Source organism: Mycolicibacterium stellerae (assembly GCF_003719305.1).
GTDB lineage: Bacteria > Actinomycetota > Actinomycetes > Mycobacteriales > Mycobacteriaceae > Mycobacterium > Mycobacterium stellerae.
This window is the reverse complement of record NZ_RARC01000015.1, coordinates 1-113,865: the sequence shown is the minus strand read 5'-3', so window position 1 is coordinate 113,865 and position 113,865 is coordinate 1. Positions and strand designations below refer to the sequence as shown.

General features: G+C 65.0%; 107 protein-coding genes and 1 pseudogene (1 of these 108 only partly in view). 52 read left to right on the top strand and 56 right to left on the bottom strand.

Annotated features, from left to right (window positions below; all coding sequences use genetic code 11):
- Positions 1 to 139 carry the 5' end (the start) of an Rv0313 family protein gene (locus tag D6M19_RS19310; RefSeq protein ID WP_123026856.1) on the bottom strand. It extends 269 nt beyond the left edge of the window, so 139 of the gene's 408 nt are visible here — the first part of the coding sequence; its start codon is at positions 137 to 139; its stop codon lies beyond the left edge, outside the window.
- A gap of 15 nt (positions 140 to 154) precedes the next feature.
- Positions 155 to 1,981, bottom strand: a complete 1,827-nt coding sequence (locus tag D6M19_RS19305) for an Hsp70 family protein (RefSeq protein ID WP_123026855.1) — start codon at positions 1,979 to 1,981, stop codon at positions 155 to 157.
- Between the two features lie 137 nt (positions 1,982 to 2,118).
- On the opposite strand from D6M19_RS19305, the gene D6M19_RS19300 reads away from it, so the two are divergent.
- The gene (locus D6M19_RS19300; protein WP_123026854.1) at positions 2,119 to 3,624 is read left to right on the top strand and encodes an FAD-dependent oxidoreductase; all 1,506 of its coding nucleotides are present in this window, start codon (positions 2,119 to 2,121) and stop codon (positions 3,622 to 3,624) included.
- Between the two features lie 9 nt (positions 3,625 to 3,633).
- Positions 3,634 to 4,095, top strand: a complete 462-nt coding sequence (locus tag D6M19_RS19295; RefSeq protein ID WP_123026853.1) for a nuclear transport factor 2 family protein — start codon at positions 3,634 to 3,636, stop codon at positions 4,093 to 4,095.
- Between the two features lie 3 nt (positions 4,096 to 4,098).
- Here the strand turns inward: D6M19_RS19295 and D6M19_RS19290 are convergent, their stop codons facing one another.
- Entirely contained in the window at positions 4,099 to 4,761 is a 663-nt protein-coding gene (locus D6M19_RS19290; RefSeq protein WP_123026852.1) for a L,D-transpeptidase family protein, read from the bottom strand.
- A gap of 62 nt (positions 4,762 to 4,823) precedes the next feature.
- Between D6M19_RS19290 and D6M19_RS19285 the strand changes: the two genes are divergently transcribed.
- On the top strand, positions 4,824 to 6,317 hold the full coding sequence (locus D6M19_RS19285; RefSeq protein ID WP_123026851.1) for a bifunctional phosphatase PAP2/diacylglycerol kinase family protein: 1,494 nt from the start codon (positions 4,824 to 4,826) through the stop codon (positions 6,315 to 6,317).
- On the opposite strand, the gene D6M19_RS19280 is transcribed toward D6M19_RS19285, so the two are convergent.
- On the bottom strand, positions 6,271 to 6,942 hold the full coding sequence (locus D6M19_RS19280; protein WP_123026850.1) for a phosphatase PAP2 family protein: 672 nt from the start codon (positions 6,940 to 6,942) through the stop codon (positions 6,271 to 6,273). The genes D6M19_RS19285 and D6M19_RS19280 overlap by 47 nt on opposite strands.
- 22 nt (positions 6,943 to 6,964) lie before the next feature.
- Between D6M19_RS19280 and D6M19_RS19275 the strand changes: the two genes are divergently transcribed.
- Positions 6,965 to 7,447, top strand: a complete 483-nt coding sequence (locus D6M19_RS19275; protein ID WP_123026849.1) for a hypothetical protein — start codon at positions 6,965 to 6,967, stop codon at positions 7,445 to 7,447.
- Positions 7,448 to 7,884: 437 nt separating this feature from the next.
- Here the strand turns inward: D6M19_RS19275 and D6M19_RS19270 are convergent, their stop codons facing one another.
- On the bottom strand, positions 7,885 to 8,391 hold the full coding sequence (locus D6M19_RS19270) for an SRPBCC family protein (RefSeq protein ID WP_123026848.1): 507 nt from the start codon (positions 8,389 to 8,391) through the stop codon (positions 7,885 to 7,887).
- A 200-nt stretch (positions 8,392 to 8,591) separates the two neighbouring features.
- On the opposite strand from D6M19_RS19270, the gene D6M19_RS19265 reads away from it, so the two are divergent.
- From D6M19_RS19265 to cysC, 4 genes are read left to right on the top strand one after another with little or no spacing between them, the layout of a single operon-like run.
- Entirely contained in the window at positions 8,592 to 9,983 is a 1,392-nt protein-coding gene (locus tag D6M19_RS19265) for a sulfatase family protein (protein ID WP_123026847.1), read from the top strand.
- Between the two features lie 6 nt (positions 9,984 to 9,989).
- On the top strand, positions 9,990 to 10,787 hold the full coding sequence (stf0, locus tag D6M19_RS19260; RefSeq protein ID WP_123026846.1) for a trehalose 2-sulfotransferase: 798 nt from the start codon (positions 9,990 to 9,992) through the stop codon (positions 10,785 to 10,787).
- Positions 10,784 to 11,710, top strand: coding sequence for a sulfate adenylyltransferase subunit CysD (gene cysD, locus D6M19_RS19255; RefSeq protein WP_123026845.1), 927 nt, complete (start codon positions 10,784 to 10,786; stop codon positions 11,708 to 11,710). Before stf0 ends, cysD begins: the two co-directional genes overlap by 4 nt.
- Positions 11,710 to 13,566, top strand: a complete 1,857-nt coding sequence (gene cysC / locus D6M19_RS19250) for a sulfate adenylyltransferase subunit CysN (protein ID WP_123026844.1) — start codon at positions 11,710 to 11,712, stop codon at positions 13,564 to 13,566. Before cysD ends, cysC begins: the two co-directional genes overlap by 1 nt.
- Here the strand turns inward: cysC and D6M19_RS19245 are convergent.
- Complete coding sequence (locus D6M19_RS19245) at positions 13,563 to 14,327, bottom strand: trans-aconitate 2-methyltransferase (protein WP_123026843.1); 765 nt, start codon at positions 14,325 to 14,327, stop codon at positions 13,563 to 13,565. The two genes, cysC and D6M19_RS19245, sit on opposite strands and share 4 nt — an antisense overlap.
- An 89-nt stretch (positions 14,328 to 14,416) precedes the next feature.
- Between D6M19_RS19245 and D6M19_RS19240 the strand changes: the two genes are divergently transcribed.
- The 3 genes from D6M19_RS19240 to D6M19_RS19230 are packed head-to-tail and all read left to right on the top strand — an operon-like array spanning position 14,417 to position 17,915.
- Entirely contained in the window at positions 14,417 to 16,255 is a 1,839-nt protein-coding gene (locus D6M19_RS19240; protein WP_123026887.1) for an ArnT family glycosyltransferase, read from the top strand.
- 25 nt (positions 16,256 to 16,280) lie between these two features.
- On the top strand, positions 16,281 to 17,489 hold the full coding sequence (locus D6M19_RS19235; protein WP_123026886.1) for an alpha/beta hydrolase family protein: 1,209 nt from the start codon (positions 16,281 to 16,283) through the stop codon (positions 17,487 to 17,489).
- Positions 17,490 to 17,504: 15 nt separating this feature from the next.
- On the top strand, positions 17,505 to 17,915 hold the full coding sequence (locus D6M19_RS19230; RefSeq protein WP_123026842.1) for an ester cyclase: 411 nt from the start codon (positions 17,505 to 17,507) through the stop codon (positions 17,913 to 17,915).
- A gap of 31 nt (positions 17,916 to 17,946) precedes the next feature.
- Here the strand turns inward: D6M19_RS19230 and D6M19_RS19225 are convergent, their stop codons facing one another.
- Positions 17,947 to 18,840 carry a class I SAM-dependent methyltransferase gene (locus D6M19_RS19225; protein ID WP_123026841.1) on the bottom strand — a complete coding sequence of 298 codons (894 nt, stop codon included), beginning with the start codon at positions 18,838 to 18,840 and terminating at the stop codon, positions 17,947 to 17,949.
- A gap of 61 nt (positions 18,841 to 18,901) precedes the next feature.
- Complete coding sequence (locus D6M19_RS19220; protein ID WP_123026840.1) at positions 18,902 to 19,759, bottom strand: oxygenase MpaB family protein; 858 nt, start codon at positions 19,757 to 19,759, stop codon at positions 18,902 to 18,904.
- A gap of 76 nt (positions 19,760 to 19,835) precedes the next feature.
- Here D6M19_RS19220 and D6M19_RS19215 point away from each other — a divergent pair, with 76 nt between their 5' ends.
- Positions 19,836 to 20,465, top strand: coding sequence for a TetR/AcrR family transcriptional regulator (locus D6M19_RS19215; RefSeq protein ID WP_123026839.1), 630 nt, complete (start codon positions 19,836 to 19,838; stop codon positions 20,463 to 20,465).
- On the opposite strand, the gene D6M19_RS19210 is transcribed toward D6M19_RS19215, so the two are convergent.
- Positions 20,462 to 21,040 carry a VOC family protein gene (locus tag D6M19_RS19210; RefSeq protein ID WP_123026838.1) on the bottom strand — a complete coding sequence of 193 codons (579 nt, stop codon included), beginning with the start codon at positions 21,038 to 21,040 and terminating at the stop codon, positions 20,462 to 20,464. The two genes, D6M19_RS19215 and D6M19_RS19210, sit on opposite strands and share 4 nt — an antisense overlap.
- Positions 21,041 to 21,120: 80 nt before the next feature.
- Here D6M19_RS19210 and D6M19_RS35285 point away from each other — a divergent pair, with 80 nt between their 5' ends.
- The 11 genes from D6M19_RS35285 to D6M19_RS19155 all read left to right on the top strand — a co-directional run bounded on the left by D6M19_RS35285 (position 21,121) and on the right by D6M19_RS19155 (position 31,333).
- Complete coding sequence (locus tag D6M19_RS35285) at positions 21,121 to 21,306, top strand: hypothetical protein (RefSeq protein ID WP_407665372.1); 186 nt, start codon at positions 21,121 to 21,123, stop codon at positions 21,304 to 21,306.
- 36 nt (positions 21,307 to 21,342) lie between these two features.
- On the top strand, positions 21,343 to 22,482 hold the full coding sequence (locus tag D6M19_RS19200; RefSeq protein ID WP_123026837.1) for an alpha/beta hydrolase: 1,140 nt from the start codon (positions 21,343 to 21,345) through the stop codon (positions 22,480 to 22,482).
- Between the two features lie 29 nt (positions 22,483 to 22,511).
- Positions 22,512 to 23,456: a 2-hydroxyacid dehydrogenase gene (locus D6M19_RS19195; RefSeq protein ID WP_123026885.1), complete on the top strand. Its 945-nt coding sequence runs from the start codon at positions 22,512 to 22,514 to the stop codon at positions 23,454 to 23,456.
- Between the two features lie 53 nt (positions 23,457 to 23,509).
- Entirely contained in the window at positions 23,510 to 25,705 is a 2,196-nt protein-coding gene (locus D6M19_RS19190) for an acyl-CoA dehydrogenase family protein (protein WP_123026836.1), read from the top strand.
- Positions 25,706 to 25,751: 46 nt separating this feature from the next.
- Positions 25,752 to 26,654 (top strand): LysR family transcriptional regulator, encoded by a 903-nt coding sequence (locus D6M19_RS19185; RefSeq protein ID WP_123026835.1) that lies wholly within the window; start codon positions 25,752 to 25,754, stop codon positions 26,652 to 26,654.
- A 133-nt stretch (positions 26,655 to 26,787) separates the two neighbouring features.
- Positions 26,788 to 28,287: an APC family permease gene (locus tag D6M19_RS19180; protein ID WP_123026834.1), complete on the top strand. Its 1,500-nt coding sequence runs from the start codon at positions 26,788 to 26,790 to the stop codon at positions 28,285 to 28,287.
- Between the two features lie 36 nt (positions 28,288 to 28,323).
- A complete protein-coding gene (locus D6M19_RS19175) occupies positions 28,324 to 29,340 on the top strand; it encodes an aminotransferase class IV (protein WP_123026833.1) in 1,017 nt (338 codons plus the stop codon).
- A gap of 29 nt (positions 29,341 to 29,369) precedes the next feature.
- Entirely contained in the window at positions 29,370 to 30,053 is a 684-nt protein-coding gene (locus tag D6M19_RS19170) for an esterase (protein ID WP_123026832.1), read from the top strand.
- Between the two features lie 102 nt (positions 30,054 to 30,155).
- Positions 30,156 to 30,398, top strand: coding sequence for a hypothetical protein (locus D6M19_RS34305; protein WP_234834941.1), 243 nt, complete (start codon positions 30,156 to 30,158; stop codon positions 30,396 to 30,398).
- Complete coding sequence (locus D6M19_RS19160) at positions 30,398 to 30,727, top strand: hypothetical protein (RefSeq protein ID WP_123026831.1); 330 nt, start codon at positions 30,398 to 30,400, stop codon at positions 30,725 to 30,727. The genes D6M19_RS34305 and D6M19_RS19160 overlap by 1 nt, the downstream gene beginning before the upstream one ends.
- Positions 30,728 to 30,856: 129 nt before the next feature.
- Positions 30,857 to 31,333, top strand: a complete 477-nt coding sequence (locus D6M19_RS19155; RefSeq protein WP_123026830.1) for a hypothetical protein — start codon at positions 30,857 to 30,859, stop codon at positions 31,331 to 31,333.
- A 12-nt stretch (positions 31,334 to 31,345) separates the two neighbouring features.
- Here the strand turns inward: D6M19_RS19155 and fadD2 are convergent, their stop codons facing one another.
- Complete coding sequence (fadD2, locus tag D6M19_RS19150) at positions 31,346 to 33,025, bottom strand: long-chain-fatty-acid--CoA ligase FadD2 (RefSeq protein WP_123026829.1); 1,680 nt, start codon at positions 33,023 to 33,025, stop codon at positions 31,346 to 31,348.
- 65 nt (positions 33,026 to 33,090) lie between these two features.
- Between fadD2 and D6M19_RS19145 the strand changes: the two genes are divergently transcribed.
- The 3 genes from D6M19_RS19145 (at position 33,091) to D6M19_RS19135 (ending at position 35,608) form a co-directional block, all read left to right on the top strand.
- Positions 33,091 to 34,356, top strand: a complete 1,266-nt coding sequence (locus D6M19_RS19145; RefSeq protein WP_123026883.1) for a DNA polymerase domain-containing protein — start codon at positions 33,091 to 33,093, stop codon at positions 34,354 to 34,356.
- Positions 34,357 to 34,441: 85 nt separating this feature from the next.
- The gene (locus tag D6M19_RS19140) at positions 34,442 to 34,855 is read left to right on the top strand and encodes an STAS domain-containing protein (RefSeq protein ID WP_123026828.1); all 414 of its coding nucleotides are present in this window, start codon (positions 34,442 to 34,444) and stop codon (positions 34,853 to 34,855) included.
- Between the two features lie 102 nt (positions 34,856 to 34,957).
- Entirely contained in the window at positions 34,958 to 35,608 is a 651-nt protein-coding gene (locus D6M19_RS19135) for a GAP family protein (RefSeq protein ID WP_123026827.1), read from the top strand.
- Here the strand turns inward: D6M19_RS19135 and D6M19_RS19130 are convergent.
- The 7 genes from D6M19_RS19130 to hutU all read right to left on the bottom strand — a co-directional run bounded on the left by D6M19_RS19130 (position 35,605) and on the right by hutU (position 44,309).
- A complete protein-coding gene (locus D6M19_RS19130) occupies positions 35,605 to 36,495 on the bottom strand; it encodes a mycobacterial-type methylenetetrahydrofolate reductase (RefSeq protein ID WP_164478581.1) in 891 nt (296 codons plus the stop codon). The two genes, D6M19_RS19135 and D6M19_RS19130, sit on opposite strands and share 4 nt — an antisense overlap.
- A gap of 75 nt (positions 36,496 to 36,570) precedes the next feature.
- Entirely contained in the window at positions 36,571 to 37,194 is a 624-nt protein-coding gene (locus D6M19_RS19125) for a TIGR03085 family metal-binding protein (protein WP_123026826.1), read from the bottom strand.
- A 135-nt stretch (positions 37,195 to 37,329) separates the two neighbouring features.
- A complete protein-coding gene (gene hutH, locus D6M19_RS19120) occupies positions 37,330 to 38,874 on the bottom strand; it encodes a histidine ammonia-lyase (RefSeq protein ID WP_123026825.1) in 1,545 nt (514 codons plus the stop codon).
- Positions 38,874 to 40,061 (bottom strand): imidazolonepropionase, encoded by a 1,188-nt coding sequence (gene hutI / locus D6M19_RS19115; protein ID WP_206428570.1) that lies wholly within the window; start codon positions 40,059 to 40,061, stop codon positions 38,874 to 38,876. The genes hutH and hutI overlap by 1 nt, the downstream gene beginning before the upstream one ends.
- A complete protein-coding gene (locus tag D6M19_RS19110; protein ID WP_123026881.1) occupies positions 40,058 to 41,398 on the bottom strand; it encodes a formimidoylglutamate deiminase in 1,341 nt (446 codons plus the stop codon). Before D6M19_RS19110 ends, hutI begins: the two co-directional genes overlap by 4 nt.
- Positions 41,395 to 42,621: an allantoate amidohydrolase gene (locus D6M19_RS19105; protein ID WP_123026823.1), complete on the bottom strand. Its 1,227-nt coding sequence runs from the start codon at positions 42,619 to 42,621 to the stop codon at positions 41,395 to 41,397. Before D6M19_RS19105 ends, D6M19_RS19110 begins: the two co-directional genes overlap by 4 nt.
- Positions 42,618 to 44,309 carry a urocanate hydratase gene (gene hutU / locus D6M19_RS19100; RefSeq protein WP_123026822.1) on the bottom strand — a complete coding sequence of 564 codons (1,692 nt, stop codon included), beginning with the start codon at positions 44,307 to 44,309 and terminating at the stop codon, positions 42,618 to 42,620. The genes D6M19_RS19105 and hutU overlap by 4 nt, the downstream gene beginning before the upstream one ends.
- A gap of 93 nt (positions 44,310 to 44,402) precedes the next feature.
- On the opposite strand from hutU, the gene D6M19_RS19095 reads away from it, so the two are divergent.
- Positions 44,403 to 45,200: an IclR family transcriptional regulator gene (locus tag D6M19_RS19095; RefSeq protein WP_123026821.1), complete on the top strand. Its 798-nt coding sequence runs from the start codon at positions 44,403 to 44,405 to the stop codon at positions 45,198 to 45,200.
- Here D6M19_RS19095 and D6M19_RS19090 read toward each other — a convergent pair.
- On the bottom strand, positions 45,188 to 45,649 hold the full coding sequence (locus tag D6M19_RS19090; protein WP_123026880.1) for a hypothetical protein: 462 nt from the start codon (positions 45,647 to 45,649) through the stop codon (positions 45,188 to 45,190). The two genes, D6M19_RS19095 and D6M19_RS19090, sit on opposite strands and share 13 nt — an antisense overlap.
- A gap of 73 nt (positions 45,650 to 45,722) precedes the next feature.
- Positions 45,723 to 46,286 carry a TetR family transcriptional regulator gene (locus D6M19_RS19085; protein ID WP_123026820.1) on the bottom strand — a complete coding sequence of 188 codons (564 nt, stop codon included), beginning with the start codon at positions 46,284 to 46,286 and terminating at the stop codon, positions 45,723 to 45,725.
- A gap of 83 nt (positions 46,287 to 46,369) precedes the next feature.
- On the opposite strand from D6M19_RS19085, the gene D6M19_RS19080 reads away from it, so the two are divergent.
- From D6M19_RS19080 to D6M19_RS19065, 4 genes are all read left to right on the top strand, one after another.
- Positions 46,370 to 47,257, top strand: a complete 888-nt coding sequence (locus D6M19_RS19080) for an SDR family oxidoreductase (RefSeq protein ID WP_123026819.1) — start codon at positions 46,370 to 46,372, stop codon at positions 47,255 to 47,257.
- On the top strand, positions 47,254 to 48,429 hold the full coding sequence (locus D6M19_RS19075; protein ID WP_234834940.1) for an NAD(P)/FAD-dependent oxidoreductase: 1,176 nt from the start codon (positions 47,254 to 47,256) through the stop codon (positions 48,427 to 48,429). Before D6M19_RS19080 ends, D6M19_RS19075 begins: the two co-directional genes overlap by 4 nt.
- A 45-nt stretch (positions 48,430 to 48,474) precedes the next feature.
- Positions 48,475 to 48,732, top strand: a complete 258-nt coding sequence (locus D6M19_RS19070; protein WP_123026818.1) for a DUF7218 family protein — start codon at positions 48,475 to 48,477, stop codon at positions 48,730 to 48,732.
- A gap of 67 nt (positions 48,733 to 48,799) precedes the next feature.
- Positions 48,800 to 49,195, top strand: coding sequence for a group I truncated hemoglobin (locus tag D6M19_RS19065; protein ID WP_123026817.1), 396 nt, complete (start codon positions 48,800 to 48,802; stop codon positions 49,193 to 49,195).
- A gap of 3 nt (positions 49,196 to 49,198) precedes the next feature.
- Here the strand turns inward: D6M19_RS19065 and D6M19_RS19060 are convergent, their stop codons facing one another.
- The 3 genes from D6M19_RS19060 to D6M19_RS19050 form a co-directional block, all read right to left on the bottom strand.
- Positions 49,199 to 50,080, bottom strand: coding sequence for a mycofactocin-coupled SDR family oxidoreductase (locus D6M19_RS19060; RefSeq protein WP_123026816.1), 882 nt, complete (start codon positions 50,078 to 50,080; stop codon positions 49,199 to 49,201).
- Between the two features lie 107 nt (positions 50,081 to 50,187).
- Positions 50,188 to 51,636, bottom strand: a complete 1,449-nt coding sequence (locus D6M19_RS19055) for a hypothetical protein (RefSeq protein ID WP_123026815.1) — start codon at positions 51,634 to 51,636, stop codon at positions 50,188 to 50,190.
- A gap of 18 nt (positions 51,637 to 51,654) precedes the next feature.
- The gene (locus D6M19_RS19050; protein WP_123026814.1) at positions 51,655 to 52,494 is read right to left on the bottom strand and encodes a LysR family transcriptional regulator ArgP; all 840 of its coding nucleotides are present in this window, start codon (positions 52,492 to 52,494) and stop codon (positions 51,655 to 51,657) included.
- Between the two features lie 453 nt (positions 52,495 to 52,947).
- On the opposite strand from D6M19_RS19050, the gene D6M19_RS19045 reads away from it, so the two are divergent.
- Both D6M19_RS19045 and D6M19_RS19040 read left to right on the top strand, forming a co-directional pair.
- Positions 52,948 to 53,955 carry a hypothetical protein gene (locus D6M19_RS19045; protein ID WP_164478580.1) on the top strand — a complete coding sequence of 336 codons (1,008 nt, stop codon included), beginning with the start codon at positions 52,948 to 52,950 and terminating at the stop codon, positions 53,953 to 53,955.
- Between the two features lie 109 nt (positions 53,956 to 54,064).
- Complete coding sequence (locus D6M19_RS19040) at positions 54,065 to 54,964, top strand: hypothetical protein (protein ID WP_123026812.1); 900 nt, start codon at positions 54,065 to 54,067, stop codon at positions 54,962 to 54,964.
- A 24-nt stretch (positions 54,965 to 54,988) separates the two neighbouring features.
- Here D6M19_RS19040 and D6M19_RS19035 read toward each other — a convergent pair whose 3' ends face one another.
- Complete coding sequence (locus D6M19_RS19035) at positions 54,989 to 55,444, bottom strand: GNAT family N-acetyltransferase (protein WP_123026811.1); 456 nt, start codon at positions 55,442 to 55,444, stop codon at positions 54,989 to 54,991.
- A gap of 3 nt (positions 55,445 to 55,447) precedes the next feature.
- Entirely contained in the window at positions 55,448 to 56,869 is a 1,422-nt protein-coding gene (locus D6M19_RS19030; protein ID WP_123026878.1) for a HEPN domain-containing protein, read from the bottom strand.
- A 265-nt stretch (positions 56,870 to 57,134) separates the two neighbouring features.
- Here D6M19_RS19030 and D6M19_RS34845 point away from each other — a divergent pair, with 265 nt between their 5' ends.
- Positions 57,135 to 59,915, top strand: coding sequence for a tetratricopeptide repeat-containing protein (locus D6M19_RS34845; protein WP_234834939.1), 2,781 nt, complete (start codon positions 57,135 to 57,137; stop codon positions 59,913 to 59,915).
- 336 nt (positions 59,916 to 60,251) lie between these two features.
- Here the strand turns inward: D6M19_RS34845 and D6M19_RS19020 are convergent, their stop codons facing one another.
- The 3 genes from D6M19_RS19020 to D6M19_RS19010 all read right to left on the bottom strand — a co-directional run bounded on the left by D6M19_RS19020 (position 60,252) and on the right by D6M19_RS19010 (position 63,096).
- Positions 60,252 to 60,632, bottom strand: a complete 381-nt coding sequence (locus tag D6M19_RS19020; protein ID WP_164478579.1) for a hypothetical protein — start codon at positions 60,630 to 60,632, stop codon at positions 60,252 to 60,254.
- Between the two features lie 25 nt (positions 60,633 to 60,657).
- Entirely contained in the window at positions 60,658 to 60,840 is a 183-nt protein-coding gene (locus tag D6M19_RS19015; RefSeq protein WP_123026809.1) for a hypothetical protein, read from the bottom strand.
- A gap of 1,101 nt (positions 60,841 to 61,941) precedes the next feature.
- Positions 61,942 to 63,096, bottom strand: coding sequence for an amidohydrolase family protein (locus D6M19_RS19010; protein WP_234834938.1), 1,155 nt, complete (start codon positions 63,094 to 63,096; stop codon positions 61,942 to 61,944).
- A 273-nt stretch (positions 63,097 to 63,369) separates the two neighbouring features.
- Here D6M19_RS19010 and D6M19_RS19005 point away from each other — a divergent pair, with 273 nt between their 5' ends.
- On the top strand, positions 63,370 to 64,116 hold the full coding sequence (locus tag D6M19_RS19005) for a hypothetical protein (RefSeq protein WP_123026807.1): 747 nt from the start codon (positions 63,370 to 63,372) through the stop codon (positions 64,114 to 64,116).
- Positions 64,117 to 64,165: 49 nt separating this feature from the next.
- Positions 64,166 to 65,413 (top strand): CaiB/BaiF CoA transferase family protein, encoded by a 1,248-nt coding sequence (locus D6M19_RS19000; RefSeq protein WP_123026806.1) that lies wholly within the window; start codon positions 64,166 to 64,168, stop codon positions 65,411 to 65,413.
- Positions 65,414 to 65,416: 3 nt separating this feature from the next.
- Here D6M19_RS19000 and D6M19_RS18995 read toward each other — a convergent pair whose 3' ends face one another.
- Complete coding sequence (locus D6M19_RS18995) at positions 65,417 to 67,744, bottom strand: CaiB/BaiF CoA transferase family protein (RefSeq protein WP_123026805.1); 2,328 nt, start codon at positions 67,742 to 67,744, stop codon at positions 65,417 to 65,419.
- Positions 67,745 to 67,990: 246 nt separating this feature from the next.
- On the opposite strand from D6M19_RS18995, the gene D6M19_RS18990 reads away from it, so the two are divergent.
- The 5 genes from D6M19_RS18990 to D6M19_RS18970 all read left to right on the top strand — a co-directional run bounded on the left by D6M19_RS18990 (position 67,991) and on the right by D6M19_RS18970 (position 73,564).
- A complete protein-coding gene (locus D6M19_RS18990; RefSeq protein ID WP_123026804.1) occupies positions 67,991 to 69,454 on the top strand; it encodes an aldehyde dehydrogenase family protein in 1,464 nt (487 codons plus the stop codon).
- Between the two features lie 53 nt (positions 69,455 to 69,507).
- Positions 69,508 to 70,359, top strand: a complete 852-nt coding sequence (locus tag D6M19_RS18985) for a mycofactocin-coupled SDR family oxidoreductase (protein WP_123026803.1) — start codon at positions 69,508 to 69,510, stop codon at positions 70,357 to 70,359.
- A gap of 29 nt (positions 70,360 to 70,388) precedes the next feature.
- Positions 70,389 to 71,639 carry a cytochrome P450 gene (locus tag D6M19_RS18980; RefSeq protein WP_123026802.1) on the top strand — a complete coding sequence of 417 codons (1,251 nt, stop codon included), beginning with the start codon at positions 70,389 to 70,391 and terminating at the stop codon, positions 71,637 to 71,639.
- Positions 71,640 to 71,878: 239 nt separating this feature from the next.
- Complete coding sequence (locus D6M19_RS18975; RefSeq protein ID WP_123026801.1) at positions 71,879 to 72,721, top strand: enoyl-CoA hydratase; 843 nt, start codon at positions 71,879 to 71,881, stop codon at positions 72,719 to 72,721.
- 3 nt (positions 72,722 to 72,724) lie between these two features.
- Positions 72,725 to 73,564, top strand: a complete 840-nt coding sequence (locus D6M19_RS18970; RefSeq protein ID WP_123026800.1) for a mycofactocin-coupled SDR family oxidoreductase — start codon at positions 72,725 to 72,727, stop codon at positions 73,562 to 73,564.
- A gap of 4 nt (positions 73,565 to 73,568) precedes the next feature.
- Here the strand turns inward: D6M19_RS18970 and D6M19_RS18965 are convergent, their stop codons facing one another.
- The 3 genes from D6M19_RS18965 to D6M19_RS18955 form a co-directional block, all read right to left on the bottom strand.
- Positions 73,569 to 75,065, bottom strand: coding sequence for a class I adenylate-forming enzyme family protein (locus D6M19_RS18965; protein WP_123026799.1), 1,497 nt, complete (start codon positions 75,063 to 75,065; stop codon positions 73,569 to 73,571).
- A gap of 5 nt (positions 75,066 to 75,070) precedes the next feature.
- Entirely contained in the window at positions 75,071 to 75,868 is a 798-nt protein-coding gene (locus tag D6M19_RS18960; protein WP_123026798.1) for an enoyl-CoA hydratase/isomerase family protein, read from the bottom strand.
- Positions 75,869 to 76,065: 197 nt separating this feature from the next.
- The gene (locus tag D6M19_RS18955; RefSeq protein WP_123026797.1) at positions 76,066 to 76,257 is read right to left on the bottom strand and encodes a ferredoxin; all 192 of its coding nucleotides are present in this window, start codon (positions 76,255 to 76,257) and stop codon (positions 76,066 to 76,068) included.
- A gap of 211 nt (positions 76,258 to 76,468) precedes the next feature.
- On the opposite strand from D6M19_RS18955, the gene D6M19_RS18950 reads away from it, so the two are divergent.
- Positions 76,469 to 76,822, top strand: a complete 354-nt coding sequence (locus tag D6M19_RS18950) for a DUF732 domain-containing protein (protein WP_123026877.1) — start codon at positions 76,469 to 76,471, stop codon at positions 76,820 to 76,822.
- 65 nt (positions 76,823 to 76,887) lie between these two features.
- Here D6M19_RS18950 and D6M19_RS18945 read toward each other — a convergent pair whose 3' ends face one another.
- Together D6M19_RS18945 and D6M19_RS18940 are read right to left on the bottom strand one after the other, a co-directional pair.
- The gene (locus tag D6M19_RS18945) at positions 76,888 to 77,886 is read right to left on the bottom strand and encodes an NAD(P)H-dependent flavin oxidoreductase (protein WP_123026796.1); all 999 of its coding nucleotides are present in this window, start codon (positions 77,884 to 77,886) and stop codon (positions 76,888 to 76,890) included.
- Entirely contained in the window at positions 77,886 to 79,031 is a 1,146-nt protein-coding gene (locus D6M19_RS18940; RefSeq protein WP_123026795.1) for a thiolase family protein, read from the bottom strand. The genes D6M19_RS18945 and D6M19_RS18940 overlap by 1 nt, the downstream gene beginning before the upstream one ends.
- A 251-nt stretch (positions 79,032 to 79,282) precedes the next feature.
- Between D6M19_RS18940 and D6M19_RS18935 the strand changes: the two genes are divergently transcribed.
- Positions 79,283 to 80,008 (top strand): TetR/AcrR family transcriptional regulator, encoded by a 726-nt coding sequence (locus tag D6M19_RS18935; RefSeq protein WP_234834936.1) that lies wholly within the window; start codon positions 79,283 to 79,285, stop codon positions 80,006 to 80,008.
- On the opposite strand, the gene D6M19_RS18930 is transcribed toward D6M19_RS18935, so the two are convergent.
- The 6 genes from D6M19_RS18930 to D6M19_RS18905 all read right to left on the bottom strand — a co-directional run bounded on the left by D6M19_RS18930 (position 80,005) and on the right by D6M19_RS18905 (position 86,529).
- Positions 80,005 to 81,117, bottom strand: coding sequence for an acyl-CoA dehydrogenase family protein (locus tag D6M19_RS18930; RefSeq protein ID WP_123026794.1), 1,113 nt, complete (start codon positions 81,115 to 81,117; stop codon positions 80,005 to 80,007). The two genes, D6M19_RS18935 and D6M19_RS18930, sit on opposite strands and share 4 nt — an antisense overlap.
- 31 nt (positions 81,118 to 81,148) lie before the next feature.
- Positions 81,149 to 81,961: an enoyl-CoA hydratase/isomerase family protein gene (locus D6M19_RS18925; protein ID WP_123026793.1), complete on the bottom strand. Its 813-nt coding sequence runs from the start codon at positions 81,959 to 81,961 to the stop codon at positions 81,149 to 81,151.
- On the bottom strand, positions 81,958 to 83,229 hold the full coding sequence (locus tag D6M19_RS18920) for an FAS1-like dehydratase domain-containing protein (protein ID WP_123026792.1): 1,272 nt from the start codon (positions 83,227 to 83,229) through the stop codon (positions 81,958 to 81,960). The genes D6M19_RS18925 and D6M19_RS18920 overlap by 4 nt, the downstream gene beginning before the upstream one ends.
- A gap of 41 nt (positions 83,230 to 83,270) precedes the next feature.
- Positions 83,271 to 84,425, bottom strand: a complete 1,155-nt coding sequence (locus D6M19_RS18915) for an acyl-CoA dehydrogenase family protein (protein WP_123026791.1) — start codon at positions 84,423 to 84,425, stop codon at positions 83,271 to 83,273.
- Positions 84,425 to 85,474, bottom strand: a complete 1,050-nt coding sequence (locus D6M19_RS18910) for an acyl-CoA dehydrogenase family protein (protein ID WP_234834935.1) — start codon at positions 85,472 to 85,474, stop codon at positions 84,425 to 84,427. The genes D6M19_RS18915 and D6M19_RS18910 overlap by 1 nt, the downstream gene beginning before the upstream one ends.
- A 155-nt stretch (positions 85,475 to 85,629) precedes the next feature.
- Positions 85,630 to 86,529, bottom strand: coding sequence for an alpha/beta fold hydrolase (locus tag D6M19_RS18905; protein WP_234834934.1), 900 nt, complete (start codon positions 86,527 to 86,529; stop codon positions 85,630 to 85,632).
- A 183-nt stretch (positions 86,530 to 86,712) separates the two neighbouring features.
- Here D6M19_RS18905 and D6M19_RS18900 point away from each other — a divergent pair, with 183 nt between their 5' ends.
- The 6 genes from D6M19_RS18900 (at position 86,713) to D6M19_RS18875 (ending at position 93,159) form a co-directional block, all read left to right on the top strand.
- Entirely contained in the window at positions 86,713 to 88,176 is a 1,464-nt protein-coding gene (locus D6M19_RS18900) for a class I adenylate-forming enzyme family protein (protein ID WP_123026789.1), read from the top strand.
- A 122-nt stretch (positions 88,177 to 88,298) separates the two neighbouring features.
- Positions 88,299 to 89,312 carry an acyl-CoA dehydrogenase family protein gene (locus tag D6M19_RS18895; RefSeq protein ID WP_327389808.1) on the top strand — a complete coding sequence of 338 codons (1,014 nt, stop codon included), beginning with the start codon at positions 88,299 to 88,301 and terminating at the stop codon, positions 89,310 to 89,312.
- Entirely contained in the window at positions 89,309 to 90,418 is a 1,110-nt protein-coding gene (locus D6M19_RS18890; RefSeq protein ID WP_123026787.1) for an acyl-CoA dehydrogenase family protein, read from the top strand. The genes D6M19_RS18895 and D6M19_RS18890 overlap by 4 nt, the downstream gene beginning before the upstream one ends.
- A gap of 65 nt (positions 90,419 to 90,483) precedes the next feature.
- Entirely contained in the window at positions 90,484 to 91,995 is a 1,512-nt protein-coding gene (locus tag D6M19_RS18885; RefSeq protein ID WP_123026786.1) for a class I adenylate-forming enzyme family protein, read from the top strand.
- A gap of 42 nt (positions 91,996 to 92,037) precedes the next feature.
- Positions 92,038 to 92,340 (top strand): hypothetical protein, encoded by a 303-nt coding sequence (locus D6M19_RS18880; protein WP_123026785.1) that lies wholly within the window; start codon positions 92,038 to 92,040, stop codon positions 92,338 to 92,340.
- Positions 92,341 to 93,159 (top strand): SDR family oxidoreductase, encoded by an 819-nt coding sequence (locus D6M19_RS18875; protein ID WP_407665371.1) that lies wholly within the window; start codon positions 92,341 to 92,343, stop codon positions 93,157 to 93,159.
- 10 nt (positions 93,160 to 93,169) lie between these two features.
- On the opposite strand, the gene D6M19_RS18870 is transcribed toward D6M19_RS18875, so the two are convergent.
- The 6 genes from D6M19_RS18870 to D6M19_RS18845 all read right to left on the bottom strand — a co-directional run bounded on the left by D6M19_RS18870 (position 93,170) and on the right by D6M19_RS18845 (position 98,769).
- Positions 93,170 to 93,679, bottom strand: a complete 510-nt coding sequence (locus D6M19_RS18870) for a CAP domain-containing protein (RefSeq protein WP_407665370.1) — start codon at positions 93,677 to 93,679, stop codon at positions 93,170 to 93,172.
- A gap of 96 nt (positions 93,680 to 93,775) precedes the next feature.
- Positions 93,776 to 94,930 carry an acyl-CoA dehydrogenase family protein gene (locus D6M19_RS18865; RefSeq protein WP_123026784.1) on the bottom strand — a complete coding sequence of 385 codons (1,155 nt, stop codon included), beginning with the start codon at positions 94,928 to 94,930 and terminating at the stop codon, positions 93,776 to 93,778.
- A gap of 65 nt (positions 94,931 to 94,995) precedes the next feature.
- Positions 94,996 to 96,009 (bottom strand): NAD(P)H-dependent flavin oxidoreductase, encoded by a 1,014-nt coding sequence (locus D6M19_RS18860; RefSeq protein ID WP_234834942.1) that lies wholly within the window; start codon positions 96,007 to 96,009, stop codon positions 94,996 to 94,998.
- A 60-nt stretch (positions 96,010 to 96,069) separates the two neighbouring features.
- Positions 96,070 to 96,876, bottom strand: a complete 807-nt coding sequence (locus D6M19_RS18855) for an enoyl-CoA hydratase-related protein (RefSeq protein ID WP_123026783.1) — start codon at positions 96,874 to 96,876, stop codon at positions 96,070 to 96,072.
- Entirely contained in the window at positions 96,873 to 97,625 is a 753-nt protein-coding gene (locus D6M19_RS18850) for a 3-hydroxyacyl-CoA dehydrogenase (protein WP_123026872.1), read from the bottom strand. Before D6M19_RS18850 ends, D6M19_RS18855 begins: the two co-directional genes overlap by 4 nt.
- Positions 97,626 to 97,662: 37 nt before the next feature.
- Positions 97,663 to 98,769, bottom strand: coding sequence for a CaiB/BaiF CoA transferase family protein (locus tag D6M19_RS18845; protein ID WP_123026782.1), 1,107 nt, complete (start codon positions 98,767 to 98,769; stop codon positions 97,663 to 97,665).
- Positions 98,770 to 99,168: 399 nt separating this feature from the next.
- On the opposite strand from D6M19_RS18845, the gene D6M19_RS18840 reads away from it, so the two are divergent.
- Positions 99,169 to 100,203 (top strand): zinc-binding dehydrogenase, encoded by a 1,035-nt coding sequence (locus tag D6M19_RS18840; protein WP_123026781.1) that lies wholly within the window; start codon positions 99,169 to 99,171, stop codon positions 100,201 to 100,203.
- Positions 100,204 to 100,226: 23 nt separating this feature from the next.
- Here D6M19_RS18840 and D6M19_RS18835 read toward each other — a convergent pair whose 3' ends face one another.
- From D6M19_RS18835 to D6M19_RS18825, 3 genes are all read right to left on the bottom strand, one after another.
- Positions 100,227 to 100,895, bottom strand: coding sequence for a TetR/AcrR family transcriptional regulator (locus D6M19_RS18835; RefSeq protein ID WP_234834933.1), 669 nt, complete (start codon positions 100,893 to 100,895; stop codon positions 100,227 to 100,229).
- Positions 100,896 to 101,193: 298 nt separating this feature from the next.
- Complete coding sequence (locus tag D6M19_RS18830; RefSeq protein ID WP_164478578.1) at positions 101,194 to 101,631, bottom strand: SRPBCC family protein; 438 nt, start codon at positions 101,629 to 101,631, stop codon at positions 101,194 to 101,196.
- Between the two features lie 69 nt (positions 101,632 to 101,700).
- The gene (locus D6M19_RS18825) at positions 101,701 to 102,663 is read right to left on the bottom strand and encodes a quinone oxidoreductase family protein (RefSeq protein WP_123026778.1); all 963 of its coding nucleotides are present in this window, start codon (positions 102,661 to 102,663) and stop codon (positions 101,701 to 101,703) included.
- A gap of 120 nt (positions 102,664 to 102,783) precedes the next feature.
- Between D6M19_RS18825 and D6M19_RS18820 the strand changes: the two genes are divergently transcribed.
- Positions 102,784 to 103,386 (top strand): TetR/AcrR family transcriptional regulator, encoded by a 603-nt coding sequence (locus D6M19_RS18820; RefSeq protein ID WP_123026777.1) that lies wholly within the window; start codon positions 102,784 to 102,786, stop codon positions 103,384 to 103,386.
- Between the two features lie 43 nt (positions 103,387 to 103,429).
- On the opposite strand, the gene D6M19_RS18815 is transcribed toward D6M19_RS18820, so the two are convergent.
- From D6M19_RS18815 to D6M19_RS18785, 8 genes are all read right to left on the bottom strand, one after another.
- The gene (locus D6M19_RS18815) at positions 103,430 to 105,859 is read right to left on the bottom strand and encodes a CaiB/BaiF CoA transferase family protein (protein ID WP_164478577.1); all 2,430 of its coding nucleotides are present in this window, start codon (positions 105,857 to 105,859) and stop codon (positions 103,430 to 103,432) included.
- A gap of 250 nt (positions 105,860 to 106,109) precedes the next feature.
- The gene (locus tag D6M19_RS18810) at positions 106,110 to 106,712 is read right to left on the bottom strand and encodes an Rv1363c family protein (protein WP_123026775.1); all 603 of its coding nucleotides are present in this window, start codon (positions 106,710 to 106,712) and stop codon (positions 106,110 to 106,112) included.
- 24 nt (positions 106,713 to 106,736) lie between these two features.
- On the bottom strand, positions 106,737 to 107,321 hold the full coding sequence (locus tag D6M19_RS34300) for an Rv1363c family protein (RefSeq protein WP_164478576.1): 585 nt from the start codon (positions 107,319 to 107,321) through the stop codon (positions 106,737 to 106,739).
- Positions 107,291 to 108,769 (bottom strand): MCE family protein, encoded by a 1,479-nt coding sequence (locus D6M19_RS18805; RefSeq protein WP_164478575.1) that lies wholly within the window; start codon positions 108,767 to 108,769, stop codon positions 107,291 to 107,293. Before D6M19_RS18805 ends, D6M19_RS34300 begins: the two co-directional genes overlap by 31 nt.
- 1 nt (position 108,770) lies before the next feature.
- The gene (locus D6M19_RS18800) at positions 108,771 to 109,886 is read right to left on the bottom strand and encodes a virulence factor Mce family protein (protein ID WP_164478583.1); all 1,116 of its coding nucleotides are present in this window, start codon (positions 109,884 to 109,886) and stop codon (positions 108,771 to 108,773) included.
- 26 nt (positions 109,887 to 109,912) lie between these two features.
- On the bottom strand, positions 109,913 to 111,301 hold the full coding sequence (locus tag D6M19_RS18795) for an MCE family protein (protein ID WP_123026773.1): 1,389 nt from the start codon (positions 111,299 to 111,301) through the stop codon (positions 109,913 to 109,915).
- A complete protein-coding gene (locus D6M19_RS18790) occupies positions 111,298 to 112,635 on the bottom strand; it encodes an MCE family protein (RefSeq protein ID WP_123026871.1) in 1,338 nt (445 codons plus the stop codon). Before D6M19_RS18790 ends, D6M19_RS18795 begins: the two co-directional genes overlap by 4 nt.
- Positions 112,632 to 113,660, bottom strand: coding sequence for a virulence factor Mce family protein (locus D6M19_RS18785; RefSeq protein ID WP_123026772.1), 1,029 nt, complete (start codon positions 113,658 to 113,660; stop codon positions 112,632 to 112,634). Before D6M19_RS18785 ends, D6M19_RS18790 begins: the two co-directional genes overlap by 4 nt.
- Here D6M19_RS18785 and D6M19_RS18780 point away from each other — a divergent pair.
- Positions 113,650 to 113,865: pseudogene (locus tag D6M19_RS18780) on the top strand (hypothetical protein); the annotation flags it as partial. The gene D6M19_RS18785 and the pseudogene D6M19_RS18780 sit on opposite strands and share 11 nt — an antisense overlap.

Below are 113,865 nucleotides of genomic sequence, written 5' to 3'. Positions count from 1 at the left end.
CGAAGATGACACCCAATCCGGCCCGCTCACCGGTCATGTCGAAGAGTTTCCCGACCGCGTCGCGCAGTCCCTCTCCGGCCTCACGAATCACTCGATCAAAGTCGTCCGGGTCGAATCCGAACGGACCATTGCTGCTCATCTATCCAGTGTGCCACTAGCCCCAGGGACTCTGTGGGTACAGCGGCTCCTGATAGGCGGGCGGCTGCTCAACGGTGCCCCGGTTGGGCACCTGGATCGGCACCGGCACCGGCACGAAGGGGACCGTGATGTAGCTGGTCGTCATCGACGGCGTGGTGCTGGTCGTCGTTGTTGTCGTCGTGGTCGTGGTGGTCGGTGACGTCGTGGTGGTGGTCGGCGACGTTGTTGTCGTGGTCGGCGACGTTGTCGTCGTTCTCGTGGTGGTGAGGTGCTCCGTCGTCGTCGGCGTCCAGGTGGGTGTCGGCGGTGGCGGCGGAGGAGGCGCTTCGCTGGTGATCGTCACCTCCTCGGGAGGTGGCGCAGGCGCCGGTGGCGGTTCCGGCGGTGGCGGATTTTCCTCCTTCGGCGGCGGCGGTGGCTCGGGTTCTGGCTGCTTGGGTGGTTCCGGACGCGGCGCTTCGCTGGCCTTGGTGCTTTCCGTCGCGCTGGTCAGCGCGTAGGCCACCCCGCCGACCGTGATGATGGCGATGACAGCGGCGACACCGATCGCCAACACCGTTACCCGGTGCCACGGTCGCCGCTGCGGCTGGTAGATCCTGCCCGTCGTCGGCGTGTACTCGAGCACCGGTCGAACGTCGGAATTCGTTATCTCATATGGGTTTTCACCGGTGTAGGGAACGACGTCGTCGCCGATCTCCTCCTGGGACCAGGCAAGCGCGCGGAATGTCGCAGAGCCGGGCGCGTCGGCACCGGGCCCGTTGTAGACAGGTTCGGCCACCGTCACATCGGTGGCGGCGGCGGCGGCACCCGTCGGGGCGTCCGCATCGAGCGCGGTCGCCGCATTGGCCCCCGTCGGGGCGTCTGCATCGGCCCCGAACGCGGCGAACAGCGCGGCGCCGACGGCACCGTTGAGGCCCGGCTGGGGTGTGGTCACCACCGGAAGCGCGGTGTGTTCGGAAAGCCGCTGAGCGACAAGGGGAATGCCTGCTCCGCCACCGACGATCGCAACCGCCGCCAGGCCGGTCGGCGAGGTGCCGGTGCGTTCGATCAATTCGTCCATGGCAGAAACAACGCCGTCCAGCGGCACTCGGATCAGGTCCTCGAGTTCGCCTCGGGTCACCCTGATATCGGCTCGGTAGCCCTGGAGTTCGAGGACCAGTTGGGTCGCGGTATCGACCGACAGCCGCTCCTTGGCCCGCCTGCATTCCTCCCGCAGCTTGGTCAGCGACTCGACCGCCGTGGTTCCTGCCGGGTCGACCTTGTCGGTGAGGCTGTCCAGGATGTGAGCCAGCAACGCCTGGTCGATCAGGTCACCGGAGAAGTCCGGATACCGAACAGGGTCGCCGATCGGTTCGAAACCCGACGTCGCGTCGGCAAGAGTGATGCTGGTGCCGCTTCCGCCGAAGTCGAGCAGCGCCACCACACCCTCCGCGGCGATACCCGGGTTGGCCTTCAGCGCAGTCAGCGCGGCGACGGCGTCGGAGATCACCCGTACCGGCTGGCCGGTCTGCGACAGGGTCTTGCTGTTGCCCAACGCGCCGCGGAATGCCCATATCGTCGTCGCGTTCCAGTGCGCGGGAACCGCGATCGCGACGTCGGACGACGGTCCACCGCCCAGTTCGACCATCGCGTCGAGCGCTTCGACCAAGAGTTGTTCTGCAAGGTAGCTCTTGCCGTCGGGGGTCACCAGCGGCACCCGGTCCCCGACCCGTTCGACGAATCCGGTGATCGTGCCGCCCGATTGCCCGAGGGTCAGCATCGAGCGGCGCGTCACAGGTTGATTGCCGACACGCGCCGCGACCAGGTTTGTTGTCCCGACCGACAACCCCAGAGGGTCGCTCATAACGGCCCACACCATAGCCCTGTTCTGGGCAGATACCGTTTAGACACTCCGTGCACAGCCCGTTTGAACAGCGTTCCGCCAGCATGCTTTTGAGCGCTCGAGTTTTATCACCGCCCCGCAGGGTAATGGCAAAGCCTATGACTTCCTTATGGCTGGCCGACCGAGCAAATCGACCATCACCGCCAACTCCGTTGCTGGAGACCGACCGCTCCGCCGACGTGGCGGTGGTCGGAGCGGGGATCACCGGGCTGACCACGGCCGTGCTGTTGGCAAGGGCCGGCAAAAGCGTCATGGTGCTTGAGGCGCACTCGGCGGGCGCCGGTGCCACCGGTAACACCACGGCAAAGATCAGCCTGCTGCAGGGCACCAAACTCTCGAAAATCATTGCCAAGCACGGCGCTAAACGCGCGCGTCAATATGTCGAAGGCAATCGCGAAGGCCAGAGCTGGCTGATCGGGCATTGTCAGGCGCAGGGCATTTCGGTGCAGCGTGAAGACGCGTTCACCTACGCGCAGTCCGAGGAAGGCATTTCCTCGGCGAGGGCAGAACTCGAGGCGTGCAAGGCCGCAGGCCTGGCCGCGGAATGGGTCGACAATGCCGACGTGCCTTTCCCCTTCCACGGCGGCGTTCGCCTCCCCGATCAGGCGCAGTTCGACCCGATGCCGTTGTTGGACAGCCTGATCGTGGAGCTAGAAGAACGGGGTGGACGGCTCGCGCAAGGCGTTCGCGTGCAAAAGGTTTCGGGACAGGGCGACGAGTTGGCGGTGCACGTGCGCACGACCGACGCCGACGAGTTCGTGGTGAATGCCAAACAATGTGTGCTCGCCACCGGAATTCCCATCCTCGACCGCGGCGGGTTCTTCGCGCGCCTGAAGCCGCAACGGTCCTACTGCATGGCCTACCGGGTACCGGGCGACATCACCAGCGGCATGTACATCTCGACGGACTCCCCGACCCGGTCTGTGCGCTACGCACCGACCGCCGACGGTCAGCGCCTGATCGTCGGCGGCGCCGGGCATCCGGTGGGGCACGCGAAACAACCCGCGTCGTCGGTGCAGGAACTGGACGCCTGGGCCAAATTGCACTACCCGGGTGCGATGCAGACGCACTACTGGTCGGCACAGGACTATTCGCCCGTCGACGAGCTGCCCTACGTCGGACCGATACTTCCCGGCAACGACAAGATCTTCGTCGCAACGGGTTTCGACAAGTGGGGTATGACCAACGGGACAGCGGCGGCGCTGGCGTTAGCCAGCCGAATCCTCGGTGGCCGAATGGATTGGGCCGAGTCGTTCGCCAGTTGGAGCCCTCACGAGCTGTCCGGAATCCCGAAAGCCATGCAGAACAACCTCGAGGTGGGCTTCTATCTCGCGAGGGGCTGGATCACTCCGGTGACCCGGATCGGCGATCGCACTCCGGACGACGGCGGCGTCGTGAGCGGCCCGCCATGGCAACTCGAGGGTCGCAGCGTCGTGAACGGCGTTGAGCGTCGCGTGTCGCCGGTCTGCCCTCACCTGGGCGGCATCGTCAATTGGAACGACGCCGACGAGTCATGGGAGTGCCCGCTGCACGGCTCAAGGTTCGACCCCGCGGGCAAGCTCCTGGAAGGTCCTGCGACGAGGGATCTGACAGCCGCTCAGTAGTATCCCCGCATGGGCGATATCGACGAGATCATGCGGGTGAAGTACCGGTACATGCGGGCGCTGGACACCAAGCACTGGGACGACTTCGCGGACACGCTGACCGAGGACATCATGGGCGACTATGGAAGCTCGCTCGGTGAGGAACACCATTTCACCGATCGCGACACGCTGGTCGAGTTCATGCGCACCTCGATGCCCGCGAACGTGCTCACCGAACACCGGGTCACCCATCCTGAGATCGACGTAGACGGCGACGAGGCCACCGGCATCTGGTATCTACAGGACCGGGTGATCGTCCCGGACTTCGACTTCATGCTCTACGGCGCCGGGTTCTACCACGACCGCTACCGGCGCACCCCCGACGGCTGGCGCATCTCCGCGACTGGATACCAGCGCACCTACGAGGTGAACATGTCCACCGAATCCATCACCAATTTCAAGGTCAATCCTGGTGCGGCGCTGAATATTTGAGCTCTATTGGGTGACCGCGATCAACGCGCCCGGCTGAAGCCAGCGGATGATCTCGACAAGGGTGCCGTCGTCGATCGCGACACAGCCTGCTGTCGGTCCGCCGTCGGTGGCGTGCAGGAAGAACGCACCACCGTTGCCGGGTACGCGTTGCTTGTTGACGCCCATCACCACCGCGTGCACGTACTGAGGAATCTTCAGGTTCTCGGTGCCACTGGCCGGGTCCGTGCTGAACGGGCACTGCGAGCGCTTGCACACCTGCATGGTGTTGTAGGTGGGGCTCTTCATGTCGCCGTCCCACCAGTGGTCGGGGCCGACCTGGACGTACTGCAGGCCGCCGCCGGGGTTGGGCGCTGTGCCGAAGGCGAAGTCGAGGGTGAAGATTCCCATCGGCGTTTTCGCCTGGCCGTCATGGGTTTCGGGGGCCATACCGTTCTCACCGACGAAGGCGGGGATACCGGTCCTGACCGCTTGCCAGCCGGCTGTGGTGTTGGAGAAGACGTCGATCTTCGCCGATGAACCGCCCGTTCCGACAACGGAAATCACTTGGGTGGCGTTGCCGACTTTCGGGGCGAACCAAGGCGTGTAGTCGGCGTTGCCGATCGGCGCAACAACCGTCGCCAGCCCTAACGACAGCGTCGCTATCAGCGGTACCAGCCAACGACGCACGGGCCCATGGTTGCATACGACGAGGCGGTTGAGCCGGTAGCCGGCTGGGTAAGTTGGCGTCTATGCGGTTCCGTCGAAAGCCCCAGGGCCTGCGCGGCCTTACCCAGATCGGCCAGGGTCTCGGCACCCTCGATCGCGAGGTCTTCGAGGCGGTCGCGGAATCGCCGAGCCCCCTTTTGGACACCACCATGCCGCGGTTGAGCCGGGCCGCCGACCATTCCAAACTTTGGTTCGTCATCGCCGCCGCGCTGATCGCCACGCGGCACAAGGCGTCCGCCAGGGGCGCGCTGCGCGGAGTCGTGAGCCTGGCCATCACCAGCCTTTTCACCAACCAATTCGCCAAGCGCGTGTGGAAGCGGCCGCGGCCAAACCCCACGTTGGTGCCCCTGGCCCGGCAGAGCCGGCGCTTTCCGACGTCGAACTCGCTGCCGTCGGGGCACTCGGCCAGCGCGGCCGCGTTCGCGGTGGGGGTCGGACTGGAGAATCCACCGGTCGGGTTGAGCCTCGCCCTGCTCGCCGGTCTGGTCGGCCTTTCGCGGGTCGCCGTCGGCGCGCACTATCCGGGCGACGTCTTCGCCGGGTTCGGAATCGGAGCGGGCATCGCGGTGCTTGGCGGCCGGATCGTGCCGCCGATCGTCCCCACCAAGATTCCCACCGCCGATCCGCTGCGGGTGACTACGCTGCCGCGACCCGACGGCGCGGGCGTCGTGCTGGTGATCAACCCGGCGTCGGGCAGCGGGACGGGGGCGCGTGTCGTCGACGAAGTGCGCGAAGCGCTGCCCAAGACCGAAATCGTCGAGCTCGGTGACGACGACGACATCGAGGAGGCGTTGCGCGACGCGGCCGAGCGCACCGAGGTCCTCGCCGTCGGCGGCGGCGACGGCACCGTGGCGTGCGCCGCGAGCATCGCCGTCAAGCAGGGAATTCCACTTGCGGTCTTCCCCGGCGGCACCTTCAACCACTTCGCCAAGGACATCGGCTGCGACAGCGTCGCCAAAACGGTCGAGGCGATCCGACGCGGCGACGTTTCCTGCGTCGACCTGGTGTGCCTCAACGACGAACAGATCGTCGTCAACACGGCAAGCATCGGCGCCTATCCACGGTTCGTGCAGACACGGGAGAAGCTGGAGCACAAGATCGGCAAGCCACTCGCGGGTCTGTACGCGATGTTCCACACCCTGCGGCGCGAGGAGCCGGTGCGGATCTCCTACGACAACAAGACCCTTCAGACATCGCTGTTCTTCCTCGGCAACTCGACCTATCTGCCGTCGGGCTTCGCGCCGTCACGCCGGACGAGGATGGACGACGGCCTGATGGACGTACGCATTCTCGAAACCGGCCGCAGGTTCAGCAGGCTGCGCATCGTCACCTCGCTGGCCCTGGGGCGACTTACCCGCAGCCCGCTATACCACGAGATGCGGGTTCCCGAGTTCACCTTCACCGCTGTGGACGGGTGCACTGAGCTGGCGCACGACGGCGAGATCGGCACCGCGTGCGACGAGGCCAGGTTCAGGGTGAACTATCGTGCGCTGCCGGTTTTTCGTCCGCTGCCGTGATCGGTGCGGCGGGCGGCACCGAAAGCACACATACGACGAACCACGCATAACCCAACGCCCATCCGGCGATCACGTCGGACGGGTGATGCACGTTGAGCGCCACTCGCCCGAACCCGATCGTGAGCACGATGATCGCGCCGACGACGATCAGCCAGGCTCGCAGCGGTCTGCGCACGACGGGCAGCAAGACCGTCAGAAACGCGAGCACGCTGACCATCACGCCGACGGCATGTCCCGACGGGAACGACGTCGACGATGCGTCAACAAGGGCCCCGGCTGGTCGCGGACGATTTGCGGCGGCCTTGGCCACTTCGGTGATCACACCGCCGAGCTCGACGGAGATCACGAGGAACATCGCTACCCGCACGTTGCGCCGGGCCAGCGCGACGACGATCACAACCAGCGCGATCAGCCGAAAAGCCGTGGGCCCCAACACTGTGCAGAACACGTCCCAGAACACGACCCAACCGGGGTGGGCAATTGCCACATCGTGCAGCGCATCGAGGGCGAACCGGTCTGTGGCGTCGATCCATTGCCACTGCTGCTCGACGCCGAACCACAGCAGCAAATAGAGGGCAACGGCCGACGCGGCCACGCCAACGAGCCAACATTTCCGCGTCGTCACGGTTCCACGCTACGGTGCCCTGATGGCCGTGTTTCTTCGCAAGCTGCTCCGCATCGGAGGTTTGCCCGAGGACCTCAGGGCGCAAGCCGAAGCCGAGGGCATCATCTATCTGGCCGAGTACCTCCCGGTCACCCGCCGATTCAGTGGATCCGTTCCCGGTAAGAGATCCAATACCAACATCTCGAGCTATGTCGGCTCGCTGGTGATCACCCCGCAGCGTGTTCTCGGCACGCTGTCGTCGGTGCCCAAACTGGCGGGCCGCACCATCGACCAAAGGTGGGACGCCGACCAGAGCGGACCCGTCAAGGCCGACATCTCCGAGACCGGGCTGCACATCGAGGTCGACATCGGTGAGGTCGATCCGAAGTTCGACGGCCATCTCTCGTTGAACTACAAGACCCCGATCCCCGAGGACGTCCTGATGCGCCTGCCCCGCAGGTCGCTCGCGTTCGAGGTGCCGCCCGAGTATGTGCTGCGCGCCGTGGGCGTCCCCGCTAGGGGATGACAGTGGGTCGCTAATAAAATCCGCTGGCAAAATGCCGTTTTCTACAGCGGAAAGAGGCGTCCTATGCGCCCGACAAGATCACGACCCATCACTTCACTCTTGGCTGCGGTTGGCACAGTGTTTGCGGTATCCGCAATGATCGGCGCACCCGTCGCCGTCGCCCAGGGTTGCAAGCCCAGTCAAGTGTGGCTCAACGGTGAGTGCACTTATCCTGCAGATGACTCCGGCGGGCCTCCGACCGAACCAAGGCTCACTACCGTCCACGGCCCGCCGCGCAACCCGGACGCGTGTCTCCCAGTCGGCGACGGGATGTGCGCGTAGATCGCGGACGTAGTGAACATCGACGTGAAGCCGAAGATGTCGGCGGCGACTAGTCGGCATGCACTCAGAGCGGCCAGGTAAAGAACGGTGTATCCCAGGCTCGCCAGCACTTGACGTCATGAGTCGGGTGTCGGGGTGGAGAACCAGCGACCGTTTTCAAGGTTGTGACCCGCCCGGGTCAGCGCGAAAGTCAAAAACCGCGGCAGGAGGGGCCTAGCCAGTTTGAACGCGAGACGCGGTTTGTAGGCAAGGGTCCAGCGCACGAGGGTGGCCTCACTGCCGTCGGTGTGGAAGTGGTAGTCCTCAACGCAGGCGTCGAACAACGGCACTTGCGTGCTGTCGACGCGGAATGCCCAGCGTGCGCCCTCATCCCAGGCCAGGATCGTCTCTTCGAATTTGACTCGTGCAAAACGGGCCGTCCGGCGCGAGCCCACGCCATGAGGCGCCGGCGTTTGGTACCGGCCCCTTCGGTCGAAGCCGGGGTAGAACTCGCCCCAGGCAGCCGGATTGTGCGCAAGCGCTGCGAAGACCTCGCTCGGCGGGAGGCCGACGTTAACGGCGACATCGAGGCGGGCGGGAGCCGTGTCGAGGAAGTCCACATCGACGGATTCGCAGTCGAACATGTGAAATCTCTCCTCGCACTCTGACGGAAGGAAATATACGACCCGCCGCAGCGATCCATCGGATCGTGGCGCCGGCGGCGACCTTCAACAGCCTGCGGATGAACTCGCAACTGTGGATAACTAATTTCCACTGATTCAAATGGTTGCCGAACGGGTCGTCGACCTGTTCGGTGTAGCGACAGCATTGGAAAGGACTCTCCGTGACCGACCCGATCAAAGACAACGTGCTGATCGTGCACTGGCACGACCTCGGCCGTTATCTCGGCGCTTACGGCCACGCAGACGTGTCCAGCCCCCGGCTCGACCGGCTGGCCGCCGAGGGCATTCGGTTCACCCGCGCGCACGCTACCGCGCCGCTGTGCTCACCCTCACGCGGATCCCTGTTCACCGGCCGCTACCCGCAAAGCAACGGTCTGGTCGGGCTGGCCCACCACGGCTGGGAGTACCGCCCCGATGTGCGCACGCTGCCGCAGATTCTCGCCGACGCAGGTTGGTACACGGCACTTTTCGGGATGCAGCACGAGACGTCATATCCCGCGCGATTGGGCTTCGCAGAGTTCGACGTCTCGAACTCCTACTGCGAGTACGTGGTGGAACAAGCCACTGCGTGGCTCCAGGACGCTCCACGGCTGTTGGACGAGACGCCGCGGCAGCCGTTTCTGTTGACGGCGGGCTTCTTCGAGACTCACCGCCCTTACCCGCCGGAGCGTTACGAACCGGCCGACCCCACGACCGTCACCGTGCCCGATTACCTGCCCGACACCGACGAGGTCCGGCAGGATCTTGCCGACTTCTACGGCGCGATCGCCGTGGCGGACGCCGCCGTCGGCCGGCTGCTCGACGCTCTCTCCGCCACCGGTCTCGACCGCAACACCTGGGTGGTGTTCATGACCGACCACGGCCCCGCGCTCCCCCGCGCCAAGTCGACGCTCTACGACGCGGGCACGGGCATCGCCCTGATCGTTCGTCCACCGTCCCGGCTCCGGTACGCCGCGAAGGTCTACGACGAACTGTTCAGCGGCGTCGACCTGTTGCCCACCCTGCTCGAGCTGCTCGGGCTCGAAGTGCCCGCCGACGTCGAGGGGATATCCCACGCTGCGACGGTCGGCGCGTCGCCGCCGATCGATACACCCGTGCGCACCGCCGTCTACACCACCAAGACCTATCACGACTCCTTCGACCCGATAAGGGCCGTTCGCACAAAGGATTACAGCTACATCGAGAACTACGCGGCCCGACCCCTTCTCGATCTGCCGCTGGACATCGCCGACAGCGCCCCCGGCAAGGCGGTCGCGCCGCTCATCGGTGGCAGGCGTCCGGAGCGCGAACTCTACGACCTCACCGACGATCCCACCGAGTCACACAACCTGCTCGGCGAGGACGCGACGGACAAGTCAGAGGCGATCGCCGACGATCTCGCCCTGCTGCTGCACGACTGGAGGTTGAAGACGCGCGACGTGATCCCGTCCGAATTTGTCGGCGTCCGGATCTCCGAGCGCTACACCGAGACCTATCTCAGTATCCACGGCCGTGTCCTCGCGAGCAGGTCGGCGATCGCCGCCGACCGCGGCATCGAAGAAGACCACAGTTAGGCCGCCATGGCAGCATCCGCATACCTGGTACTGGCGTCGCAACGCAGCGGCAGCACGCTGCTCGTCGAATCGCTGCGGGCCACAGGCGTTGCCGGTGAGCCAGGCGAATTCTTCCAGTACCTGCCGACCACAAGTCAGTCGCCACAGCCGAGGCAGTGGTTCGAGGGCGTCGATGACGAATCGATCCTGCGCCTGCTCGACCCCCTCGACGAGGGCAAGCCCGACCTCGCTACGCCGGAGATCTGGCGTGACTACATCCGCACGGTGGGCCGCACGCCGAACGGAATCTGGGGCGGCAAGCTGATGTGGAACCAGACGCCGCTGTTGCTTGCGCGCGCAGCCGGGCTGCCGGACCGGTCCGGCGACGGCCTGCTTTCGGCGATCCGAGACGTCGTCGGCACCGATCCGTATTTGATCCACGTGTATCGCCCCGACGTCGTCTCGCAGGCGGTTTCGTTCTGGCGGGCCGTGCAGACGCGGGTCTGGCGCGGTAGGCCCGATCCGAGACGAGACTCCGCGGCCGAGTACCACGCAGGCGCCATCGCGCATGTCGTCGGCATGCTGCGGGCACAAGAGGAGGGCTGGCGAACATGGTTCGCCAAGGAGAACCTGTCGCCGCTCGAGGTGCCGTACCCGGTGCTCTGGCGCAACCTCACCCAAATCGTCGGCACCGTCCTGGAGGCGTTGGGGCAGGACCCGCAGCTGGCGCCGGCCCCGGCCCTGGAGCGGCAGGCCGATCAACGGTCCGACGAGTGGGTGGACCGATACCGAGTAGATGCCGAGAAGGAGGGTCTACCAACATGACCGCACCGCCAACCGATTACGACACCCTGCACGTCGACGAGCTGCGACTGCTGGAGGCCGAAGCGGTGCACATCATCAGGGAAGTGGCCGCCGAACTGGAGCGGCCAGTACTGCTGTTCTCTGCGGGCAAGGATTCCATCGTGCTTCTGCGCCTGGCGGAGAAGGCATTTCGGCCCAGCCCACTGCCCTTCCCGGTGATGCATGTCGACACCGGACACAATTTCGATGAGGTGATCGAGTTCCGTGACCGCAGGGTCAAAGGAGTCGGACACAAGCTGATCGTCGCGTCGGTCCAGGAGTCCATCGACAACGGTCGAGTGCCAGATCCCGGACCGGGAGCGTCGCGAAACCGGCAACAGACCCGAACTCTGCTGGATGCGTTGGAGGCCGGCGGATTCGACGCGGCATTCGGCGGCGCCCGCCGCGACGAGGAACGGGCCCGCGCCAAGGAACGCATCCTCAGCTTCCGCGACGAGTTCGGCCAGTGGGACCCGCGCTCCCAGCGCCCCGAGCCGTGGTCGCTGTACAACGGCCGGATCAAAAAGGGCGAACAGGTCAGGGTGTTCCCGCTGAGCAACTGGACCGAGCTGGACGTGTGGCGCTACATCGAGCTGGAAAACCTCGAGCTGCCGTCGATCTACTTCGCCCACGAGCGTGAGGTGTTCGAGCGGGACGGCATACTGCTCGCGGTGTCCGACTACGCCGGGCCTGCCGACGGTGAGACCGCATCTGTGGAATGGGTCCGCTATCGCACGGTCGGTGACCTGACCATCACCGGTGCGGTCCGTTCGACGGCCACCGACATCGAGCGGGTGATCGAGGAGATCTCTGCGGCAACCGTTTCCGAACGCGGCGAAACCCGCGCCGACGACCGCACCTCGGCCGCCGCCATGGAGGACCGCAAGCGCGAGGGGTACTTCTGATGACCCGACAGCTACTGCGGATCACCACTGCGGGTTCCGTCGACGACGGTAAGAGCACGCTCATCGGCCGCCTGCTGCACGATACCGACAGCCTGCCGACCGATCATCTGGAAGCCGTCACCGACGAGGAGGGTGTCGCGGACCTCGCTGCGTTGTCGGACGGCCTGCGCGCCGAGCGTGAACAGGGCATCACCATCGACGTGGCGTACCGGTTCTTCTCGACCGAATCGCGGAGCTACATCCTCGCCGACACCCCCGGCCATGAGCGCTACACCCGCAACATGTTCACCGGAGCGTCCAACGCGCACGTCGCCGTCCTGCTCGTGGACGCCAGCGCAGGTGTGCTGCGGCAGACCCGCCGTCACGCCAGGATCGCAAAACTGTTGGGCATCAAGCACTTCGTCGCCGCGGTGAACAAGTTCGACCTTGTCGATTTCGATCGAGCCCGATACGGACACGTGGAAGACGAACTGCACCAGGTCGCGGACCGACTCGGCGGCATCGACGTGACGGTGATCCCTATCGCCGCCAAACACGGCGACAACGTGGTGCACCGGTCGGACCGCACTCCGTGGTACGAAGGGCCGACCCTGCTCCAATACCTGGAAGACGTCGAGCTGACGGCGCCCCAACCCGAAGCGGCCCGACTACGGCTGCCGGTGCAGTGGGTGTCCAGGCCGTCCGCCGAGCAGCGCCGCCGTTACACCGGCCGGCTGTCCGGCGGGACCCTGCAAGTCGGCGATCCCGTCATCAGCCTTCCTGCGGGCACCCGATCGACCGTCACCGCTATCGACACGCTCGACGATTCCCGCGCGATCGCCGTTGCGCCGCTGTCGGTTTCGATCGAACTGGCCGACGACATCGACGTGGGCCGTGGCGACGTGTTCGTCAGCGCCGACGAAGACGCGGTCCTTCCCGTCCAAGCCCGCGAGCTGGACGCAACCGTCTGCTGGTTCGCCGACAGCCCGCTGCGTGCGGGTGACCGGGTCGCGCTCAAGCAGGGTGCCCGCACCGTGCGGGCCACCGTGCAGGCGCTGCATTCACGACTGGACCCCGAAACGCTCGACGACCTCGACAATCCAGTCGAGTTGGTGCTCAACGACATCGGCTCTGTGACGTTGCGGACCAGTTCGGTAGTCGTCGCCGACCCCTACACCGAGGACCGAGACAGCGGCGCCTTCATTCTGATCGACGAGACCTCCAACGACACCGTCGGCGCGGGCACCATCACCGAGCCTCGCGAAGTCAAGCCTGGTGTGCAGACCAGAAACGACATCCGCTGGCATCCCTCGTCGCTGGATCGCGACCACCGGTGGAATGCCACCGGTCAACGCGGCGCCACCATCTGGTTCACCGGGCTGCCTGCGTCCGGCAAGTCGACGCTCGCGGTCGCCGTCGAGCGGGCCCTCGTCGAGTCGGGTGACGTCGCCTATCTGCTGGACGGTGACAACATCCGGCACGGACTGTCCGACGATCTCGGCTTCTCGGCAGGCGACCGCGCCGAAAACATTCGGCGCGTAGGCCATCTCACCCGATTGTTCGCCGATGCCGGCGTCGTCGCATTGGCTTCGCTGGTATCGCCGCTGAAGTCCGACCGGGAGATCGCCCGGGCCCTCAACAACGCCGCGAAGCTGCCGTTCATCGAGGTGTACGTATCCACATCGCTTGCCGAATGCGAGCGACGCGATCCCAAGCGCCTCTACGCGCGGGCCAGGTCAGGGGAACTCAAGGGGCTGACCGGGGTCGACGCCCCGTACGAGGCACCCGAAAACGCCGATCTGGTGCTCGACACCGCCGGCGCCGATATCGACGACCTCGCAGCGCAGGTGATCGAACTGCTCAACCAGCGCCGCTAGCCGACCTGCGCAACCACGAAAATCCGACGGAACGGGAAGAACGTCTTGCCGTCCGGTCGGGTGGGGTAGGCCTCGTCGAGCAGTGGGATGAGCTGTTGGCGGTACTGCTGCCACGACTCCTCCGACAACCGGTCGATCACCGGCCGCAGCGCCGTGCCCGTGATCCACTCCAGTACCGGGTGTTCGCCCGTCAGCTCATGGATGTACACGGTCTCCCAGGCGTCCACCCGGCAGCCGGCATCGGTGAGCACGGCGGCATACTCCGCCGGATTGCTGACCACCTTCCCCTCGCGAAACGGCATGTCACGCAGCTTGTTTGCAAAGGGCTCCCGCCTGGCCACGGTACGAACAGCCTCGTGCGACGGCGCCTGGAAATTCCCCGGCATCTGCACCGCGATCCACGAACCACTCGGCAGATCGACCGCCCAGCGCACCAGCAACTCGACGTGCTCGGGCACCCAATGCAGCGTCGCGTTGCTCACCAGCACGTCGGTGTCGGGCTTGGGTTCCCACGTCCGGACATCACCTACTTGCGCGTCCACCCCGCGCTCCCTTGCGGACTCGACCATCTCCGGGGAGCTGTCCCATGCCTCGATCACCGCGTCGGGCCAGCGCTGCGCCAAGGTGGCGGTGAGATTGCCTGGGCCGCAACCCAGGTCGACGACCCGACGCGGATTCTCGGCGCCGACCCGTGACGTCAGATCGAAGAAGGGCCTGCCGCGGTGGTCGGCGAACGTGAGGTAGACGTCGGGATTCCACATGGCTCACAGTGTCGCACCTGTCGGTTCACAGGCGGTTCGCAGCGGCCGACCAGGGCCACCACCAGCAAAGCACGGCACGGTGTTCCCCGATGAACGTCACTGCCGAAAGGCGCACGCAGATCCTGCTTGCCGCGCTGATCGCGGCGGCCGCGGCGCTGTACCTGTTCAATCTGTCGGCAACGGGTTACGGCAATTTGTTCTACGCCGCGGCGGCCGAGGCGGGTTCGCACAGCTGGTCGGCGTGGTTCTTCGGGTCACTCGACGCGAACAACTTCATCACCGTCGACAAGCCGCCCGCCTCGTTGTGGATCACCGGGTTGTCCGTCCGGTTGTTCGGCATGAACAGCTGCTCGATACTGGCACCTCAGGCGCTGATGGGCGCGGCATCGGTGGCGGTGCTGTCCGCAACCGTTCGCCGCGCGTTCGCCGCCACCGGGGCGGGATCAGTCGCCGGGCTGCTTGCAGGCGCGGCGTTGGCCTGCACACCGGGGGCGGCGTTGATCTTCCGCTTCAACAATCCCGACGCGCTGTTGGTTCTGGTGCTGACGGTCGCCGGATACTGTCTGATCCGGGCCGTCGAGTCGGCGTCGTGGCGCTGGCTTGCTCTGGTGGGCGTCGCGACGGGCGCGGCGTTTCTGACCAAGATGGGAGAGGGCTTTCTTCCGTTACCCGCATTCGCCGCCACGTACCTGTTCTTGGCGCCGACGACGTGGCGCAGGCGATTGCTCCATCTGCTCGGTGGCACCGCAGCGCTGATCGCAACCGCGGGCTGGTGGGTGTTGACGGTCGCGGTGATCCCGGCGACCGCGCGGCCCTACGTCGGCGGATCGACCGACAACACGGTCCTGCAGTTGGCCGTCGGCTACAACGGCATGACCCGCATTCTGGGCCGAAACAGCAATCACTCGGCCGATCTCTCCTCGCCCGCGTTCGGACAGGGGTGGTCGAGACTCGGTGGCGGGCCGGGGCTGCACCGGCTCTTCACCTCCGAGATGGCCAACGAGATCTCCTGGCTGCTGCCTGCGGCCCTGGTGGCCGCCGCTTTCGGCGCGTACCTCCTGATGCGCGGCAGGCTGCGCCGCGGTGAAGAGGCCGCGCTGGCGATGTTCGCGGGATGGCTGCTGGCTAGCGCGCTGGTGTTCAGCTATATGAGCGGCATGGTGCACCCGTACTACACGGTTGCGATGGCGCCCGCGGTGGCGGGGCTCGTCGGCATCGGCACCGCGTGGGCGTGGCGGGAGCGCGGCGGCTGGGACGGCCGCATCACGATGGCGGCAATGATCCTGCTCACCGCGATGTGGTCGACTATCCTCCTGCGCCGCAACGCTTTTGGTCCGGAATGGCTGGCGTGGGCAGTCGCCGCCGTCGCGATCGTGGCAACGGTCGCCGTGATCGTCATCGGCGGACACCGGGGATTGGCGACGGCGGTCATCGTCGGGGCGGTGGCCGCGATCGGTGGACCGACTGCCTTCTCGATCGCCACCGCGGCAACCCCACACCAGGGCTCCATCCCGACGGCACTGAGGAAAGGGCCGGGCCAACTCGGCAATTGGGGCGGCGACGAAGCCTCCAATCCGGACCTCGCCAGCGTGCTGGCCGACACGCACACCGAATGGTCGGCCGCAACGAACGGCTCTCAGTCGGCTGCCGCGCTCGAGGTCTCGTCGGGCACTGCGGTGATGGCGATCGGCGGATGGAGTGGCGATCCGGTGCCCACCCTTCAATCGTTCATCGACGACGTGCACGCAGGAAAGATCGCCTACTACGTCGAGGCGGGACGGGGAGGCGCCGCCGAGCTGAAGGACCGCGGCGAGGTGGTCTACGGGCGCAGCCGCAGCGCCGCGCACACGCGCGAGATCGCCGACTGGGTGGCCGACCACTATCAGGGCACAGTCATCGGCGAATCGACGGTGTACCGGCTGACGTAGGCGTGTGCGCAGATACGATCGGGCCGTGTCCAGTACCCAGCCGCCCAGTGCCGCGCCGGTTGATCCCCCCATTCCCGTTCCCGACGTCCCCGGCGCCGACGCAGGTTCGCGCGGCCTGCCGCGGCGCGTGGATCTCACGCTGCGCCAACGATTGATCGTCGATTCCTCGGCGATCGCCGATCTCGGCCTGCGCACCGCGCTGGCATCGGTGGTGGGTGCGGCGATGCTTCCGCAGATGGCGCTGGCGGCGTTCAACAGCTCGGGTGCAAAGCAACAACGCGAAGCACTGCAGTTCTACGCCGAACTGGGTGCCGAGAAGGACGGGGAGCTCTCGTTTCCCGCGCCGACGGAGGTGCCGCGGATCTCGTCGCGCCCGGCGAACCCCGTCGCGGAGTGGATGGCCAACGGCCGCGTGCACAACATCCGGTTCAACAGCAGCTTCGAGGCCGTCAACCCGGCGATGCGCGACCGGTGTGAATCGTATGAGCGCAACAACGTCGTGCACGCCCAGCACTGGCGCCACGACGACGGACCACACCCAACGCTGTGCGTCATCCACGGGTTCATGGGGTCGGCGTACATGTTCAACGGGTTGTTCTTCTCTCTGCCGTGGTTCTACCGGTCGGGCTATGACATCCTGCTCTACACAATGCCGTTCCACGGCCGTCGTGCCGAAAAGTACTCTCCCTTCAGTGGTTACGGGTTGTTCGCGAACGGCTCTGCAGGCTTTGCCGAGGCGATGGCTCAGGCTGTGTTCGACTTCCGGTCGCTACTGGACTACCTGGAGTACACCGGCGTCGACCGAATCGCGCTGACCGGGATGTCGTTGGGCGGCTACACCTCTGCGTTGATCGCCTGCGCCGACGACCGCATCCAGGCGGTCATCCCCAATGTTCCGGTCGTCATGCCGGAGAAGCTGGTCGACGAGTGGTGGCCTGCCAACATGCTCGTCGCGGTCGGCGATACGCTCAGCGGGACCGGCGATGAACTGTCAACGGCCGCAGCGATGTTCCACTCGCCGTTGAATTATCCCGCCTTGGTCCCGAAGGACCGGCGGTTGATCATCGCCGGTCTCGGCGACCGCCTCGCCCCGCCGCAGCAGGCCGAAGCGCTGTGGGAGCACTGGGACCGCTGCGCGTTCCACTGGTTCCCCGGAAACCACATCCTGCATGTCAGCCAGCCGGACTACCTGCGCAGGATGACACGGTTCATGCGCGACTTCATGTTCAGCTAGCAGAATAGGACGACAATGGAGAGCCACCTCGAGCAGCTTCGGTCCCTCTATCTGGACTATCTGAAGGCCTGCAACGATCACGACTTCGATCGCATGTCGACGTTCTACGCCCCGTCCATCCAGATCAACGACGCGCCGATGGAGACGCACGCCGTCACGGCGCAGTTCGCCCCGCTGATCGAAGCGTTTCCCGACTGGCGTTGGACGGTGCGCAACATGGTCATCGACGCCGAACACATCGCGCTGAGCTTCTCGGTCTCCGGCACCCACCGCGGTACCTTCGAAGGAATCGAAGCGACCGGCCGCCGAGTAACCATCTCGGAGTTCACCATCTACCGGGTGGAGGACGACAAGTTCACCCACGTATGGGATCTTGCCGATTTCGCGTCCCTCAAAGAGCAGATCGGGCAACCACCACTTTCCTGATGGCCGATCCGCCGCCGGGGCCCCTTTTGGGTCACCCCTTTATGGCGCTGACCAGCGAAATGCTGGCGAACATCGGCCCGGCCTCGGAATCCGGTCCCGGCACCGGCCGATCGATTTGCCGGAAGTAATCGGGCAGCTCGACTTCCGAGCCCTTCCACCCGTGGTCGGTGAACCAGTCGATCGCAGGCGCGTGCTGCTCGTTGTAGATCAGCGAGAAGAATCGGGAGCCGTCCGGTGCTTCCCGTTCCACTTCGCGCGCCTGCTTATAGAGCTCGTCGCTGAACGGCTTCCCGTCGTCGACCGCGACATGGCTGCCGGGCGCCGCAAGGTCATGGATGCCTGCGAAGAGCTCTGCTTGCGCGGCGGCGGGCAGATAGACCAGCAGCCCTTCGAGCAGCCATGCCGACGGCCTGGACGGATCGAATCCGCTCCGTCGTAGTGCCGCGGGCCAGTCATCGCGAAGGTCGACGGGGATCTCGCGGCGCTCCGCGGTCGACGCGTCACCGCTGCCGGTAAGCACGTCTGCCTTAAAGGCCAGCACCTGGGGCTGATCGAGCTCGAAGACGACTGTGCCTTCCGGCCACGCCAGCCGGTAGGCACGCGAGTCGAGCCCCGCCGCGGGAATCACGATCTGGCGCACACCCGCATCGGCCGCGGCATAGAAGTATTCGTCGAAGAACTGTGTGCGTGCGGCCTGGTAGTTGACGAAGTGCGCGCCGAACTCGGACATCAACTTGTTTTCCGGCGCCTTGCCGTCGAGCACGTCGGCCCAATCACCGCCGACCGCCCGGCAGAAGATCTCCGCGTACGGGTCGACGACCAGCGGATGCGGCTTGTTCGCCTCCAACGCTCGGGAAGCTGCGACGAACAGCGCCGTCGCGCCGACGCTCGAGGTGATATCCCAGGTGTCGTTATCGGTACGCATACATCGGTTGTACGCCCGAATTATGGCAACCAGCTGTGCCGGGAGATGCCGCAGGGCGCGGCTAGACGAGCGGTCGTCCGGTCCGGATTCGCCAGTCCAGATCCTTTAGCAGCCAATTGAACGGAAACTGCCGGATCACCGTCGGCAGCAGGTCGTTGACGAAACGAATGCGCTTCATCAACCGGTCGAAGCGGGCCTGCCTGTCGTCGTCCCAGTCCAACCGCATCTCGTCGCGGAACCGCTGCGGCAGAAAGCCGCCGGTGATCAACAGGTTGAAGTCGTCCAGCCTGCGCTGCACGGCCGCGGGGAGCTTCGCTCCACGCACCCGGCCCGCTGCGATCGGCCAGAGGAAGTCGCGGACCTTGTCGTCGATGTGCACCTGCGCCATCGACTCCTCCCAGTAGCGGTCGAACGCCGCCTGGTCGGCCGGCCACATCTCGCGGGGCACCTGCAGCATCGTCCCAAGCGCGATGCCCTCGCAGAACAGTTGCTCGGCCCGCTGGTCGTCGATCTCGCCGACGAAGATCTTGTAGATGTCAACGACGCCCTTGTACATGCAGGCGCCGACCCACATCTGCAGGTCGGGGTCGAACGCGTTGTAGGAGACCGGGCTCTCCTCGGTCGAATACACCTGCGCGTGGGCGCCGTTCACCGCCCGCCGGTACGCCGCCTGCTGCTCTGGGGTTCCGTTCGCGGAGACGGCGAGGTAGGTGAATGTGGTGCGGGCCCGTTTGATCGGGTGGCGGTCGATCCGGCCGCTCTCGACGCGACTTTCCACCACGCCATGGCCGACGCCCGGTCGCGACAGCTGCATGATCACGTTCGCTGCGCCCGCCAGCAGGCCGACCCCCATCATGCCGCCGACGGCATCGGGGGTGCGGCGCCGGAAGATCGGTTTGCGAGCCTCACGAATCGTCATTGATTACCTGCCCAAATGTGAGAACGACTGTTGTCAGATATTGCCCCAGCCCGTTGACGGCTGTCAAGGTGGCACCATGGCCGGCATGGCACAGGTCCGCCCGTATCGCGGAATCGAGGCGGCCGAACGCCTTGACGAGCGGCGACGTCGGCTAGTGGAGGCCGGCCTGGACCTCCTCGGCGGCGACAGCGCTGAAACCGATCTCACCGTGCGCGCCGTATGCAGTCGGGCCGGGCTGACCGCACGCTACTTCTACGAGAGTTTCACCGACAAAGACGAGTTCGTCGTCGCGGTCTTCGACGCCGCCGTCGCCGACGTCGCGGCCACCACCCAGGCGGCCGTGGCCGCCTCGCCGCCGGCCGGGCAAGGTCGCGCAGGCATTGCCAACCTGGTGCGCATCGTCAGTACCGACTCCCGCATGGGCCGGGTGTTGTTCGACGTCCGAATGTCGAATCCGGTCATCCTGCGCAAACGCTCCGACCTCGGCGGAATCTTCGCCTTTCTGCTGGCGCAGCACCTAGCGTCGGCCCTGCGCCGCGACCAGACCGGCAGGAGCAACGCGGCCGTCCACTTCGTGGTCGGTGGCGTTGGTCAGACCATCAGCGCATGGCTGGCGGGCGAAGTGGACCTGAGCCAAGAGCAACTGGTCGACCAGCTCGCGGCGATTCTCGGCGCGCTGGACGATCCCGGCCTCTACTTCGATTAGCCGGCCGGTACCGGGCGCCTGCGATCCGCCGACGTCTTCGGCTGCGCCTGGGTATCTGCCTCGGTGAATTCCTTTACCCAGCAGGCGAACTCGAGGGTAATGCCGTCGGGGTCGTGGAAGTAGAAGGACCGCACGTAGACGCCCGGGTGCACGGTCGGCGAAACCTGTGCCGCGCTTTCGTCGTGGTTGAGCACCGGCCCGACGCGGACCCCTTTGTCCTTGAGTCGCTGCCGGTAGGAATCGAATTTCTCGGCGGGAACGTGAAATGCCAGGTGATTCATCGAGCTGACCGAGCTGGTGATCTCGCCGATTCCCGGGATCGCAACGGGTGAGGAGATGCCGGGCACCCGATCGGGCGCCTCGGTGAACCAGAAGAAGGCGACGCAGTCGCCGTTGCCGGCATCGAAGAAGAAGTGCTGGCCCATGCCGCCGGGCAAGTCGAGTGACTTGATCAACGGCATCCCGAGCACGCCCGAATAGAAGTCGACGGTCTTCTGCATGTCCGAGCACACCAGCGCCACGTGGTTGATACCCCCGAGCTGGAACTCCGAGTTCTTGTTGTCGGGCTTGATCATGGCGCGTCTCCTCGAGCCGACTACGCGAAACTCCTGTGGGGAGCGAAATCTGAATCTAACATCAGGTTCAGGCTGGATCAATGACCGTGGATTCCGGGGCGGAGGAAAACGGTGCCGGTCAGTCCGTGCGAACAATGCCGACCGTGCGTTGCCGGCACACGCAGGTGGCGATCGATGCTGCGGCGCGAGCGATCATCGCGCGCAAGGGATTTCTGTCGACCACGATCTCCGATATTGACGCGGCGGGAGCGCAGCGTGCGGCGTGACGGCTATTGCAGCGGTGAAAAGGAGACGGGACCGACATGACGAGGACACCGTCATCCGGAACACCGGGCGTAACGCGCGAGTTCGTCGGATTGGATTCTCCCACCGCGCGGCGGGCGGGGTCGGGCGGCCATCCTTGCCAGGGGCTGTATCACCGCGGGGTGGGCCGCAAGCCGAAAGTGGCGATGATCGCCGCGCACTATCAGATCGACTTCTCCGAGCATTACCTCGCCGACTACATGGCGACCCGCGGCATCGGATTTCTCGGCTGGAACACCCGATTTCGCGGATATGAGAGCAGCTTCCTGCTCGACCACGCCCTGGTCGACATCGGTGTGGGCGTCCGCTGGCTGCGTGAAGTTCAGGGCGTGGAAACGATTGTGCTGCTGGGTAATTCCGGTGGCGGCTCGCTGATGGCCGCCTACCAGGCACAGGCGGTCGACGGCCACGTGACACCGCTGGAGGGCATGCGCCCCGCAGCCGGTCTCACCGAGCTGCCCGCCGCCAACGGCTATGTGGCCAGCGCCGCGCACCCGGGCAGGCCGGATGTCCTCACCGCCTGGATGGATGCCTCGGTCGTCGACGAAAACGACCCGATCGCAACCGATTCCGCCCTCGATCTCTTCGATTCGAAGAACGGCCCGCCGTACAGCGAGGAGTTCGTCACCCGGTATCGCTGCGCCCAGGTCGCCCGCAACAACGCGATCACAGACTGGGCCGAACGTGAACTCAAACGTGTTCGTGCCGCGGGCTTCTCGGACCGGCCGTTCACGGTCCTGCGAACCTGGGCCGACCCCCGGATGGTCGACCCAACCCTGGAGCCGACCAAGCGGCCACCCAACACGTGTTACGTCGGTGAACCGGTCAAGGCCAACCGGTCGGCACACGGCATCGCGGCGGCGTCCACGCTGCGCAGCTGGCTCGGCATGTGGAGCCTGCGGCACTCGCAGACACGGGCCGAGCCGCATCTGGCGCGCATCGACTGTCCCGCCCTTGTGATCAACGCCGAGCAGGACACCGGCGTTTATCCGTCCGACGCCCAGCGCATCTTCGACGCACTCGCAAGCACCGACAAGACGCAGTTCGCCATCGACACCGACCATTACTTCACCACTCCCGGGGCGCGCACCGAGAAGGCCGATACGATCGCCAGGTGGATCGCGAAGCGGTGGCGGTAGCGGCTGACTACTCGCGCAAGCGCTCGTCGGTGCGGGTCCTGGCCCACTTCGCGCCCGGCGCCAAGGTGCTGGAATTTGTTTCGCCAGAGGCTGATTGGCTCGATATTCACTACTGCGCCGAGGATGACGACGACACTTTCCATCGCGAACTGCCGCGGGCCGACGTGATCTGGCACGTGCTGCGGCCGTTGTCGGCCGCCGATCTCGAGCAGGCGGCCAGCGCCAAGCTCGTGCACAAGCTGGGTGCGGGCGTCAACACCATCGACGTCGATGCCGCATCACGCCTCGGTATCGCGGTGGCCAACATGCCAGGCGCCAACGCCGCTTCGGTGGCCGAGGGCGCCGTTCTGCTGATGCTTGCCGCGCTGCGCCGACTACCCGAACTCGACCGGGCCACCAGGGCAGGCAGCGGCTGGCCGTCGGATCCCAGCCTCGGCGACACCGTCCGCGACATCGGCGGCGCCACGGTGGGGCTGATCGGCTACGGCAACATCGCCAAACGCGTCGAAACCATCGTGACCGCGATGGGCGCCGAGGTGTTGCACACCAGCACCGGCGACGACGGCCAGCCCGGCTGGCGATCGCTGCCGGACCTGCTGACCGCAAGCGACATCGTGTCGCTGCACCTGCCGTTGACCGCGCAGACCTCGAATCTGCTGGATGCCGCGGCCCTTGCCCTGATGCGGCCGAGCGCCGTCGTTGTGAACACCTCGCGCGGACCGATCATCGACGAAGACGCGTTGGTCGACGCGCTGCGAGGCGGTCGGCTGGCGGCGGCCGGCCTAGACGTCTTCGCGGTCGAGCCGGTACCGGCCGACAACCCACTGCTTGGCCTCGACAACGTCGTGCTGACACCGCATGTGACCTGGTACACGGCCGACACGATGCGCCGCTACCTCGCCGAAGCCGTCGACAACTGCATGCGGATCCGTGACGGCCGGGACCTTCGAAACGTCGTCAATTCGCCCGAGTAGTGTCGTTCCCAACCCACCGGTTATTAGGGAAGACCTCAAGTGAAGGTGCATCGATGCCCATAGCAGTCAATCCTGAACACAATGACCTCGCCGATTCGGTTCGGTCCCTGGTGGCGCGGGTGGCGCCGTCGGACGTTCTGCATGAGGCGCTCGAGACTCCGATCTCCAATCCGCCGCCGTACTGGAGGGCCGCCGCCGAGCAGGGCCTGACGGGCGTGCACCTGTCCGAAGCCGTTGGTGGACAAGGGTTCGGGATACTCGAGCTGGCGATCGTGCTCGCCGAGTTCGGCTACGGCGCGGTGCCGGGGCCGTTCGTGCCATCGGCCATCGCCAGCGCGCTGATCTCCGCGCACGACCCCGAGGCCAAGCTGCTGAACGACCTGGCGTCGGGCGCGGTGATCGCCGCGTACGCGATCGACTCCGGGCTGACCGCGACCCGGCACGGCGACGGCCTGGTCATCCGGGGCGAGGTGCGGGCGGTGCCCGCCGCCGCCCAGGCATCGGTGCTGGTGCTTCCGGTGGCGATCGACAGCGGCGAAGAGTGGGTGGTGATCGACGCCGAGGCGCTGGAGATCGAACCCGTGCGCAGCGTCGACCCGCTGCGACCGGTGGCCCATGTCCGCGCCAATGCCGTGGAAGTCGGCGACGACCGCGTGCTGAGCAACTTGAGCCGGGTCCTCGCGCGCGCGCTGATGTCGACCCTGCTGTCGGCGGAGTCGATCGGCGTGGCCCGCTGGGCCACCGACACCGCGTCGGCATACGCCAAGATCCGCGAGCAGTTCGGCAGGCCGATCGGGCAGTTCCAGGCCATCAAGCACAAGTGTGCGGAGATGATCGCCGACACCGAGCGGGCGACCGCGGCGGTGTGGGACGCCGCCCGTGCCATCGATGAAGCAAGCGAAGGCAATTCGGAGGACAGCGCATTCGAGTTCGCCGCCGCGGTGGCCGCGACCCTGGCTCCTGCCGCCGCTCAGCGCTGCACCCAGGACTGCATCCAGGTGCACGGCGGGATCGGCTTCACCTGGGAGCACGACACCAACGTCTACTACCGCAGGGCCCTCGTGCTGGCCGCGTGCTTCGGCCGGGCAGCCGACTATCCGCAGCAGGTCGTCGACATCGCCACCAGCACCGGCATGCGCAAGCTCGACATCGATCTGGACCCCGATACCGAGAAACTGCGCGACGAAATCCGCGCAGAGGTCGCAGCGCTCAAGGCACTTCCACGCGGCGCGGAGCGCAACACCGCCATCGCAGAAGGCGGCTGGGTGCAGCCGCACCTGCCCAAGCCGTGGGGGCGGGCGTCGGATCCCGTCGAGCAGATCATCATCGCTCAGGAGTTTTCGTCCGGCCAGGTCAAGCGCCCGCAGATGGGCATCGCGGCGTGGATCATCCCGTCGATCGTCGCGTTCGGTACCGACGAGCAGCAGCAGAGGTTCCTGCCGCCGACCTTCCGCGGCGAAATGATCTGGTGCCAGCTGTTTTCCGAGCCGGGCGCCGGTTCCGATCTGGCCAGCCTGTCCACCAAGGCCACCAAGGTCGACGGCGGCTGGCGCATCACCGGCCAGAAGATCTGGACCACTGCGGCGCAGTTCTCCCAGTGGGGTGCGCTGCTGGCCCGGACAGACCCGAGCGCGCCCAAGCACAACGGCATCACCTACTTCCTGCTTGATATGCGCAGTGAGGGCGTGGAGGTGCGGCCGCTTCGGGAGCTCACCGGCAACGCGATGTTCAACACCGTCTTCATCGACGACGTGTTCGTTCCCGACGAGTACGTGCTCGGCGAGGTGGACCGCGGATGGGAGGTCAGCCGCAACACCCTGACCGCAGAGCGGGTGTCCATCGGCAGCAGCGAGCCGCTCGGCATGGCCAGCCTCGAGGGTTTCGTCGAGTTCATCAGAGATGGTCAGTTCGACCAGATCGGTCAGAACCACGCAGGCAGGCTGATCGCCGAGGGCCATGCCGCCAAGGTGCTCAACATGCGCTCGACGCTGCTGACGCTCGCCGGTGGCGATCCGATGCCAGCCGCGGCGATCTCCAAGCTGTTGTCGATGCGTACCGGGCAGGGCTATTCCGAGTTCGCCGTATCGTCCTTTGGCACCGACGGCGCGATCGGCGATCCCGAACAGCTGCCGGGGAAGTGGGCCGAGTACCTGCTGTACAGCCGGGCCACCACCATTTACGGTGGCACGACGGAGGTGCAGCTCAACATCATCGCCGAACGGCTGCTGGGTCTGCCGCGCGATCCGTAGAACCAGAGAGGGTGCGCCGACGACCGCAGACGTCACGCTTCGACAGTTGCGTTACTTCGCCGTGCTCGGCGAGGAACTCAACTACCGTCGCGCCGCCGAGCGGTTGTTCATCACCCAGCCCGCCCTCTCGACGGCGATCAAAGCACTCGAGCATCAGCTCGGCGTCATGCTGTTCACCCGCAGCACCCGTGAGGTCGCGTTGACCGAGCTCGCCGCGGTCTGGCTGCCCAAGGTGCGCGACGCGCTGGCAGGCATCGACTCGGCCGTCGACGATCTCATCGCGATCTCGGCGCACTACCGCCGCATCCGGCTGGGCTACCTGATCGGGACCGGTGCGGACCTGTTGTTCCGCCTGGTCCGCCATTTCGAGATGGTCCATCCCGAAATCACGGTTGAGCCAAGGGAATTCGACTTCTCTGATCCAACGGCCGGTCTCGCCGAGGGTACCACTGAGGTGGCCATCATCCGGCCGCCGGTCGACCTGCCTGAGCACCGGATGTTCATCCTCGACGCCGAGAACTGGGTCGCGTGCCTGCCAAGGGATCACCGGCTCGCGAAGCGATCGGAGTTGACGATCGCCGAATTGCTCGACGAGCCGATCGTGGTGGCGCCCGCCACCGCCGGAACCTGGCGGGACTACTGGATGGCGATGGACGCGCGGGACGGCAAGCCACCGAAGATCGCCGCGGTCGCCGCCACCTACGAGGAGGAGACGACGACCATCGCGCGCGGGCTCGGCATCAGCTTCACAAGCGAGGCGAGCGCGCGACTCTACAACCGGCAGGGCATCGTCTACGTGCCGATCACGGATCGGCCCCGTAACTACACCGCGCTCGCGTGGCATCCGGCCGGGCTCAGCCGCGAGGCGGCCGAGCTGGTGGCACACGTCCGCGAGGAATGGAGCTTCGGCGAGGGTAAGCCCGTGGAACGGCCTGCGACTTATTACTGACCCTGATCGCACTCGCAAGGGCACGACCACTGATAACCGCAAGTTATCAGTAGATCAGATATTGGAACTTCCGCGGGGCAGGTCAACAGGGTTTTCTGGGTTCACCGTTCGATCCGTCTCGCCTGGAGAAGCCATGACAGATATCGCGCCCGCCGAAGCGAAAGCTCCGGAACCCGCCAACGCCGAGGACGCCAACCTCGAGCAGTTCGGCTATACCCAGAAGCTCGACCGCTCGGTCGGCCGACTGGCTTCGTTCGCCATCGGCTTCGCGACGATCAGCGCCACCACGGCCGTGTTCACCGGCTTCGGCGCCGGTTACTTCACCGCGGGTGCGCCGTTCGTGTGGACCCTGCTGCTCGCCGGCGCGGTCTTCCTTCTTTGGGTCGTCATCGCCGCGGACCTGACGGCCAAGATCCCGCTGGCCGGCTATGCCTACCAGTGGACCAGCCGGATCCACGGCTCCACCCTCGCGTGGTTCACCGGCGTGATGGCGCTGGCCGGATGGATCTGCGGCATGACGGGGGTGGGATTCATCCTCTCCGGTTACCTCGGCGGCTTGTTCGGTTGGGCCATGTCTCAGACCGTCCAGATCCTCGTCGCGATCGGGGTGATGGCCGTCTGCATGCTCGTCAACCTCTATGGGGTGCGGTTCGCCACGATGGTGAACAACATCGGCGTCAGCCTGGAGTTCGTGATCACCGTCGGTGCGACGATCTTGGTGGCCGTCGTCGCCTTCGCCACGCCGGAGAATCACCAGCCCTTCTCGGTGCTGTTCACCGGCGGCACCTCCGACGGCAGCAACCCGTACATCCTGGCGTGGCTGGCTGCCTCGCTCGGACCGTTCTTCGGCTTGATCGGCGTGGAAGCCAGTGCCGACGTCGCCGAGGAAACCGTGAACGCGCGGAGCGTGATTCCCCGCACGATGTTCTACGCGTTGACCGCGTCCATCGTCATCGAGTTCTTGATGTACGTGGTCTACGTGCTGGCCATCAAGGATGCCGCCGCAGTCGAGGCCAACTCCGCTGCACCCATCGAAGAGATCATCACCCAGCAGGTCGGCCCCGTGATCACCAAGATCGTTGTTGCAGTGGCACTCACCAACGTGATGGCGTGCATCCTGGCCAACATCCTGGTCGCGACGCGGCTGACCTACTCGATGGCCCGCGACAACATGCTTCCGTTCTCGCACGTATGGCGGCACGTTTCACCGACAAACCGCACCCCCACCTATGCCGTGCTCGGACTGTTCGGCTTCTCGACTGTCCTGCTTCTCTTCGCCTTGGTCAGCGAGAAAGCCTTCTTCCTCATCCTCGGGCTCTCGTCGCTGGCCGTGTTCGCCACCTACGTGCTGCAGACCATCGCCCTGATCATCGGTCACCGCCGGGGAACCATTCCCACCCCCGAACCGGACACTTTCCACCTGGGCCGCGCCCGCATGCCGATCTACGTCGTCGGCCTCGTCGTATTCACCCTGGTGTGTGCGGCACTGATCCTGCTGCCCCAGTTCGCAGGCAACAAGTGGGTATTCCTGGGTCTCGTCGTCCTCGCAGGACTCTGGGCGATGACCGGGCTGAGGAAGCGTCTGGCCAACGGTGACGCAGGGCCTGATTTCGCCAAGACACACCTGACCTGAATTCGACTGACACAGAACATCTCCGAAAGGAACGCCATGACCATCACAGATCTCGGTGCGAGCAACCTCGTCGCCGTGGAGCCCGGCGTGATCCGGGAGGACACCCCACCCGGGTCGGTGATCCAGTACAGCGACTACGAGCTGGACACCTCCAGCCCGTACGCAGGCGGTGTCGCCTGGATCGAGGGCGAGTACATCCCGGCAGCGGACGCCCGAATCTCCATCTTCGACACCGGCTTCGGGCATTCCGACTTGACCTACACGGTCGCACATGTGTGGCACGGCAACATCTTTCGGCTCGGCGATCACCTCGACCGGTTGCTGGACGGCGCGCGCAAGCTGCGGCTCGACGCCGGCTACCGCAAGGATGAGCTTGCCGACATCACCAAACGGTGTGTGAGCATGTCGCAGTTGCGGGAGTCGTTCGTCAACCTCACCGTCACGCGTGGCTACGGAAAACGCAAGGGCGAGAAGGACCTTTCCAAGCTGACCCATCAGGTCTACATTTACGCGATCCCCTACCTGTGGGCGTTTCCGCCGAGCGAGCAGATCTTCGGAACGACTGCCATCGTCCCGCGGCATGTGCGGCGGGCGGGGCGCAACACCGTCGACCCGACCATCAAGAACTACCAGTGGGGCGACCTGACCGCGGCCAGCTTCGAGGCGAAGGACCGCGGCGCGCGCACCGCGGTCCTGTTGGACTCCGACAACTGCGTCGCCGAGGGGCCGGGCTTCAACGTCTGCATCGTCAAGGACGGCAAGCTTGCCTCGCCGTCTCGAAATGCGTTGCCGGGCATCACCCGCAAGACGGTGTTCGAGATCGCCGACGCGATGGGAATCGAGGCAACGCTGCGCGACGTCACGAGCTACGAGCTGTACGAGGCCGACGAGCTGATGGCGGTCACGACGGCGGGCGGTGTCACGCCGATCATCTCGCTCGACGGCGAGGCACTCGGCGACGGCACGCCGGGCGCGATGACGACCGCCATCCGCGACCGGTTCTGGGCGTTGATGGACGAGCCGTCGCCGCTGATCGAGGCGATCGAATACTGACCGACCGCCCGCACAGCTACGCTCCGCTCATGATGCGTACTGTGCTGGCCGGATTGTTGGCAACGGGTCTGCTGATGGTCTCGCCACCGGCGCCGCCGACTGCGCATGCCGCAGACCTCTGCGCCGACTTCGGCGGCGCCGTCGAGCCGGACGGCCTGTGCCGAACCAAGGTGACGACGCCGAATTACGAGCTCTCGATGTCGTTCCCCGTCGACTTTCCCGACCAGGCTGCCGTCGATGACTTCCTGACCCAGACGCGGACCGGCTTCCTCAACGGGACGGGTACGACCAACTTCGCGGGCGTGCCCTACGCCATGGACCTGACGGCATCGGTGTGGGCGTCCGACACCACCAGGTCGGTGTCGTTCGAGGTGTATCAGAATATGGGCGGCGCACACCCTGACACCTGGTACAAGGCCTTCAACTACGACACGGTCCGCAACCGCCCGATTGCGTTCGCCGACCTCTTCGGCCCAGGCGTCGATCCGCTCACCGCCATCTACCCGATCGTCACGCAGAAGCTGTCCACCGATATGGGCGTGCCCGCGCCCATTATCGATAGTGACGGCATGGACCCGTCGCACTACCAGAACTTCGCAATCACACCCGTCGACGTGGTGTTCTTCTTCGGCCGGGGTGAGCTGATGGCCGGTGCCGCGGGTGCACACACCGTGTACGTGCCGCGCAATGCCATACCGCCGTTGGCGGTCTAGCCTTCGCAGGCGGTCCGAGGTCTACCATCGAAATAGGTTTCAGGCTCGTAGCGGTTGGCGGTAGTGATGAACGATTTTCGGCAACGCGTAACCCGCCTCGTCGTGACCGCATCGGCGGCCGCATCGTTCTTGGTGGCAGTACCCGCCATCGCCAGCGAATCCGACACCCAGGAAAGCGCGCAGCCGTGCGTGAACGGTGTGATCCCGTGGAACCCGTTCGTGGTGAACTGCAACCTGCCGCCGCGCGCGCCGAGGGTTCGCGGCGCCGCTCCCGACGCGGGAGCGATCATCGCGTGCCGAGACCATCCCGGCTGCCTGTCCTGGTATGTCAACGGTCCCTGGTAGTGAGCGACACCAGAGACGTCGAAAAGCGTTGGCGTGACCCGGAAGCTCTGCGTCACGCGGTTGAGTACGGTCTCGGCGTCATCGTGGTGGCCGGCGTCGCCTTCGCAATTTTTGCCGTCGTCGACAAGGGCTCGGTCGTACTGGCCTCGACCGTGCCCGCGATCCTGTTCTTCGGTGGCGTCGGCGCACTGGTGAAGGCGTACCGCGTCTGGCGCGACGGCGGAACATGGCCGATCTGGCAGGGCGCAGGATGGTTTCTGTTGACCCTGATGCTGGTGTGCCTGTCTATCCCCTGGTCAGCGGTGATGTACGCGAGCGGGGTCAGCTGAATTTGGTTGTCATCGCAACTAAATGGATTCAAAGTCAGCAAACCGGATTGCCCTGATCTTGGTGGGCTGCCAATGTGGGCAGCAAGCGCCCGCGTCGGGCGCTTTACTTTGCCACTAAGGACCGATCGCATGTCGAAGCGCATCACCACTGCCGCCACCCTCGTGTTGGGAACCGCCGCAGGCGCGCTCGTCGCCTTCGCGCCGGTCGCCAGCGCCGAGGACCCGCCTCCCTGCAATCCGGACGACACACAGTGTCAACAGCAGCAGCCCCCGGTCGATCCCGCAGGCATCGTTGGCTCCGCCACCGACCAGGCCAACCAGGCGATCAACCAGGCACCTGCCGCCAGCCCCTATCCGACATCAGGTGCGCCGGGAGGCGTGTGCATGAGGATGAATGGTTTCCCGATCTACATTCCACCGGGCGGCATCCCATCAGAAATGGCCTCGTCCGGCATTCCCTCCGGGCCAGTCCATGCGGGCAACTGCACCGCCGAGGACACGTTCGTGGGCGTCGACGCCGCCCAACAGGCTTCTGACGCCGCTCAAGGAATCGTCGGCGCCGCAACGCCACCACAGGACCAGCAACTGCCGCCGCCCGGCCAGTAAACGCGAAAAGTGTTACTCCACTTCCATATCGCGTAGTTCGCGCTTGAGGATCTTGCCGGTCGGGTTGCGCGGCAGTTCTTCGAGAAAGACGACTTCCCTCGGCACCTTGTAGCGGGCCAGGTTGTCCCGGACGTATGCCTTGATGGCGTCCTCGTCGAGGTTGGCGCCGTCGGTCTTCACCACGAACGCGCGCAGCCGGTGACCCCACTCCTTGTCCTCCACCCCGAGTGCGGTGGCCTCGACAACCTCGGGATGGCCGCTGATGAGGTCTTCCACCTCCGCCGGGAAGACGTTCTCGCCGCCCGACACGATCATCTCGTCGTCTCGGCCGCTGACGTAGAGCAGGTCGTGCTCGTCGAAGTAGCCGACATCGCCGGAGGACATCAGCCCGTCGATGATCTGCTTGTGACCGCCACCGGTGTAGCCCTCGAACGGGAAGGTGTTGCCGACGAAGATCCGGCCGACCTCACCCTGTGGCAGGTCGTTGCCGTTGTCGTCGAGGATCCTGATCTTCACACCCTTGACGACCGGGCCGACCGTGGCAGGGTTGATCGACAGGTCCTTCGGTCGCGCGATGGTGGCGAACGCGATCTCCGTCGACCCGTACAGGTTGTAGATCACCGGCCCCAGATCCTTCAGCGCCCGCGTGGCCAGCTCCGCGCCGAGCTGCGACCCGGAGACGAACACGATCCGCAGCGACGACAAGTCGGGCTTGCGCTCCATCTTGTCCAGCTCGTCGAGGAGCCGCGACAGCATCACCGGAACGACGACCATCGCGGTGGCCTTGTTCTTCTCGATGTCCGCGAGCACCGTCGCCGGCTTGAAGCGCCGTCGCAGCACCAGCGTCGAGCCAAGGAACATCGCGATCGTGGCGTGCAAGAAGCCGAGCGCGTGGAACATCGGCGCGGGCAGCGACGTCACCTCGTTGGCCTTGAACGGCACATGGGAGAGCACACCGCCGATCGGCGCCAGCGACGGCGGCGTACTGCGGTTGGCGCCCTTGGGCGTCCCGGTGGTGCCGCTGGTCAGGATGATGATCGACGAGTGCTTGGTCACCTTGGGTGCCGGCTTGCGGCTGCTGCGCTCGATGAGATCGGCCAGGGTCTCATCTGTGCTGCCCGACGGTTCGTCCTTGTCGGGGTTGGTGCCAAGCGCGCGCAGCTTGCCCTGCGGCGGGTCGGCCTGCGCGACGGCCTTGGTGTACTCGTCGTCGTAGATGATCACATGGGCGTTCTCGCGCTCGGACACCTCTTTGATCTGCGGCCCGGAGAACTCGCTGTTGAGCAGGATGATGCGGGCGCCGACGCGGGCCGCACCGTAGATGGCGATGAGGAACCAGCGGTGGTTGCGGGCCAGGATCGCCACCCCGTCGCCGCCCTTGACTCCCATCGCCAGCAGCCCGTTGGCGACGGCATGCGCGGCGTCGTCCAGCTCTTTGAACGTGATCTCGCCGTCGTCGTCGACGATCGCCGTGCGGTCGGGTGTGCGGCGCGCGTTCAACGCCGGAATCATGCCGAACTCGCCCCAGCGCCGGATATCGGCCACGAAGGCGGCGATGTTCTGCGGCGGTTCCAGCTTCAGCGCACCCGCTTCGAACATCTTGCGGGCATAGTGCAGTTCGGCTGCGCCGCGCTCGGCGTACTGCTGGATTTTGGCAGCTGCCTGGAAGGGAAGATCGGTGAGCTTCGGCATGGCACCACAATATGTGACGACCGTCGCAGCGCGGCCGGAAAGTGCTGCGTAACTACCATGGCGGTATGGCCGCATCCTCCTCCCGGGGTGAGCACGTGGAGGTCGACGGCGAATTGGTGCCGATCACCCATCCCGACAAGGTCGTTTTTCCAGAGTTCGGCGTCACCAAGCTCGACCTGATCCACTACTACCTGGCGGTGGCTCCGGGGGCGCTGCGCGGCGTCGCCGAGCGGCCGATGATCCTCAAGCGGTTCGTCAAGGGCATCACCGAAGAGGCCGTCTTCCAGAAGCGGGCGCCCGAGAAGAACCGTCCTGCCTACGTCGATGTCGCCGAGTTGCGATACGCGTCGGGCACATCGGCGAAGGAGGCGGTCCTTCACGACGCCGCCGGTCTGGTGTGGGCCGTCAACCTCGGTTGCGTCGACCTAAACCCGCATCCGGTCCGCGCCGACGACCTCGCCCACCCCGACGAGCTGAGGGTCGATCTCGATCCGATGCCGGGGGTCGACTGGCGACAGATCATTCACGTCGCGCTGGTCGCCCGCGACGTTCTCGAAGACCACGGTCTGACCGCGTGGCCGAAGACGTCGGGCTCGCGCGGCTTCCACATCTATGCGCGCATCGAGCGGCGGTGGCCGTTCAAGTTCGTCCGGTTGGCCGCACAGGCGGTGGCCCGCGAAGTCGAGCGGCGCGCGCCCGACCTGGCCACCGCGCGATGGTGGAAGGAAGAACGCGAGGGCGTGTTCGTCGACTTCAACCAGAACGCGTTCGACCGCACGGTGGCTTCGGCCTACTCGGTGCGGGCCATGCGCGATGCCAGGGTGTCGACGCCATTGCTGTGGGACGACGTCGCCGACTGTCGCCCTGAGAACTTCACCATCGCCAGTGTGCCCACCCGATTCGCCGAACGCGGCGATCCATGGGAGGGCATGGACGACGCGGCGGGCAGCCTCGACCAACTACTCGACCTCGCCGACCGGCTCGGCCCTGCCGAGAAAGCACCGAAGGGCGCGAAGAGGACCCAAAGCGGAACCGGCAGCGGGGGAGGCCGTGTTTCATCGATGCCGCTGATCGAAATCGCCCGCACCAAGACCAAGGACGAAGCGATGGCCGCGCTCGAAACCTGGCGGGACAAATATGAGGAAGTAGCTAAGAAACTTAAGCCCGTAGACGTGTTACTCGACGGTATGCGCGGCCCGAGTTCGATCTGGTACCGCATCCGAATCAACCTGCAACACGTGCCAGAAGACCTGCGACCACCACAGGAAGAGCTGATCGCGGACTACAGCCCGTGGGAGAACTACTCCGGCGCACAATTCCGCCGTCCTTAGATTCCGGCAGCCTGAAAAACGGTTCTTAGCAAAGTATTACCGGACGCTCCCCAATGCCTTAGATGAGCGGCATAGCTTTGACCTCATGTACGGAAACCCAGCACTCGACTGCAGCGGCGCACAGGTGCGTGCACTGTGTCGTCAGCTGGCCACCGTGGTGACGGTCAGCGGCGAAATCAACGAGTCGAACCTCGATGTCATCACTGCCTATGCACGGCGCTTCGTCCTGACGGAGAAGCCGTTCGTACTGGATCTGACTGGCGTGAGTTCGTTTGCGCCGGAATGCATTTCACTGCTCTACACCGTCGACGAGGACTGCGAGCACGCCGGCGTTGACTGGTCGGTCGTCTGTAGCCAACACGTTCACCGGACACTGCGGTTGTTCGGCGAAGGTGAGACGTTCCCGACTGTCGGCTCCGTCGCCGAGGCGCTTCACGACATCGCCGATCGCATCGGCGAACGTCGCCGCCTCCTACCTCTACTCACCAAGACCGCCTAACAAAGAAAGGGCGATCAAGTGCTCATCGATCTCCGCTGGTTGACCTACCTACTCGGCAGGCACACCCCCGAACGCACCCCTGCGCGCTAGTCCGCCGACTCGTTGCTCGGCGAGCTGGTACCGCTCGCGCTCGTCGTCGCGCTGTCGCCGGTATCGATAATTCCGGCGGTGGTGCTCGTTCTGCACACCGCCCGCCCGAGACCTACCGGGCTGGCCTTCATGGCCGGCTGGCTTGCCGGGCTGGCGGTGTTAACCATCGTCTTCGTACAACTGCCCCACCGGGTCGACGGGCTCGGCCGAGAGTCCCCGACGTGGGCGCCATGGGTGCGAATCGCCGTTGGTGTCCTGCTCGTCGCCCTCGCCGTCGGGCGGTGGGTGACGCGGAAACGTCAGACGCGCCCGCCTGCCTTCCTCAACCGGCTGAGCCGGATCAAACCCGTCGGCGCGGGGGTCATTGGATTCGGGCTGGTGGTGGCCAATCCCAAGGTGGTCGTCATCAACGCCGCGGCAGGCCTGATCATCGGGACCGCCGCGGTCGGCGTCGGCGTTTGGCTCGCCGTAGCGTTCTACACCGCCCTTGCCGGATCGACGGTGATCGCGCCGATTCTCGCCTACCTGGTGGCAGGTGAGCGCGTCGAGCAGCGACTCGAACAGGGAAGGGCCTGGATGCAGCGTGAGCATGCCACCGTGACGGCGGCCGTCCTGCTCATCGTCGGTGTTCTGTTGGCCTACACCGGGATTCGCGCGCTCTAGCGGTCCGGACTCCAGTAGGCGAGCATCTCCGCGAACGTCTCGAAGGCGGCGCCGGATACCCCGTATGTCGCCTCGAAGTGGATGCTCAGCGGGAAGCCCAGATCGGCGACGCCGTCGATGACCCGCTTGTACAGGTCCACCATCAGCTGGCGCTTATCGGCGGGATCGCGGCTCGCCAGAGACCGGACGAACTCCTGCTCGTTGGCGACCGCCGCATTCCCGGGGTCCTGAATCAGCCAGTCGATCAGACCGACTCTGGTTTCGACCTTGGGCACGAAGCCGAAGGACAGCAGGATCTCGGGCCGATGGTCGGTGTTCTCGGCGAAATCGGTGAGGAACCCCACGATCGCGTCGGAGTACAACAGCTGCGTCATGCCGTAGTTGGCGCCCTGGTTGCATTTGAAGTCGAACCGGCCCTGCTCGCCTTCCCGGGTCGGGATCAGGATCGCACCGCGGTTGTCGACCACCTCGCGGTAGATCGACAGTGCATCCGTCGGTGCGACACCGGTCCCTTCGCCGTCGTTCATGGTGCGGGGCACCCCGACGAACACGATGCCCTCGAACCCGGCGGCACGAAGCGACGCCAGCCGCTCGCCAAGCGCCGCCTCGTCCATGAAGGGCGTGACCTGCGTGCACAGCCCGCGTAGCGCGGGTAACTCCGGCTGGATCAGCGACCAGTATTCGAGCACGTCGAGCTTCGGCTTCATCGGGACGGGCCGGTCGTCGTCCTCCTCGATCATCCCGGGGATCATCACGTGCTTGAGCCGGCCTGCGAGGCCGGACTCCGCGGAGATCCTTGCCACCTTGCGCGCCTCTTCCACCGCATACTCCGGCCCGCGCTCCACGTTGGGAGGCACCAGCTCGAGTGCGATCGTGTTGAGGGTCACTGCGTTGCTCCTGATCAAGATGACCTGACCACGATACCGACCGCAGCTGTGTAGTTCGCAATCGCCGAACGTGAGCTACAGCGCCCGGCGGGCCTCTCGCACCTGCTCAACGGTGTCATCGTCACCGGAGAATTCGATCTGCACCGCGTCGCGGCCGGACAGAAAAAGCAGAAGTTCGGGCGCCGGCCCTTTGATCGCACACTGCGGGCCTTTGCCGACCGATGCCAGCATCGCGCCGTCTGAGTCCCGCAGCGTCACGGTTGCAGGGGCGCGGCCCAGAGACAGCCGGACCGCGAATCGCACCTGCCTGCGTAGCGCCGACTCCAGGTCGCCGTCGAGGTTTCGCGGTTGCCAGCCCGGCGCCGCGCGGCGGACGTCTTCGTGGTGGATGAACATCTCCGTGGTGTTCACCAGGGGATCGAGCAGCTTAAACGGTGAGTACAGCGGCGGGCCCGACGCGACCATGTCCAGCAGCTCCGGCCACTGCGTGGTGTCGGTGAGGTGCTGCTGCTTGCGGGCGGTGTAACCGGCGAGCGCGGGAATCATGATGCCCGCCGCTGCGTCGGGACGGCGTTCGCGAATCACCAGGTGGGCCGCCAGGTCACGGACGGTCCATTCGCCACAGAGCGTCGGCGCGTCGGGACCGACGTCACGCATCGTTTTCACCAGTTCGGCGCGTTCGCGGGATGCAGCAGTCATCGCAGAACCGTACCGCCGTCGATGTTGATGACCTGAGGTTCGTGGCCGCACCTATTCCGGTCGCGCCACCCGCGACGACGACCTTGCCTGCCAAACCGCGAAGCCCCATGACTCGCACACCATCGGCGCGCTGAGTCAGGACAGTCGACCCACCGAGCCCTCCGCGGCCTCGACCAACGCCCCTGTCCGGGCAAGCTCGACGGCGGCGCCGATCTCGGGTGCCAGATAGCGGTCTGGGCCCGGCCCGGCAACATGTCGCCGCAGCGCCGCGATGACCGCCGCGGTTGCAGGTGCCGGTGTCAGCGGTTGGCGGAGTTCGATGCCGCGGGCGGCGTTGAGCACCTCGATCGCGAGCACCTGCGTCAGTCCGTCGATGCCCCTGCGCAGCTTGCGTGCTGCCGACCAGCCCATCGACACGTGGTCTTCCTGCATCGCCGACGACGGGATCGAGTCCACGCTCGCGGGGGCGGCCAACCGTTTGAGTTCGGACACGATCGCGGCCTGGGTGTACTGCGTGATCATGTGGCCGCTGTCGACGCCGGGATCGTCGGCAAGGAACGGGTTGAGGCCGTGGCTGCGCGCGGCGTCCAGGAACCGGTCGGTCCGGCGTTCGCTGATGCTGGCCAGGTCGGCAACCACGATGGAAAGGAAATCGAGCACGTAGGCCACCGGGGCACCATGGAAGTTGCCGTTCGACTCGACACGTCCGTCCAGCGTGATCACGGGATTGTCGACGACGCTTGCCAATTCGCGTTCGGCGACCGCACGCGCGTGGTCGGCGGTGTCCCGCGCGGCGCCTGCGACTTGAGGTGCGCAGCGCAGGGAGTACGCGTCCTGCACCCGCGTGCAGTCGTCCCCGCGGTGGCTGGCGACGATCGCCGAACCCGCGAGCATGCGGTTGATGTTCGCCGCCGACACTGCCTGGCCCGGGTGTGGGCGCAGCCGTTGCAGATCGTCGGCGAAGACGCGGTCGGTGCCGAGCAGACCCTCGACGCTCATCGCCGCCGCGATGTCGGCGAGCCGGAAGAGGTTGTGCAGGTCGGTGAGCCCGAGCACCAGCTGGCCGAGCATTCCGTCGGTGCCGTTGATCAGCGCAAGCCCTTCCTTTTCGGCGAAGGTCACCGGTGTGAGCCCATGCTCGGCCATCGCCTCTGCCGACGGCTTCAGTGCACCGTCGGAGGAGCGGACGTGACCCTCGCCCATCACCGCGAGTGCAACGTGCGCCAACGGTGCGAGGTCGCCGGAGCAGCCGAGGCTGCCGTACTCGTACACGACCGGCGTCAACCCGGCGGACAGGAGATCCGCGTAGGCCTGCGCCGTCTCTGTACGGACCCCGGTCCTGCCCGTCGTCAGGGTCGACAACCGCAGCAGCATCATCGCGCGGATCACCTCGCGCTCGACCTCGGCACCTGTGCCCGCGGCGTGTGACCGAATAAGGCTGCGCTGCAACTGCGTTCGTGATTCGTGCGGTATGTGGCGGCTGGCCAGCGCGCCGAACCCGGTGGACACCCCGTAGACGGGAGTCGGCTGTTCAGCGAGCGCCTCGATGTGGACACGGCTGGCCGCGACTGCGTCGAGCGCATCGGGGGAAATGCTCACCCGAGCGTCATGGCGTGCGACGGCGACGACATCGGCGAAGGTGACCGGGCCAACCCCGACAACGACTTTGGACTCATTCATCACGATTCGATCTGCTTTCGTTGCGTTGAAGCGCCCGACCGCACCACGTCGTGGACGATGGGCACGCCGGGCCGGTAGGCGAGGTGAATGTAGGAGGGTGCATCGAGCCGGACGAAGTCTGCCCGCATGCCAGGTGCGAGCGCTCCGATGTCGTCGCGCCGCAGGGCTGCCGCTCCGCCCGCGGTGGCCGCCCTCAATGCCTCTGCGGGCGTCAAATGCATATCGCGGACCGCCAACGCGATGCAAAACGGCAGGCTGGTGGTGAACGACGTGCCGGGATTGCAGTCCGTCGCCAGTGCGATCGTCACGCCCGCGTCAAGGAAGCGCCTGCCGTCGGGCCACGGTGCACGGGTGCAGAATTCGGCGCCGGGAAGCAGGGTGGCGACGGTGGTGCCCGCGGCGAGCGCCTCGAGGTCGCTGTCGTCGGCATAGGTGCAGTGGTCCACCGACGCCGCGGCCAACTCGACGGCGAGTTTGATGCCCCGTCCGGCAGCGAGCTGGCTGGCGTGCATGCGCAGACCGAGACCGGCGTCGGCGCCCGCCTGCAGGATCGTCCTCGCCTCGTCCACGTCGAAGGCGCCGCGATCGCAGAACACGTCGATCCACCTGGCCCGTGGCGCGCACGCCGCCAGCATGTCCCCCGCGACGAGGCTGACGTAGTCGTCGCGGCGGTCACGGTATTCGGTGGGAACGACGTGGGCACCGAGGAAGGTGGTCTCCGCGGTGGCGCGTCCGGCGATCTCCAGCGACCGCAGTTCGTCGGCGACGGTCAGGCCGTATCCGCTCTTGGTCTCGAAAGTGGTTACGCCACCGGCCAAGAGCTCGCCGGTCAGCCGGGCGAGGTTGGCCGACAGCTCGCCGTCGTCCGCGGCGCGGGTCGCCGAAACCGTTGTCGCGATGCCGCCGCCGTCGTATGCCACGCCGCTCATCCGCGCGGCGAACTCGGCCGACCTGTCCCCTGCGAAGACGAGGTGGGCGTGGCTGTCGACGAATCCCGGTATCACGCTTCGGTTTCCGCAGTCCACCCGGCGTTCTGCGGCAGGTGCCCGGCCTGCCGGTCCGATCCAGGCGATACGGTCGCCGTCGACGACCATGGCGGCGTCGTCGAGCACACCGAGGAGCGAACCGTCGCCCTGCGTCTGGTCGTTGGTCACCAGCTCGCCGATGTTGTCGTAGAGAACGGTCAAAGCTGACACCCGATCGCCCGGACAAGAGCGTCACCGACATCGGGAAGCCCGACGTGTCGCCCCTCGGTCACCACGTGTCGGCCGTCGACGATCACGTCGGTGACGTCAGCCGCCGACGCGGCGAAGACGATGTTCTCCGCGGTGGCTCCGCCACCCGCGGTACGGATGGACCGGGTGTCGACCGCGACAAGGTCGGCATGCCCACCGACCCGCAGGGCGCCCGCGTCCGGCCAGCCAAGGGCGTGTTGGCCGGCGGCGGTGGCGGCGTCCAGCAGCGTTGCCGCAGAGATGATTCCGCGCTCGCGGCGGGCCAGGCGCTCGTCGAGTTCGACGGCGCGCGCCTCCTCGAACAGGTCGATCACCGCGTGGCTGTCGGAACCGAGGCTGAACAACCCCCGCCCTGCCAGCAACGCGGTCGCGGGTCCGATGCCGTCGCCGAGGTCACGTTCGGTCGTCGGGCAGAAGCAGACACCGGTCGCCGTGCGGTCCATGTCCGCGATGTCCTCGTCGGTCAGGTGGGTGGCGTGCACCGCGGTGGTACGCCGCCCGAGGACTCCGTTGTCGCGCAGGAGTGCGGTCGGGGTGCAGTTGTGCACCGCCACGCACTCGTCGACCTCGGCCGTCTGCTCAGAGGAATGCACGTGCAGCGGTGCGTCATGGGTGTCTGCCCACGCCGCCACGATCCCCATTTCGGACGGCGGCACAGCCCGTACGGAATGTATTGCGGCGCCGACGATCACCTGCGCCTCTGATTCGACATCGCGTCTCAACCCGTCCACCCGCTCGGCCCATCCGGTGGCGGTGCCGTCGCCGAACCGCTGTTGCGGTCCCTCGGCCAACGGTGCGCCGTCGAGTCCGGAGCGCAGATAGCAGGTGTCCAACAACGTCAGGCGCACACCCGCGTCCGACGCCGCTGCGACGAGTGCCTTGCCCATCTCATTCGGATCTGCGTAGCGCCTGCCGCCGACATCGTGGTGCAGGTAGTGGAATTCGCCGACCGCGGTGATTCCCGCCAGCGCCATCTCGGCGTAGACGGCCGTCGCAAGGACTCGGTAGCGCTCCGGCGTCAGCTGTCCCGCCGTTTGGTACATCAGCTTTCGCCACGTCCAGAAGCTGCCGCGATCGCGCTGGGTCCGCGACCGCAGTGCCCGGTGGAAGGCGTGCGAGTGCGCGTTGGCCAGTCCAGGGATGACAAGGCCGTTCAGCAGTCGCGACGCCACCGGCGGGGCACCGGTCTCGATCGCGGTGATCCTTCCGTCGCTAACGCTGACCGCAACGGACTGCACGACCTCGCCGTCCAGCCACGCGTTCTCACACCAGAATGTCTCGTCGGTCACCGCGACACCCAATCGGCCATCACATCCGCCAGCGCTTCCGCGCCGGTACGGCAATCCGCGATCTCCGCGTACTCCTCGGGGGAATGGGACACCCCGGTGGGGTTGCGCACGAACAGCATTGCCGTCGGCACCTTCGCCGAAAGAATCCCGGCGTCGTGGCCGGCGGCAGTCGGTAACACGGGGACCTCGCCGAACCGCGACAGCGCCGCCTGCAGCCGCAGACGCGGCGCATCGGGGAACTCGACAATCGGGGTGATCGACTCGGCATCGAAGTCCAGGCTGACGTGGCCGTCGGAGGCATACTGCGCTGCCGCGTGCCGGATCGCCTCGACGACGGCGGCCAGGGTGGCCTCGTCGGCGGCGCGGGCGTCCAGCCACGCGTCGACGCGGGACGGAATGGCGTTCGCGCCGTTCGGGCTGACCCTGACCTTCCCGAAGGTCGCCACGCTGGCGTGGCGGGCGGCTTCGATGCGCGCGGCGTGCACAGCGGAGGCGAACGGCAGCATCGGGTCACGGCGGTCCACCAGTCGCGTGGTCCCGGCGTGGTTGGCTTCACCGCCGAAGGTGAGGTGCCATCTGCCGTGCGGCCAGATCGACGAGGCGACGGCCAACGGACGCCCCAGGTCCGCCAGTGCCCGACCCTGTTCCACGTGAAGCTCCACGTACACGCCGACGCGATCGGTGAGGGTGTCGTCGGGACCGAGCTGTTCGGGACGGCGGCCTGCGTCGCGCAGCGCATCGGCCAGCGTGGTGCCGTCGTTGTCGCGAAGTGCCAGCGCGCGGTCGGCCGTCAGCGCCCCTGTGCTCAGCTGCGACCCCACGCAGGCCACGCCGAACCGGGCACCCTCCTCATCGGTGAAGGCCACTACGGCGATGGGGATGACCGGCGCGACGCCGCGGGCCCGCACGATATCGACCGCCTGGAACGCCGACACCACGCCGAGCGGCCCGTCGAACGCGCCACCGTCGGGCACCGAGTCGAGGTGAGATCCGGTGACGAATGCGCCCCTTGGGTCCCCGCTCCAGCCTGCGGGCATCCACCAGGCCCACATGTTGCCGTTTCGGTCCTCCTCCACGGTCATGCCGCGACCCTGTGCTTCGGCGGTGAACCATTCGCGCAGCGTGAGATCGGCGCTGCTCCATGCGAATCTGCGGTAGCCGCCGGTGGCCGGTTCGCGACCGACGTCGAGGATCGACTCCCACAGCGAGTCAAAGGACGTCATGTGTTCTCTTGCATGGGAATTCGAACTCCGCGCTCGGCGGCGACCGCGATGGCGTGCTCATAGCCGGCGTCGGCGTGGCGGATGACGCCCATGCCGGGATCGTTGATGAGCACGCGTTCGAGTTTCTGCGCCGCCAGCTCCGTCCCATCGGCCACACATACCTGGCCCGCGTGGATGGAGCGGCCCATGCCGACGCCGCCACCGTGGTGGATCGACACCCACGAAGCGCCGGACGCCGTGTTCACCAAGGCATTCAGCAGCGGCCAGTCCGCGATGGCGTCGGAGCCGTCGGCCATCGCCTCTGTCTCCCGATACGGGGAGGCGACCGAGCCGGAGTCCAGGTGGTCGCGGCCGATGACGATCGGCGCCGACAGCTCGCCGGAGGCGACCATCTCGTTGAACTTCAGGCCCGCCCTATGCCGCTCGCCGTAGCCGAGCCAACAGATCCGGGCGGGCAGGCCCTGGTAGGCGACCCGTTCTTCGGCCATGGTGATCCAGCGACGCAGGTGCGCGTTGTCGGGGAAGAGTTCGAGAATCGCGCGGTCCGTCGCCTCGATGTCCTTCGGGTCGCCCGACAGTGCTGCCCACCGGAACGGGCCGAGCCCCTCCTCGAACTGGGGGCGGATGTATGCGGGAACGAAACCGGGGAAATCGAAGGCCCTGTCGTAGCCGGCCTTGCGCGCCTCGTCCCGGATCGAGTTGCCGTAGTCGAACACCTCGGCGCCCTTGTCCATGAAGCCGACCATCGCCTTCACGTGTTTGGCCATCGAGTCGCGCGCCTGCTCGGTGAAGTACACCGGGTCCTTGTCGGCCATCTTCTTCATGTCCTCGAACAGGATGCCGCTCGGCAGGTAGGACAACGGATCGTGTGCCGACGTCTGGTCGGTGACGATGTCGATGGGCGCGTCGCGGTCGAGCAGTTCGGGAAAGACGTCGGCGGCGTTTCCGACGAGGCCGATCGACAGCGGCCGCCCGGCGTCGCGCGCCTCGACCGCCAACGCGAGGGCCTCGTCGATGTCGGCGGCCTTGGTGTCGAGGTAGCGATGCTCGATGCGCCGGTCGATGCGGCTCTCGTCGCAGTCAACGCAGATCGCCACCCCCTCGTTCATGGTCACCGCGAGCGGCTGGGCGCCACCCATGCCGCCGACGCCCGCCGTCAGCGTGATCGTCCCGGCCAGTGTTCCGTCACTGTGCTCATAGCGGCCAGATGCCGCGAGTTTCTTCGCGACCGCGCCGAAGGTTTCGTAGGTGCCCTGCAGGATTCCCTGCGTGCCGATGTAGATCCATGAGCCCGCGGTCATCTGCCCGTACATCGTCAGCCCGGCGGCCTCCAGCTCGCGGAACTTCTCCCAGTTCGCCCAATCTCCAACGAGATTGGAGTTGGCCAGCAGAACGCGCGGCGACCAGACGTGGGTGCGAAAGACGCCGACCGGCTTTCCGGACTGGATCAGCAGGGTCTCGTCGTCCTCGAGGTCGCGCAGCGTGCGCACGATCGCGTCGAACGCCGGCCAGTTGCGGGCGGCGCGGCCGGTGCCGCCGTAGACGACGAGATCCTCGGGGTGTTCGGCGACCTCGGGATCGAGGTTGTTCATCAGCATGCGCAGCGCCGCTTCCTGCTGCCACCCCTTGCAGGAAATGGTCGTACCGCGCGGGGCGCGGACCGTGTGCGGCTCGGTTACAGAAGTCATGGCTTCAGCACACCCGATCACCGGTCGTTGCTTCCAGACCCCGAAACCCACTAATGTCTCGTATCCGAGACATCTGCCCCGGGGAGGCCAGCCATGTCCAGCACATCCCCCGCGGTGGGACGGGCCCTCGACGTGCTGCTGTATCTGGCCGGACGATCCGGCCCGGTGTCCGGCGCGGCGATCATGCGTGATCTCGACATGCCGCGCTCGTCGGCCTACCACCTGCTCGAGGTCCTCACCGAGCGCGGGTTCGTCGTGCATCTGCCCGATCAGCGCACCTACGGCCTCGGGGTGTCGGCGTTCGAGGTGGGTTCGGCCTACCTCCGGCACGGGCCACTGGAGATGTGGGCACGCCCGGTGCTCAAGCAACTCGTCGCCCAGGTGCACGAGACCGCCCACCTCGGGATCCTGCACGGCGCGGAAACCCTTTACCTGCTTCGCGAACATCCGACCGCGGCGCACATGGCCGTCACGCTGACAGGGATCGGTGTGCGCATGCCCGCGCACCTGACCGCGAGCGGACGCGCCATGCTTGCGTATCTGCCCGCCGCCCAGGTGCGTGCCTTGTTTCCGTCGTCCCGCGCGTTCGTCAACCGAACAGGAGAGGGCCCCACCTCCCTTCCGGAGCTGCGGCGGCTGTTACAGACCGAGCGGAGCCAGGGCTGGGCCGAAGAGGTCGGGCTCATCACGCCCGGGCTGCAGTCGGTGGCGGCATGCGCCTTCGACCACACCGGCCACCCGGTTGCGGCGTTCAGCGTGACACGGCGCCAGCAGGGATCTCACTTGCCCGCAACGGAATTGGTGCGCGCGGTGCAGACGGCGGCCCAGCAGTTGACGTCGGCGCTGTCCGGCAAGCCGCCGCAGGGTTGGCGCGCGGCTCAGCCTTCGTGACCCTGCTCGGCCGGCAACGGTGGCGGCAACGGCGTCGTGGACGTCGGCGTTGCCGCCGGCTGGGCCGGAGCCGCCGGGCCGTGGAACTCCACCATCGGTTCCTCACGGATCACCTTGTTGCCCTCGCTGACGACGAGTGACTTCGCGGTGATCAGGTAGCCGATCCCGCCACTCTCCGCTACGAAGGCGCCGTCGGCCGACGCCTCGGCGGGAATGATCAGCTTGGCGCCGTCGCTGAGGCGCACACCGCGATATTCGTACTCGCCGCCCGAGGTCTCACAGATCGCGACGCGCGAGGTGTCCGTGCTGCCGAATACGACGACCGTGCTGGGCGCGGCGCACCGCGCGGTGGAGTTCACGTAGCCGCCGTCGTCGGTCGCGGGCGCCGCGGCGGCCGATGGCAGCGCGACGACAAGCAATGCCGTCAGCGTGGCTGCGGTGGAAGCCATCCGGATCACGGGTTCCAGTAGGCCACCGCGTCACCGGAGCACGACACGTCGGCGCGGCCGACGAGGCGAATCGTTAGCCCCTCGAGACCGCCTTGAGCTCGTCGAGGGACTCCCGCATGTACTGCGCCAGCTGATCTCGCTTGCCCTCGTTGATCCATCTCTCGAAGGCGACCTTGAACACGGCGACGCCGGCCTGCGCGGTCAGTTTCGCCGCCGAATCGGTGGCGCCGCGACGACGCAGCGCATCGGCGATCGCGGCTGCGAGCGCCGACAGCTTGATCAGCTCCCGCTCCTGCAGGCTGGGGTTGGCCGCGATGACGGCCTGCCGCCGGCCTGCGTGCTTGTGCCGGTCTGCGAACACCGGGCCCACCGCCGCAAGGGCGGCGCCGACCGCATCGATCGGCGACATCGAGTCGGGGGCATCGACGATGGTGCCGACGATCAGTTCGACCAGCGCGTCCTGCCCGCCGAACAGCACCTCGCGTTTGTCGGCGAAGTGGCGGAAGAACGTCCGTTCGGTCAGGCCCGCGCGCTCGGCGATCTCGGCGACGGTCGTCTCGTCGAACCCGCGCTCGGTGTACAGGTCGAGCGCCGCCTCCTCCAGGCGCCCTCGCGCGTTGGGTTCCCACCGGCTCATGGACGAATCGTAGTGGAATGACAGCGACTGTCATCAGCGTTACTGTGATGGCAGTAGCTGACATCACAAGGAGGAGACGGCACATGCGCATATTCGTGACGGGTGCGACGGGGTTCATCGGTTCGGCGGTTGTGGCCGAGCTCATCGGGGCGGGCCACCAGGTGGTGGGACTCGCCAGGTCCGATTCGTCGGCGCAGAGCGTCGCCGACGCCGGAGCCGAGGTGTATCGCGGCAGCCTCGACGACCCGGACAGCCTGCGCCGAGCGGCCGAAAACTCCGACGGCGTAATCCATTTGGCGTTCCACCACGATTTCGATGATTTCCTGAGCGGCGCCGAGTTGGATCGAACGGCGATCGAGACGCTCGGCGGGGCGCTCGCGGGCTCCGACCGGCCACTCGTCGTGGCGGGCGGGATCCTCTGGCTCTCGCCGGGCAACACCCTCACCGAGGAGCAGGCCGCCCCGCCCGAACTACCGCGGTTCTCGGAGAAGGCCGTGCTGGAGTTCACCGATAGCGGCGTGCGCGCTGCGGTGGTGCGGCTGCCGCCGAGCGTGCACGGCGAAGGGGACCACGGCTTCGTCCCGCGCCTGATCGAGGTCGCTCGCGAGAAGGGCGTCTCGGCGTATCCCGGCGACGGGACCAACCGGTGGCCTGCCGTGCACCGCCTCGATGCCGCGGCAGCCTTCCGGCGCGCGGTGGAATCCGCGCCCGCCGGGTCGATCCTGCAGGCGACCGACGACGACGGCGTGCCGGTGCGTGAGATCGCCGAGACGATCGGCAGGCACCTGGGCCTTCCGGTCAACTCGATCGCCCCCGATTCCGCCTACGACCACTTCGGTTGGATCGGCCCCCTCTTCTCGGTCGACGCGCCCGCGACGAGCACCAGGACGCGAGAACTTCTCGGCTGGCGGCCCACCCACTCCGGGTTGCTCGATGACCTCGACGCGGGGCACTACTTCAAGGAGGGGTGATCGGCCTTCTGCGGGGTATGCGCCTGTTCGTGAACAACTCCGCGATGGTCGTCGTCGGCAGCGGGCCCGCGGGCGTGAGTGCCGCCGAAGCGTTCCGCCGACATGATTCCGATACGCCCGTCTCCATCCTCACCGCCGACCCTGCATTGCCGTATGCCCGCCCACCGCTGAGCAAGGAGTTCCTGCGCGGGGAGACCGACGACATCGCGCTCCACCCGGCCGAGTGGTATGCCGAGCGCCGCATCGACCTCGTCCATACCCGAGTCGAGCGCATCGATCCCGGTGGTCACGTCGTCATCGCCGACGGGCAGCGCTTTGCCTATTCGTCACTGATCCTGGCTTGCGGATCGGCGCCCGTCCCCCTTCCGGTGCCCGGCGGGGAGCGGGCATATCAGCTGCGCGCGTTGGCCGATGCGCAGCGCTTGCGGGACGGCAGTTCAGATGCCGATTCCGCGGTGGTGATCGGCGCGGGGTTCATCGGCTGTGAGGCAGCGGCTTCCCTTGCCCGGCGAGGTGTTTCGGTCACATTGGTCGCACCGAACGCTGTCCCACAGGACAACCGGCTTGGCGCCGAGGCAGGCGAACGGCTGCGACGGCTGGTTGTGTCAAGCGGCGCACGCTACGTCGGCGGCGTCGCGGTCGAGGCCGTCGATGAGGGCTCGGTGCGGTTGGACAACGGCGTCACGATCAACTGTGACCTTGTGCTCGCCGCGACGGGCGTGCGGCCACAGAGCGGGCTGGCCGAAGACGCCGGCTTGAACACGGCCGACTCCCGGGTCGTCGTCGACGCGAACATGCGCACCTCCGTGCCGGACGTGTTCGCGATCGGCGACGTGGCGTCGGCGATCAACACCACCGCCGGACGTCGTATCAACGTCGAGCATTGGCAGGACGCCGTCGACCATGGCGAGATCGCCGGGGCCGTGGCCGCGGGTCAGGACGCGAAATGGGACGGCGTACCCGGGTTCTGGACGACGATCGGCGACGCCACCGTGAAGTACCACGCCTGGGGTGACGGCTACGACAGCACCAGGCTGATCGACCACCAGGACGGCTTCACCGCGTGGTACGAGCGTGGCGGCACCGCAGTCGGCGTGCTGACCTGCAACGCGGACGACAACTACGAACGCGGCGAGACCCTGATCAAGAACAAGCGACGTTTGTCCACCTGAATGAGCGGGAATTTCTCATCAGTTCAGTCCGAAAGGAGGCGAGCAATGCCCAACCCAACCATCAAGAACGAGAAGCTCTACGAGGACCTGCGTAAGGAAGGCAACTCCAAGCAGAAGTCGGCACGCATCGCCAACGCCGCGGCCGCACGAGGCAAGTCGGCCGTCGGCAAGAAGGGCGGTAAGTCGGGGTCGTTCGACGACTGGACCGTGACCGACCTCAAGAAGCGGGCCAAGGAGCTTGGCCTGTCCGGTTACTCCAACCTCAGCAAGGACAAGCTCATCTCCAAGATCCGCAACTCCTGAAGCGAACGCCTCACACGGCTGTCGGCGGCCTTGTGAGGCCGATTTTCCGGCCACGCAACCCGTAGAAATGGTCGCGCAATGGTGCGGGCGTTCACTGGCGCCCATGACAATCTATGACCAGATCGGCGGTCAGGAAGCCCTGGAAGTCGTGGTAGCCGACTTCTATGACCGTGTTCTCGCCGACTCAGAGCTCGTCGGTTTCTTCAGCGGCACCAACATGTCTCGCCTGGCGGGCAAGCAGGTCGAGTTTTTCGCGGCCGCCCTCGGCGGGCCGCTGCCCTACACCGGTGCGCCGATGCGCCAGGTGCATCAGGGTCGCGGCATCACCATGCACCACTTCAACCTGGTGGCAGGCCACCTGGCGGCGAGCCTCGCTGCCGCGGGCGTACCCGAGGAGACCACCGGGCAGATCCTTGCCGCGATCGCACCGCTGTCGAAAGAGATCGCGACCAGCGTCGCCTGATGGCTACTTGCCAGGCCCGTTGGGCCACTTGAGCATTGAGCCCGCGTCGACACGGATGTGTTGTCCGGTGATGTAGCGGCTCTCCTCGCTGGCGAGGAACACGCCGAGGTTGGCGATGTCCTCGGGTTCGACGTAGGGAATCGGCATCGCATTGAAGTAGGTGAAGGCGGGCTCGGCGTCCTCACGGGTCGGCTGCTTGCCCTCGGCCATCATGTCGGGCCGGAACACACTGTAGATGCCGTCGTTCTGCAGCAGGTGAGTGTTGACGTTGGTGGGGTGCATCGCGTTGACGCGGATCATCTTGGGCGCCACCTGAAGACACAGATGGTCGACGTAGTCGATCAACACGCGCTTGCTCCAGCCGTAGCCCGCCCCGCCAGGGCCCATCATCGGGTTGTCGCTGGTGCCCTTGATCATGCCCGCGGTCGAACCGGTGATGATCACCGAAGCGCCGTTGGGGAGGTGGGGCAGGGCAACGGCGACCGTGTTCATCACGCCAAGCAGGTCGACGTCGGTGGCGTCGACGAAATGCATGGGATCGAACTCTTTTCCGAACGCCATCGGCAGGATGCCTGCGTTGGCGACGACGATGTCGAGCTTGCCGAGATCGGCGACACCGGCTTCGAGCGCGTCGCGCAGCTCGTGGCGCTCGCGTACGTCGGCGACCCTGGCGAAGACCCGGCGGCCGAGTTCCTTCACCGACCGCTCGACTTCGGACAGGTCGTCCGGCGTTGCCAGCGGGTACGGGTTCGAGTCGATGTTGCGGCAGATGTCGATGACGATGATGTCGGCGCCCTCTTTGGCCATTGCGAGCGCGTGCGCGCGTCCCTGACCGCGAGCACCACCTGTGATGAAAGCGACCTTGCCCTCGAGCCGTCCGGCCATCTGTCCTCCGCGGTTAGAATGGGATTCTCCAACTACGCGAACCTAATTTACGCAGGCTGTTTAATCAATCCCTGCGGGACAAACGTTTGGTTGGGCGTGCGTACTGATCAGGCGACAGGCGTGAGATGCTCTCGCGTCCGGGACCGCGCAGGCCGTGCCGTGGGCGGCGCCGAGCGGGCATGCAGGGCGACGAGTCCACCCGACCTGACGACGCCAAGCGGCCCTGCCTTGACGAAGCGACCGATGCCCACCGCCCGCAGTATCGACGCGGCCCTGGCTTGGCGATACCCGACGAACATTCCGACGACGCTGAGAAGTAGCAGGCCGGCGACGCCCGGCGACGCCAATGCAGCCAGCGCAAGCACGGACAGCGGGGCCAGAACGGCGTCAACTGTGTGTTGGAGAATCGACCGCACCCCGTCCGGCACGATTCCGTCCGCCAGCACCGCCTTGAGCCCAACCGGATGTTGTTCGACCGCACCGCTGGCGCCGACGCCCCCGGCAGTCGGATGCCCTGCGGCGCCAGATGCCAATCCGGCCGGATCGCCGGGCGCGATCAGCATTCCCGGCCAGCCCGTCGGCGCGGACAGAGAGGACGCCAGCTGTAGACGGGCAGTGGTGTACAGGCCACCCGCCAACAGACTCCCACCAACTCCGCCGGCAGTCAGCGACGCGGTCGCCTCAGCGCTCATCGGAGGGAAGCCGAGCATTGAGAGAAGTTCACTCGGAATTTGGATCAACGCGGCAGTGTTATCGACCAGCGCGGTGAGGAGATACGCCATTGCTGTGATCACGTCGGTCGTCTGCGCAGCACTGACCGTCGCCGCGGGCTCAACCGTCGCGCTCTCTGTTGCCGATGCGACCTCTGTCGTGACCGGTTGGACAGTCGTCGACTCCTCGACGGGAGGATCGCTCGCAGGCGCAGCAGCGTCCTGGGCTACGGCGACATTATCGCCTTCGGGCGCTGACGAGGGCTGCGTCGCCGGCGAAGACGAGACGGCGACCTCTGGCTCGCTCACCGCTTGGGCAGCGGTCGCCGCGCTCGAGTCGGAGCCCGTGTTGTCCTCATCGGCTGCCGCCGCCGTGACTGCCTGCTGATCAGTCGAAACCTGCTGATCAGTCGAAACGCCGATGGCCATCGGCCCGGTCAGGCCGATTGGTGCCACGTGGGCAGTCCCGTCGGCTGCTGATTCGCCATCGCCGGATGCCGAGTCCGGATCGGTGTCCAACGCCGCCAGTAGCTCCGGAATCGAGTCCACGGGGTTCGTCTCGGTTGGGCCTTCGGCCGGCTCGGTCTGCACTGTGCCTGCCGCGTCCTGGCTGCTGAAGCCCTGGACGCCCTGTTCGGGGGTGCCGCTGACCGAACCGTCGGCTTCTGTGTCGGCAGTCGCGACCGATTCCCCGAATCCTCCGCAGAGCAGGGCGACGGACAGGGCACAGAGCCCTGCCGCCAAGCGCATCCGTGTACTTATCGTGTTCTCCTGCCGCGCGTCGGGAGAGCCCGCATCGCCGTGTTCTGCGACGATCGTCTCATTGTGCAGTGCTGGTGTCTCCATTCCCAACGAACAGCCGAATTAGCCGCCCAGCCACAACTTGGATGCCGCAGCGCGCACCGCGTCGGTGACGGTGTTGATCAGTAGGCTGTCCAACTTCCAGCACTGCCAGAACAGGGGCACATCGAGGTACACGTCGGATATCTGCACGAACGCGCCGTCGGCCAGGTACGGGGCCGCAGAACCGGTGGGGAACATGCCCCACCCAAGGCGGGCCCGGACCGCCGACGCGAACCCCTCCGCGGTGGGCACATAGTGCACCGGGCGACTGACGCGGTGGTGGAATGCCTTGCTTATCAACATGTCCTGCAGCGCATCGTCGCGGTTCCAGGCGAGGGACGGCGCGCTGGCCACCGCCTCTGCCGTGAACCCATGGGGCAGGTAGCGCTCCCCAAAGGCCGGGTGGGCCACCGGCACATAGCGCATGACCCCGAGCGGTATCACCCGGCATCCGGGCACCGGAGCGGCCTCGGTGGTGACGGCGCCCATCACCGCACCTTCCCGCAACAACCGGGCCGAATGGTCCTGGTCCTCGATCCGAAGGTCGAAGAGGATGTCTGGCAACCCGTCGAACACGGTGGTGAACCACGTCGACATCGAATCAGCGTTGACCGCGATCGTGACGCGGGTTCGGTCCGTCGAGCCGCCGCCCATATCGGCCAGCGCCTCCGACTCGAGCAGCGTGGTCTGGGCGGCGAGCCGGAGCAGCGGGATTCCGGCAGGCGTCGCCACCGTTGGCTTCTCGCGACGGACCAGAACCTGGCCGACGCGCTGCTCCAACGCCTTGATCCGCTGGCTCACCGCCGACGGTGTGACGTGCAGATGGTCGGCGGCGGCGTCGAAGCTGCCGTGCTCGATCACCGCCGCTGTAGGTTCTCAAGCTGCGTGGCGGATGGCGATGCCTCTACCTGCGGCGTTGCAGAGTTCTCATCGAAATGGCGGACGGGTTTTTCTCATCTTCGTGGCGGATCCGAGAACCGTGCGGTTGTACCTAACGGTGGCGCCTAGGTCCTCGCGGCCGTTGCGTTCGCCGGGCAGCGGCGTCGTGGGGGCCTCAGGAGCGAGGCCGGGTGGTCTCAGCCGGACTGCCCCGGTCGTATCTGGGTGTGACAGCGTGCGTCGGGTACGCGGAGGCGTGTGAAAATTCGTTTGCCGAAGCCTCCTGCCAAGGGGATCATGGCGTGCGGCCGAAAATGAACTGCATGAAAGGTCACAACTCGCACCATGGCTGCCACATACGCGATCCGAGGCGACGTGACCTGGCCGACCGATCTGGTGTTGCCGGCTCGACCACCAAAGCTGGCGTACATCGACATGTTCGGCGTCATCAACCTAGCGAAGGTGAAGACCGGCACCGCGCCGCCCGGCTACGACGAGCTGTACGAGGCGTGCAAGAGAGCCCGCACGGAGGGCCGAGTGAGGTTCCCGATGTCCGCGACGCACGTAATCGAGGTATACAACGTCCGCAGCGTCGACCAGCGCCGCACGCTCGTGGCGGTCATCGAGGAGCTATCGGGTTTCGAATTCATGCTCGGCCGCCGGCAGATCCAGCAGTTGGAACTCGAGGCGGCACTCAACAAGATTCCAGGCGTCGATATCCCGCCCCAGGGGCCCATTTCGCTGATCGGGCCTAGCGTCCTGTGGGCATTCGGCAAGCGGGGAAACCTCACCACGAATGCCCCCGACCCGGACGCGATGGCTCGTCACGTGTTGCAACAGCTCGGCATCGCTATTGGCACTGACGCGATGGCGACGCTGACCGCCTGGGCCCTCCGCGAGCTGCTCACCGGGCCCGAGAACCACGACGATCCCGAACTCCGCGCGGCAGGCTATACCCGCAAGAATTGGCACGAAATGCTGAAGCATCGGGCTATGCATGAGCAGGAACTCGTTTCCAACCTCGACGCGGAACCGCAGCTGCGAGCAGGACGCCTGCGGGACGTGGTCAACGCACGCGAGATGTCGATCGAATTGATCGATGCGCTTACCTCGTTGACCATGCCGATGGGCACGTCGATCGGTGAGCTTCTCGACTACGACCGCGATAAGCTGCGCGATTTCTGCGATTCCATGCCCTCGACGCGGGTCGCGACATCGCTGAAGGAGCGGTACCACCGAGACAGGCTGCATGCGTGGACGCCGAACGACATCAACGACATTGACGCCCTGTCGATCGCTGTGCCCTACTGCGACAGCGTTTTTGCCGACAAAGCCGCGTTTAACGCTGTGAAGCAATGCCGCGAACTCAGGATCTTCGATACCGAATTGCCCCGCACACCAAAGGACTTCACGAAATGGCTCGACGAGCAAAGCTCGCCGTAGACCGGCGCATAACAATTGCCGATTCGAGGTACTCGCCGCCGCGAGGGACTGAGCAAGTCTGGCCGGCGCCGAGCGGGTGTCCGATCACGCGCCGGCCAGCGTGCCACTAATGGAAGTACCGCCACGGCTGGTCGAACTGGCAGCGCTCGCCGACAGCTGCCGCACCGCGTTCCTGCACACCGCCGAGGCGTCGCATTGGCTGCCAGCTCACAACTCCCCCGCCGCGAAGGTTCAGGCGGCGCTCGCTGCGCGTGACCCTGCCGGGTTCACGTTGGTGTCCGAGGTGGTCGTCACCTATCTCGAGATCGCGGCCAACCACCTTGGTGGCTTGGCGGTGCTGTATCGACATGGAGAGGCCATGTTCCCTCCGTTACCGATCGCCCGGTCGATCCTGGAGCTCACGGCACACGTGGCTTGGGTGCTCGGGGACCCATACAGCACTGCTGACGACATCCTTGCCCGTGCGTACCTGGAAGAGTTGAACAGCCGAGAAACCGCCAAGCAGGCGGCAGGCCGCATGCACTCGAAGGCTTCCGCCGCGCACCAGAGGGCCAAAAAGGACTGGGCAGAGTTTCGGGACCGCGTGATCGCCGTGTTCCCCGACACCACGAAGTCTGACCTGGGTGGAAGCGCGACCGGTCGGGCGATCGCCGGCCAAATGTTCCCCGGCCCCGAAGCCCCGGTTGCGGACCTGTTCGATCTTCTCCACCGCGGCGCTGGGAGCAGCTTGACTGCGCGCCAGGGCTCCGGGATATATGGGTTCCTGTCCGGCGGGACACATCCGTCCCTGTATCAAGCCCGACAGTTGCGTGTGTACGTCGATCACGGTGGCCACGTCGGCACGGTTCTAGAAGCCGACATCGCTCACCTCGAACGGCTCCTCGTCCTACCGGTCGTCGCCTACTACAACGCACTCTCCTACACGATCGACTTCTACGGGCTGGACCGCGCTGCTCACGACGAACTGACAAAGACGATCGACGAAGTACTGCCTGGAGCACTGGCCTGAGTCCAGAAGACGACCCGCCGGCACCTACCGAACAGGCTGGATGAACAGCGGCCGGTGACGTCCGTCGGGATGGTCGAATCTGTCCCAGTCCAGAGAGTCCCAGAACGCGTCGGCGTTCTCGCTGTATGCGAAGAGCCGACGGCCCGGATGCCGCTGTGCAAGACCGCGCACGACATGGGTAGCCACATGGCGTTCTCGCGCAGCGGTGGCCACTTCGATGAGCTGTATCTCCAGACGCTCGGCGCCGATCGCAGGCACGTCGGTGTAGGTCGGGTTGATGCCGCCAGGGTCATCCAGCTCAACACGCGCCACCTCCACACCGCCCTCCAGCACCTGGACAAACCAGGGCTCGCGCACGTAGTAGTACTTCACCTCGTCCCACCACTGCTCGTTCTCGTACACGACCGCCGAGTCGAATGGAGGGATCCACGAGTACTTGTCGGCAGAGCCGCGGCGAAGGTCGATGAAATCGAGTTCCACTGCTCAACTCTCCGCAGCGGCGGTGGGGGTCAGTGCGGCGTACGGGCTTCCAGCGAGCAGGTTCCTGACGTTTGCGAGGTGATGGTTGTACCGAGACGAATCTCGATACGCGCGCTGGAGTGTCGCGACGTCGAACCCAGCCTCTAGAAGCAGGACTGTGCGGAGGACCCAGGCCAACGAGTAACTAAGCGCGATGACGAGGTCGTAGAACTGGTCAATCGCTTCGTCGTGTCTCTGTGTTCCCTGATGCGCCAATATGTTTCGCGCCTCGTGCACTGCTCTCGGCCAATCGGCGAAATCGCCGACAATGTTCGGCAATGCTTCCCGCGCCCGATCGGCAAGATCGGTCATTCTCGTTCGAAACGTTGGCTCATTAATGAACCCAAACGCGTCATTCATGGCGCGCTTGAACTCGGCGATATCGACCGGCCTAAGCGGTTCGCGATCCGACCGATCTAGCTCGCCAACCCGAGCAACAGCCGCAGCACGCGCCGCACGGCGAGCCTGCACGAGATCGCTTTTCGACAGCGCGGGCACTCGCTTCTTTTCGTCAACTAGCCTGCGGTGGAGTCCCTCTGCTACGGCGGCAAGGGTAAGAACGGCCGTTTGGATCGCGACTCCGCTGAGGTCGTCGATCGCCGCAGCGTCCAATGCATCGCTCCGACGCCGGAAGTCGATCCACCGGGCGAATCGATCGGCGCGGAGATAGCTGGGTTCCAAAAGATCTGACGTCTTTGTGGGCACCGGTTCTTCCGCCCTGTGAACCTCTCGCCAAGGCGATTCGGCTGAAAGTCGAACCGAAAGCGCGATGGCGTCTGCTGGACGGTCTGTTACAAGAGATGCCAGGGTCGCGACTGGACTCAGGACGCGCCGGTCGAAGTCCCGGACAGTCATAGGGTCCGCTGGCGTGAACTCGAACCAGCGGTCATCACCGTCCTGCGAGATCAGGAGCCGGCCACCGTCTGACGTGCTTGCCTCTCCACCTTCTGAACCCCACCAACTCGGCCCGACTACGCGGAACTTGCCGCAGTGAAACGTATGCTGCTCATCGACGTGCTCGTTCAGGATCACGTGCCGTGACGTCCGGAATTCCTGTAGGTACTGCCGAATCATGAATCCGCTATTCCGCTTCCGGCCGCCCTGGGCGCCGACCATCGACACGAGAGTGCCGTCTTCCAGTTGACCGTGGATGTTGCGAGGTTCCCAATCGTCAACGAGGGCGTCTGAGTCACCAGAGACTGCCATCCTCCTCACGGCTCCACTCGGATCCAGGTTGACGTCGACCGCCCGCTCGACAAATATTTGCCCGACCGTTTCGAGTGCGGGCCGACCGTCGAGCGTCAATCGGCCAGGGACGCGGCGGTCAGGTGTTTCGGCTTGCCAGAATGTTCCCTGCAGGACCTGACGGGTTTCTGACGCAGTCATGCCTTCTCCTTCGGCGGTGCTTTCGATCTGCACCTCTCGGCAGGAATGCACGAACCAATGACAGATGGCTCGAGCAGCGGAACACCTCCACAGTGGCAAGCATGGCCTCGGACCACTGCGTTGCAAACCTCCGGCCAAAACATCACGAGAATCCTCAAGCCTGGTGGACGTAGGAGGCACCTCAGCGGTTCCGCAGCTCATCAAACCTGCGGAACTGTCATACCGGGCTGCTAACTTCGCCACCATAGCTGTCGCGGTGGACGGCATGACTGAAGAATGGGCGGGGCTTGTGACTACAACCGATGGCGGGACTAATGCCGCATACGGTTTCAACTTTCAGTTCGTTACCACCGCCGAATTCTTCTTGCGCCATCTTCGCGAGAACTTCGACAAGGTCGGCACAATGGCACTTCACATCGAGTCCGCATCTCTTGCGGAATCCGCAGAGCACGACGACATCGTCGACTTCGCCATCGAAGAGGATGCGGTAATCGCCATCAAGGCGCAGGTGAAGGGGTCTAGGACGGGGCGCACGATCGGGGCGCCAGAAGCGCAGAGGGTCTTCGCCAAGCTCAACGACGGCAAGACGCCCGTCATCCGGCTGATGACGAATCGCCCACTGTCGCAACCTCTTCAAGACTCACGCGTGGTCACAAACGCAAGCGAAAATCTGATCGAGTATTCGTTGAAGAACAACGAAGCGCAAGCAACCGCGGAGATCATTGCGCTGGACTCCAGAACCATCGGCGAGCTGACCGACTCGCTGGTTGACTTAGTCACCCAGTTCCGAGCCGAGAACAAGAAGAGTCAAGGCCGCGTCGGCTGCCGAATCGTAGCGGTAGTTCTTCTCCACAAAATCTTCAGCGCGGCCGCGGGTGAAGCCGAGCGCAGGCTGACGGCTCTTGAGATTATCGACGCGCTCTCGATGCCGGATCGAGAGATTGCCGAGGCGGCAGGCGCATTCGACTGGGGAGTTCCTGTCGCGGGGATCCCCACATTCCAAGCGACGGTCCCCCGACTCATACTTCTGGAGCAACTCGACGCGACCACGCGGGAGGGGATGTTGGATCCGGATGGTCGCGCTCCATCCGTCGCGATCCTGGCGGGACGGACCGGCAACGGGAAGTCCGCTCTGGCAGCTGACTTCTGCCACATTGAACACAACACATTTCGCAACATTCTGTGGATTGATGCGCGCGATCCGTCGATCACGGCCGCGCGGGTTCGAGCGATCACGCATGACCTGACCGGAAAGGATTTCGGGGAGGGCGCCGATGCGTCAGCGGACTTCGTAGGGGCGCTCGCATCTCACCCTGGTCCCTGGCTGGTGGTGTTCGACAACGCGCCCACCATGCTGGCGTTGCAGAAGTACATGCCAACCATGGGCAATGGCGCGGTCATCATCACGACGACGAACAGCACGGGTAGCTGGTTCCCACGAGCACAAATGCTCCCAGTCGAGGAGTTCTCCGAGGATGAAGCGATCGCCTGCTTCGCAAGCTATGCGGGTCTGCCCAAGGGGTACGAAAAACGAACGGTCGCAGGAATCGTCTCCCGGCTAGGTCTCGTCCCACTCGCCGTCAGCATGGCTGGAGTGTATTTCAGGAATGCGGAGGGGACGCTGGAAGAACTATCGAGCAACTACTTCGAGAGACTAGAAGCGCTGGACGACATGCGGGCCATTCCGGCTGGATTCGATCGGACCGCATTTCAAGCCATCAAATTGGCCGTTGAACACCTCGGTCAAGGGTTGGTTTCGGAGGAGGAGCGACGCCGGGCGACGGCAATTCTCGAACACGCCGCTCTCCTCGCTCCCGAATTGGTCCCGCTTAATTTCATTATTTCAGCGTCTCCCGAGGAAGGGAGAATAAATCTCGCCGATCGGCCGCGCCCTGTTTCTGTCGATCGAAGTGTATCGCGCAGTGTGATTTCGACATTTCGCACCCAGAGCATCGCTCAAAGAGTCATGAACGTCGATGGCGCCGGGGCGCAAAACGCGGCCAGCGAAACGATCGCAATCCATCCGCTCGTACACGAAATCCTTCAGATCTCCTACCTTGATCGCTTACGACATGGCGAACTTCAGAGCCATGCCCTCATGCTGATGCATCAGCTTCTCGGCTGGATCGAAGGCATGCGGTCGGATCTTGAATTCTTTGCTGTGGACCAGCTGCTGCTGCATGCTGAGGCTCTACTCGACCTCTTGGCGGAACACGAGCCGTTGTCGAGTGCGAGCGAGCAGCACAATCGAGTCTTCGGATACTGCAAGGCTATGCTGCTGCTGGAACTGGGGAAGTGCTACTGGGCGCGCGGCGACGCGACAGGGTCAGTTCAGATGTCGAAAGTAGCCGTTGAGACTTTGCAGGCGCTGCCAACAAACCCACTAACCACAATGCTTGCGATTGAGGCGGTCTCCTCTGCAGTTGTTGATCTCTCGAACGCCGGCGAATCTGTCGAATACATCGTTCCATTCGCCAGCATGTCGACGGTTCTCATACTGTCCGTTGACGTCGCTGCGGCCACTGACGGGCTCCGCTCATTAATGTTCGAAAGGGCTAAATCAGTTCGAGCATTCCTAAGAAAGCGCACGGAATACATGGCGGTTCAAGCTGTCCAACAGGCCGTTGACGCCCTAGAAGAATTTATTGCGCTCGATACGAGTGGCACCGTCAGCCAGCACGACTTACTAGAAGAGGTCAACGATCTCATAGAGGCTGACAACTACGCCGCTGTTGTGGAGATGATCCCGGGCCTTTTGGAAGGCGCGAACGACTATGACCGCATTCTTGTGCAATCCATAGCGGTAATCGCGCAATTGCACACAGGCTCATACGATACGGCTGATACAGGCATTAGCGACCTGTTGGCCATCCAGATGCACCAGGATTACATGGCAACGCCGCTCATGCAGGGATTGGGCAAGATCTATCAAGCACTGATGGCGTTGAGAAGTGACCTTCCGCCCGCGCTATCCGCGCGCATTTCGCCGGTCCGTGACCGGGCGACGCAGCTGTACGAGTTAGTGCAAAGTCGATCGAGCCGCTAGCCGCCAGTAACGACAATCTCTGAGATGCTGTCCGTCACGGAGCGATCAATCTGCGCCGCCCTACAGCCAAGTCGACGACCCAGTAGCCCGACTGCATCCGGAGTCCATCCCTCCCCGCGACACCAAGCATGGATAACCGCTGTTACCCATAAGGTTTCGGATACATGTTCGCCCCGCTGACAGACCGGCCCACCGGATGACTGCCGATAACTGCGCCTTACGTCGCTGAGCTTGAATATGCGCGGTCGCAACGCTGATGTTCTTCGGCGGGCTGGCCCTCAGCCACGAGCGGCCCGTGACGAGGATGGGCTTCCATGAGCGTCTCGCCGCGCGTGGTCAGGATGGGGCCGAAGCAGGCCCGAGTCTGCGGTCGACTGCCGATGGCCTTCCGTGCCGCGCCGTGAGCCTAGAGCTCGTCCGCGTCAGCGTCGCGGCCCGGATCGAGGAGGGCGTCAACAACCCTTCGATGGCTCGACTAAGACACCGTTCCTGGTCATGGCCGACATAGGCGTCCAGCCATGTCGCGCACAGGTGCACAAACTGCGGCCGCAGCGGAATTCCCTTGGCGACAACCAATCCGAGAAGTTGACGAATTGCCGCGAATGTATCTCCGGCACCGATGGTGACGAAAACGAAATCGCGTTCATGAAGGCTCAGGCGAGGCTTGACGACCTCGATGAGCGCCCAGGCCAAGTTGACTTCCGCCGCCTTCTGCACCGCTACCACCGCCAATTTCCCCGGTTCACAGTGGGGGGAAGCGGCGGCCAAGCCTCTGAGGTGGGGCCGCTATCTTCTCCAGCTCCCACGTGCAGGCCACGCGCGCGACACCCTCGGATGTCTTGACCTGAACCAGAAGTGTTCCCACATCGGTCACCGTTGCGACGCGCATACCTTGGCGAACCTGATCGCCGATCTCGAAGTCCATCCTCTTACCTCCTTGGCCTACCGACGCGTGGCGATCTCGCAGTACTCGCGTTGAGTGTCACGGCCACTGGCCCCCGTAATCCAAACGTGGAACGGTCAATTCGGCGCGCACATGCCAACGCAGGGTGTCCCTTCCGTCGCGCCAATAGACCTTGTAGCGAATAGCATCTGAGTCAACGATGATGCCCGCACCACGGCGACGGTCAACACTGGACAAAACGGTGTCACCAACGACTGGAGTACGAGGATTGCGTCCCATAATCATGACCGCCAGCCGCTCCAATGCCTGATCTCTACGACGAACCGGCGTCCCTGCTCGTCAACGGCATCCCACGAGAACGGGCCACGCAACTGCGTCGTACCCAATGTGTGAGCCGTCCGGCGGGCATCTTCCTCGGAGCCGATGTTCGATACTCGCCGACCGTCACTTGTGATGAGCGTCCACATGGCAAGAGCCCTAGACCGTTACGCCGCGGCGCATCATCGCCAGCTCCGGCGCTCTTCTGAAAAGTTCGATTGTCATTGGTGGCGGCTCCCTTCACTTCTACGAAAGAGCCAATGCAACGTCTACGTGACGCCCACATTTCGTTATGCATCGATTGTGGCGCGCTAGTTAGCGGCATGTCGAGATAGGCGACCGAAAGCGGCGTTTGCAGGCTTGAATCGGTGTCTGCCAAATTTGCTGGTTGGCACCGTGTCGACTGAAGGCGGATGCGATGCCTACACCAGATCGCTGTAGTGTCGCCGAATTATGTTGCTGCTATTGATGATTCGATGCAGCATCAGGCTGCATGAGGGATCTTGTGTCTCGTGAGGTGGACGTTACATCTGCCTGGACTATGGATGCGCGGGCTAGCCCGGTCGGTCGTCGCTCGATGGCTACTTCTTGGCTGCAGCCAGCTCCCTTGCCATCGCGTCGAACGGCGGACCCAGGTCGACCAGTCGTGGTTCCCGTCGACCGGGAAGTCGCCGGGGGCTGCATGCCCACTAACCGGGTGATATGTCCGTGGCGACCGACGCGTATTCGGCGACGCTGCTCGCCCGACCCTCGAAGTACGGCCGCGTTGAGCGCTCCGCTAGGTCGGGCCCCGTCGGCCGTTGGTTAGGTCGTGGCGCTGTAGGCGGCGATCAAGTCCTGATTGAGGGGGAACTTGAACAGCTTTTCGGCGTTCTTGTGCGTCATCAGGTCGATCTCGTCTTGGGGGATGCCGTCGAAGACTTCCTTGGCCGACAGCTGCGTCTTGGGGAACGGAGTATCGGCGTGCGGGTAGTCGGACTCCCACAAGATCCGATCGACACGAAAGTCGTGGCGGTACTTGATGCCGACCGGTTCTTCGATCATGCAGAAATACATACTGCGCTCGGCCACCTCAGAGGGCTTGATGTTTGCGTTCTCTAGGTGCGACCAATACTGGTGGCGCTCCCACTGCCGGTCAGCCCGCTCGATGGCAGCGGGGATCCATCCGATGCCGCCCTCGGACCAGACCACCTTCGCATCGGGGTACCTGCGCAGCAAGGGACTGACCATGAGGTTCACTGAAGAACGCGCGGCATTAGCGAACGCCGCGGCAATCTCGGTCATCGGGTTCAAGCCCTCGAGTGTCACTTGGGCGCCCCCGGAGCCGATGTGCATGCAGATCGGCGTTTCGTCGGCCTGGGCAGCGGCGAAGAGGGGTTCCCAATACCCGTCGTGGAAGTTGGGCAGTCCCACCACCTGTGGGTCTTCGATAAAGCAAATGGACTTGCTGCCCATCCCCACGCAGCGCTCGTGCTCTTTGATGGCGAGATCGATGTCCCATACCGGAAGGATGTGCATCGGGACGAACACATCAGGGCCGGCGCCACACCACTCCTCGATCATGTAATCGTTCCACGCCCGCACGCACGCCAACGCCAATTCCTTGTCGTCGAACAGCGCGAACTTGCGACCCCCAAAACCCGGCAGCGTCGGAAACGACACGGAGGCGAAGATGCCGTTGGACAGCAGGTCCTTGCGACGTTCCTCGGGGTTGTAACACCCGGGGATCATGTCCTCGAACCTCGCCGGTTCCATGCCCCATTCCTCGCGAGGCTTTCCGGCGACCGCGTTGAGTCCCATCGTCAGTTCGCGACCGCCATCCCACTCCCAGATCTGGCGGCCATCGACCTCCACCACATGCGGAGCGCGGTCTTTGAACTTCGCCGGCACCCGATCAGTCCACACATGGGCGGGCTCCACGATGTGATCGTCAACGCTGAACAACGTGAACACAGACACTCACCTCTTCCATCATGCAGCCACCGCGAAGGTTTCACGGCACCGCCACGAACTGACCTACCAGCCATGATGGCACCGTCAACGAGTCAAAAGGACTACCCAATCCGAAACGCCATTTCCGCCCGCGACCTCTTCCCGTGGGGGCTGCTAACTGCCTACGCTCCATGAGGTCTGCCGTCCTGAACAACGGCCACGTCGCTATAGATTCGGCGTATCCCCGTGTGTGCGTTCATTCCCAACCGGTCACGTTCGGTGGCGAGATAGGAGAGGACATTGCGCGCCGATACCACCGCGCCCGGCCCGAGGGCACTGCCTGAGATCTGGGAAGCCACTCGCAAACGGATCAGCGCACTTGTCGCCCCGCTTACCGACGACGCGGTGTCCACCGCCGTGCCCACGGTGGCCGGTGCGACCATCGGCGACGTACTCGCCCATGCAACGGACATCTGCACTCGGGCCGCGACCGACGCTGCTGCCCTCTGTCGAGGGTCGTTCAGCCGTCCGATCGGCGGAGAACTTCCCAGCGCGACATTGACGGCGTTGATCACGGCCTGGGAGGCGGCGGCCCACCTCGTCAGCAGACAAGTCGAATCGGATTCAGAGCTGGCGAGCTTCTTGATTACCGACGCCGCGATGTGTGAACACGACCTTCGCGCCGCGCTCGATTGTCCCGCGGCCCGAGACGATCTCGCCATCAAGGTCGCGCTCGACGAGTTGTCTGGTCGATTCTCCGATCGAGTCGACGCGGCCGGGCTGCCTCCGCTGCGCGTAACGGTCGAACAATGGGGCACCATAGCCGGCACCGGGCGCGCCACGTCGTGCGTGGTGGCTGACCGCTTCGAATTCGTCAGAGCGATGTCGGGTCGAAGGTCGGCCCACGATATCGGCCGATGGAACTGGGGCGTCGATCACAATCGGTATTTGGCGGTGATATCCGAGGTTCCGTTGCCACCCAACGAGATTCACGAGCGCGATCCCCGAATTCCCGAGCACATGCGCGACCGCGAGTTCGTCCTGTGACGCTGAGCATTGAGATCGGTTCGGCGAACGTTCCAGAAGGGATACGTGCATGGGACTGCTGAGCGGGATACGCGTGCTGGAGTCCGCACAGTTGTTCAACGGCGACACTCTCGGAGTGTTGCTTGCCGACCTGGGTGCAGACGTCATCAAGGTTGAGAGCCCTTTCCGCGGCGACTATCTTCGCGACTTCCTCGGTCAAGTCACACCTCACAACAGCCCCGCCCACCTGCAGGTCAACAAGAACAAGCGAAGCTTGGCTTTGGACCTTCGCAAAGAGGACGGCCGCGACCTGTTTTGGCGGTTGCTGGCGACTGCCGATGTCTTCGTCGACGGCAACTCGGCCGACGCACTGGACAAGCTCGGTGTCGGGTACGCCGAACAGGAACGCCGCCAACCGCAGATCGTGTACTGCCAATACACGGGATACGGCGCGACGGGTCCGTACGCGGCCATCCCGACGCACGGGCAGATGATGAATGCAGCAGCAGGCGCGACTCCACTGCAGACAGATGAAACGGGTCTCGTACGGCCCTTTCACGGCCCGCAGGCATTCAACGGAATCGCTTCGGGAGGGGAAGGCACCGCGGCCGGTGCCGCCTACGCCGCGCTACACGTTGCGGCGGCGCTAGTGCAACGCCAGCGCACCGGCAGGGGATGTTATATCGACGTCGCGGCATCTGAAGCCGTGATCTCCTCTGCGTGGATCGCCGCCACCTACCAGCTCAACGACGAACGGATCGCCGATCGCCGGTCGCTCCCCGCACCCGTCGATCCCGGCGGAACGGCGAGCGCGAAGTACCAGTTCTATCGCACCTCAGACGATCGGTACGTGCTGTTCTGCTGCATCGAACCGGCGTTCTGGGAGAACTTCTGCAGGCTCGCGGACCGGGAGGATCTCATCGGTCAGCACGACGCGGGTCCCGTGGACTTCGCAGTAGATGACGTCGACCAGAGTCTTCGCCGCGAGATCCAGAAGGTCATCGAGACGCGGACCCAGGCGGACTGGATCCGGCTCGCTGCCGAGCACGACATCGCGATCGGACCCGCGGTGCAGGGCGACGAGTTGCGGTCAGATCCGCAACTGGCTTCACGGGGCGCATTCGTCGAAGCGACGCATCCGACGGCCGGACCGTTTACTCATGTGACTTTGCCGGCGCTCGTCGATGGACAACGGTCAACCGAAATTCGCCGTCACGCACCCGCGCTCGGCGAGCAGACCGACGAGCTGCTGCTCGAACTCGGTGTCTCTCCCGATGAGATCGCCTCGCTACGCGACGCGCGTGTCATCGGCGGCTGACGCCTACTTGATCGAGCCGCGCTCCCGAAGAGCGGCGATCCGCTCCGGCGTGTAGCCGAGGTCTATCAGGACGGCGTCGGTGTCGGCGCCGAACTCTGGTGCGAGCCGGTGCGGCGCGGGAACCGCGTCGCTGACTCGGACCATCGTCGCGGCCTCACGAACGAAAAGTCCCCGACCGTCGGACACCTGGGCGATGCGACCAATTGCCAGATTGGCTGGGTCGCGGTGAAAGGCTTGATTGTTGTTCTCGGTCTTGGGGACGATGGCCGCCACACCAGCAGCACGCAACGTACGCTCCCAGTGTTGGGAGTCGTTGCCCATCAACAACTCTGAGATGAGGTCAGCAAGCTCGTAGGCGTTCTGCATTCGTAGCTCGTGAGTCCTGAACCGCGGATCATCGAGGATCGAAAGGCCAAGCGCCGACTCCAGCAGTCGGATCTCGTCATCGCTGAGCGCCACGACGCAGATCCAGCCGTCGCTGGTTTCGTACAAGCGGTCCAAGGGCCCGATGCCCGTTTGCAGCGGATCGAGGCGCTCTGCTCCCAGCACCGTTCCGTCTGGACGACGGACGATGTGCGCCGCGTGCGTCATCGTCGCGTTCAATTGCGGGTTCTCGACGTACATCCCGGTGCCGCCGCGGCTGCGATGCAACAGCGCGATCAGGATGCCCACTGCCCCAGTGAGGCCGTTTCCGGGGTCTTCGTTGCCAAGAGGCCACATCGGAGGGTTGAACTGCCCGCCCACCTCGTAGCCGATTCCCACGTAGCCCGACATCAGTGGCGCAAAGGACTGCCGCATGCAGTCGGGACCGGTGGAGCCCCACCCGGGCGCATAAAGGTACACCGCGTCTGGATTGAGTTCGCGAACGTGTTCGTAGCCGAGGCCGACGCGGTCAGCGGCCCCCGGACGCATGTTGTGCAGCACCACATCGGCCCATTTGATCAGCGCGTCACGCGCCTCGAAGAGGTCCGGATCCTTCAGCCCCAAGGAGATGGCGCGCTTGCCGGCGGAGGCGGATCGGAACGGACGCTGGATCCCGCGCAACTGGTCGCCGAGAGTCGTCTCGAGCTTGATCACGTCGGCACCGAGGTCGGCCAGAAGCCGGGAACTGAAGGGCCCCGCGTAATAAGCGCCAGCATCCAGTATCCGCAGACCATCTAGCAGCGGTGCCGTGCCACCTCGTTCTTGGCGCTGGGAAGCAGTCCCACTCGACGACCTAGTCGGCTTTTGCTGGTCGTGCTGCCCGACGGTGGGCGCCCCATTGGCCGGTCGGTCAACAAAACCGTCGAATCGAATGGCGGGCGCGACCTGCTCCAACGGACCCAGTGTCGGATCGTCGATCGTGACGACCATCCCGTTGTGGCGAACCTGCGGCTCGTCGAAGATCTGACCTGGACGCAATTCCGGGATCGCTGCCACGTCGGCATCCAGCAGACGCTTGAGCCACACGTCACGGGGCTGCGTCTCGAACAGAGCCGGGACTTCCTCCATGACGACCCTGCGTTCAGCGTCATTGAGGGGCGACCGCATGTCGGACCCGTCGTCGGCAACCGCAAGCCTGTCGGCAAGACCGAGTTCTCGCACCAACCGACCAAAGGCGCCGACGGCTCCGGTGTGCACGCCGATGTACTCGTCGTCGGCGCAGCGGAAGGAGCGCGATATCAATCGGATGCTTCCCGGCACCATCGGCGGTGCCGCGTTGACGTCGTCGGCATCGCCCCACACCATGCCCAGATAGCTCAACGCGCCATCAACCAAGGACGTCTGCACGTGCCGCCCGCGACCGTCGGTGGTGCGCCGGTAGAGCGCGGCCAACGATCCGATCACGGCCAGGTAGGCAGCCCCGATGCTGGCGAACGGCAGTCCCTCATAGATGGGCGGCGGGCGTAGCCCGACTTGATCTGCCGTAACCCCGACGAAGGACTGCACGATCGCCTCGTGGCCGGGCACCTCCGCCAGCGTGCCGTCCTCGCCGAAGCCGGTGATAGAAGCCATGACGAGCTGGGGATGGGTTGCGTGAACTCGTTCCCAGTCCACTCCGAGTCGCTCGGCAACACCGGGCCGCCAACTGGTGACGAATACGTCCGCGCTCGAGAGCAGTTCGAACAGCCGATCTCGTCCTGCGTCGGTTTTCAGATCGACCTGCACACTGCGCTTACCGCGGTTGAACACCGCGTACTCGGTGGCCAGCACCTCGCGGAAGGGGTCGCCGCCTGGGGGTTCAACCCACCAGACGTTGGCACCGTAGTCGGCGAGCAGGCCCGTAGCGCGGGGCCCCGCCAGCCCTCGAGAACAGTCGATCACCGTGAAACCGTCTAGTGGACCGCTCACGCGCAGACCTTCCCTTCTGGGTTGTTGTGATTGTCAATCTAGGAACCACGCCGAGCGCTGACTAGGACGGCGGATGAAAGCGGCCTTTCCAATTACCCGGGCCGCGGTCACGGTGGGCCGAATCGCAAATGTCACTTTCACCTAGGGCGTTGCCCCCGGTGACGGCGCGCCGAAAGATGGCCTACGTCACACCCAAAAGGCGGAGCCCTGTCGGTTCCGCATTCGTCGAACGGATCGGACGACACCGTGCAGAGCACCCTGCCAGACAGCCTTCCCACTCCCCGACTCATCATCGGTTCGGACGAGCTGGTCACTGGTGGCGGAGGCAGCTACGAGCACCATTATCCGGCCACCGGAGCGGTTCAGGCAGTGGTCCCGCTGGCCGGGGCCGGTGAGGTTGATGCCGCCGTCAGTGCGGCGCGCCAGGCCTTTCCTGGTTGGCGCGACCTCGATCTGAACCGCCGTCGGGATGTTCTGTTGGCGATCGCGCAACGGTTGATCGGCGACTCCACGCGCTTGGCTGCCATTGCGACACACGAGATGGGCATTCCGAACCTTCTGGCCGGGGGCGCAGCGCAGCTCGCTGCTGAATGGTTCAGCTACTACGCGGGCTGGATCGGGAAGACCGGGGGTGAGGTCGTTTCGATCCCCTCCGGGGACGCCCTCGACTACGTCCGCGACGAGCCCCTCGGCGTGGTCGCCACGATCATCCCCTGGAACGGCCCGTTGATCGCGATTGGAATGAAGGTGGCACCGGCCTTGGCAGCCGGCAACTGCGTCGTGCTCAAGCCACCGGAGAACGCGCCGTTCACCGCGCTGCGGTTCGCCGAACTCGCTGCCGAGGCGGGGCTGCCGCCCGGGGTGCTGAGCGTCGTGCCCGGTGATGGGCTAGCGGGATCGGCGTTGTGTTCGCATCCCGGCGTCGACAAGATCACCTTCACCGGCGGTGGCGAGACCGCGCGCAAGGTGTTGACCGCGGCGGCACAGGCACTGACGCCGGTAATGCTCGAACTGGGCGGCAAGTCGGCCAACATCGTGTTTCCGGACGCCGACCTGGATGCGGCCGCCTCGATGGCCGTCGGCGCCGGGTTGGTCACCCTGTCGGGACAGGGCTGCATGCTGCCCACCCGGTTGCTGCTTCACAACGACGTCTACGACGAAATGGTCACTCGGGTGGTTGGTGCCGCGCAGGCGCTCAGTGTGGGCGACCCCTGGGATTCCGCCACGTTGATGGGTCCGCTGGCGACGGCCGCACACCTCGAACGTGTCAGTCAAGCGGTCGAGTCGGCCGTCGATGCGAAGGATGGGGCACTTCTGTGCGGGCGCGAGCGGCCCGCAGATCTCGGCGACGGTTACTACTACCGCCCGACCGTCTTCGGCGACGTCGACCCGGGAAGTGACCTGGCCCAGAACGAGATCTTCGGTCCGGTGCTGAGCATCTTGCGATTCGGCACCGACGAGGAAGCCGTTGCCCTGGCAAACAACACGCAGTACGGGTTGGCCGCCTATATCCACACCCGCGACTTGCGGCGAACGCACGCAATGGCGGCCGCCCTGGACGCCGGCGGTGTCGCCGTCAACGGCTTCCCGATCGTGCCTCCCGGCGCGCCCTTCGGAGGCACGAAACAAAGTGGGTTCGGACGTGAGGGCGGCATTTGGGGACTACGTGAGTTTCAGCGGACCAAGAACGTCTACATCGGGCTGCAGTGAGGTGTTGACTCCGTCAAGCCACCGGTGCACTTGGAGGAAGGATATTCCGACACATGGGTAGAGTTACCGACAAGGTCGTCTTCATCACGGGAGCGGCTGCGGGACAGGGCCGTTCGCACGCCGTCGAACTCGCAGCCGAAGGTGCCGACATCGTTGCCGTCGACGTTTGCCGACAACTAAGCGACAAGGTGCGCTACCCCTACGCCACCGAAGCCGACCTCGAGGAGACCAAGAACCTGGTCGAGAAGACCGGGCGACGCTGCCTCACCGTAGTAGCGGACGTCCGCGACGGCGAAGCACTCAAAGACGCTGCGCTGCAGGGTATTCGGGAATTCGGACGCATCGATGCCGTCCTCGCCAACGCGGGAATCTGCACCTTCCACAAGGAAGGCTCGCTGAGTATCACATCTGATGTCTACGACCTGGTCGTCGACACGAATCTCAAAGGCGTGTGGAACACCATACAGGCCACCGCGCCCCACTTGATCGATGCCGGAGGCGGGTCGATCGTCATCACCAGCTCCGCAGCAGGCATCCGAGGCCAAGTGCCCTACGCACACTACGTCGCCAGCAAGCACGGCGTCGTCGGGCTGATGAAGGCCTTCGCCAACGAGCTGGGGCCCTACGGAATTCGGGTCAACACGATTCATCCGACGGGGGTACAGACCGCAATGGCCTCCGCACCTGATGCTTGGGAAGCAGCGCCGGACTGGCCGCTGTTCCTGCAGGGCGCCGCTAACGTACTCAGGGACCTGGACTTGCCGCGCGACGCGCCGTACGCACCCCTTCCGGCTCTTACGCCACAAGAGGTCTCGAAGACGGTGCTGTTCTTGATCTCCGATGACGCCCGGTACATCACCGGCGTTCAATTGCCCGTCGACGCAGGCAATCTCAACAAGCCCTGAATCACCCCCACACATACGAAGAGGATCCGATGACCGTGTTCGACGAGCAAACGACCACCAGTGTCGAATTCGACCACCATTCAGAGGAATACGCGGTAAACGGGGCGGCGATCAACGCCGAACTCCGGGCAAAGTGCCCAGTGGCGCACACCGACGCGCACGGCGGCTTCTGGGTGCTCAGTCGTTATGACGATGTCGTAGCGGCGGCCAAGAACGACGAGGCGTTCGCATCCGGGCACACCGTCAACGGGGTGAGTCCACTGGGCGTGATCATCCCCCCGGCGCCGGTTCCGATGCTTCCGATCGAGATGGACCCGCCGGAGTACACGCCCTATCGAAAGTTGTTGAATCCGCTCTTCTCCCCCGCGGTGAGCAAGACATGGGCGCCGCGCGTCACGAAGTGGGTCGACGTGTGCATCGACCAGGTAATCGAGAAGGGATCGTTTGACCTCGTCGACGACTTGGCCAACCCGGTGCCCTCGCTGTTCACGTGCGAGTTCCTGGGCCTTCCCGTCGAAGACTGGTACGACTACGCCGACATCCAGCACAAGATCATCTACACGCCGCCCGATGAACGGGAACCGCTGCTGGTGCGCTACATGGAAACCTTGGGCCGCGTGCACTCGATCATCGAGGAAACGCGCAAGAACCCCGGCGAAGGGCTCATCAGCGATCTGGTGCGAGCCGAGATCGACGGAGAGCCCGTTGCCACCGAGATGGTGTTGGCGATGGTCAACCTCGTGATGGCGGGGGGCTTCGACACCACTACGGCGGTGACGGTGAACGCGTTAATCTACTTGGCGGACAATCCGGTTGCGCGACAGCAGTTGATCGACGAACCCGGTATGATTCCGCAGGCTTGTGAAGAGTTCCTGCGTTATTTCACTCCGCAGCCAGCACTTGCCCGCACGCTGACCAAACCCGTGAAGGTCCGCGACGTCGAACTCAACACCGGTGACCGCGTCCTTCTCAGCTGGGCGTCGGCGAATCGCGACGAGACAGTCTTCGAGTGTCCCGAAGAGGTCGTGCTCGATCGATTTCCCAATCGGCACACCACCTTCGGCATCGGCGTGCACCGCTGCCTCGGTTCGCACATCGCGCGCAGCGAGTTGATCGCCATGGTCACCCGTGTACTGGCACGCATGCCCGACTACCGGATTGATCACGACGCCGCCACGCGGTACACGAGTATCGGCGTCATCAACGGTTGGATCAATGCGCCGGCGACATTCACACCGGGTAAGCGACTGGGCGACGAGCCCCTGCCGGGGGCCCGGTGACGCCCGGCGGTGCAGTCGTCGGCGCCTTCGGCTCGCTGCACTAGCGTGAGTTGGTTTGCGAGATTTGAATTTTCACCTGGGGGGCCGCAACGGTATTGAACGCCGACAGCTGACGTTCATACCATCGTCATACGCCGCACGGACGGATTCGGGACCCTGTTGGTCTCTGAACCCGGCCCGACCACGTGGCCGGGCCTCGCTCATTCCGGCGGCGGTCCAATGAGCAATTTAGGAGCGTTGTGAGCGACAAGAAGTACATCCGGCGTGAGGATCCCGCACCAGGCGTGGCCCGGATCGTCCTCGCCCGACCCGAGGCACGGAACGCCCAGGACCCGGTCTTGCTCTATCAACTCGACGATGCCCTCACCGCGGCGGCCGCCGACGACGAGATCAAGGTGATCCTGCTCGCTGGCGATGGTCCCGACTTCTCGGCAGGCCACGACCTGCGGGCCGGATCGACGATGCCCTGCAGCGCCGTGGCGACGATGGAGGGCGCGTTCGCCGCGCCAGCTGCCGAGGGCCACTTCGCCTTCGAGTGCGAGGCCTATCTCGGGCTGTGTCGGCGGTGGCGCAATCTGCCGAAGCCGACGATCGCCGAGGCCCACGGCCGCAGCATTGCCGCAGCCTTGATGCTGCTGTGGCCGATGGACATTATCATTGCCGGAGAACGCGCCACCTTCTCCGACCCGGTCGTCGCATTCAACCTCAACGGGCACGAATACTTCACGCATGCCTGGGAAGTGGGTGCCCGAAAGGCGAAGGAGATGCTCTTCACCGGTGATCCGATCAGCGCGCACGACGCGTTGCGCCTCGGCATGGTCAATCATGTCGTACCCGATGAGGAACTGTCGGCCTTCGCGCTTCGGATGGCCGTGAAGATCGCATCCCAGCCCGCATTCGGGCTGCGCCTTGCGAAGGCGAGCGTCAATCAGAGCCTCGATGCACAAGGGCAGACCATTGCCATCGATGCCGCCTTCGGACTGCACAATCTGGGCCACGCCAACAACATGGCCCGCTACGACTCCATCATCGATCCGGCGGGACCGGACATCATCCGCGCCAACGCACGTCGGGGGGTATGACCGATGGCGCGGGTAGCCGGCAAGGTCGCATTCATCACCGGCGTCGCGCGGGGGCAGGGGCGGGCACACGCCGTCCGTCTCGCCGCGGAGGGGGCCGACATCATCGGCGTCGACTCCCTCGAGCCGGACGCCAGCGCACCCTATCCAATGGCCACCCCGGAGCAACTCGACGACACGGTGGCAGCCGTCGAGCGAACCGGACGTCGCATACTCGCCACGAAGGCCGACGTTCGAGATCGAGACGCCCTGCTCGATGCCGTGAAGAGTGGCATCGATCGATTCGGCCGGCTCGACATCCTCATCGCCAACGCAGGAATCGTCACGACCGGCCGTCCGACATGGGAAGTCCCGCAACAGGACTGGGATGCCGTGATCGCAACGAATCTCACCGGAGTCGTTAACAGCGTGGCCGCGGCGGTGCCCGCGATGCTGCAGGCCGGCAACGGCGGATCCATCATCTTGACCAGTTCGGGTGCCGGCATGAGGCATGTCGGCAATCTTGCGCCCTACAACGCCAGCAAGGCGGGTGTGATCGCCGTCGGCAAGACGCTTGCCAACGAATTGGCCCCGCACGCAATCCGAGTGAACGTGCTGGCGCCCGGCACCGTGGGCACGGAGATGGTGACCAAGAACGACGAGCTGTTTCGGCTGTTCCGGCCCGATCTCGAAAGCCCCACCCTCGAGGACGCCATTCCGGTCTTCTCGGCGATGATGCCCATGGGGCGGCCGTGGTTGGACGCCGAGGACATGGCCGATGCCGTCCTGTTCCTGGCAAGCGATGACGCGAAATACATCACCGGTCAGGTGCTCGCCGTCGACCAGGGCGTCACGAACCGGCCCTGAACCATCAGGGCACCCGGGACGCAACACCGCCCGCCAACTCTTTGCGCGCCACCTTGCCCATGGCGTTGCGCGGCAGGGTTCGCACGATTATCGAGTCGGGCACCTTGCCGTGCGGCAGCACCTCCTGCGCCTGACGGCGCAACGAGGCGGAATCCAGTTCGCCTGCTGATGTTGGTTCGACGAACGCAATGATTCGCTGTCCGAGACGCTCGTCGCGCTCACCGGTCACCGCAACGTCTCGGACGCCTGGCAGCTGACCCAGAATGGCCTCTAACTCCGCGGCGTTGACGTTGACACCGCCGCGCAGGATCACATCGGCTTGCCTGCCGGTTACATGCACATTGCCGTCGGCACCAACCCATCCCCGGTCTCCCGTGCACAGAGACGTATCCGCGGGCATCCGGAGCCGCAACCCGTTTTCGGTCCAGACTCCCATGGCGGGACGGTACAAATCAGCGAACTCCCCGGTGGCTACCGCCGACACCACGAGCTCGCCTTCATGTCCTGGCGGCAACCGTCGCGCCGAGTTATCTGTCGCATCGACGCGAAGGTACGGCAGCGCCTTGCCGCTCGCGCCGGCTTCATGTGGAGCATCGCAATCTTCGATGCATACGACTCCTGGTGCCTCGGTCATGCCGTAGCTGCCAACGAGGCGAACACCGAACTTCACCTCGAACGCTTCCCTCAGCTTCTCTGAGAGTCCGGCCGCACCTGTTCCGGCTAGGCGCAACGAAGCGAGCATCCGCGGCGTGATTGCGTCGTCGTGGACCAGATCGTAGATGGTGGTGGGGACCAGAGCGTTTAAGTGGGTCAGCCGCCGGTCGTGACACGCCGACGCCACGCCGCGCGCGTTCATGCGTTCGACGGGGACGCATGTTGCGCCCGTGAACAGTGCCGGCAGGGCCCCGACGACGAGCAGATTGTGGATGCTCATGGGAAGGATGACGCCGACCCGGTCGTGGCGGCTCACCTGCACCCGGGCCATCACCGACGCTGTCAGCGACACCGCTGCACGGTTGTGCACCACGGCTTTCGGTGTGCCCGTCGTGCCGCTCGAGAAGCCGATCGCGACAGGCACCGACGGCGCGGGCGGGGAACCCTCGTACAGCCTCGCAGGATCATCGGTGAGCTCCTCCACGGTGACCACACGGCCGGCCAGCGACGTGCAACTGGACGCCAACGCCCGGGTGGTCACGACGACGGCGGGGTCGACTACCGCGCATTGCCGGTTCTGTTCTGCCGCGGGAGCCGAGGGATTGACACCGACCCAGATCGCCCCGAGGAGCGCGCAAGCCAAGTACATCTCCACCGCCGCAGCAGAATTCGGCAGCACGACGACCACGCGGTCTCCAGGTGACGTGCCCGCACGCAATAGTGCGGCGGCGAGCACGCGTACGTTCGGCCCCAGCTCGGCGTAGCCAACCGATCGCGTGGCGTCCTCGAGTGCCGGGCCGCGCATGTCCGCGCGGTCCAACAAGCTGAGAATGTCCGGCGGCGTCACCGGGTCTATTCGCCTTGCCACCGCGGAGTCCGGTGCTCGGCGAAGGCACGAAATCCCTCAGTGAAGTCGGGATGAAGCCATTGCGTCTTCACCAACCCGAAGCCGTACTCGAGGGCCTGGGTGTACGGCATCTCAAGTGAGCCCCAGATCGCCTGTTGTGAGAGCGACACGGCGTGCGGGGAGTTGCACGCGATGTCGCGAGCGATCTGGTCGGCGGTATCGAGCAGGTCGTCGGGTTCGGCGAGTTCATCCACCAAGCCAAGTGCATAGGCGCGAGCTGCCGGAAGCCGGAAGTTCCTACCCTGCAGTGTCATTCGAAGCGCCGTACCCAGCGGGAGCCGCTTAGCGAGTCCAACGTTCTCGACAGCGCCAACCATGCCGACGTTCACGTGGCTGTCGAGGAAGGTCGCCGTTGTGGACGCCACGATGATGTCGGCCTCCACCACGAAGTGCAAACCCCCACCAACTACCATGCCGTTGACTGCGCATACCGTCGGCTTCCACACATTGTTTTGCCGCGCCGTCAGCGACAGTTCCTGGTTCACCCGGCCGAGCCCCACTCCCACCGAACCACGTTCGTTCACACCGCTGAGATCGGCTCCAGTGCAGAAGTGCTTGCGTCCCGCGCCCGTGATCACGACACAGCGAATGTCCGGGTCTTCGTCGATGCGCCGCCACGTCGCACGGAACCAGGCCATCATCTCCGGAGTCAGCGAGTTGCCCTGCGCCGGCCGGTTCAAGGTAATACGTGCGACGTGGTCGACGACTTCGAACAGGACGTCGTCGTCGAATGCGGTGCCCATGCTGATGATCCCTCGCTTCTATTCGCTAAACAGACACTAGGGTCGTCATCGGCTTCCGCAATACCCCCGGCGGCGGAACCGCATTCTCACGCCGACGTCGCCACGGCGCGCGCGTCACAAATGAATTGCACGCTCGCAAGTGGCATCGCGACCTGTTGCACTCGAACGCGGTCGGCCCTTCCCGCGCCGGTTCATCGCTAGTCCTCGACGATCAGCGCACTTTCCGGACATGAAGCGACGCCGAGCCGCGTGCGCTGTTCATCGGCCGGGGCTACGTCATGATCACGCAGCGCGGAGTACCCGTCGTCGTCCAGAGGGAACAGGTCTTCATCCACGCCATGGCACAGTGCGTGACCCGCGCACGCTGACTTTTCGAGACGTACCTTCATGACAACAACCGTCCTCGTTCGAACCACTCTCGGCGCAACGATACAAGGTGCAACTGCGCTCCTGTGCCGCGTCAGCGCAAACGCCGATTCCACCGCAATCGGGCTGCGCCGGCACAGGCAAAGGCGCCGATATGAGGGCGAAAAGGCCATTCTCGAACCACATTTCGATGGTGTGCCTGCGATGAGTCGAGTAGAGCTACGCTTGCAGATCATGCGGTGGCAACGGCTCTCTGGTATCTGGGCGGCGCTGGCGTTGTGCAGCTATTTCGGCACCTTGGCCGTTGCTCCAGATTCACGAGCCGATGCGGTGGCTTATCTGGTCAATGTCACTGTGCGCCCCGGATACAACTTCGCGAACGCGGATCAGGCACTGGCATATGGCAACGGCTTGTGTGATCAGCTTGCCGCGGGTCAGGGCTACCCGGAGGTCATCGAGGTTATCAAGAAGGACTTCGACACAACCGACGCCTATCAAGCGTCGTATCTGATCGCCCAAGCGGCACAGGAACTTTGCCCCGCTCAGATCTGGCATTTGCGCAACACCGCCGCAGGTTATCAACCCTAGTCGGCACGCGCCGGGCATCTACCGTGCAGCTGCGCCTCACATCTCGATGAGTTGCGCGCCTGGTCTCAGGACGTCATCGCTTCGTCGACGAGCCGTGCTGCATCGGCCATGTCAGGTGTATCGCACGCAGCGACGTATTCCTCACGCAACCGGGATACGAGTTCGGAAACGGTCGGGACATCGTCGATGAGATCGATGCCCTGGCCCGCCGACCATACATTCTTCCAAGGCTTTACACCCTCGGGCAGATGAGAATGCGTCATACCGGCCCGCGACGGCTTCGGCAGATTGCGGGGATCTAACCCTGCCATTTTCATCGACTCAGTCATCCAATTCGCCGCGACGCCCGCGATGTTGGGGGTGTACATCAGCTCCGTCGACGAACCGCTCGTCAGCATCGCCTTGTACTGGTCACTGGCGCGGGATTCCTGCGTGGCGATGAACCGCGTGCCCAGATAGGCCAAGTCAGCGCCGAGTATCTCCGCCGCGCGGATGGCTGCGCCGTTCGTCACGGCACCGGCCATGATGACCACACCCGAAAAGATGCTGCGGATCTTCGGAATCAGCACGAGGTGGCTGACGGTTCCGGAATGCCCTCCACCGCCTGCGCCAATGCAGGTCAGCCCATCCACTCCTGCGGCAATCGCCTTTTCTGCAAACCGCATGCTGGTTACGTCATGGAAGATCACACCACCCCAATCGTGTACACGTTGGGCGAGCGCGCTCGGATTACCCGTCGCCGAGATGATGATGTCGACTCCGTAACGCTGGCAAAGTGTCAGGTTCGCGGCGAGATCGTCGTCGTTGAAGTTGGTGGCGAGATTGACCGCCAACGGACCGATCCGAGCAGACGGGTTCGCCTCGGCGAAATCGTCCAAGGCCGTTCGGATTTGACGTAACCAATCCTCGAACACCTCGATACTGCGCGCGTTCTGGCGCGGTAGGGCGCCGACGATGCCGGCCTTGCACGAGGCGGCCACCAACTCTGGACCCGTGACCAGGAACATGGGGGCACAGATCGCCGGCAAGTTGAGCCTCTGCCGAAAGCGGGCCTCGAGGGCCACTAGATCAACTCGATGATCGTGGCATTCGCCTGCCCGCCACCTTCACACATGGTCTGAAGTCCAAACCGAATGTCGTTGTCGCGCATGTGATGCACCAGCGTCGTCATGATTCGGGCACCGCTGCCGCCCAACGGGTGCCCCAAGGCCACGGCACCGCCGTTCGGGTTCACCGCCTTGGTGTCGGCACCTGTCTCGGCAATCCAGGCCAGCGGTACCGAAGCAAACGCCTCGTTCACCTCGAAGGCGCCGATCTCGTCAATGGACAAGCCGCTTCGCTTCAGAGCGCGCGCGGTGGCGGCGATCGGTGCGGTGAGCATGATGACCGGGTCGTCGCCGGCAAGCACTGCGGTGTGCACCCTCGCGATCGGGGTGAGCCCGAATTCACTGGCCTTCTCACTCGTCATCATGAGAAGAGCCGCGGAGCCATCGCTGATCTGGGAGCTGTTGCCCGCCGTGACCCGGCCGTCCTCCTTGAACGCTGGGCGCAACTTCGCCATCGCCTCGATGGTGCCTCCGCGCCTGACGCCCTCGTCGGCGCTCACCCAGGTCGACTCGTCGGCACGGACAGGAACGATCTGCCGATCGAAGCGACCCTCGTCCTGTGCCGCCGCCGCCTTCTCGTGCGACTCCAGGCTGAATTCATCAAGCTGCGTACGCGACAGCTTCCATCGGTCGGCGATCATCTCGGCTCCCAACCCCTGGTGCGGCGCGGTGTCACCGTAGCGCTTACGGAAGCCTTCTCCGTACGGCCAGCTGTCACCAGCCGACGCGCCCATGGGAATGCGGGACATCGACTCGACGCCTCCGGCCACCACGACGTCGTATTGACCGCTGATGAGCCCGGCGGCGGCGAAGTGCACCGCCTGCTGTGAGGATCCGCACTGCCGATCAACAGTGGTGCCGGGCACCGACTCGGGCCAGCCCGCACTCAGCACCGCGTTACGCGCGATGTCGAACGCTTGCTCGCCGATTTGGCTGACGCATCCCCACACCACGTCGTCGACGATTACGGGGTCGACGCCGGCGCGTTCCACGACAGCGTTCAACACCAGAGCAGACATGTCTGCCGACGCGATCGTCGACAGTCCGCCATTCCGCTTGCCGACGGGGGTTCTGACCGCTTCCACGATGACGGCGTCACGCATCTTTCACTTCCTTGCACACTGGGATGAATGGGTAGGCCCGCAGTTTTCGCTCGCTGAGCGGATTCGGCCTCAACTCGTAGTTAACTGTTGTTCTGACGCATCATCTAGATGCGTGGGTGAAAACGGCGCTTCGGTCTGTTGCGCCGACCTCAGCTGACCAGGTGCGGCGCGCCATTCGCCGACCACCGTGTCTTGGATAGGTTGTGACGCGCCTTACACTGGCGTCCAGGGTCGGAGAATGGAGGGCCACGATGACGGCGTCAATGCACTCGAAGCCGCGCTCCGCAGTGGGTTCCGTGGAGGGGGGACTGGGGGCGATCGGTGAACGCCCGTCCAGCGTGTCCTCCTCGCAATCCCCCGCCGACGAGACCAACCGCCAAGCCGAAGCCGACCAGAAGGCCGAGCTTGAGCGCCATCGACTACTGAGTGCTGCGATGGAGGTGCTCCAACGCAGCGGTTGGTGGGGGTTCAAGGTCGAAGGCGTGCTGCGCCAGGCCGGCCTGTCGACTCGAAGCTTCTACCGGCATTTCGACAAGAAAAGCGACCTCCTACTGGCCTTACTCGAGCAAGAGTTGGGTGCCGCTGCCATCAAACTGGGTCGGGTCACCGCTGCAGCGGATACGCCCTCAGACCGGATCCGCGCCTTTGTATCGGCCACGATCGACATGGCGTACCACGCTGACCTGGCCAAGCCTTCGTCGCTGTTCGCGTCGCACTGGCGTGAGCTGCTGCCCGAGTACCCCGAGGCCATCGACCGCTGCACCGAGCGGATGGTCGCACCTCTCGTCGACGCCATCAGCGAGGGCAAGGCGCAGGGTGAGTTCACATCGGATGACCCTGAAGCCGATGCGCGAGCCATTTTCTACTTGGTGGCTGGGATGACCGCCGATCAAGCGTCGCGGGGTGCATCGATTCCGCGCGAGGACTTCGAGCACATCGTGATGCCGTTCATCGGACGGGCCATCGGGCTGAGTTAGATACCGACCAGGACGGCGAGCCGCTCGCGTGACCACGCGGGATCTCCGAACAGGAGCTCCGAGGTCTTGGCGCGCTTGTAGTACAGATGAGCAGGGTGTTCCCAGGTGAACCCGATACCACCGTGAATCTGAATGTTTTCGCCCGCGACCTTGGTGTAGGTAGTCGAGCAATGCGCGCTAGCCAGAGTCGACGCGATCGCCGGATCCTCGTGGCCGTCGAGAACTGCAGCGGCGTGGTAGGCCGCTGAGCGCGCGGATTCGACATCCAGCAGCATGTCTGCGCACTTGTGCTTTATTGCTTGAAAGCTGCCGATCGGGCGGCCGAACTGTACGCGAACCTTCGCGTATTCGACGGCCATGTCGAGACACCTTTGCGCCCCGCCCACCTGCTCGGCAGACAACAGCACGCCGGCGATGGCGACTACGCGTTCGAGGGTCGCGGCACCACTGGCGGAATCGGTCAGCGCGACTGCCGGCACCTCCTCGAATCGAACACGCGCTTGAGGGCGAGTCTGATCGAGGGTCTCCAGCGCGGTGAGCTCCACTCCCGATGAATCCGACCGGACCGCATAGAGGCCCACCGAGCCATCCGCCGATACGGCCGACACGATGAAGAGGTCGGCGTGCTGGCCGTCGATGACGTACATCTTCGTGCCAGTGAGTTGCAGCGCGCCCTCGTCCTGGGAGACCGTTGTCGTCACCGCGGAGGCATCCCAGCTACCCGATTCCTCGGCCAGAGCGAGCGTGACCGTCTTCTTCCCGGACGCGAGCGCAGGCAGCCACTGCGCCTTGAGTTCCTCGCTCGAGGAGAGCACGACTGCGCAGGACGCCATCACAGTGGACAGCAATGGCGCGACCAGGAGCGATGCGCCTGTCTTCTCGGCCACGAGCGCGAAATCGAGGAATCCGAAGCCCCCACCTCCGTACTCGTGCGGAATGAGGAGGCCGGTGAGGCCGAGCTGGTCGGTCAGCTGTGCCCACACAGCGGGGTCCGGCGCGCCCCCCGCTTCCATCAGGCGACGCACTTCGCTTTCCGGTGACCGTTTGTCGAGGAAGTCCGCGACGGCGGCGGACATCTCGAGTTGTTCTGCGCTGAGTGTGTAAGTCATGTTCTATGCCGTCCTTCGGGCGTCTGGAGGTTCAAGCGCCGCTGAACGAAGGATCACGCCGTTCGACGAACGCTCGCAATCCCTCCTTGAAATCGGCGCTGCGTAGCGTCGCCTCCACCGAGGCAGCCTCACGCGTAAGCGTGCCGTCCAAGCCGCCGATGGGTGGGTCGTTGAGTAGGCGCTTGGTATGGCTCAGGGAGAAGGTGGGGCCCTGTGAGAGTTCCCTCGCGAGCACCTCGCCCGCGCCGTTCAGCGCGCCGGGTGTCACCGCCTCGTCAATCAGTCCCCAGGTCACGGCGGTCGCCGCGTCGACTGTGACGCCGCGAAAGAGCATCTGTCGGGCACGGCGTGGCCCGATGAGACGCGGCAGGATGAACGATCCTCCACTGTCGACGCTGAATCCGCGCCGACAGAACGGTTCGGTGAATGTCGCGTCCTCGGCCGCGATGGTGAAGTCGCACGCGATTGCCACATGCAGACCCAGGCCCATGGCCTTGCCCTGCACCACGCTGACGGTCGGCACCGGGCAGTTCCAAATGGCCGCGACGAGGCGGTGGGCACCGGATTCCAGTGACCTGGTGAGGTGGCCCACGCGTGGCTTGGCATCGCCGGCATTAGCCGTGACCAAATCGGCGCCGGCGCAGAAGTTTCGCCCTTCTGCCCGGATGAGGATGGCGCGCACCCCTTCGCCACCGTCTACCGCCTCGACCTCCTCCAGCAGAGCCGCGCAATCCTCCTGACGCAGGGCATTGCCCTTGTCCGGCCGGTTCAGCGTCAGTCGCAGGACTGAATCCGCGTAGTCGACGAGGATGCTGGGCCCGGCATCAGTGTCGGTGTCGGTCACGGCTTTTCCAGCAGTTCGCCGTGCCGCTCGAACATACGGATGGCATCGCGCTGCAGGTCGCGAGGCACCTGCGGAAGCATCGCGCCCCCGAGCTCGCGGCTGGGCACGCTGATTGTCGCATCGGCTTGGGCGGTCGTCTCCCCGCGCTGATTGCGCACCTCGACCGAGACGTCGACCAGCATCATGTCGTCCTCTTGCCGCTTACCGTCGACCCGGCCCGTGAGGTATTGAATATCGCCGTGGTAGTTGAACTTTCGGAGCTCATCGTGCTGGCGAACAACGAACGCGCCGTCACCCATCCAGTCGGTCAGGAAGTGATGGATCCAGCATTCGCGCAGGACGCCGTAGTCGTATGCGCGCGGATTGCCGATGGCCTTCGCCCACTCGGAGTCCCAGTGCACGCGCTGTGCCACGTCGGGAACTCCGTACTCGTTTTCGATGTAGAACGGCGCGATGCGCTGCCGGTTCTTCCACGCCATCCTGCCTGTCTTGAGGCCGTAGGGCACAAAGCCGTAACCACCGGCGTGGAAGACGACCATGTCGGTCGTCGTCAGCGGCCCCTTGGCCATCTTGCCCATGTCGTCGCCGACCGCGACGTCCTCCCAGTACCGAGGTTCTGCGCCACGTACCTGCTCACCGGCGTAGATCTCGTCCAGTGCGGCGATATCCTCCTTGGTGTAATGCGGTTCCTCGATCGAGCTGTACTTGCCCTTTTCCCGCGCCTTCTTCCGCTCGGTGTTGATGACCAGCACGCGGTAGACCCCGATCACCTCTGCTCGATGATTCATCTTCACGTCGCGCAGCACGCGGATGACCGACCGTCCCGCGAACTCAGACTCCTTCTCCTCCACGGACTCGATTCCGGAAAAGCTGTAGATCGTGTCGCCCGGGAGTACCGGTCGATACCAGTCCCAGGTGGCACCCGAGACGAAGGCGTGGATGCCGCGATAGCTACCGCCGCGTAGCTCCTTTGGGAGCTTGTCACCACGAAGGGGGGCGTTGAGTATCGCGGCCATGATCTGTGGTGCCACCTGCTGACCCCAGCGTGTTCGCGGCCCGTAGGCTGGGTCCGTATACAGGGGATTGTCGTCGCCGTAGCTGTGGGCGAAGTTTCGAATCGCCTCCGGCGTAGCAGTCGAGATCCACTCTTGATCTCGCTTCGCTGTCCAAACCCCCAGTGCAGCACGGTCTTTGGCGATGTCGGCGTCGTCGATTTCGGCTGACGTCGCTTCTTTGAAACGTTCCTCGGTGTCGGCTGTCTGCGTCATGATGTGCTCCTTCTGTTCGAGGTTGGTGACTTGTCGGGCTGTCAGTGGCTGTGCGTGAGCAGGTCCTCGCGCGGCATCCCGAGCACCTGCTCTGCGATCGTGTTTCGCTGGATTTCAGCAGTGCCCGCCCCAATCGTGGATGCGCGCGTGGCGAGGAATCCCTGAACCCAACGCCCGCGCTGTACCGAGTGCGGGTCGGTTGGCGCGAGCGTCGCAGCCGCCCCGATGAGATCGACGGCCAATTCGTGCAGTCGCTTCTCAAACTCGGTAAGCATCAGTCTTCCGATCGACGAAACCGGGCCGGGGTCCGAACCCGCGAGCACTGTGCTCAACGTGCGGGTGTTGTTGAGAATGATCAGCCGGACGTCGATCTCGATCGACGCCAGCAGCTGGCGCACCCGAGCGTCCTTGGTGCGACCCAACTCTCGAGCCAGTGCGTGAAACTCGTCCACAATCCGGCGGTACCTCATACTCTGCGCGACGCCGGCGGTGGAGCGCTCGTGGCCGAGGCTGGTACGGGCGATCTTCCAGCCCTCGTTCTCCGCACCCACGCGGTTCTCGACTGGCACGCGCACCTCGTCGAGAAAGATCTCGCTGAAGGATGCCCCTCCGGTCATGTCCCTCAGCGGGCGGATGGTGACTCCCGGGGTCGCCACATCGATCAACAGATAACTGATGCCGTGCTGGCGGGACTCCCTGCTGCCCGTGCGCACCAATGCAAAGAGCCAATCTGCGTTGCGGCCATTGGTGATCCAGATCTTCTGACCCGACACGACGTACTCGTCTCCGACCCGTTCAGCTCGGGTCCGCAGGCTCGGAAGGTCGGAGCCCGCTTCCGGTTCTGAGAAGCATTGCGCCCAGATGACGTCGCCGCGCAGGCCCGGGCGCAAGAAGCGCTGTCGCTGCTCGTCGGTACCGTGCTTGATGATGGTCGGTCCGACAACGAAGATGCCGGAGCCAGGATGCGACGGTCGTTTCACCTTTGCGAACTCTTCGTGATACACGACCTGGTCAGCCAGCCCGAGCTCCATCCCGCCCCACTGTCGCGGCCAAGACGGAGCGGCGAAGCCTTCCTCCACCATGACCGCTGCCCAATCCCGTTGCCAAGCAAGCCGCTTCGCGGGATCCTTCGGAGCGCGACCCGGATCGTTGGCTTCGAGGAAGGCGCGGACTCGGTCTCGGAATGACGTGGACATTACACCGCCTCCTTGGCAGCTGAATGGTGCACTGCCAACGACGTTTCCAATGCATTCAGGCCGTCGCGGACATCGAGCGCACGGCGCAGGTGCAGATGAACACTTACTTCCCAGGAGAATCCCATGGCCCCGTGAAGATGCACAGCGTCTTCGAACAGGTTGATCGCCGACCGAGGAATCCACCTGGCCGCGGAGCTGACGAGCGAGGCGGTTTCGGTTCCGTTGCCTGCGGCGGCGAACTGGGTGAGCGCGCGCGCTTGTTCGGTGAGCGCATACATGTCCGCGAGCCGATGCTTGATCGCCTGAAAACTGCCGATCGAACGCCCGAACTGTTCGCGACTCTTGACGAAGGCGACGGTGTCGGTAAGCACGCGCTGCATGCCACCCACCAGTTCTGCACACGCCAGCACGGCGATTTCGCGACGCAATTCGTCTGCGGCGCCGTCGTTCAGACGCAGTACATCAGTCGGTTCCACCCCTTCGAACTCGATTACTGAAGTGGGCCGTGTGGGGTCCGTGCCCACATCGACTCCCCCGCTGGGTAGTTCGCTCCTGTCGAGGATGACAAGGGCTCGGCCCGCGGTGTACTGGTCATTGGCGAGCAAAGCCACCGCGTCGGTGACGGTGTCGAACGGAACTCGGACGCGGCCGCTGACCCCCCCGGACGGTGAGAAAGCCGCCACGTCCAATCCCCCGAGCGTGACGATACGAGAACCGCTGCACAGCGCTGCGAGCATCTCATCCGCGGATGGGTGGGACCTCCACGCGTTGGCCAGGATCATGGTGCCGACGGCGGGCTCTGGAAGCAGCACCGCGCCGGTCTGCTCCGCCAGCGCCGTGGCGTCCAGCAGCCGTGCGCCTATCCCGTCCGGCTCGGGCACGCGAAACACCGGCACGCCCAGGTCACACAGCGCTGTCCAACGTTGTCTGTCGGGAAGTACCGAGGTCGTCGAGGCCTGCGCAATCGCCTCGGCGTCGCCACGCCGCTCGAAGAATTCCGCAACGGAGTCGACGAGCGCGCGAAGGTCGTCGCCCGTTGCGAAGTTCACCATGTCATCCTCAAAGCTTCGTCGTACGTCGCGGCACTCGATGTGGGTTCACGTTGGGCCCCTTTCAGAGAACTTGGTGTGGTCGATCCGGCGCAATAGGAAACCGGTCTTCAACAAGCAAATGGCGTTCTCGCTCTGCGTCGGAACGTCGGTCTTCACACCGAATTGAGGAAGTCGGTCGTCTCTGCCATGAACACCGCGTTGTCGTCCCCGGCGACCATGTGCGCAGCGCCTGCAACATCGATGGCCCTCGCCGTCGGCATCAGGGAAGACAATTCGGCCATACCGGCGGCGCTCACCACGTCGGAGAGCGCACCGCGTACCAGCAGCGTGGGCACGGTGATCCGACGTGCCGCCGCCGACAGGCGGTCGTAAAGCGGGTCTGGGCCGTGAACTGCACGGCGGTGTCGCATGATCGCCGGATCCCAGTGCCAGTAGAGCCGCCCGTCTCGTCCATGACGCACATTGCGTCGGAGATTTTCGACATTGGCCGGCCTGCGGCGGTGCGGTTGATAGGCGGTCACGGCGTCCGCCACCGCCTCCAGGTTCTCGAACCCGCCCGGTGCCGAACGCATGAAGGCGCCGATGCGCGCCGCCCCATCAGGTTCGATGCGTGGAGCGATGTCGACAAGCACCAGTGCTCGGGTGAGTCCACCGCGATCGGCTTCTCCGATGAGGCTGGTAACTCCGCCCAGCGACGCGCCGATCACCACGGGCGGGGTCGGTGACTCCGAGATTCGTCGAAGCTGCTCGACGACGAGATAGAAGTCGGTGACGAACGCGTCGGTGCCGTAGTCACCGTCGGCGGCCCAATCGCTCTGGCCATGGCCACGGGCGTCGACGGTGAAGGCCCACCAACCCTGCGCTGCCAACGATTGGGCGGTGCGATCCCACGAATGTCGTGTCTGCCCACCGCCGTGCATCATCAACACGGCACCGCGAACCGACGCGGGCCGCCAGCTGTCGGCTCGCAGCATTCCCGCTGCGCCTTGCAGGCTTAGCGATTCGACCGCGGCCGATTGATCCGACTTCGAAATCCAGGTCTGGCCTTTCACGACACCATTCAAAACACGGCATGTCCGACTTTTGGTCGATCGGCGCCGAAAATTCGGCTTTCGCTTCGCAGGTCGATCAGCGGTACCCAACCCGGTCACTCGGCTCGTACGGTCGTCTCAGCAGTCCTCGACCGTGCGATGGGTCGGGGACCTCGACTTGCGAACGTGAACGAGGAGGCGAGAGTGAGCGCGGCTTCGGTGTCAGGTACCACTGGTGTGGAGGACGTGCTTGCCCGTCTGGCGGCGATGACGCCCGATGGCACTGCCCTGATCGTGGGTGATCGCTCGTACACGTTCGGCGATCTCGCCGCCGCGGCTGAAGCCGTCGCTCAGCGACTCACCCCGAACACCAGGGTGTTGGCCCGGCTGGGCAATGACGCCGCCTCCCTCGTCGCCGTCCACGGCGCCTGGCGGGCGAGCTGTTCGGTGGTGACGGCCAGCCCGATGGTGCCGGCCATGGAGGTCGACCGCCGCGTGGCCGAGACCGAGGCGGCAAGCCTTCTGAACCCGAGCGGCGGCCACGGACTCGGCGTCGACGTCGTCGACACCGGTGCTCGCAAACCGGCCCCCTCGGGTGAAGCCGTCGTGATGTTCACCTCGGGAACGACGGGCGTGCCGAAGGGGGCCTCGCTGACGTTCTCGGCGCTGCGCGGCAGTCTGGCCGGCCTGGCCACCGGCAACGGCCTCCCCGAAGACGGCCGTGCGCCAACGCATCCCGCGCGCGGGCCGCGGATCGTGCTCCTACCCATCGCCCACATGGGTGGCTTCCTGGGGGTGCTCACCGCGTGGTGGCTCGGAAAGCCGGCACTGCTGATCGAGAAGTTCACGACTGAGCGGGTGTTCACGCTGGCCGAGAAGTACCGTCTCGGCGTGCTGGGCATGACCCCGGCGATGATCTGGGAGCTCGCGCAGGATCGCACGCCGCGCACCCTGCCCAACGTCGACAGCGTGGCGGTCGGGACCGCCGCGCTGCCCGAGGCCACCCGACTGGCGTTCGAAAACCGCTACCACATACCGATATTGCGGAACTACGGGCAGACGGAGTTCGCCGGTGCCATCGCCTTCGAGCGACCGAGTGACGTTGCCGAGGGCAGGCGACCGCCCGGGACCGTGGGCCGTCTCGCCCCCGGCGTGGAAGTGGAGATCCTGGATCCGTCGGGCACCGCGTTGGAGGTCGGGCAAGTCGGCGAGATCACCGCGCGTGCGGCGTCGGCGATGTCGGGATACCTCGACTCCGAGGGCAGTCCCGCAGACCCCGGGACCTGGCTGCGCACGGGCGATCTGGGGCGGCTCGACGAAGATGGTTTCCTGTATGTCGTAGGGCGGGTTCGTGACATGGTCGTCTGCGGCGGCTTCAACATCTACCCCGCGCAGGTCGAAGCGGCACTCAACGAGCTGCCCCAGGTCGCTGACTCCGCCGTCGCCGGGATTCCCGACGACCGTCTCGGTGAGATTCCCGTGGCAGCAGTTCTGTTGGTCCCCGGCGCGGAATTCGATGCCGACCAGATTCGTCGAGATCTCCGAAGTCGCCTCGCCCCGTACGAACTTCCGCGGCGCGTCTGCCTCGTCGATGCCATCCCTCGGCACGAGACGGGCAAGGTCGACCGCGACGCCGTCGCACGGATGGTGAGGGGCCAGGCGTCATGACGATCGTCGACACTGTTGCAATTGCAGACCTCAGTGATGACGAATTCCGAAGCCGTCTAAGGCAGTGGTTCATCGACAATCCCGCACCTTGTTTACCTCCTCTGCGCGCGGTAGGTCAGGACGTGGACGCCGAATATATTGCCGGGCAGAGACAATGGCAGAAGAGCCTGATGCAGGCCGGTCTGGCTGGCCTCTCATGGCCGATCGAGTACGGCGGGCAGGGTGCCTCGCCGCATCGCCAGCTGATCTTCCACGAGGAGCATCAGCGCGCGGGCGGCTTGGGTGGTGAGCCCTTCTTCGTAGGCCTTACTCACGCCGGCCCGACGATCATCGCCGAAGGAACCGAGGATCAGCGACAGCGATGGCTGCCCGGAATTCTCAGCGGCGACCTGCTTTTCGCACAGTGCTTCTCCGAACCCGGCGCCGGATCGGATCTCGTATCGATCTCGACAAGAGCCGTCGTGGAGGACGATCACCTCATCGTCAACGGTCAAAAGATCTGGAACACCCGCGCTCAGCATGCAGACATGTGTGAGCTGCTCGTGCGTACCGACGCGAGCGACCGGTACGGCGGCCTCACCTACCTGATGGCGGATATGCACACGCCCGGCATCACGGTTCGTCCAATTACCGCGATAACCGGTCGACCCGAATTCTGCGAGGTCTATTTCGACGACGCGCGCATTCCCCTGACCAACGTCATGGGAAGGGTCGGTCAGGGGTGGAACGTCGCCACCACGACATTGCTCTTCGAGCGGAGCACGGCGTTCGCGGCGACCATCATCGGGCTGCAACGAGTAGTCGCGGGTTTGGCAGAGCAGCACCGCAACGACCCTGTTCGCGCTCATCGGGTGCAGGAACTTTCAGACGATGTCATGGCGGTGCGGGCGCTGCTCTACAAGACGGTGTCCGAGCAGGAGAACGGCGACGAACCAGGCCCCACCAGTAGTGCGCTCAAACTCGTTGCAACCGAGCTGAACCACGCGGTGCACAAGTTCGCAGCACTTGAAGACCGGGCCCACCTCGAGTCGTACTTCGAGGCGTTTGGCCTGCGGATCGGTGGCGGCACCTCGGAGATCCAACGGAACATCCTCGCCGAACGCGTTCTCGGCCTGCCCAGAGAGCCGCGACGATGACCGACATGTCACTGGTTGGCGAGCTTCGCGAATTCCTGGACATCGAACTCCCGAGCTTTCGAGCCGAGTACGGCGATCGCCGGGACTTCACCGCTGCGCGAGCTTGGCAGACTCGCCTGGATCGCGGGCGATGGGTCGGCTTGAACTGGCCGGCCGAACACGGCGGCCGCGCGCTGGACCTCGACACGCAGGTTGCGTGCGAGACCGTGCTAAGTGATAGCGGGGCGCCACCGATCGCCGGCTTCATCGGCGTCAACACCGTGGCTGCGGCCATCATGGCGTTCGGTTCTGACGAGCAGAAGCGACATCTACCCGGCATCCGCAGCGCCAGTCTCATTTTCTGCCAAGGGTTTAGCGAGCCCGGGGCGGGCAGCGACCTGGCAAGTCTGCGCACTCGAGCCGTTTCGACGAGCGGCGGGTTCTCGCTTTCCGGCCAAAAGGTATGGACCTCATACGCGGCGCACGCCGATCAATGCCTCGTCCTGGCGCGGACGACCCCGGTCGAGACGGGCCAGCGGTCGCACCGCGGATTGTCGATGTTCCTTGTTCCATTGGATCTCCCCGGGGTGACGGTGTCTCCGATCAAACAACTCAACGGGGACTCCGGATTCTGCGAATTGTTCTTCGACGACGTGCCTTTGCCGGCGACTTCGCTGCTGGGCCCTCTCGATGACGGCTGGCGGTCGGCCATGAGCGCCCTGGCTCACGAGCGGGCTGCTGCTCTGCTGCTGGCGACGCGCACACGCAGTTTGGTGCGAAGCGCGCTACGCGAACGAGCCTCGGCGATCCCCGACTCGCGTCGCGACGATGCCCTGCGTCTGTACGTCGACTCGGAGGTCTTGGGTCTGCTCGCGGAGCGATCGATCGCCGAAATCGGTTCGGGCACAGTCGGACCTGCCCAGTCGGTGGTGAAGCTCGCGTGGAGTCAAGTGGACCAGCGCTACGCCGAACTCATATTCGACCTCGAAGGTGCGGCCGCGGCCGCAGGCCTTGCCCCGGGCGCGGTCGACGCACTCTTGTTCAGTCGGTCCAGCACGATCGCAGCGGGCACTACCGAGGTCATGAAGAACATTCTCGGTGAACAGGTCTTGGGTCTGCCGCGCTAGACACACAGGTAGAAGCAGATGCCGAGCTTATCGGCGCACGATCATTGCGGGAAGGACCCTAACGGATGAGCATTTCGCTGCTCCTCGAGATGGCATCATCCGAGCATCCGGATCGACTCGCCGTGACTTCTGGTGAGACCCGGTTGACCGTAAGCGAACTCAGCGACCTCGCCGACCGCGCAGCGGGAGTCATCGCAGGATCCGGTGCTCGGCATGTGGCCTACGTCGGCACCGGGGGCCATCTGCAACCACTTCTCATCTTCGCCGCGGCCCGTGCCTGCGTACCGTACACGCCCGTCAACTACCGGCTCGCCGCCGAGGGCGTTCAGGAATTACTTGACCGACTGAACGATCCGCTGGTGATCGTGGACCCGGGCTACCGCGAAGTCGTCGGCGACCGACTTCGGCCCGCACAGGACTGCAACGAATTTCTCCTCACCGCGCGAGCCGGTGAACCTCACGCCGAATTCGCCGACCCGGACTCGGTGGCCATCGTGTTGTTCACCTCGGGCACCACGTCGAAGCCGAAGGCAGTCGAACTGTCGCATGCCAATCTGACGAGCTACATCACACAGACCGTCGAGTTCAGCTCCGCGGAGCCGACCGACGCTGCGCTGGTATGCGTCCCGCCCTATCACATCGCAGGGGTCAATGCGCCGCTGTCGAACCTCTATGCCGGACGGCGGGTGGTATATCTTCCTCAGTTCGATGCTGGGCAGTGGCTGCGTCTCGCGGTGGAGGAGCACATCACCACCGCCACCGTGGTTCCCACGATGCTCGATCGAATCGTTGCCGAACTCCACGCCCACCCGACCACACTTCCGGCGCTGCGCAACCTCGCCTACGGCGGATCGAAGGTAGCGCTACCACTGGTGCGCAAGGCACTGCAGCTCATGCCAGACGTTGGTTTCGTCAATGCCTATGGCCTCACCGAAACCAGCTCCACGATCGCGGTTCTCACACCTGACGACCACCGCGAAGCGCTCGGATCCACAGAACCCGCGGTGGCCAAACGACTCGGGTCGGTCGGCAGGCCCGTGCCGGGTGTCGAGATCCAGGTGCGCGCAAAGGACGGTACGCCGGTTGCCGCAAATCTGACGGGTGAGCTGTTCGTGCGCGGCGATCAGGTATCCGGCCGATACGCCGGCCTCGGATCCGTGCTCGACGAGTCCGGCTGGTTTCCGACAAGAGATCTGGCCACCGTTGACGACGATGGATACCTCTACATCGTCGGCAGATCCGATGACACCATCATCCGCGGCGGGGAGAACATCGCCCCAGCCGAGATCGAAGACGTGCTGATCGAGCATCCCGACGTCCGCCAGGTGGCAGTCGTCGGGGTTGAGGACCCTCAATGGGGACAAATCATCGTCGCCGTCGTCGTGCCTGAACCGGCGAGCGCTCCCGATGCCGACGAGTTGCGTGAGTTCGTCCGCGGTTCACTGCGAGGATCGCGTACTCCGGACCGCATCGTCTTCCGCGACGAGCTGCCGGTCACGCCCACGGGCAAGGTCGTGCGACGCGACATTGTTACCAGCCTCCTCGACGAGCGCACGAAAGCTGCGTCACACGGCTGAACACACGGCAGTCCAGTACTCACGCACGATGAGGAGAATGCAATGCACAAGAACGGAACTCGGCTGCAGAGCCAGGTCTGCGACACACAGGTCATCGTGGTGAGGACCGGCGAGCAACTCGACGATCTACGGTGCGGCGGCGCAGTGATGCAGCCGGTCGGCGCAGCCCGGACCGACGGTCCTGTCATCGACCCCGGCCTGGTCGGCGGCAACGTGATGGGTAAGCGCTACGTCGACGACATCGGCGCCGAGGTACTGGTGACCAAGGCCGGCGCCGGCACGCTGAGCGTCGGCGCAAACCCAATGAGCGTCAAGGACGCCAAACCGCTGCCAGCGAGCGACTGAATGCCCTCTACCAACATCACCGACAAGGGAGTCATTGCCGTGACCGCAGCGCATTTCGACGGAGCCTCAGCCATTGTCAGCGGAGGCGCGGGCGGCCTCGGAGCGGCAACTGTGCGCCGGCTACACGCGGAAGGTCTGGGCGTGGTGATCGCAGATCTCGCCACCGACCAGGGCGAAGCGCTCTCCCACGAACTCGGTGAACGCGCAACCTTCGTACGAACCGACGTGACGGATCCGGAAAGCATCACCACCGCACTCGATGCCGCAGCGGCTCTTGGAGACTTCCGTTTCGGCGTCATCGCCCACGGCGGATTCGGTGTCCTGCAACGCATCGTTCAACGGGATGGATCCCCGGCAGACCTTGACGGATTCGTCAAGACCATCGACATCTACCTGAACGGGACGTTCAACGTCCTGCGCCTTGCAGCGGCCAAGATCGCCGCCGGCTCCCCCGCGCCCAGCGGCGAGCGCGGCTCGATCGTCATGACCGCCTCCATCGCCGGCTACGAAGGGCAGATCGGCCAAGCCGCCTACACGGCTGCGAAGGCGGGCGTCATCGGACTGACGCTCGTGGCGGCTCGCGACCTCGGCGCGAACGGAATTCGCGTCAATACCGTCGCGCCCGGGACCATGAAGACGCCGATCATGGAGTCGGTCGGCGAGGACATGCTGGCCAAGCTGACCTCAGGGGTTCCTTTCCCTAAGCGGCTGGGCCTTCCAGAAGAATATGCCGACGCCGTAGCCTTCCTGCTGAGAAATGAGTATCTCAACGGTGAGGTACTGCGTCTCGACGGAGCACAACGGTTCGCGCCCAAGTGATCTGGGCGGACTAACGATCTCCTTGGCCGTACATGGCGACGACGACGCTACGGTCCAAGCTGTTCAGGGACCAGACACCGATCTCGTTGTTTCTGCAATCCGACATGATCGCGTAGTAATCCGGCTGGTAGAACCACTGATTCAGGATGTCAAGGTTGTTGATCGCGAGCGCGGGATTGATCGCGACGGTCTCCGACACGTGGCCCACATAGCCTGCGTTGCGTGCACGCTCTGACACGGAGGTTCCGTCGGATCCGATGTCGCCGTCCAGTGAGCGGTTGGCCAGTACGTCCTGGGTGTGCCACTCGGCGGCCAACTGTAGCTTCGGGTTGATCCTGACTTTATTGGTGCACCCGGCTTGATGCTGGATCGTGTAAACGTTCGCTACGACGCCGTCGTTCAACCGCTTGTTATCTGCGTGGGCGGTTGGTGCGGCCAGAAGGACGCCTGCGCTGAGTATCCCAAAGAGGGCCCCTGACAGCCGATGTCGACTATTCGCACGGGCACGGGTAGCGACCATGTCATCCTCCGCCGATCGATGCGAATGTGGCTCCAACGAGCGTAAGTCTTCAAAGCGACTGGCTTCGAAAACCGGATTCTCAGCAACGCCGGTCGCCTACAACCCGAGATCGCGCCCGATGATGTCCTTCATGATCTCGGTGGTGCCACCGAAGATGGTTTGGATGCGAGAGTCGCAATAGTCTCGTGCTACGCGGTATTCCATCATGTACCCGTACCCGCCGTGAAGCTGCACGCAGCCGTCGATGACCTTCTTCGCGGTCTCGGTACACCACCATTTGGCCTTCGCTGCCTCGACCGCAGTCAGGTCGCCGTCGACGACGGCGCGCAAGCACCGGTCGATGTACTGCTCGGAGACGTCGAGTTCGGTGTCCATCTCGGCCAGCAGGAAGCGGTTGTGCTGGAACGCGCCGATGGATTGCCCGAAGGCCTTGCGATCTTTGGCGTACTGCAATGTCTGCCGCCATGTTTCGCGAGCCCCGGCCACCGCGCCGATCGCGATGCTGAGGCGTTCGGACGGAAGATTCTCCATAAGGTGGTAGAAGCCACGGCCTTCGGCGCCAAGCACATTGGCTGCGGGCACGCGCACGTCCTCGAAGTGGAGCTCGGCGGTGTCTTGGTGGTGCTGGCCCATCTTGTCCAGCTTTCGCCCGCGGGTGAAGCCGGCCATCTCGCGCTCGACCACGAGCAGCGTGAACCCCTTATGTCCAGCGTTGGGATCGGTGCGGCAGACGACGACGACGAGATCGGAGTTGATGCCGCATGTGATGAACGTCTTGGAGCCGTTGACGATCCAGTCTGCATTTTCTCCGCTGCCGTCGCGGACCGCAGACGTGCGGATGCCGGCGAGATCGCTTCCGGCGCCCGGCTCGGTCATGGCGATGGCCAGCACGGTCTCACCGGTCACGATCCCCGGCATCCACCGGCGCTTCTGCTCCTCGTTGCCGAGATGCTTGAAATACGGTGCCACGACGTCGTTCTGGAGCGCGAGGGCCGGGATAGGCCCACCGTATCCGGATAGCTCCTCGTTGATCACGGCGTTGAAGCGGAAGTCGTCCGAGCCGCCGCCGCCATACTCCTCTGGCATGCCGAAGCCGAGCAGGCCGTACTTGCCAGCGGCGACGAAGGCCGACCTGTCGACGAGCCGGTCAGCCTCCCACTGCTGTGCGTAGGGCATCAGTTCGCGCTCGATGAACTGACGGGTGGTGGCACGAAGCGCCTCGTGCTCGGCGTCAAATACCTGCCGCTTCATACGGATTCCTCTCGGTGCGATGTCGTTGCTGCTGGTGCGCGCGCTGACGCTGCCGGTGAATGGAGTCAGTCATGCACCAACTCCCGAGCGTGCACACGCGGCTGGGTGTGAAGGACACGCTCGTTCAGCCCCGCGATGAGTTCCTCGGCCTCGGACACGATGCTCGAGATCAGCTCGTCGCACGTCGGGATGTCATCGATGAGACCCATGACGGTGCCCACGGTCCAGATGCCCGCATCCAGGTCGCCCTCGTCGAACACGCGTCGTCCGCGCACACCGGCGACGAGGTTCTTGACGTCCTCGAACTGACCACCGTCGGAGAGGATCTCCACGACCTCACGCGCGACCGCGTTGCTGGCGACCCGAGAGGTGTTGCGCAATGACCGGAAGATCAGCTCGGTGCCCCGCTCGTCACCGGCCACGATGGCGCCCTTAACCTTCTGATGAATGCACGACTCGATGGTGCACATGAACCGCGTGCCCATGTTGATGCCGTCCGCACCCAGTGCCAGCGCGGCCACCAGCCCGCGGGCATCGGCGAAGCCACCCGAGGCGATCATCGGGATCTCGATCTGCTTGGCCGCCGCCGGAATCAACACCAGGCCGGGGACGTCGTCCTCGCCGGGGTGACCGGCGCACTCGAATCCGTCGATGCTGATGCCGTCGACGCCTAGACTCTGTGCCTTGACGCCGTGCCGGACCGATGTGCACTTGTGCAGCACCTTGATGCCGTTGTCGTGAAACATCGGCAGGTGCGGAGCGGGGTTGGACCCCGCGGTCTCGACGATCTTGATGCCCGCGTCGACGATCACCTGGCGGTACTCGTCATATGGCGGCGGGTTGATCGACGGCAGGATCGTCAGGTTGACGCCGAACGGCTTGTCCGTCAGCTCCCGCGTCTTGGCGATCTCGTTGGCCAGGTCGGCCGGCGTCGGCTGGGTCAGTGCGGTGAGGAACCCGAGCCCGCCCGCATTCGCGACCGCCGCAACCAGTTCCGCGCGGCCGACCCACTGCATACCACCCTGCACGATCGGGTGCTCAATCCCGAACATCTCGGTGAACTTCGTCGTTATCGTCATCTTTGCTTCCTGCTCTTCACGCATCTCCGCATTGGGCTCGACACGCAGCCACGTCATCCGTCACCGTGCTTTCCAGACAGGTGCACGCTTCTCGGCGAAAGCCAGCGGTCCTTCCTTCGCGTCCTGGGACTTCAACAGAGCGGCGAACTCGCGATCGGTCCGCTCCCAGCTCGCTACTTCCTCGCCGATGACGCCGGCGTCGGCTCCATAGGCGACTCGCTTACTCGCAGAAACCGCCAAGGGCGCATTGACGGTGATCCTGTCGGCGAGCGCAAGCGCGGCGTCGGTCACGGAACCTCCAGCGGGAACGACTTGATTGATCAGGCCCCACCGCAGCGCCTCGGCGGCACTTATCGGCTCACCGGTGAAAAGCAGCTCGTTCGCGACCTTGCGAGGCAACTGTCCAACGATTCGAAACGCGCCCCCCGCCCCGGCTATGAGGCCTCGCTTCACCTCCGGCAGTCCGAAGGTCGCGGTCGCCGACGCCACGACCAAGTCGCAGGCCAAGACGAGCTCCGAGCCGCCGCCGAGCGCAGTGCCGTTTACCGCCGCGATGGTCGGTATGTCGACGAAGTGCCGAACGAAGCCTGCGAATCCCCACTCGGGATGATCCGGGTGGTAGAGATTCTCCCCCCGGGAGATCGCCTTGAGATCTGCTCCCGCACAGAATGACTTGTCACCCGCACCGGTTATGACCACGGCGCGGATCTCGGGATCTTTCTGTGCAAGTTCGAGCCCGTCACCCACCGACCTACTGACCGCGCCGTTCACGGCGTTGCGTGCGTCTGGCCGGTTGATCGTGATGAGCAGGGTGTTGCCGTGGCGCTCCACCACGGCGGCCTCCGTACCGCTCGACGTGTCGCTCATCGAGGTGCCATCCTGATCGCGCCGTCGAGTCTGATCACTTCACCGTTGAGCATCGGGTTCTCCACGATGTGCACCGCCAGCGCGCCGTACTCGTCGGGATCGCCGAGGCGGGCCGGGTGCGGCACTTGTTGACCGAGTGAGCGCTGCGCCTCCTCGGGCAGTGCACCCAACAACGGGGTCTTGAACAGTCCTGGCGCGATCGTGCAGACCCGAATCAGTTCACGCGAGAGGTCGCGCGCGATCGGCAGCGTCATGCCGACAACGCCACCCTTGGATGCCGAATAGGCGGCCTGCCCGATCTGGCCCTCGAACGCAGCCACGGACGCGGTGTTGATGATCACGCCACGCTCCTCCCCAATCGGTTCGGTCTTGGCGATCCGCTCGGCCGAGAGCCGCAGCACGTTGAACGTCCCAATCAAGTTGACTTCCAACACCTTCTTGAATTCGTCGAGCGGGAACGGGCCGTTCTTGCTCAGCGTCTTGATCGCGGTGCCGATGCCCGCGCAGTTGACGTTGATGCGCAGCGGGCCCAGCGACTCGGCGACGTCGAGCGCGTTGGCGACCTCCGCCTCGTCGGTGACGTCGGCGCCGACGAACTTGGCGCGCTCCCCCAGCTCGGCGATGACTTCCTCGCCCTTGAGGTCGATGACCACCACGCTTGCTCCGGCGTCAAGCAGCCGCTTGACGGTCGCCAAGCCGAGGCCCGACGCGCCGCCGGTAACAACGGCTACGGCGTCTTTGATGTCCAAGATTGGATTCCCTTCGTTGTTGCGGAACACGAAGCGCTCAAGATGAGGACGACTCGCCCATCCAGTCGCGCAGTACGGCGTCGTTGTCGGCACCCGGCACTCCCGGGGGCGTCGGTGTCGGCGGTGAGCTACGGGAGAACCGGGGAGCGGGCATCGGCTCGAGATTGTCCCCGTCGTAGAAGAAGGTGCCGCGTTCAGTGATGTGCGGTTCGGTTTCGACTTCGGCGAAGCTGAGCACGGGGGTGACGCACGCGTCGGTGCCCTCGAACGTCTTGGCCCAGTGGCTGCGGTCGTGCGCGAGAAAGGCGTCGGTCAAGGTCTTGCGCAGTTCGGGCCAACGACTGACGTCGTTCTGGTCGGGCAGTGTCGTCGGGTCCAACCCGAGGCCCTCGAGCAATTGCGCGTAGAACTGAGGCTCGATGGCGCCGACCGCGACGTACTTGCCGTCGGACGTCTCGTAGGTGTCGTAATACGGCGCTCCGGTGTCGAGCAGGTTCGTGCCGCGCACGTCGCTCCACATTCCCGTTGCGCGCATTCCCCACATCATCTGAATGAGGACGCTCGAACCGTCGATCATCGCGGCATCGACCACTTGCCCCTTACCGGACGTCTGCCGCTCCCACAGCGCGGCCAGGATGCCGACGAGGAGGAACATCGAGCCGCCACCGTAATCACCGGCGAGGTTCAGGGGCGGTACCGGCTTGTCGTCCTTGCGGCCGATGGCATGCAACAGGCCGTTCAGAGAGATGTAGTTGATGTCGTGGCCGGCTTGCAATGCCCGCGGCCCGTCCTGACCCCACCCCGTCATACGGGCGTAAATCAGACGATCGTTGACCTTCGCGCAGTCCTCCGGACCGAGCCCAAGGCGCTCGGTGACACCGGGACGGTAGCCCTCGATCAGGACGTCGGCTTTTGAGATCAAAGCCAGCGCCAGCTTGCGGCCTTCGTCGTTCTTCAGATCGGCGGCCACCGAACGACGATTGCGCAGCGTCGAATCCCGATCGCCAACGGAGCCGCCACCGCCGTTGGGTCGTTCAACGCGCACCACGTCGGCACCGAGGTCACCTAGGACCATTGCCGCGTGCGGTCCAGGTCCGATGCCGGCCAGCTCGACCACGCGCAATCCTAGAAGCGGGCCCGGCATGCTCGCCTACCTTTCGCAGTTGGAAGCGGTGGCGCCCAACCTGCCGGTCGGTTAACCACCACTCACTCACTTTCGGAGTCGCCAAACAAGAGCGTCGACGTATTTCGCTGCTATTGGTAGGTCCGCGACTGAAAAGGGCGTTCTCTCGAACGGCCCGACGTTGACCGGTTCTGCCGCGCTCACCGAGGGTGTCAGCCGACGCACCCTGTGCCAGTGCACCTTTCGCTGGGCACCCACGGACTCCGCGCTACCTGTCCGGCGTCGGCGGACCACGTCGATCGGCGTGGCCGCCAATTGGGGCGGCACAGAACGCATTCCATCGACCCCGGGACGGAGAATGCAACTTTCACGTGCTTCAAGGAGTTCCCAGCACCGTTGACGAAGTGTTGACTGACCATCATGGAAGCAACTGTGATGTATGGCGCCGGAGACGTACGGGTAGAGCACGTGCCCGACCCGGAGATCAAACTGCCGACGGACGCGATCGTGCGAGTCACCCTGGCGTGCATCTGCGGCAGCGATCTATGGCCCTACGGCTCGATGCCCGCCAGCGACGAGGGTCAGCGAATGGGTCATGAGTTTATTGGCGTGGTCGAGGACATCGGCAGCGAGGTGGTCGGCTTTCAGCGGGGCGACTTGGTGGTCATCCCCTTCCTGTGGTCAGACAATTCGTGCGATTTCTGCCAGGAAGGTCTGCACACCTCCTGTCGGCAGGGCGGCGTGTGGGGCACGGAGGGCGCCGACGCCGGCCAGGGTGAGGCAGTGCGGGTACCGCAGGCGCAGGGCACCATGGTCAAACTGCCGGTCTCGACGGATTCGGCCGTGCTGCCCTCACTGTTGACGCTGTCGGACGTGTTCTGCACCGGCCATCACGGTGCCGTGACCGCTCGGGTCCAGCCCGGACGTTCGGTCACCGTGATTGGTGATGGCGCGGTGGGGCTGTGCGCCGTACTCGCCGCCAAGCGCCTCGGTGCCGAGCAGATCATTCTGATGGGCCGCCACACCGACCGCACCGATCTAGGTCGTGATTTCGGGGCGACCGACGTCGTCGCCGAACGCGGCCCCGAGGGCGTCGAGATGGTGCGCCAGCTGACGCGCGGCGATGGCACGCATGCCGTCATCGAGTGCGTCGGCACCGAGGTGTCGATCGACACCTCGCTCCGGGTGGCTCGCGCCGGAGGTGTGGTCAGCCGATTGGGGGTCTCCCAGTACAAGCAGGTACCGATGGGCTTGCGCTCGTTTGCGCGCAACATCACCTTGACCGGCGGCGCCGCCCCCGCCCGGGCCTACATCGACACTCTCATGCCCGACATCCTCGACGGCACGATCGATCCGGGCCGCGTGTTCGACCGTCTCGTACCACTGCGTGACGTCCCGGACGGCTACCGCGCGATGAGTGACCGCAGCGCGCTCAAGGTGATCATCAAGCCGTGAGTGCACTGTCCTGAAGCCGACCACTACTTGGTCAACAGCGCGGGAAGGCCGGACGCCGGCACGTCGACGCCGAACGAACGCGCAATGAATGGGACGACTACGCGTCCAAGGTGCTCTCGGATTGCTTCGTCGTCGGTGGCAGGCCCGTCGTAAAGCGCTGAGCCGATTAGGACGAGCACTATCCTCGCATCCCCTGGTGGGTCGTCCGTCGTGATGACGTTGTGTCGCCTTCCCTCTACCAAGACCTCGACCAGTGGGGCCGTCAACGCGCTAAGGCAACGTTCGACCTGCTCTGCGTGCTGAGGTCTTAGACCTCGTAATGAAGCGGCGAAAAGCGCTGCGGGCTTGGCGAACTCACGGTCGAAACCCCACGCGATCAAGGCGTTGACGTACTGCCAGAGGCGTTCTTGGATCGGTGACGTCGTGTCGATGATCCCTTCTACGGCGACCGCAATCCGCAGCAGATGGCGTTCGAGTACCGCTGCTAGCAGATCGTCCTTCGTCTCGAACTGGCGATAGAAACTCCGAGTCGACAAACGCGCTTGTCTGAGCACACTCTCAACTTTGAAACCCCACCACCCGCCGCGCGCGAGCACCTCTTCGGCCGCAGTGATCAGCGCGGCACGTTCGTCGTAATACGGGCCTACGGAATCTCCATGGTCGGGTGCCAGGATGTCGTCCTTCTTACCCAACCAGTGCACCGCCTCTGTCCGTCCATGGCGTTCGGTCGCAATTCTATTGTGGGTACGCCGCACCGGAAACGATCGTCGGCCGGCGAAGCGTCGCATGCCTCTCGGTGTGATCTCGGACCGCACAAACGCTGGCGGAATTGACCTTCGAGCAGCTGCCAGATGTTGCTGTGCGATCGCCTTTCTTGCATTCGGGGTTCCGCGTCCTTCGCGAGATCTAGCTCGGCGTGCCGGCCACCGCCGCCCGCGACCACACAGAGTCAGCGATCGTTACTCGGAATCGCTCAGTGGTCGACACAGCTCATCGCTGGTTGGCGTACGCGGTGTCGATCGTCGTCTTCATGAGTTCCGCGGCGACCTCCATGCTCCTGCTGGTGAGATCGAGAAGCGATGCGGGGGCGAACTCCGTCGTCCACACGAGATGGACACCCGCGTCGTCCTCGCGCACGACCTGGCTGCCCTGGTGGTGCGTCACGGGACCGTCGATCACTTGGTAGACCATGCGTCGAGCGTCGTCGTCGACTTCGACGATGCGCTCGGTGACCTTCATGCCATCGACGAAAGTCACGATTCTGCTGTTCGGACCCTTTTCGACGGCAACCGCGAAGCCTGGGATGAGTCGGGTGTTCACCGCATAGATGTCGCGGATGACATCCCAGGTGAACTCTGCGCTGGCGTCGATGGGGATGTCGACGGTCACCGCGCTGATGCTGGTTTCTTCATCTGTTCGGGTCTGCATGGGCAACGCCATTGTTCTGCCTTCCTTGGTTGGGCGGCGACGACGGTCGTCGTCGCCGGACTGGAACTGCTACGGCACCATCACCACGCGACCGATGCGACCGCGCTGCTCGGCGTAGCGGTGTGCGTCGACGGCTGCGGACAGCGGGAACGCCCGGTCGATGACCACCTCGAGTTCGCCGTCGGCGACCCGGCCGATGAGTTCGGCGACGTAGCCATGAACGCGAGGCGTGCCGAACATTCCGCTGAGCATGAAACCGCTCAGGGTGCGGTTGCCGCGGGGCAGTGTGGTCGCATCGATCGTCGTGGGTGCGCCGGCCGAACCGCCGAGCAGGATCACGTGGCCACCGTGGCGCGTCGCCAGGACCAGCTCCTGCGTCATGGGACCGCCGACGGGATCGACCGCCAAGTCGACGCCGACGCCGTCAGTGAGCTCGAGGACGCGCTGTCGCACGTCCTCGGTGCGGTAGTCGATGCCGTCGGTGAGGCCGAACCGCCGAAGCGCGTCGAGCTGCTCGCGGCTGGAAGCCGTTCCGATCACCCGCGCACCGGCCTTGGCGGCCAGCTGCACCGCGGCCAGGCCAACACCTCCACCGGCGCCCTGCACCAGCACCGTGCTGTCTGCGGTGACGTTCGCCTGCTCGAACAGCGCCTCGTAAGCGGTTCCGAACGCGACGGGCACGCACGCCGCCGCCGCGGCGTCCGCACCGTCCGGCAGGACCCAGCAGTGGTCGGCGCGCACCGCCCGGAGTTCTGCGTGTGAGCCGTACTCGCCGAAGGCGCTCACCCGCTGGCCGACCCGCAGATCGGTCACCTGTGCGCCAACGGCGACCACGGTTCCGGCACTGCCGTAACCGACGACGTGGGGGCTCATCGGCAACGGCAACATCTGCCTGTTCAGCAGGTCACCGCCCTCGAGGCTGATCGCCTCGACCTTGATCAACACTTCGTCGTCGCCGGGCACGGGGTCGGCGATCTCCTCGAAGCTGAGCACCTCGGGGCCGCCGTTCTGGCGGTACACCGCTGCTTTCATGGTTGTCTTCCTCCACGCTCGCGGGGCGATGGGCGCCCCTGGGGATTAAGATGAACTGCGGTTCATGAAACTATCATGAACCTGAGTTCAGTTTTTTGCAAGTGTGATCTGGGAGAGACGATGACGACCGAAGGCCGGGCGCCGCGGGCCGACGCGGTGCGCAACCGCAGCAAGATCCTCGCCGCCGCCCGTGACCAGGTGACGGCGCACGGTCCGGACGTCGGAATGGACGAGATCGCCGCCGCGGCGGGAGTGGCCGTCGGCACCCTGTACCGCCACTTCCCCACCAAGACCGATCTGGTGGCAGCCGTGGTCGGGGATTTCGTGGCACAGATGGCCGACGACGCCGAGGCCGCCTGCGCACGCGTGGCCGCGGGGGCCAACGCGTGGGACGAGATCACCGCCTTCCTGACCCGGCTCACCGAGGAGGTGGCGACAAACCACGCCGTGAAGGCCGCCACCGAGGCGCTGGGCGCCATCCCCGACAACAAGGCCGACGAGGACCGCGCCAGCGCGGCCCTGACGACCCTCATCCAGGCCGCCCAGTCCGACGGCGACCTGCATTCCGACGTCAGTGTGGCGGACATCTATCTACTCTTTGCCACCGCGCCCACCGATCACCCGCCCGCGGCGCGCGCCCGATGGCTTGCGCTCGTCCTGTCCGGTCTCAGCCCGCGCGATCGTGATTCCAAGCGGCTCCCGCACGCCCGCACGGGCAGCTGACGGCGCTCGCCGCCGCTCGCTGGGGGAACCGATGGGGGCGGCATCACCGCGATGTGACGGTAGCGGCCTCGCGGACTTCGAGCACACCGGCTGCGACGAGCTTGTCCACCTCGGCGTCGGACATGCCCAGGATGTCGCGGCACACCTCGACGGTGTCGGCGGCCATCAGCGAAGCCGGCCGCAACTCGGGTTCGGGAATATTCTCGAACAGCGCCGGACCCATCTCGGCCTGCAGCGGCTCGTCGTATCCCGGCTGAGGGAGGGAGCCGAACTGGCGGCGGGCGTTCAACTGCGGGTTGTCAGGCAATTCGGATGCGTGCACCGCTGCGCCCGCCGCGACGCCTGCCGCCTGCAGGCGATCCTGTGCCTGCACAGGGATCAGACCTGCCATCCACGCGCCGAGGGCCTCGTCGAGTTGGTCGCGGTGCGCGACCCGATCGGCAGCTGTTCTGTACCGCGGGTCCGTGGCCAGATCAAGTCGATCTGTCGCGGCGGCCAGACGCTCGAATTCGTCGTCGCCGTCGACGGCGACCGCACAGTAGGCGTCCTCACCGGAGCAGCGGTAAAGCCCTGAGGGGGCGTCGAACTCAGCGCAGTTTCCGGAAGCGACCAGCGAGCCCGGCTCAAGGGATTCGCGCAGGAATTCGGTGACGAGCTGTCCGAACACGGTGTCCATTTGGGCCAGTTCGATGCGGCGTCCGACACCGGTGCGCTCCCGCTCGAGCAACGCCGCCATCACCGCCGTCGATCCGGCACGGCCCGCGGCGTGGTCGGGGTAGACGGTCATATCGTCTCCGAACTGATCGTCTCCGAACTCATCCGATGCGCCGGGGTGGCGCCACAACTGGGTCAGTCCGATCGTCGAGCGCACCAACGGTCCGTAGCCCATCCGCTTGCTCCACGGACCCGAGGCACCCCACGCACTGCTCTCGACGACGATGATCCGCGGATTGACCGACCGCAGCTCTTGGTAGCTCAACCCCAACGACTCCAAGGTGCCGGGTTTGAAGTTGGTCAGCACAACGTCGGACTTGGCGACCAGCTGTCGGAAGACCTCCTTGCCTGCCTTGGCACGAAGGTTCAGCCCGAAGCTGCGCTTGCCGCGATTGCCGAGCGCGAAGGAGTATCCGCACCTGTCGGGGCCGTCGGATTGACGGGCCCCGTCCATGAATTCACGGGTTTCGATCTTGATCACGTCGGCACCCTGATCCGCCAGCGAGCGACCGGTTTCGGCGCCGACGACGATCACGCCGAGATCTAGGACGCGGACGCCCTCCAGCGGGCGCCGGGCGGGACGCGCGGGTTCGACCGCACGACGCGAACGCGTCTCGGCCTGCAGAAGGTGGTCGTGTTCCCCGGGTTCGGGTGCTCGGTGCCGAAAGCCTGCCCGCTGGCGATCGAACTCGACGAATCCGTTCGCGATCGCTCCCACCAGCCCTGGCGCCACCTCGGCCGTCCGAAACGATCGCCGCTGCTCGACGTGGTCGCTGCGCAGAATCTCTGCGGGGGTGCTCAACGGCGCCACGGCAACGCCTTGCTCAGAGGCGTAGGTGACGATCTCGTCGCGCGACTTGTCGGCGAACAACTCCACCAGTGCGGGACGGATCTTGTCCCAGTTGAGAAAGCGCGTGAAGAATTGCTCAAGCGACGGGTCACTGAGCGACTCGGGCTCGCCCAGCCAGGTGAACACCGCGCGCCATTGTTTGGCCGACCCGATGAACATGCGTACGTGGCCGTCGGCGCACGGAAGGACGGGATAGAGCATCCGCCGGTCGGGGCGCCCCGGCGGGAGTTCAGTGAGGGGCTGGCCCATCGTGGCGGTCCCGCCCATGCCGAGCGCCGGATCCAGATCCTGCACGGCGAGGTCGAACAGCGAACAGTCGACGTAGTCGCCCCGCCCGGTGCGGCGAGCGTGATAGACCGCCAACAGGGCGGCGAACGCCACGTGCACCGCCGCTGTTTGACTAGCCAACTCTCCCGGCGGCAGCAGCGGCTCGCGGCCGGGCGCTCCCGACCGTGTCAGCGCCGACGACATCGCCGTGAGCACTGCGTCGTTCGCCGTGTAGTCGCGGTAGGGACCGGTCTGACCGAAATCGGTGACTGACGTGACCACTACACCCGGGTGGCGTTCCCGCATGGTGTCCGGTCCGACGCCACGCCGTTCGAGGTACCCCGGCGGATAAGACTCGAGCACAAGGTCCGCCCCGTCGATGAGGCCGAGTAGCCGATCGGGCCCCTGCGCGGAGTCCAGGTCGATGACAACTCCCCGCTTGTTGCTGTGCGTGGTGGCGAACCGCAGGCCGTGTCCGCGGTGAAGGGGTGGTTGTCGGCGGGTGGCTGCGCCGCCGGGCGGCTCGACGAGGATCACATCGGCACCCATGTCGGCCAGCACGCGGCCTGCGACGCCTGCGACCCCGTCGGTGAGATCGATGACCCGTAGGTCACTCAGCGGAAGGGTCCCTTGGGGATTCATTGCCGTCCTTCGCGTAGCCGGGAGTTCGCCGTTGGCCGGCGTCATGTGGCCGTGCCGAATGCGAGCAGCGCAACACCGCGTCCGACCGTCGGCTCGTACCATCATCGACCGAGCGAAGCCGGTTCGACTGCCGCGAAGTCGCGAACGCCGTTTTCACGAGTTCCGTTCTCGACAAGCCTCGTTCACGGCGGGAAGGCCGTTTGATGACGGCAGACCCAGGCGGGCGACTCCGGTTACGGGATTCGCCGGTTCAGATCGGGTCGAATCCCGATATCAGCCAGCGGTCGTCGATCCTGTCGAGGGTGACGCGCACGCTGGAGTTGGTGCTCGTCGGCGGTTCCGTTCCGACGGTGACGGACTGGTTGACGAAGAGCAGGACAACGGCCTGGTTAGAGGTCGCCGACACCGATGCTGAGGCGGGGACGGTCGCTTGGGCCGTGATCACCTTCTGGATGGCGGCGGGTGCCACCACATCGTCGACAAGAGAGGAGTAGGAGTCGCGGAAGGTGCCGGTCATCCGATCCTTGGCGGCGTCGAGGTCGTTCTGCACCGTGTCGGGGTGATACGACAGCATCGCGACCGCGGCGTCGTTGGCCGCACGAACGGATTCGTCAGCAGCAGAGGCGGATTCGCCCTGCACTGCGCCGACGTACTTCAGATATCCGGCGATGACGGCAAGGGCGAACGGCAGTGCCAGCACAGCGACGTACCCGACTTTGCGCATGACGCGCGATGCGCCCGACCGGGAATCGGCCGTGACACGCTGTGAATTGTCATGTTCCACTTCGGCCGCCGTTGCGGCGTCGTCCTCCGCGTCGGTCTCGCTGTCGGCGAGATCACTGGTCGCAGTCATTCAATATGTCCTCGAATTATGTTGTTACTGAACGAATTGGATGTTGGCGACCTTGAGATCGGCGCCCACCCGTTGGACGTCGATGCGCATGCGCCAGGTGCGCGCGTCCCCCGGGGGTGCGTCGTTCGTCGACGTCTTTACCTGCACTGAGACGAGCACCTGGCCGTGGTCGCCTTGAAGTGATTCAAGGCCGGCCTCGGTGACCGCGCCCTCTGACTTGGACTTCGCCTGCTTGACGACATCGACGAACGGTTTCGCACGTTTCTGGAAGTCGTCTTGGAATGTGCCGGTTGCCGAATCGAGGATCCTTGCCACGTCGGAGTCCGCCCGTGTGTAGTCGATCGTGGTGAGGTTCAAGGCCGCCTGTCGACCGACCGTCACGAATCTCTGCTCTTCGGTCTGGCGTTGGTGGGCCCGGTAGTCGCGGTAGCCGAGCCAGCCGCCGAGGGCGGCCAACACAACGGCAGCCGCCATTGCGGCGGCGACGACGCGTCGCGCGGGAGTGTGTTGACGCGGCAGGTCACCCACTTCGACGCTGTCGCCGGCCTCGGGCCCGTCGGCCGAAGCCGGCGAGTCGGTCAGTTCGGCGGTGTCAGCATGTCTTGCCATGACTTGTCCTTCGGCGCATTGTCAGCCAGATCGGAACGTTTGTAGGTGTGCCCGTCTGGGCCTACGTAGGTTCCGGTGGCGGGGTTGTATTCCGCGACAGCCAACGGCGGGGGTGGCGCCTGCGCTTGGGGCTGCGGACCGTTGGGCGGTGGTGAATTCCCCTGCGCCGCTGGTTCGGTGGGCAATTGGGGGATGGCTTGCCCCGACGCCGTCGCATTCGGGTCGCCCTTCCAGTTGTAGCCGTCGTTGAGCGGCACGTACTGTTCGTTGCTCTCGCACATCTGCACCGTCGGGGCTCGCTTACCGGGCACCGTCAGGCATGGCAGGTTCCGCGCGCCGCGGACGTTGAACGGCGAATCCTGGGGCACGCGGCAGTACAGGTCGCCTGCTGGGCGGGCGGGCCAGTCAGTCGATGTCGGAGTGCGGCGCTGTTGTGCGGGCAGGAACCCGGTCGTGCATGGCGGTGGGAGGTTGAAGTTGAGATTGAAGCTGAGGTACCCGCCGGGATAGGGACGGTTCGAGTTGGCGTTGGCCACCGCCGTCCCCTGGGTGACGGCGACGCCCTGCGGTATCAACACGAGGAGCTGTTCGACCGCGGGCTGATATTCGAGCGCGACCTTGCCGACGGTGACCAGGTTGGCCAGGATCACCGGCAGGGTGGGACTGATGCGATCGAGCAGGCGCTGCGTCTCGGCTGCGGCCTGGCCGCCGTTGTCGATCAGCCCTGCGACTGCGCCGTCGTTGTCACGCAACTGCTGGGTGACCGTCTTCAAGTGTGCCGCCCATGCGTGGATCGAGTCTGCAGTGTCAGATTGTGAATCCAGGACCGGGGCGGATTGATCGATGAGCGTGGTGAGGGGCTCTAAATTCGCACGGGCATCTCGAGCGATCTGGGTGCTGCCCTTGACGATTCGGGACAGCTCGGGGCCAAGGCCGCCGAAAGCGATATCGGATTCGTCGATAACGGTCTTCAGGCTGTCGTGCGGAATGGCCTGCAACCCACGGTTCGCGCTGTCGAGCAGGTTGTCGATCGGTGGCGGAACGGAGGTGTTCTGCTTGGCGATCACGTCGCCGTCGCGCAATGGTGGCGACGTGGCGTCGCGTGGTAGCAGCGCGACATACTGCTCGCCGATGGCTGACTGACTGTGGACTTCGGCCTGCAGGTTGGAGGGAATGTCGATGCCCGACTGCAGGGACAGATTGGCCCGTACCCCGCCATGGCCGTCGGTGTCCACCGATTCGACCTTGCCGACCTTGGTTCCCCGATAGGTCACGTTGGCGCTCGGATACAGGCCGCCAGACGTCGGCAGATCCAGCGCCACGGTGTAGCGGCCGATGCCGAACATGGCGGGCAGTCGGATGTATCCGAGCGCCATCACGGTGCCCGCCACCAAGGCGATGACGGCCAACACCGCTAGTTGTGCGTAGATCCGCCGAGTCAGATGCATATCAGGGCCCCTGGTCGAGGTGGTAGGGGGCGATCAACGGATTGCCGTAGGTGTACGGGCTCGGCATCTGTCCGATCGTTCTGCCCCACTGCAATTCGAGTTTTGTGAGGTCGCCTTCGAACCTGGTGCCGGTGAAGAAACTCTGGTCCAGGCGGCTCAATGTGAGATCGATGGTGACCGAGAGGTTTCCGTAGTCGCCGCGCAACCAGTTCTGCAGTGTGTCGATGGGAAATGGAAATGCTGCCAGCATCCCCAGTGACCGGGTCAGCGCTGGACCGGCGTTGGCCAGCGATCGCACCACGGGGGCGAGGTCTTTCAGCTCGGCAACCAGGTTCACCTTAGTCTGGTTGACCGAGTCGGCCGCCACCGCGCTGAACTTACCGAGTTGGTCCAAGGCCTCGGCGAGGTGCTCACGCTCGTCTTTGAGTACCGAGAGCGCATCCGGGATGGTCTGCAGCGCGCGGTCCACCACCGGTCGTTGGTTGGCGAACGTTCCGGCAAGACGGTCCAGGCTGGTGGTCGCGTCGATGATGTCGCCGGTCTGCCCGTCGACGTACCCGACGAACCTGTCGAGCTGTTCGATCAAGCTACGCAGGTCCTTTTCTCGGCCGCGCAACGCCGTGCTCAACGTCTCGACGATGTCGTGCAGTTGCCCGACTCCACCCCCGTTGAACAACAGTGAGACGGCGGCCAAGGTCTGCTCGGTGGTGGGGTATGCCCCTGCGTTCTGCAGTGGGATCAGCGAACCTTGACGTAGGCGCCCCGTCGGCGGAACCCCCGCAGGCGGCGCCAGTTCGACGTGTTGCGATCCCAGAAGGCTGGTTTGGCCGAGCTTGGCCGTGGCGTTCTCCGGGAGCGACACATCGCCGTTGAGGCGAATCGTGACCAAGGCATGCCAGCCCTGCCTTTCGATCTTGGTCACCGTCCCGACGTTCACATCATCGACGCGCACCCGCGAATTCGGTTGCAAATTATTGACATTGGGCAATTGCGCCTGCACATCGAAGGATCCAGGGCCGTTGCCCTCGGTGCCCGGCATCGTGATCGAATTGAGGCCCCGCCACTGACACCCGCTCAGCAGGACGCCGACGAGTGCTGCGAAGACGACGGCTGCCACCGCAGCGGTCCGCGGTTTCGACGCCCTCACGAGCCCGCTCCCGCCGGCATCATCAAGCCTGGCAGGCCTGCGGCGGGATCCGTCGTCGCCGCGGGTGCCGGGACGGCGTCTGCGGGCGACGCGGACGGCGACGGCGCTTCGGCGGGCAGCGGCGCCTCGGCAGGCAGCGGGGTTTGCGGCCCGGCCGGGGCGGCGGCCGGCGTCGGCGCGCCAGGCGGGACGTAGTCCGGGCGCATCCAATCCTCGCTGTAGGTCACCTCGTTGGGCCGGGCAGCCTCGCCGATCGGCAGGAACGGCAGCAGCGGTGAGCCGTTGAAGCCGAGCGGACCAAGAAAGTTGTATTGCCGGTTCTTGACAATCGGCGCCAGGTACTGCACGCACAGTTTGGCCGATTGTTCGGCGTTGAGTCGCGACGCGGCTTGGATTGCGCCGCAAACGAAGTTGACTGGATTGCTGAAGTTGTTGCCCGACAACGCGCCGGTGACAGTGCCCTGTGACGGCTGATAGATGTTCAGGTAGTTCGACAGCGTCGTCGGAAAGACGTGCAATGCCTGCTTGAAGTCACCAGCGCTGTCACCAAGGGCCTGGGTGATTTCGGCGAGCTTGTCGAAAGTGATGCCGAGGCGGTCGTGATTCTCGACGAGGAAGGCGCTCAAGTCGCTGGACGCGCTGTTCAGATCTGCTACCGCGGCACCGACTTCGTTGGGGTCGTTGGCAAGTGAGCCGGTGACCGCGGCCAGATTCTGGTTGAGCTGACGCATGAGATCTGCGCTGTCATGCAGAGCCGACACCAACACCGAGAGGTTCTTGATCGTGCCGAAGATGTCGCCGGAGTGATCTCCCAGAATCGAAAGGGATTGGGACAGCTTGATCACAGTGTCTCTGATACTGGCTCCTTGACCGCGCAGGTTGTCGGCCGCGGTGTTGACGAACGCCCCCATCGTCGACACTCCACCCGGCTGGGTTGGCTGCAAGGTGTCGGTCAGCTTCTGTAACTGGATACGCAAGTCGTCGAATTCCACGGGTACCGCGGTTCGCTCCAGAGGGATCACCGCGTCGCTGGCCATGGCGGGCCCGGAGGTGTAGGCCGGCGTGAGTTGAATGAACCGAGCGCTGACCAGTGTTGGCGAAAGGACCACCGCCCGGGCGTCGGCGGGCACCTTGTACTTGCCGTCGACCCAGAAGGTCACCTTCGACCGTTGTGGTTGTGGCTCAATGGATTCGATCTTGCCGACCGGCACGCCGAGGATCCGGATGGTGTCGCCGGGAAAGATTCCGTTGCTACTCTCGAAGTACGCAGTCAGCGTTGTCTTCTTTGTTGGGCCTGTGGATCGCAAAACGGCGACGATCCCACCGATCAGCACGACGACCATCAGCAACGCCAGGCCGATTCGGGCATTCTTGGACAATGTCATGGCGTCGTCCCTCCCGACGGCGGAACTTCGTTCGGCGCGGGTACGTAGACCGGTGACGGGGTGGGGTCCACGCCCTCGGCCCCTGGCAGCGGCGGGCCTGGAGGCGGACCGCCGGGTGGTGGCGCGGGTGGAGGTTCGCGGTAGGGGTAGCACCCCGGACCGGGCAACGGCACGCCCGGCGGTCCGCATTGTTGGTCGCCCGGATTACCGGTGATGGCGTCGGGCACGGTGAGCCGCGGCTCACCACCTTGTCCGGTGCGAGGGAAGGGAATAGGCAGTGCCGGGGTGCCCGGTTGGCCGACCTGAGGGTCGGTGAGTTCCGACGGGAGTTTGACGTTGGGGTCCAACCCCAGATCCGAGAACGCTGCATCGATGAACGGTTGCAGGAACTGTCCGGGCAACAGGTTGGCGACGTAGGAATTGAACCAGGGGCCGGTCGACACCGACTCACCGAGTGACATCGCGAAGGAGTTCAGTTGCTTGATCGAGTCCTGCAACTGGGTCTTACGGTTGGCGACGATGGTCAGCACGCCGTTCAACTTGTCGATCGAGGGGCCTACCTGCTCGCGGTTGTCGGCCACGAATCCGGACACCTGCTGAGATAGTTTGCTCAGATTGCCCGAAACCTGGTCGAGTGCAGCGCTTTCGGAGCGTAGCTCGGCGAGCAGCGCGTTGGTTTGCCTGATCAGGGTGACCACTTGATCGGTGCGCCCGGCCAACACGTCGGTGGCCTTCTTGGCGTGTGCCAGCAGGGTGCGCAACCGATCGTCGCGGTTGTTCAGCGATTGAGAGAATCGCCCGAGTCCCTGGACGGCAACCTGCAACTCGGGTGGGGTGTTGGCGAACGTCTGCGCCAACGTGTCGAGGGACTGCGACAGCTGTCCGGTGTCGAGTTGATCGACGGTCGAGGTCAGGTCGCTGAGGGCATCGGTCAGTTGGTAGGGCGGGGTGGTCCGCTCCAGGGGTATGGGCCCGCTCAGATCGCCGCTGCCGCGCGGGGTGATTTCGAGCATGCGCGCCCCCAGCAGGCTCTTGGTCTTGACGGCCGCCTCTGTCCGGTCACCGAGGTGGGCACTGGAATCGACGCTGAAATCGACTCGAACGCGGTCTCCGTCCAGCGTGATGCCGGAGACCTTGCCCATTTCATTGCCCGAAACCTGCACGGGTGCACCGGGTGACAGGCCGCCCGCCTCGCTGAAGTACGCGACGTAGTCCTTCTGTCTGTTCACGAACGGCAAACTGCTGTACGACACCGTCAGCCACACCGCCACGAGGGTCAGCGCGATGCCGACCGCACCCATGGCAACGGGGCTGCGTTCGGAGAAGGATTTCATTTCGGCGCGCACCGCCCGCTGGACTGACCTGCAACCTTGACGAGCACGGGTTGTCCTCCCTTGCCGTTGAGTTTGAGGTTCAGATCGCACAGGTAGAACCCGAAGTAGTCGCCGTAGAGACCTTCGCGGCCCAGAATGCGGTACTTGTCCGGCAGCGTCTTGAGCAGGTTGTCGAAGTACTCGTGGTCGGCGACGATGATTCCGGACGCCCGGTCGTTCTCGGCGAGGATCTCTTTGACGGGCGGACGCGCCTGGGCCAGCAGGTCGGCAACCGTCCCGGCGGCCCCGTTGAGGTTGGCGATTCCGGCGGCGATACCGTCCTTGCGGGCGGCCAGGCCGTCGACGAGTTGCGACAGCGAGGTGATCGCCTTGTCGAACTGCTGGCTCTGGTCGGCGAGGGAACCGAGCACGGTGTTGAGGTTGTCGATGACCTGCCCGATGAGTTGGTCACGGTCGGCAAGCGTGTTGGTGACCGACGCGGTCTGAGACAGGAACGATCCGATCGTGTCGCCCTCACCTTGGAATGCGGCGATCAAATCGGCCGTCAAGCTATTGACCTGATCGGGATTGAGGGCCCTGAACAAGGGACGGAACCCGCCGATCAGCGCGTCGAGATCAAGTGCAGGCGCCGTGTGGTCGAGAGGGATGGTGGCCCCGGCAGGCAGCGTCCTGGTGCTACCGGCACCTTCGTCGAGCCCGAGGTAGCGATCGCCGATCAGGTTGTCCCAGCGGACCACCGCACGGCTGCCTTCGGTGAGCACGACCGACCGGTCGGTGCCGAACTCGACGGTCAGTGTCGCGTCGGGTTCCATGCTGATCTTCTTGACCTTGCCGACTTCCACGCCCGCGATACGTACGAAGTCACCGGATTTCAATCCGCTGGTATTGGCGAAGTGCGCACGGTAGACCGTTTCGTCGTCGAACCGCAGTTGAGCGAATATCGCCAAAAGGGCGAACACGCCGAACAAGCACACGATGGCGAACACGCTGAACTTCCACACAGCGCCTGCCAGGTTGTCTTTCACGGTCTCATTCCTTCGACTGCGGGGATCATGGCCGAGGCGCCGTCGCGTCGACGGGCGCGACATCGGGTGGGGTCCCGTCGACGGGCGCGACATCGGGTGGGGGCGGTGGCAACGCCTGGGCTGGGAGATCGCCGCCGCCCATCCCAACCGGGTGGCCGCGCTCGGCTCCTTCCATGCCGGCGGTTTGGCCACCGACGGCGAGGAC

Excerpts from the sequence above, each read along its gene's own strand:
- D6M19_RS19200 (WP_123026837.1), top strand. The coding sequence starts at position 21,343 with ATGACGAGGACACCGTCATCCGGAACACCGGGCGTAACGCGCGAGTTC.
- D6M19_RS34845 (WP_234834939.1), top strand. The coding sequence starts at position 57,135 with ATGACTGAAGAATGGGCGGGGCTTGTGACTACAACCGATGGCGGGACT.
- D6M19_RS19090 (WP_123026880.1), bottom strand. The coding sequence starts at position 45,649 with ATGGCTTCCACCGCAGCCACGCTGACGGCATTGCTTGTCGTCGCGCTG.
- D6M19_RS19040 (WP_123026812.1), top strand. The coding sequence starts at position 54,065 with ATGGAAGTACCGCCACGGCTGGTCGAACTGGCAGCGCTCGCCGACAGC.
- D6M19_RS35285 (WP_407665372.1), top strand. The coding sequence starts at position 21,121 with ATGACCGTGGATTCCGGGGCGGAGGAAAACGGTGCCGGTCAGTCCGTG.
- D6M19_RS18790 (WP_123026871.1), bottom strand. The coding sequence starts at position 112,635 with ATGAAATCCTTCTCCGAACGCAGCCCCGTTGCCATGGGTGCGGTCGGC.
- D6M19_RS18885 (WP_123026786.1), top strand. The coding sequence starts at position 90,484 with ATGAGCATTTCGCTGCTCCTCGAGATGGCATCATCCGAGCATCCGGAT.
- D6M19_RS19085 (WP_123026820.1), bottom strand. The coding sequence starts at position 46,286 with ATGAGCCGGTGGGAACCCAACGCGCGAGGGCGCCTGGAGGAGGCGGCG.
- D6M19_RS19230 (WP_123026842.1), top strand. The coding sequence starts at position 17,505 with ATGGAGAGCCACCTCGAGCAGCTTCGGTCCCTCTATCTGGACTATCTG.
- D6M19_RS19285 (WP_123026851.1), top strand. The coding sequence starts at position 4,824 with ATGCGGTTCCGTCGAAAGCCCCAGGGCCTGCGCGGCCTTACCCAGATC.
- D6M19_RS19015 (WP_123026809.1), bottom strand. The coding sequence starts at position 60,840 with ATGGACTTCGAGATCGGCGATCAGGTTCGCCAAGGTATGCGCGTCGCA.
- D6M19_RS19155 (WP_123026830.1), top strand. The coding sequence starts at position 30,857 with ATGTCGAAGCGCATCACCACTGCCGCCACCCTCGTGTTGGGAACCGCC.
- D6M19_RS18970 (WP_123026800.1), top strand. The coding sequence starts at position 72,725 with ATGGCGCGGGTAGCCGGCAAGGTCGCATTCATCACCGGCGTCGCGCGG.
- fadD2 (WP_123026829.1), bottom strand. The coding sequence starts at position 33,025 with ATGCCGAAGCTCACCGATCTTCCCTTCCAGGCAGCTGCCAAAATCCAG.
- D6M19_RS19275 (WP_123026849.1), top strand. The coding sequence starts at position 6,965 with ATGGCCGTGTTTCTTCGCAAGCTGCTCCGCATCGGAGGTTTGCCCGAG.
- D6M19_RS19145 (WP_123026883.1), top strand. The coding sequence starts at position 33,091 with ATGGCCGCATCCTCCTCCCGGGGTGAGCACGTGGAGGTCGACGGCGAA.
- D6M19_RS19215 (WP_123026839.1), top strand. The coding sequence starts at position 19,836 with ATGGCCGGCATGGCACAGGTCCGCCCGTATCGCGGAATCGAGGCGGCC.
- D6M19_RS19065 (WP_123026817.1), top strand. The coding sequence starts at position 48,800 with ATGGTCGCGCAATGGTGCGGGCGTTCACTGGCGCCCATGACAATCTAT.
- D6M19_RS18935 (WP_234834936.1), top strand. The coding sequence starts at position 79,283 with ATGACGGCGTCAATGCACTCGAAGCCGCGCTCCGCAGTGGGTTCCGTG.
- D6M19_RS19180 (WP_123026834.1), top strand. The coding sequence starts at position 26,788 with ATGACAGATATCGCGCCCGCCGAAGCGAAAGCTCCGGAACCCGCCAAC.
- D6M19_RS19220 (WP_123026840.1), bottom strand. The coding sequence starts at position 19,759 with ATGACGATTCGTGAGGCTCGCAAACCGATCTTCCGGCGCCGCACCCCC.
- D6M19_RS19190 (WP_123026836.1), top strand. The coding sequence starts at position 23,510 with ATGCCCATAGCAGTCAATCCTGAACACAATGACCTCGCCGATTCGGTT.
- D6M19_RS18860 (WP_234834942.1), bottom strand. The coding sequence starts at position 96,009 with ATGACGATAACGACGAAGTTCACCGAGATGTTCGGGATTGAGCACCCG.
- D6M19_RS19095 (WP_123026821.1), top strand. The coding sequence starts at position 44,403 with ATGTCCAGCACATCCCCCGCGGTGGGACGGGCCCTCGACGTGCTGCTG.
- cysD (WP_123026845.1), top strand. The coding sequence starts at position 10,784 with ATGACCGCACCGCCAACCGATTACGACACCCTGCACGTCGACGAGCTG.
- D6M19_RS18950 (WP_123026877.1), top strand. The coding sequence starts at position 76,469 with ATGCGGTGGCAACGGCTCTCTGGTATCTGGGCGGCGCTGGCGTTGTGC.
- D6M19_RS18830 (WP_164478578.1), bottom strand. The coding sequence starts at position 101,631 with ATGCAGACCCGAACAGATGAAGAAACCAGCATCAGCGCGGTGACCGTC.
- D6M19_RS19140 (WP_123026828.1), top strand. The coding sequence starts at position 34,442 with ATGTACGGAAACCCAGCACTCGACTGCAGCGGCGCACAGGTGCGTGCA.
- cysC (WP_123026844.1), top strand. The coding sequence starts at position 11,710 with ATGACCCGACAGCTACTGCGGATCACCACTGCGGGTTCCGTCGACGAC.
- D6M19_RS18815 (WP_164478577.1), bottom strand. The coding sequence starts at position 105,859 with ATGAATCCCCAAGGGACCCTTCCGCTGAGTGACCTACGGGTCATCGAT.
- D6M19_RS19070 (WP_123026818.1), top strand. The coding sequence starts at position 48,475 with ATGCCCAACCCAACCATCAAGAACGAGAAGCTCTACGAGGACCTGCGT.
- D6M19_RS18880 (WP_123026785.1), top strand. The coding sequence starts at position 92,038 with ATGCACAAGAACGGAACTCGGCTGCAGAGCCAGGTCTGCGACACACAG.
- D6M19_RS19305 (WP_123026855.1), bottom strand. The coding sequence starts at position 1,981 with ATGAGCGACCCTCTGGGGTTGTCGGTCGGGACAACAAACCTGGTCGCG.
- D6M19_RS19170 (WP_123026832.1), top strand. The coding sequence starts at position 29,370 with ATGATGCGTACTGTGCTGGCCGGATTGTTGGCAACGGGTCTGCTGATG.
- D6M19_RS18870 (WP_407665370.1), bottom strand. The coding sequence starts at position 93,679 with ATGGTCGCTACCCGTGCCCGTGCGAATAGTCGACATCGGCTGTCAGGG.
- D6M19_RS19175 (WP_123026833.1), top strand. The coding sequence starts at position 28,324 with ATGACCATCACAGATCTCGGTGCGAGCAACCTCGTCGCCGTGGAGCCC.
- D6M19_RS18955 (WP_123026797.1), bottom strand. The coding sequence starts at position 76,257 with ATGAAGGTACGTCTCGAAAAGTCAGCGTGCGCGGGTCACGCACTGTGC.
- D6M19_RS18825 (WP_123026778.1), bottom strand. The coding sequence starts at position 102,663 with ATGAAAGCAGCGGTGTACCGCCAGAACGGCGGCCCCGAGGTGCTCAGC.
- D6M19_RS19000 (WP_123026806.1), top strand. The coding sequence starts at position 64,166 with ATGGGACTGCTGAGCGGGATACGCGTGCTGGAGTCCGCACAGTTGTTC.
- D6M19_RS18890 (WP_123026787.1), top strand. The coding sequence starts at position 89,309 with ATGACCGACATGTCACTGGTTGGCGAGCTTCGCGAATTCCTGGACATC.
- D6M19_RS18940 (WP_123026795.1), bottom strand. The coding sequence starts at position 79,031 with ATGCGTGACGCCGTCATCGTGGAAGCGGTCAGAACCCCCGTCGGCAAG.
- D6M19_RS18920 (WP_123026792.1), bottom strand. The coding sequence starts at position 83,229 with ATGACGCAGACAGCCGACACCGAGGAACGTTTCAAAGAAGCGACGTCA.
- D6M19_RS18845 (WP_123026782.1), bottom strand. The coding sequence starts at position 98,769 with ATGCCGGGCCCGCTTCTAGGATTGCGCGTGGTCGAGCTGGCCGGCATC.
- D6M19_RS18915 (WP_123026791.1), bottom strand. The coding sequence starts at position 84,425 with ATGTCCACGTCATTCCGAGACCGAGTCCGCGCCTTCCTCGAAGCCAAC.
- D6M19_RS19045 (WP_164478580.1), top strand. The coding sequence starts at position 52,948 with ATGTTCGGCGTCATCAACCTAGCGAAGGTGAAGACCGGCACCGCGCCG.
- D6M19_RS19240 (WP_123026887.1), top strand. The coding sequence starts at position 14,417 with ATGAACGTCACTGCCGAAAGGCGCACGCAGATCCTGCTTGCCGCGCTG.
- D6M19_RS18960 (WP_123026798.1), bottom strand. The coding sequence starts at position 75,868 with ATGGGCACCGCATTCGACGACGACGTCCTGTTCGAAGTCGTCGACCAC.
- D6M19_RS19105 (WP_123026823.1), bottom strand. The coding sequence starts at position 42,621 with ATGACGTCCTTTGACTCGCTGTGGGAGTCGATCCTCGACGTCGGTCGC.
- D6M19_RS18865 (WP_123026784.1), bottom strand. The coding sequence starts at position 94,930 with ATGAAGCGGCAGGTATTTGACGCCGAGCACGAGGCGCTTCGTGCCACC.
- stf0 (WP_123026846.1), top strand. The coding sequence starts at position 9,990 with ATGGCAGCATCCGCATACCTGGTACTGGCGTCGCAACGCAGCGGCAGC.
- D6M19_RS19245 (WP_123026843.1), bottom strand. The coding sequence starts at position 14,327 with ATGTGGAATCCCGACGTCTACCTCACGTTCGCCGACCACCGCGGCAGG.
- D6M19_RS19030 (WP_123026878.1), bottom strand. The coding sequence starts at position 56,869 with ATGACTGCGTCAGAAACCCGTCAGGTCCTGCAGGGAACATTCTGGCAA.
- hutH (WP_123026825.1), bottom strand. The coding sequence starts at position 38,874 with ATGAATGAGTCCAAAGTCGTTGTCGGGGTTGGCCCGGTCACCTTCGCC.
- D6M19_RS19210 (WP_123026838.1), bottom strand. The coding sequence starts at position 21,040 with ATGATCAAGCCCGACAACAAGAACTCGGAGTTCCAGCTCGGGGGTATC.
- D6M19_RS18875 (WP_407665371.1), top strand. The coding sequence starts at position 92,341 with ATGCCCTCTACCAACATCACCGACAAGGGAGTCATTGCCGTGACCGCA.
- D6M19_RS18855 (WP_123026783.1), bottom strand. The coding sequence starts at position 96,876 with ATGAGCGACACGTCGAGCGGTACGGAGGCCGCCGTGGTGGAGCGCCAC.
- D6M19_RS19125 (WP_123026826.1), bottom strand. The coding sequence starts at position 37,194 with ATGACTGCTGCATCCCGCGAACGCGCCGAACTGGTGAAAACGATGCGT.
- D6M19_RS19300 (WP_123026854.1), top strand. The coding sequence starts at position 2,119 with ATGACTTCCTTATGGCTGGCCGACCGAGCAAATCGACCATCACCGCCA.
- D6M19_RS18805 (WP_164478575.1), bottom strand. The coding sequence starts at position 108,769 with ATGCATCTGACTCGGCGGATCTACGCACAACTAGCGGTGTTGGCCGTC.
- D6M19_RS19270 (WP_123026848.1), bottom strand. The coding sequence starts at position 8,391 with ATGTTCGACTGCGAATCCGTCGATGTGGACTTCCTCGACACGGCTCCC.
- D6M19_RS18985 (WP_123026803.1), top strand. The coding sequence starts at position 69,508 with ATGGGTAGAGTTACCGACAAGGTCGTCTTCATCACGGGAGCGGCTGCG.
- D6M19_RS19080 (WP_123026819.1), top strand. The coding sequence starts at position 46,370 with ATGCGCATATTCGTGACGGGTGCGACGGGGTTCATCGGTTCGGCGGTT.
- D6M19_RS18795 (WP_123026773.1), bottom strand. The coding sequence starts at position 111,301 with ATGACATTGTCCAAGAATGCCCGAATCGGCCTGGCGTTGCTGATGGTC.
- D6M19_RS18810 (WP_123026775.1), bottom strand. The coding sequence starts at position 106,712 with ATGACTGCGACCAGTGATCTCGCCGACAGCGAGACCGACGCGGAGGAC.
- D6M19_RS18930 (WP_123026794.1), bottom strand. The coding sequence starts at position 81,117 with ATGACTTACACACTCAGCGCAGAACAACTCGAGATGTCCGCCGCCGTC.
- D6M19_RS19295 (WP_123026853.1), top strand. The coding sequence starts at position 3,634 with ATGGGCGATATCGACGAGATCATGCGGGTGAAGTACCGGTACATGCGG.
- D6M19_RS18840 (WP_123026781.1), top strand. The coding sequence starts at position 99,169 with ATGGAAGCAACTGTGATGTATGGCGCCGGAGACGTACGGGTAGAGCAC.
- D6M19_RS18980 (WP_123026802.1), top strand. The coding sequence starts at position 70,389 with ATGACCGTGTTCGACGAGCAAACGACCACCAGTGTCGAATTCGACCAC.
- hutU (WP_123026822.1), bottom strand. The coding sequence starts at position 44,309 with ATGACTTCTGTAACCGAGCCGCACACGGTCCGCGCCCCGCGCGGTACG.
- D6M19_RS18820 (WP_123026777.1), top strand. The coding sequence starts at position 102,784 with ATGACGACCGAAGGCCGGGCGCCGCGGGCCGACGCGGTGCGCAACCGC.
- D6M19_RS19055 (WP_123026815.1), bottom strand. The coding sequence starts at position 51,636 with ATGGAGACACCAGCACTGCACAATGAGACGATCGTCGCAGAACACGGC.
- D6M19_RS19225 (WP_123026841.1), bottom strand. The coding sequence starts at position 18,840 with ATGCGTACCGATAACGACACCTGGGATATCACCTCGAGCGTCGGCGCG.
- D6M19_RS34300 (WP_164478576.1), bottom strand. The coding sequence starts at position 107,321 with ATGGCAAGACATGCTGACACCGCCGAACTGACCGACTCGCCGGCTTCG.
- D6M19_RS19060 (WP_123026816.1), bottom strand. The coding sequence starts at position 50,080 with ATGGCCGGACGGCTCGAGGGCAAGGTCGCTTTCATCACAGGTGGTGCT.